Origin of the sequence: Methylobacterium mesophilicum, assembly GCF_036441335.1 — a bacterium.
Classification (GTDB): Bacteria; Pseudomonadota; Alphaproteobacteria; order Rhizobiales; family Beijerinckiaceae; genus Methylobacterium; species Methylobacterium mesophilicum_B.
On sequence record NZ_MLBW01000027.1, the window covers coordinates 56,193 to 138,067 of the forward strand.

Consider the following 81,875-nt stretch of genomic DNA (forward strand, 5'->3'; position numbering starts at 1 on the left):
TCGACGGCTTCAACCTCAGCCGGATCGTCGTGCCGGAGAGCTTCTCCGACTTCATCGACCTCGTGATCCCGGAGCTGCAGGATCGCGGCCTCTACAAGACCGCCTACGCCGAGGGCTCGCTGCGGGCGAAGCTGTTCGGCCAGGGGGACCGGCTGCCCGCCCGCCACCCGGCCGAGGCCTACCGCGGCGCGCCTCGGAGCCCCTGACCAGCGGCCCTGACCAGCGGCCCTGATCAGCGGCCCTGGGACTCGCCGCTCTCGGAGCCGAACCAGCGGCCGTAGATCTCGTCGTAGCGGCCGTCCTCCCGCAGGCCCAGCAGGGCCTGGTTGACGCGCTTGCGCCGGGGATCGCTGGTCGCGAACAGGATGCCGTAGGATTGCCGGTTGAAGTCGGTGCCGACGAGGCGCAGGGCCTCGTGGCCGGGCCGGGTCGCGTAGTAGCTGAGGGCCGGGGCATCGTAGACCACCGCCGCGACCGTGCCGGCCTCCAGCGCCGCGCAGGCCTCCTCCAGGGTCGCGAAACCCACCGGCGTGGCGAAATGGTCCGCCAGGTAGGCGACCGAGGTGGTGTTGGCGACCGTGCCCACCCGCTTGCCCGGCAGGTCCTGCGGGCCGTTGATCGCGCCGCGCAGGCGCTCCACGGTCGCCGTGCTGGTCAGGCCCGCGGTGAACCACGCCACCAGGGCGATGCAGGTGAACAGCCAGAGCACCGTGACGGCCCGCGCCAGCGGGCTGCGCGGCATCTCCTCCGCCTGGGCGGCGAGGCTGCTCAGGGCCCACCAGACGACGTGGGCGAAGCCGCGCGCCGGTCCCGAGCGCGCCGCCATGCCGCCGGGATGGCGCCGCTCGAGCCACCAGACCAGGGCCGCCACCGTCAGGATCAGGGCGGCGAGCCCCAGCAGGACCTGCAGGAAGGCGGCGTCGCTCAGGAGCGCCCGGAGGGCCCGCGCGGTGGCCGAGCCGGTCGCGTCCGGCTCCGACCGGACGGCGATGCGCAGGCCGGTCTCCAGCATCGTGACGGAGAAGTCGAAGCGCCGCTCGCGCTCCGCGGTGATCGACACCGCCGCGATGGCGAGGTCCGCGCGCCCGTCCGAGACCGCCGCGAACAGCGCCGGCAGGTCGTCGACGCGCACGTACGCCGTCCGGACGCCGAGATCCCGCGCGATCGCGTTCCAGAGATCGATGCTGAACCCGCGCAGCCGGCCGTCCGCGTCCATGACCAGGGGCGGCACCGGATGGGTCGCGACCCGCCACGTCTCGGGCTCGCCGGTGCGGAGCGCGGGCGCCGCCTCCCGGGTCTCGGCCCGGACGGGATCCGCGGCGAGCGGCGCGGCGGCCGCGAAGCACAGGCCGAGGCACAGGAAGAGGGACAGGGCCCCGGCGCGCCGCCGGCCGGCCGGCCGGCGCGGCACGTCAGAGGCTCTCGATCCAGTTGCGCAGGACGGCGCCGGGCGCGGGTTCGGGACCGGTCTCCAGGCGCTGGGACGCGTCGCTCGGGATGAAGCCGAACCGGCGCTTGAACGCCCGCCGGAAGGTCCGCTCGTCCGAGAAGCCGACCGCGAAGGCGACCTGCGAGATGCGCAGGGGTTTGGGGGCATCGTCGCGCACGAGCATCCGCATCGCCGCCATCAGGCGGCGGTCGCGGATATACGCCACGATGCCGTTGGGGGCGAACAGCCGGTACAGGGTCGAGCGCGACAGGCCGAGCCGCGTCGCGATCAGGGCCGGCGTCAGCTTCGGGTTGCCGAGCTCCGCCTCGACGAGGCGGCGGACCCGGATCCGGATGTCCTGGTGCTGGGAGGGGCGCCCCTCCTCCTGCCCGCGCAGCCAGCTGGCGCAGAGCTGGGTGATCGCCGCCGAGGCCGCCAGGGCCTCGCGGCGGTCGAGGAGGTCGCCGCAGGCGACGACGTTGGCGACGAAATTGTGGACCAGCCGCCCGAACGGGTCGCCGTCGTGGTCGAGGGGGCGCCCGTGCAGGGCGTCGGGGTGGCAGCCCTGCTTCTCCAGCAGGGCGCGGGGGATCACGACGTTCGTGGCGTCGACGGCGGCCGCCACGATGCGCACGGGCTGGGCGAGGTCGAAGACGATGCACTGCACCTCGTTCACGGGGCCGGTGCCCTGATCGGTCTCCACGCGGCTCTGCCCCCGCCGGTAGAACTGCAGCAGGATGTGGTCGAGGCCCTGCTGGCCGATCATCTCCCGGGTCCGCACGAGGGTGTGGGCCGGCGCCACCACGTCGCCGACCAGCAGGTCGCCGAGATGGTAGCTGCGCATCGCGATCGGGACGGAGAGGTCGGTCTCCGGGCGGAAGCTCACGTCGAAGATCGGCGCGAGGTGGTCCTGCCACGCCCGGCCGAGCGCCTCTCGATCCTCCGGCGGCTCGAACCGCAGGCAGGCGACCTCGCCGCCCGGAGCCTCACCCCCGGCCGGTGCCGCGTCCGGGTCCCGGTTTCTCTCCTCGGAAGACATACGTAGAGCCTGCCACCTGCTGTTAGCACGACCGATGAAGAACGAGGGTCTGCCCCAAGGTGACGCGTGGCAACGCGGTCCGGTCATCCCGCACGTTAGCCGTGTCCACCCGGACAGTCCCCCCGTCTTCCGCCGACCCGAGCGGCTGTACACTGTCGTTTGTCGCGGCGGCGTGCGATTCGACGCGGGGGCCGCCGGATCGGGGCGCCGCGGCCGCGACCTTCGGATCAATCCTGACACGCGAGCCGCCGGATGGTTCCTTCCGTCCCAGAAAGGGGGTTGGCCGTACCAGAATGTCGCGCGCGGCCCCGACTGTGGCAGCCCTGCGATAGTGCGTTAAGGCCGCGTTTTCTAACCCCATCCCAAAGTCCGAAATGGACGGGGCGGGGGTCATTTCAGTGATTCAGAAGTATAGCGACGCAGAGAACACGACCGGATCCTGTGATCCGAGCAGGGGCACGGGCGCCGGAACGCGGCGGCGCGGTGCCGTGCGCCTCGGATTGCTGGTCGGCAGCTCGCTCGCGACGCTCGCGCTGGCTCTCGGACCTGTGGCGGCGCAGACCGTGCCGGCGCGCTCGCCTTCGACGCTCGGGCTGACGGCGGCAGATATCGCGCGCTGGCCGGCCTACCCGGGAGACTGGGGGCTCGCCGCGATCAACGCCGCCAATGCTTACGCGCGTGGCTACACCGGCCTCGGGGTCCTGGTGGCCGTCGTCGATAGCGGCATCGACCCCAATCATCCGAAATTTGCGGGCCGACTGTCTGACGCGTCGCGGAATTTCTGGATCACCAATCCACCGGGTTTGCTGAGCAGCACGATCGTCGCGGACGTCAATGCCCACGGCACGCACGTCTCAGGCACGATCGGGGCTTCTCCGATCGGTGGTCAGATGATGGGCGTCGCCTTTGACAGCACGATCTTGTCGCTCAACGCGATCATGTCTCAGGATGACGCGAAGGCTATTGGGAAGAAATTTGGCGCAACTCCCATCACCACAGATATCAATGCAGCTGTAAATTACGCCACGGATCAGGGCGCACGCGTTTTTAATGGGAGCTACGGACCCTCATATCCGCCAAAATTCATCCTGGACCCGAATGGAAAGGTTATTCCGAATCCAGAATACCGTAAATTTGATTCTCAATATTATAATATCGAGACGACGCTCGCCTCCTATGGCGCGCTCAAGCGTGCTGCAGATAGTGGCATGCTGCTCGTCTTTGCAGCCGGCAACGATCGAGAAGAGCAAGAGATCATCGCCCAGAACCCGAGCGGTGCCGCGTTCTACCCGTACATTCGTCCGAGAAATTCCGGAAGCGAACTCTACCAGTTCTTTGACAAATCGAGCCAACTCATCGATCAGAGCAACATCGACTTTTCCGGTCTGGCAGGTTCGATCGTTTCGGTCGTCGCCACGGATGATAAAAACAGAATCGCAAGTTTCAGCAACTTGTGCGGGGTCACAGCGGCGTGGTGCATAGCGGCACCTGGAGTCAACATCTACTCCACCGTGCAGGTCGGAGAGGGTTACCGCGAAGACGCCAAAGGCAATAAGATCTACGACGGCTCGAACTACGGACCTATGCAAGGCACGTCGATGGCCGCGCCGCACGTGACCGGGGCCGCCGCCGTGCTGTTTCAAGCCTTCCCGTTCCTGACGGCGCCGCAGATCGCCCAGACGATGTTCACCACCGCCACCCATCTCGGTGACGGGCCCGCCGACGCCCCGAACGCCACCTTCGGCTGGGGCCTGCTCAACCTCGGCAAGGCGATCGACGGGCCGGGCCAGTTCACCTCGACCTGGACGGTCAACACAACTTACAACGGTCAAGCCTATTACGGCCGCTTCGCCAACGACATCTCGGGCGTCGGCGGCCTGATCAAGACCGGGCTCGGCACGCTCGAACTCGCCGGCACCAACACCTATGCCGGACCGACCACCGTCGCCGGCGGCACCCTGTTCCTCTCCGCCAGCGGTAGCCTGACCTCATCGGTCTCCGTCCAGAGTGCGGGCACCTATCTCAATGCCGGCTGGACCCGGAGCGGCGTCAGCAATGCCGGCCTCTTGATCAACACCGGCACCATCTCAGGAGGTGCAAGCAATGCCGGCACGGCGCTCAGCAGCGGCGTGATCGCCGGCGGCGTGGCCAACACCGGCACGCTTTCCAACAGCGGCACCATTACGGGCGGGCTGACCAATGCCGGCACGGCCCTCAACACCGGCGCCGTCGGCGGTGGCGTCGCCAACAGCGGCATCCTGAGCAACGCCGGCGCCCTCGGCGGCGGCGTGACCAACAGCGGCCTCCTCGCCACCAGCGGCACCATCAGCGGCGGCCTGACCAATGCCGGCACCGTGCTGGCCAGCGCCGGCCGCATCGACGGCGCCRTCGCCAACAATGCCGGCCTGCTCGCCGTGTCCGGGACCGTCACCAGCGCCGGCACCTTCGCCAACGCCGCCGGCGCGACCCTCGCCGTCACGGGCGGCGGCAGCTACAGCCTCGCCGGCCCCCTCGCCAATGCCGGCCTCGTCGCCGTCGCCCAGACCGCCAGCCTCACCGCCTCCGGCGGCCTCAGCAATGCCGGCCTCGTGGCCAGCGACGGCACCCTCACCACAGACCTGACCAACACCGGCGTCGCCCGCCTGTCCGGACAGTTCAACGGCACGCTCACCAACGCCGGCCTCCTGCAGATCACCGGCCCGCTCGCCGGGCTCACCAGCCTGACCAACACCGGCGCCCTCGACCTCGGCGGCACCGCCTTCACGCTCACCGACCTCGCCGGCCCGGCCTCCGCCGTCCTCGGCAACGGCGCCCTCACGGTCTCCAACGCGGCCGCCTCCACCTACGCCGGCGCCATCCTGGAGACCGCCAGCCCGACCAGCCTGACCAAAACCGGCCCCGGCACGCTCACGCTCACCGGCCTCGGCCTGTTCTCCGGCCCGACCACCGTCCAGGCCGGCACGCTGTCGCTCAACGGGCTCTGGGCCTCGCCGGTCACCGTCGCGGCCGCCGGCACCCTGCGCGGCATCGGCACCATCGCGGCSCCGGTCACGGTCGCCGGCGCCCTGCGGCCGGGCAACTCCCCCGGCACGCTCAYCGTCCTCGGCCCGGTGGCGTTCGCCCCCGGCAGCAGCCTCGGCCTCGACATCGACGGACCGGGCACCGGCACCGGCGCGGGCAGCTACGCCCGCCTCCTGGCGCTCGGCCCGACCGGCACGGTCTCGGCCAGCGGCACCCTGGTGCCGGAGCTGCGCGGCATCACCGGCAACGCCACGAACAGCTTCACCCCCGCGCTCGGCCAGCGCTTCGGCGTGCTCACCGCGCAAGCCGGGCTGTCGGGCTCGTTCACCGGGCTCGCCCAGCCGGCGGCGGGCCTGCCGGCCGGCACGCGCTTCGACGCGCTCTACGCCGCCACCGGCCTCGACCTCGTGGTCACCCCCGCCGCCTACGGCAACCTCGCCGGCCTCGGCCTCGCCCAGACCGGCAACGCCCGGGCCGTGGGCGCGGCGCATTTGATGTGGCTTGGATCGCGAGCCGCTAATTCCAACGCGAAATGCGCTCGCTTGAATTCCGCGCGCCGCGTTCAACGCGGCTTGGATCGCAGGTAACATCACGGGCGACAACCAGAATGACAATTATCACATCGCCCTGCGGTACAACATCAAGTTGCGCATTCAGGTCTTGCGGGATGCTGTCTCCGCGCTCGTCGATCAGGCCAACGTCAGTATGCTGCCGCCGGTTCGTGTTGATGAACGGCATGTTGCGGACGAACCAGTTCTCCTCGACATGGCAGCAGAAGTGCATGAACTCGTAGATCATGTAGATACTGGTCGTCGTAGTGATGAACAGCCACCCGACATTGGGCGTGAAGATGTTGCCGAGCACGATGGCGCCGGGTTCGACGCGGGCGGGCTGCTGATGGGCGTCGACCGTCAGGTCGGGGCGGACACGCAGGTGGGCGGGGCGTTCAGCTACCTGCGCGAGGGCGGCACGTCCCGGGGCGCGGGGCTGGGCCGGTTCACCACCGACAGCTACGGCGGCACGCTCTACGCGAGCACGCGGCTCGGCGCGGTGATCCTGCGCGGCACCGCGGGGGTGTCGTACGCGGACGGGCGGGTCGACCGGACGGTGGCGCTGGGCACGGCGGTGTCGCAGGCCTCCGGGCTGTCGTCGGGCTGGAACGGCGGGGTGTCGGGCTTTGCCGGCTACGCGCTGGCGACCGGCCTGCCGGTAGAGCTCGTGCCGGAGGTGGGCTTCAGCTACGATCGGCTGACGCGGGGCCGGGTGTCCGAGCGGGGCGGTCTGGTCAACCAGGGCTTCGGCGGCCAGGGCTTCGCGGTGGCCGACCTCGACGCGGCGCGCAGCCTGGTCGGCGGGCGCGTGACGAGCTGGGCGCTGGCGGGCATTCCGGACCTGCGGCTGGAGGGCCGGGCGTACTGGGCGCACGAGCTGGCCGACACGGCGGCGCTGGTCCGCTCCGACTTGTTCGGGGCGGCGTTCGCGAGCCGGACGAGCGCGCTGGGCCGGGACGGCGCGGTGCTGGGGGTGAGCCTGACCGGCGCGGTCGCCGAGGGCGTGCAGCTGTCGGTGGCCTATACCGGCGAGCTGCGCCCGAACGCCACCGCGCAGGTCGTCTCCGCCGGCCTCCAGGCCGCCTGGTGAGGACCGGGGCCGCCCCTCGCGCGACGGCGCCGTGCTCCGGAGGCGCGCATGCGCGGTGCGGAGGGCCGGGATGAGCCACCGACCGAGGCCGGGCGGGCGTCGCGCCGGCCCGGCCTCTTCCGGCGGCTGCTCGACGGTCTCGAAGCCGTCGAGCTGCTGGTCCAGGGCGGCCGTCTGATCTGGTGGCTCCTGAGAGGCTTGTGGCTGGCCGCCGGCGCGATCGTGCGCCTGTTCGGCGACCGCTGAGGGCCCGGCCGCGGCCCGCGCGGATCCCGGCTCCGCGCGGTAGGCGTGCGACGATGTTTCACGGGAAACATCGTCGCGTCGCCGGATCTCAGGCGACCGGTCGGGCCTCTCAGCCGAACAGCGCGCGCGCCACGATCCGCGGGTCGATCGGCTTCTGGCAGAGGGCCACGGCGCCGTGGAGTGACGGCACGGCGACCGGGTCGTAACCGGTCGCGAACAGGAACGGCACGCCGCGGGCGTGCAGCGCGTCGGCCACGGGGTAGACGAGCTCGTCCTGCAGGTTGATGTCGAGGACCGCGGCGTCGATCTCGGCGGTGCCGGCGATCAGCGCCAGCGCCTCGCCGACGCTGGCGACCGGGCCCAGGACCTGGGCGCCGCCCTCCTCGAAGCCGGATTTGAGATCGACGGCGATGAAGTAGTCGTCCTCGACCAGCAGGACCCGCCTGCCGGCCAGCGCGCGCGGTTTCGAGGTCATGCGGGGTTGCCTGCGGCTTCTCCCTCGGGAAGGGGGATGTTGATCGAGCAATGTAGCGCCGTGGCGCCGAGTTCGTAGCTGGTCGTCGCCTTCAGGGCATAGGGCAGGGCGTGCACGATCAGTTCCCGCCCGTAACCGCCCCGCGGCGGCGCGTCCGCGAGTTCCGGCCCGCGGACGAGGCCTTCCTCCACCCATTCCACCAGCAGCCGGCCGCCGCCGTCATCCGCCCTGTAGGTCCGCCACGTCACGCTCAGGCGCCCGTGCGCGGTGGTCAGCGCGCCGTATTTCAGCGCGTTGGTGGCGAGTTCGTGCAGGGCCAGCGCGAAGGTCTGGACCGTCGCCTTGCGCAGCCGCACCACGGGCCCGTGGAGCCGGATGCGCCCCTGCATGGCCGGGGCATCGAGGGCGGCGAGCTCCGTCTCGATCAGGGACCGGAGCGTGATCGGTTCCTGGTCGGAGCGGGACAGGAGTCCCTGGACCCGGGAGAGGGCGGACAGGCGGTCGTTGAACCGCTCCCGGAACGTCTCGCCGGGCCCGGTCTGGGCCATCGTCTGCTTGGCGATGGAGCGCACGACGCCGAGCAGGTTGCGGGTCCGGTGCTGCAGCTCGGCGACCATGACCTGCTGCCGCTCCTGGAGCTGGCGCAGATCGTCGATGTCGGTCGAGGTGCCGAGCCACTCGACGATCCGGCCCTGCGCGTCGCGGACCGGCGCGGCCCGGGTCTGGAACCAGCAGAAGCGGTCCTCGGCCGCGTTGCGGAGCCGGTGCTCGAAGGAGAGCTGGCCTCTCACCGGCGCCTCGCGCCACGCGGCATCGGCGACCGCCACATCGTCCGGATGGACCGCCTCCAGCCAGCCCCAGCCCAGGCTCGTCGCGTCGGTCTGCCCGGTATAGGCGTGCCATTGCGGGCTCGACCAGATGCAGGCCCCGTCGATCGCGGCGCGCCAGACGAGTTGCGGGATGCCCTGGGCGAGGGTGCGGAACAGCTCCTCGCTCGCGCGCAGGCGGCGCTCGGCCAGCACCCGCTCGGTGCTCTCGACCACGATGGCGATGACGCCGGCGGGGCGCCCGTCTTCCCCGAAGACCGGCGAATAATCGAGATTCATCCAGACCGGCTCGGGTCGGCCGTAGCGGTGCAGGGTGAGCTCTTGGTCCTTGTACGACAGCGTCCCGCCGGCCAGGCCGACGCGCATGACATTGTCGTTGAAGTCGGCGACCTCCGGCCAGCCCTCGCGCACCTTGGAGCCGAGGAGCTTGGGATGGCGCCCGCCCGCGAAGCCCGAATAGGCGTCGTTGTAGATCATGATGCCGTCCTCGCCCCAGAGCAGCACGATCGGCACCGGCGATTGCAGCAGCGTGCTGACCGCGAAGACCAGGCTCTGCGGCCAGCCGGCGATGGGACCCAGCGGCGTCTCCGCCCAGTCGTAGGTCCGGACGAGGTCGGCGAGTTCGCTGCAGCCGGCCGAGAAGATGCAGGCCTCGCCCATGCGGTGACCGACTCGTGAGGCTCCAGCTCGGGCGAGCGCAGCGCGGATGGTGGAAGCCCGATCCGCGACCGGCCGGGCCGGCCCGGCGGGCGGGTCATGCCGAGGCTACTACACCGGCCCGGTGCCTGATAGGGGCGCCGGCGGCGCGGTCCGCCCCCCGGTCCCCGGCCGATCCCTGCCGGCGCCCGAGGCGCCGCGATGACCGTCCGCGGCCCCGGACGACACGATCCGACACGCGCATCGACCATCGCCGCCGCCCTGCCGACCGGGACCGCGGCCGCCCTCCTGGTCGGCCCCGCCCTCGCGGTGCCCGCCGGGCTGCCNCCCAGCACCGCCGCCCGCGGCGCAGCGCCCGGATGCCCGCCGGCAGCCGGTTCAACACGTCACGCGCGGCGCGATCGGCGGCGGCAGCGGCGACGACGCCGCCACCGGAAGCACGGCGGCCCCGAGCGGGTGCTAGGCGCGCGCCGGCCGGGCCGCCCTAGCCGCGACCCGCCGGCCCCGGGAAGCGCCGGGCGAACCAGTCGCGCAGCATCTGCCGCTCGTAGTAGAGGCCGCCGGTCGAGAAGCGCGGGTTGGACGTCAGCAGGAAATTGATGTCCGTCACCGTATCCGCGCCCCGCGCGACGGTGCGGCCACCGCGACGCAGGCTGTAGGCGAGGCGGATCCGCGGCGGCGTGGCGTCCGTCACGACCCGCAGGCCCGTCGGGGTGGCGAAGCCGGGCCGGTCGAAGCCGGCGAGATCGACGTCGAGCACGGTGATGTCGAGGCGCGCGTCCGGCCGCAGCCGCGCCGTGCCGAGATCCGTGAAGATCCGGGTCAGCTCGGCCAGGGTGACCCGGAGCGGCTGCCCGGAGCCGAAGCGGTTCTCGGCATCGGTGAACCGGTCCGGCGCGGCGTAGCGCACATTCACCTGGGCCTGCGCCTGAACCGGGGCCGGCGCGGTCACCGCGAGCGCGGCCGCGACCGCGAAGGTGGCCGATCCGCCAGCGAGACGCGCGCGCATACCGAACTCCGCTCCGCCCGACCGGGGCAGTCCTGTCCGGTGGAACCGCCCGGACGGAGCCCGGTATCCCGCCCCCCCGCGCGAATGTCCCGGCGAACATCCGCGCGGACCTCCGGCTGCGACCGAATGGCGCCCACCCGTTCATAGTCTCGCCGCGATCCGGGCGCCTCGTAGCGCAACCGGCCCGAGGGGCGAGCCGGTCATGGGAGTCCGACGCGCATGATGAACTCTGTTCTCGCGCTGCTCACCGTCGTGGCGGTGCTAATTGTCACGGCGCTGATCAAGCTGCCGCTCCTGCCGTTCCGTCTGGTGGGCCGTCTTCTGCGGAGCCGCCCGGCGACGGCCTGACCGCGCCGCTCAGGCGGCCGCGTCGATGATGAACTCCATCCCGCGACCCGGCCCCTGATCGGAATAATCGACGAGCGCCAGGCCACGCTCGGCCAGGGTCGCCTCGACGGTGTCGCGCTCGCGGCGCACCATCTGACCCACCGCCAGCGGGGTCAGGCGGGGACTCGCGCGCCGCAAGCGGTCGACGCCGATACTCGCCGGCATGCCCGCCTCCTCGGCGATCCGGGCCAGGGCCAGACCCAGGTCGCGCGCCTTGGTCTCGGCGGCGGATTTCGGCTTGAACGCCATCGGCTCCTCCTTCTGCGCGGCCGCCCGTCTCAGGCGGCCTGCCTGTCCACGCTCACATCCGGAAAAGCCCGGATCCAGACCCGGCGCCCCTTGGCGTCGTAGACCTCGACCTGCCAGCCCGACCAATCGAACCGCTCCACCACCCGCTCCATCAGCGCGAGCGCGACCCGCTCGGCATGGGCGCGCACCTGCGCCGCGTTGGGAAACCGGCTGCCGCGCAGGTCGGTCACCAGCTCGTGGCCGTCCGTGCAGTGGAAACGGTAAAGCCGCGTCGGCATTGAGCTTCCCTCGATCAATCCACAGCACTCCACCGCGATCCGGGAACGGGACGCATCGGCGGTTGAACCCACCGCGTCGATACGCTTTGTTCGCGATATGTTCTATACGGATTCGGACAGCGATGCACCTTGATCCCGAGACGGCGCCTGCGGAGATTCGTCTCAGGGAGGCCGAGACGATCGCCGTCGCCTATCACCGGGCGGCGAAGGGCGACGCGTGGACCGCGCTCGTCGCCGCCATCGCGGATGCGCTGGTTGATCTCGATGCGCTGGAGCGGCGCCTGGCCCGGCAGGGCGGGCTGATATCCCTGGGCTATGCCCGCGGCCGCACCGAGGCGGTCGGAGTCCGGGGCCAGAACCGGGCCGGCCCGGGGGATTGAGCGCGTTGGGCGCGTTGAGCGCGTTGAGCGCGCGCGGCGGTCCGGGCCGCCGGCCCTGTCGCCGCGCGGGCGGCGACACGCCTGTCGAGGATCAGTGGTCCGAGCCGCCGCGCCGCGCCATGGCGCCGGGCTGGCCCAGGCCGATCGCCTTGGCGAGGGCGGAGCGCTGCTCGGCGTAACCGGGGGCGACCATCGGGTAGTCGGTCGGCAGGCCGTAGCTGTCGCGGTAGCTGCGCGGATCCAGGCCGTGGCTGGCCAGGTGGCGCTTCAGCGTCTTGTAGAGCTTGCCGTCGATGAAGCTGACGATCCCGTCGTGCCGGACCGACTTGCGGATCTGGGCCGCGCTCGGCTTCTCGACCTCGGCCTGCGGAGCCGCGCCGGCCTGCGCCGCCTGGGTCCCGGCGACGAGCCCGCTGATCGCGCCGTGCACGCGCGCGATCAGAGCCGGCAATTCCGCGGCCGGAACCGGATTGTTCGACACGTAGGCGGCGACAAGCTCGGCGGTCATCGCGGCCAAGGTGTTGGATGTCTCATCGAAGGTCTCATTCATGATCGGACTTTCAGCGAGCGTTTTACGTTCCCACGGTTTGGGAGCGGCAAGGGTTTAAACAGCGTAAATATAGAACGAAGACTCGATGAATATCTCGGGATTTTCTCGCACCGCGCGGGGACCGCCGGGCGCCCGATCCGTCGCGCGACCGCGAAGACCGTCGAGGATCCTGGCGCGCGGGCGCGGGCGGTCCGGATGACCGCGCGACGGTCCGAACGGGTCCGACGAGCCTTGTCGGGCGAGACTCGCGCCCCCGGCACGGGCGCGTCGCCGCGGGCGGCGATCGGCGATGGACGGGGACGGGATCCGGCCGCGTCAGCCGGCCCCGTACCCGCCCTTCCGGTTGTCCGGCTGCGGCGCGGGCGGCCGGGTGTCGTAGCCGCCGCTCTCCGGCGGCGCGTCGGAGCCGGGATCCACGGGGCCCGGGGCGTGCGGACCGCGGCGTCGACATCCTGTCCCATCCATCCCTCCCGGCCCGCCCTGCGGTCTCTCGTGCAGGGCCAAGACCGGAGCTCGCCGCATGTTCCCCGCGCGGCCGGCGCGGTCGCCGGGACCGGCCGGCCCCGATCAGGACCGGCGCGCCCGACGATGCGTCACCGCGGCCTCATTTCCGCTCGCCGGTGGGATTGGGCGTCGCCGACGTGTCCGGCGCGACCGCCGGATTGACGGGCGTGACCTTCGACCACGTGGCGGCGATCGCCACGATGGCGAGCAGCAGGACGACGAAGATGCCGACGAGGGTGAGGCGCTTCATGTGGCGGGTCTGGGTCTTCCGTGCGGGGCCTTGAGCGCGGGGAACGGCCGGGACGGCCGATCGATCCCGCGACTCCGCGACCGCTACGCTCCCGCCGGGCGCATCCGCGCCAAGGCGGCCGCCGCGTGCCGGGCCAGCGCCTCGAGCCGGCGGACCGTCGCGTCGTCCGGGATGACCGAGGCGCACCAGTAGGCGCCGAGCGCGGCGACGGCCTCGGGGGAGCCGATCGGCACCATCACGAGGCTGCGCATCGAGGTCAGGCGGTAGAGGGCGACCGGCACCCGGGGATCGCACTCGATGTCCGGGACCACGATGGTCGCCGCGTCGAGCATCGCGCGCCCCGAGACGCACGCCGTCAGCGGGAACCTGCGGCCGCGCCACAGCGGCTCGATGGCGTCCTCGGCGGCGTAGAAGACGGCGTCGCCCTCGCGCAGAACCACGGCGATCCCGTCGGAGCCGGCGATCTCCCGCGCGGTCTCGCGCAGGATCGCGACCGTGTCCTCCAGGGAACGGGCGGTCGCCAGGCGGCGGGAGGCCCGGACCAGACCCGAGGCGGGATCCAGGGAGCGTTCATCCATGGGGAGGCGGCGCGCGAGCACTCCGATCGATCGGGCGACCGTCCCCGCGGTGTCGTCGCGCGACGTCGCCGTGCCGCGGGATCGACGGTCGCGCGAGCGTGACCGGCACCCGCGCGGGCGGCAACAACCTGGATCAAGCGTTTCACCGGCGGGCCCGGGCGCGCCGAGATCGCGCGACCGCGCGGAGATGAGCGGTCCCAGCATCCGCAAATTGGTCGTCGCGGCGGAGCTCCTCGACAGAAGTCTCGAAATAGTTCCGGGCCCCTCGATCACGACGCCGCGATGATGTGCTCCAGCGCACCTTCCGGTTCACCGGCTCCGGACCCCCGCCGGCGCTGTTGCAACAATGCACTATCGCGCCCGCACATCCTGACGTCCTGTCCGCCCCGCACACATCCCGTCAAACGGGAGACAGAGGACCAGATGATCAAGAAGCTTCTGCTCGCGAGCGCCGCCACGGCTCTCCTGACCGGCGCCGCCTCGGCCGCCGACCTGCCGCGCCGCGCGGCCCCGCCGCCGGTGTTCACCCCCGTCCCGGTCTTCACCTGGACCGGCGCCTACTTCGGTATCAACGCCGGCTACGCCTTCGACGCCAGCGACCGCAACACCGGCAACACCTTCGCCGTCCCCTTCCCGTACGCCGCCCCCGGCACCGTCGCCTCCTTCCGCAACCGCAGCCAGGACGGCTTCTCCGGCGGTGGACAGATCGGCTACAACTGGCAGCTGACCCCCGGCTCCGGCGTCGTCATCGGTGTCGAGGCCGACGCCCAGTACCTCGACTTCGGCCGTAACCGGAACAACGCCTTCCTCGTCGGTCCGCTGGCCCCCGGCTACTACGTCACCGACCCGCGCGGCCTCTCCAGCCTCGACTTCTTCGGCACCGTCCGCGGCCGCCTCGGCTACGCCTTCGACCGCGTCCTCGTGTACGGCACCGGCGGCTTCGCCTACGGCTCGGGCAGCGCCGACCGCTCCTTCGGCGGTTTCGCTCTACGCCTTCAAGGTGATGGGCCTGATCGACGACACGCCCGACCGGCCGATCCGCATCCTGCGCCGGCCCNCAGGCTGGCGAGCAGGCCGGCCTCGCCGAGGCCGCCGTCGTAGGCCACGCGCCAGACCGGGCAGGGGGCGACCGCGTCGCCGCACAGGTCGAGCACGAGGTCCGGGGTCGCGGCACGGATCCAGGCCGCGAGATCCGCCGGCGGCACGGGCGCCGACCCGTTCGGCGCCAGCCGGAAGATCAGGGCCTCCAGCCGGAACAGCAGGTCGGCCTGTGCCGGCCACCGGTCCGGACCGGGCGCGGCGTCGACGCTCACGGCCGCGATGCCCGGCAGGCCGGACAGCCGGTCCAGCAGCGCGACGTGCCAGCGCCGCGGGTTCGCGCCGTCGAGGCGAACTCTCACATGCATGGCGCCCGGGTCCCATCGCACGGTCGCCGAGACGACGACTGTCGAGTCCATCTATTTTCCCGGTGGTAACAGGAGTCATAACTTCGGATCGAGACCCGCGATGCGCGCGCAACACGCGTCCTGAGCGGGTTCCGCGCGGCGAGAACCGGTCTCGCGGCCGCGGGGGATCGCCCGCACCTTGCCGGGCCGCGCGGGCCGGCGTCGGCATCGATCGGCATCGCCGCCGGGCCCTTCGGCGGGCTCACGGCGCCCTGGTGTGGCACACCCGTCACAGCCGGCGCCAACCGTACTTCTCGATGCAACCAAACCGACGCCGCGTTGTTATCGCGCTCGCCCGCGTACTGCGCGCTGTATTTCCGCGCCCTGCCGCGTCTTGAAAGACGCATTACTCTGGCATCTCGGGCCTTCGACCGGCGGTGTGACCTCAAAACTACAGCCATTTTCCCCGCTGATCGGTAGCCACACCGCCAGATCACACATTCGGGGAACCGACATGACCAAGCTCCTGGCCTCGCTGGCCGCCTTCACGGCCCTCACCGCCGCCGCCTCGGCCGCCGACCTGCCGCGCCGCGCGGCCCCGCCGCCGGTGTTCACCCCCGTCCCGGTCTTCACCTGGACCGGCGCCTACTTCGGTATCAACGCCGGCTACGCCTTCGACGCCAGCGACCGCAACACCGGCAACACCTTCGCCGTCCCCTTCCCGTACGCCGCCCCCGGCACCGTCGCCTCCTTCCGCAACCGCAGCCAGGACGGCTTCTCCGGCGGTGGACAGATCGGCTACAACTGGCAGCTGACCCCCGGCTCCGGCGTCGTCATCGGTGTCGAGGCCGACGCCCAGTNCGCCGCCTCGGCCGCCGACCTGCCGCGCCGCGCGGCCCCGCCGCCGGTGTTCACCCCCGTCCCGGTCTTCACCTGGACCGGCGCCTACTTCGGTATCAACGCCGGCTACGCCTTCGACGCCAGCGACCGCAACACCGGCAACACCTTCGCCGTCCCCTTCCCGTACGCCGCCCCCGGCACCGTCGCCTCCTTCCGCAACCGCAGCCAGGACGGCTTCTCCGGCGGTGGACAGATCGGCTACAACTGGCAGCTGACCCCCGGCTCCGGCGTCGTCATCGGTGTCGAGGCCGACGCCCAGTACCTCGACTTCGGCCGTAACCGGAACAACGCCTTCGTCTCCGGCGCCGTCGCCCCCGGCTACTACCTCACCGACCCGCGCGGCCTCTCCAGCCTCGACTTCTTCGGCACCGTCCGCGGCCGCCTCGGCTACGCCTTCGACCGCACCCTCGTGTACGGCACCGGCGGCTTCGCCTACGGCTCGGGCAGCGCCGACCGCTCCTTCGGCGGCTACGCCGGCAACGACAGCTTCCGCACCGGCTGGGCCGTCGGCGGCGGCATCGAGTACGCCCTGCCCACCGACTCGTTCCTGAACTTCTTCCGCTCCTCGGCCGTGACGCTCAAGGTCGAAGGCCTGTACGTCAACCTCGACCGCAACACRCGCAACCAGGGCGCGTTCGTCATCAACGCCGCCAACAACTTCCCGGTCGTCTACAGCGGCATCGGACGCCGCTCCGACGAGTTCGCCGTCGTCCGCGCCGGCCTGAACTACAAGTTCGGCTCCTACTGAGACCACACCGCGACGGTCGCACCCGACCGTCGCGCCGGACCGAACACGCGCAGGGGCCGCGTCCGAGAGGACGCGGCCCCTGCGCCGTTCAGGCGGCCGGAGCGCGGCCCGGCGCCGCCTCAGTAGCCCTTCCAGAGGCCGGGGGTGGCCAGCTCGAGCAGGTGCCCGTCCGGGTCGCGGAAGTAGACGCTGACGCCGCCCCGCGGCCAGCGCGTGCGGCCCTCGACGGCCACGCCGGCAGCCGCGAGACGATCCTCCCAGGGCGCGAGGGCGGCCGCGTCGATCGAGAACGCGATATGGGCCGGGCCGTGGCCGTCATGGGGCGGGATGAGACCGCCCGGCGTCTCGATCGGCTGCAGGGACCCGCCCTCCGCGAAGAGCAGGAGCACGCCGCGGCCGCCGACGTCGAAGGCGCGCATGCGGAAGTCGGTGAAGAGGCAGCGCAATCCCATCGTGTCGCGGTAGAAGGCCTCGGCGCGGTCGAGGTCCGCGACGTACAGCGCCGTCTCCAGGATGGCGTTGAGCTGGGGCACGGCGATCTCCCGGCGGCGCCTCGGTCACGGCCCGCCGGCGACCGCGCCGGCGATCACCATCAGCAGGGCCTCGAGGTCGATCCGCCCCGAGATCCGCGCGTAGCCCGGCTCCGACAGGTCGACCTGCGGCGCGGGATCCTCCGCCTCGGCCTGGCGCGTCAGCTCCGCCAGGATGGCGTCCCGCAAGGCGTCGTCGAGCTTCATGGGTCCGGCTCCCGCTCATCGCCGCGCCCGGCCCGCGGGCCCCGATCCGGTCCGGATCGGCCCCGCTCCGGGCGGCGGCTGTACCGGGCCAACCGGCGCGCCCGGGGGCCGGGCTCAGACGGCCGACGGCCGCGGCGCTCCCTGATCCGGACGCGGGGCGCGGCCCGGCACGAGCGACAGGGCGGCCGAGAGCAGGGCGAAGACCACGAGCGGCAGGAGGCTCAGGGTGAAGCTGCCGGTCCCGTCCTTGATCGCGCCGATCAGGTACGGGCCGAGGAAGCCGCCGAGATTGCCGACCGCGTTGATGGCCGCGATGCTCGCCGCCGCCGTGGCGGGCGGCATCTGCTCGGTCGCGAGCGCCCAGAACGGGCCCTTCAGCATGTAGACGCCCATGGCGGCGATCGTCAGCGCCGCCACGACCGGGCCGAGCCCCGACAGGACCGTGCCGCCCGCGAGCCCCAGCGCCAGGATCAGGAACGAGAGCGCGAGGTGCCAGCGCCGCTCGGCCGTCCGGTCGCTGTGCCGGCCCCAGAGAACCATCGCCAGGGACGCGAACCCGTACGGGATGCTGTTCAGGAGCCCGGTCTCGACGTTGCCGAGGCCGAAGCTCTTGACGATCTGCGGCGTCCAGAACGACAGCCCGTAGCTGCTCGCCGTCGAGCCGAAATAGATCGCGGCGAAGAGGGCGAGCCGCCGGTCGCGCAGGATGTCCCAGAGCGGCGGCTTCGCGGGCTGGCCGCGGCGGGTGTTGCGCGCCGCCTCGGCCCGGAGCTGCCGCTCCAGCCAGTCCCGCTCGGCCGCCGGCAGCCACGCCGCGTCCCGCGGCCCGTCCGGCAGGAACCACAGGACCGCGACGGCCAGGACAACCGCCGGCAGGCCCTCGAGGATGAACAGCCACTGCCAGCCGGCGAGGCCGAACCCCGTCACGTTGAGCAGCGCGCCGGAGATCGGCGAGCCCAGGAACGACGAGATCGGGATCGAGATCATGAAGATCCCGATGATCCGCGCCCGGTAGGCGGAGGGGAACCAGTAGGTGAGGTAGAGGATCACGCCGGGGAAGAAGCCGGCCTCGGCGAGCCCCAGCAGGAAGCGCAGGCCGATGAACGACCACGGCCCCTGCACCAGCGCCATGGCGGCGGAGATCAGACCCCAGGTCGCCATGATCCGGGCGATCCACAGCCGCGCCCCGAAGCGCTCCAGCATCAGGTTGCTGGGGATCTCCATCAGGAAGTAGCCGAGGAAGAAGATGCCGGCGCCCCAGCCGAACACGGTCGCCGACAGGCCGACATCGTGGTTCATCTGGATCGCCGCGAAGCCGACATTCACGCGGTCCAGGAAGGAGACGAAGTAGGCGAGGATCAGGAACGGCACGAGCCGCCAGCTGATCCTGCGCATCGCCGAGCGTTCCAGGGCGGCCTCGTCCGGGGAGCCTGTCATCGGGCCTGTCATCGGGCCTGTCCTCGCGGCGTGTCGGGGGTCGGGCCGGCCCCCGCGGGGGTCCGGGTCGATCCAGGTCACGTCTCCGGGTCAGGGCCGGGCCCGCGCGGGGCGGGACGATGCCGGGCGCCGCCGCGCGGGCGGCGGGCAGGCGCGTCGTCTCGGGCTTCCTCGCGGGCCGGTCATCTCTGGGTTGTGACCTGTGCCGACCCTGCTTAACCCGCGGCCGCCGCAGCTGGGAAGCGCCGCCGGGCTTCAACCGGGCGGATCTGTCGACGTGGGACGGCGTCTTCGTCCGTCAGGATACCGTCGAAGAGATCGTCGGAGAGATCGTCGGAGAGCGCCGGGCCGGATATCGCACCGGGGCGGCGACGCGCGGGGCAGCCCGCCACCTGCGGGCGGGCCGCCGCCGGATGGCTTCGCGGCGCGCGCCGAGACGGGCGAGGGGGCGCTTCTCGTCCGCCCCCACCGCCTTCGGCCGTCGCCCTCAGCCCTTCTTGACGTTCCAGAACACCGGCACGCCGTCGAGGACGCCGGTCAAGGACGGCTTGTACGAGGTCTGGTTGAAGTACTGGCCGAGGGGCAGGTAGGGCAGGTCGACGAAGGCCTGCTGCTGAAGGGCGCCCGCCAGCCGCTTGCGCGCGGCGGTGTCCGGCGCGTCCAGCCACTGGTCCCGCAGCGCCTCGATCTTCTCGCTGGTGGGCCAGCCGATCGCGGCGCTCTGGCCGGTCCCTCGCAGGAAGGCGCTGACCGCGGGATTCGCCTGGTCGAGCCCCGCCCAGAAGGTGCAGAAGGCGCTCCAGCCGCCCTGGGCGACCGGCTCCTTCTTGGCGCGCCGCTGCACCACCGAGCCCCAGTCCATGACCTGGTAGTCGACGTTGAAGCCGGTGCGGGTGAGCATGTCGGCCGCCACGTCGGCGAGCGCCTTCAGGCTCGGGAAGTCCGAGGCGCCCATCAGCACCACCTTCTCGCCCTTGTAGCCGGCCGCCGCCAGCGCCGCCTTGGCGCCCGCGTAGTCGCGCTTGCTCGTCAGGGCGTCGAGGCCGACATCGCTCGCCATGGGCAGGCCCGGGCAGAAGAAGCCGGTCGGCACGTGGATCAGCTTGGGATCGGTGCCGGTCACCGCCTGCATGAAGTCGGTCTGGTCGACGACCTTCAGCAGCACCTGCCGGATCGCCGGATTGTCGAAGGGCGGCTGGAGCTGGTTCATCCGCAGGCAGCCGATCAGGCCGGTCGGATCGGTGATCCGCGTCGTCAGCCCGCCGAGGGTCGGGACGAGATCGGCCGGCGGCTGCTCCCACCAGTCCATCTCGCCCGTCTGCATGGCCGAGGCGGCGGTGGCCTGGTCGGGGATGACGTTCCACTCGACCCGGTCGACGTGGACACGCTTCGGACCCGAGGTCCATTGCGGCGCGCCGCCCTCGCGGGGGACGTAGCCGACAAAGCGCTCGTAGACCACCCGGGCGCCGACCACGCGCTCGTCCGCCTTGAAGCGGAACGGGCCGCTGCCGACCATCTCGGTCACCTGCGTGAACGGGTCGGTCTTGGCGAGGCGCTCCGGCATGATGGCGCAGATCGAGGAGCCGACCTTGCCCAGCGCGTCCGGCAGGAGCGCGAAGGGCTTCTTCAGGCGGAACTGGATCGTCCGGTCGTCCGGGGCGGAGAGCTCGTCCGTGTAGGCCATGAGCGTCTGGCCCATCGCGTCGCGCTTGCCCCAGCGCGCGACGCTGGCCACGCAGTCGCGGGCCAGCACCGGGCTGCCGTCGTGGAAGGTCAGCCCGGACCGCAGGGTGAGGCGCCACAGCGTGCCGTCGCGCTCCACCGTGTGGCCCGCCACCATCTGCGGCTGGGCGGCGTAGGCTGCATCGGTGCCGTAGAGCGTGTCGAAGACGGCGAGCCCGTGGTTCCGGGTGACGTAGGCGGTCGTCCAGATCGGATCGAGCACCGTCAGGTCGGCCTGCGGGATGAACTTGAGCGTCCGGGCGGCGCTGCCCTGTGCCAGGGCGGGGGCCGCGAGGGCGGCACCCGACAGGGCCATGAAGGATCGTCTGTTCAGCATGCCGACTCGCCCGAGCGTTGCAATCCCGCCCAGGTTAGCACGGTGCGGGCCAAGCGCATCACGGGCCCGCCGGTCAGCCTGCCGCCGCCAGATCCTGCACGAGGGCCAGGACGCGGTGGCGAATCTCGGGATCGTCGATGCGCCTGTAGGCGTTCAGCAGGGCGTCCGCCTCGTCGGCCCGGCCGCCCGCGTCGCGCTCAGGGCCCCGCGGGCCGTACAGGGAGGCGGCCGGAACCTGCAGCGCGTCGGCGATCCGCCGCAGCAGCCGCCCGGAAGCCGGCGCGTGCGGCAGGGCGGAGCGCTCGAGCAGGTCGTCCTCGGGCGCCGCATCCCCGGAGGGTCTGCCCTGGACAGGTGATTTCGATCCCATCGGCGGTCAGGCTCCGGCGCGCGGGCGCCTAAGCATTCATAATACAGAAGACCATTGGGAAGCGAGTGGCCAGCACGCAACAGTTGCATTAATGCGTCAAGAAACTCTTGAGGTTGCAGCCACCGCCCCCGTAGATCGACCGGCCCGGAACCGCACACGTATCCCGCCATGCCCAAGACCAACGCGCCCGTCGGTCAGACCTGTCTCGAAGCCTTCCAGATCGCGCTCGATTCCGCCGACATGATCGGGCACTGGTCGTGGGATCCCGCGACGGACCGCGTGCGGGTCGACGCCCTGGTGGCGCTCCTGTTCAAGGTCGACCCGATCGAGGCGGAAGCCGGCATCCCGCTGGCAATCTACGAGGGGGCGATCCACGCCGACGACCGCGCCCGGGTCGTCGGCGTGGATCGCCGCAGCGTCGCGGCGGGGAACTCCTACATCGCCGAGTACCGGGTGATCTCCGTCGACGGCCGGACGCGCTGGATCCTGGCGCGCGGCCGGTTCACCCGCCTTTCGGCCGGCCGGCCGAAAGGCGGGCGCGGGATCCTCGCGGACATCACGGGGCTGAGGGCGCGCGCGGAGACCGGCGGCGCGACCGCGCCTGTCATCGGCGAGACGGCCCTGGACCGGGCGGTCGAGCACGCCCTCGCCGCGCAGGACGCCGTCGCGGCGCTGGGCGATCCGGCCCTGAAGGCCGAGGCGGACGCGCTGCTGCTGGCGCTGGGGCGGCATCTGGCCCGGCGGCAGGTCGCGGAGCGGCGCCGGCTCCTGAACTGAAGCCCGACTGCGAAGGCGCCCCCGGCAAACACTGGACTCGTGCCGTCGATGACCCGCCTTGTCGCGAGCAAAGCGGGGATGAACAAGCTTTCGTCAAGATAACGACTTTATCAGCGGCGATCAGGTGCGGGACCGGATGCCGGCAGCGGCGCCGGAGCCCCGTCCTCACCTGAGCGCGCCGCGCGCGCCGTTGCCGTCCCGACCCCGGCGGGGTCCGGATTTCCGGGATCGTCGTCATGCACTTCACCGTCACCGCACGCCTGTCCGCGCGCCGGTTCGCCTACCAGCACGCCTCGGTCCTGACCGCCCTGGATCAGGGCATGAGCCTGATCGCGGCCGGCATGGCCGAAGTGACGATCACGGACGGCAGCGGCGAGGCCCGGACCCCGGCCGCGCTGTACCAGTCCCTGTTCGGGGCGCCCGGTCCCCTGCGCCGCCGCCCGGCGCCCGCGCCGCGGCAGGCGCAGGCCGCCTGATCCCGGAAGATCTGATCGCGCGCGATGCCCGTCTCGCAGCAGATCACCCCGTACCCGGGCGGAGCTGGAGCGAACACGACTTCCGTTTCACGACCCGAGGCCTGGAAAGGACCGCGGCCGATCTCGACTAAAGAGAAATTTGACCAGTACGACGTCGTCTTTCTGGACAACGGCCGAGATCAGGCTTAACCTCGGCGCGTTCGTTCGGCCGAAGTGCCGGCTCGAATGCTTCCAAGGATCATCTTACATGAAGCGCCGCAGCGCGCGACCGTTCATGGTCGAAGTCAAGCAGACTCGTTCGGCCCGCACATCGCTGACTGCCACCGAGGCGCGACCGCGCCCGGACAAGATCCTGTGGCCGGAACTGGCGCAGGCTGCCCTCGAGCCGCCCGCACCCGCGCCCGCGCCCGTCGACGAGGCGCCCGCCCAGAGCCCACCGGCCGCGCCCGGTCCGGGCCCGTCGCCGCGGTCTTCGGCGGGGCGGTCTTCGGCGGGGCGGCGGACGAACGAGCTGCGGCTCGGCGAGCGCTGGAAACGGCGCCTGCCGCACTTCATGCGCTGATCCGCTCTGACGGCCCGGCCGCGCCCGCCGCGGCCCGCGCCGGCAGGTGAAGAACGGCGTGAAATTCTCGAGCCCGCCGCGCAGCCAAGCCGCGCGGCCCTGCCGGGCGCCCTCGGCGTCCTGGCCGTGGCCCCAGATGTCTCGGCCCGCGGGCTCCACCAGGTCCAGAACCGGCTCGACCCGTCCTAGGCGCAGTTCCCCACGACGACCGCCCCGACCCGGCCGACGAACCGCGGGAGCGGCGCGCCGGCGGTCTCGTCCCGCGTCCAGTTGATGAGGGTCCGGGGCATGCCGTTAGAACGGCGGCCGTCCCCGGATGTTCACGCGCCCGGATGCTCGACCGGACGGATCCGCCGGGCGCGGCGGGGCTCTAGGCCACCCGCCGCTCCGGCATCGGCCCCGCGGCCAGCCGCGAGTTGCGGTAGCGCGCGTCGCCGGTGACCTCGCGCTCGACCCACGGGGGAAGCACCACCGGCTGGTCCTCCCGCTCCAGTTCGATCTCGGCCAGGATCAGCCCCGCGAGGCCCCCGCCGAACACGTCGACGTCCCACACCGCCCCGGCATGCGCGACCCGGTAGCGGGTCTTCTCGAGCCGCCGGCCGGGCGGCACGGTGGCGAGGAGCGCGGCGCCGTCCTCCGGGGGGATGGCGAACTCGATCTCGTCCCGGCTGGTGCCGCGGCGCGGGCTCTTCCAGGTGATGAGCGCCCGCTCGCCGGCCTGGCGGATCCGGATCGTGTTGGCCGCGTCGGTGAAGAGATAGCCCTGGACCAGGGGCGTCCCCGCCCGGCACAGTTCCAGGACTGTCGGGTTCGCGATGAACTTGCGCTCGATCTCGACAGCCATGCGGCGCCTCGTGGACGTTTGACGCCACAGTCTTCGCGGACAAGCCGGCCCGAGACAAGCCGGCTGGCAGGAACGAGCACAGCGTTACAGGCATGGCTCGGTGCCCATGCGCGCGGGCTGCAATGGGAGCGTGTTAAACTTATGTAAAAGCGTGAGGAGTCCTGCGCTTGCAGAAGCATCATCAGAAATCCCGCCCCCCTTCGCCCCCGAGGTCAGCGCTGAAGACGGCATCCAAGCGGCCGAATTTGAAGAAGCTGCTCCGGAAGGCGCAGGTCAAACCGCTCAAGCAGGTCGCGGCCCTGCCGTTTCGCGTCGGCGCGGACGGCCGGATCGAGGTCCTGCTGATCACCTCGCGGGATACGGGGCGCTGGATCATCCCGAAGGGCTGGCCGATGGCCGGCCGCAAGGCCCATCAGGCCGCCGCGCGGGAGGCCTACGAGGAGGCCGGGCTCGAGGGGCAGATCGCCCCGAACCCGGTCGGCCGGTACCACTACCAGAAGCGCTTCGATCACGGCCGCGCCTTCCCCTGCATGGTGCGCGTCTATCCGCTGCGGGTCGAGGCCCAGCACGAGCGCTGGCCGGAACAGGCGCAGCGCACGCTGCAATGGTTCCCGCCCGAGGAGGCGGCGCGCCTCGTCCACGAGGACGAGCTCCAGGAGCTGCTGACGGATTTCGCGGCGCGGCCCGTCGAGGTCCGGGGCGACGGGCGCGGCTGACGCGCGGCCCGTCGCGGCGCCCGAAGATACAACTCCTGATCTTCAGGATCCCCTGCCGGACAGCCGGGCGACGACGCCCCGACGACCGCGCCCTCCCGCGCGCTCCGGATCGCGATCGGCCGTCATGCAACTTCTGATTAGTATCCGCGGGTTAAGGTTCCGGCCGTCGCAGATGGGCGGGGCACCTCGATGTATCGCGCGTTCGCTTGCCTGACCGAGGAACATACCGGCTGGGTGGTCGCCCTGGCCGCCTGCCTGTGCTGGATCTCCTGCGCGGTCGCCCTCAAGCTCGAGCAGCGCGTCCAGGTTCGCGCCGACGGGCACGGGCCGGTCTGGCTCCTGGCCTCGGGCTTCTCGATCGGCGCCGGGATCTGGAGCACCCACTTCATCGGCATGCTGGGCTACGATCCCGGCGTGGTGCTGGGCTACGAGCCGCGCACGACCCTGCTCTCGCTGATCGTCGCGATCGCGGCCGCGACCGCGGCCTTCCTGTTCGCCCGGGCCACGCCGTCGCGCTGGGCCGGGGCGGGGGCGGGCCTCGTGCTCGGGATCGGCATCGCCTGCATGCACTTCCTCGGCATCGCCGGCGTGCGGCTGCCGGGGCACTTCACCTGGGACCCCGCCATGGCCGCCACGGCGATCGCGGCGGGCTGCGGGCTCGCGGCCGCCGGCATGNGCTCGCCGCCGGCGGCGCGGCCGAGGCCGGCGCCCTGGCGGAGCGCCTCATCGCGCTGTTCGAGAGCCCGTTCAGCGTGGGCGGGCACCGCGTCGGCGTCGGCCTCAGCGTCGGCATCGCGCTGGCCCCCGAGCACGGGACGGATGCCGAGCCGCTGTACCGCCGCGCCGACCTCGCCCTCTACCGGGCCAAGGCCGAGGGCCGCGGCACGTACCGGACCTTCACCCCCGCCATGGACGAGGAGGCCGAGGAGCGGCGGGTGCTCGAGCGCGACCTGCGCCAGGCCCTCGACGACCACACCCTGAGCCTGCACTACCAGCCGCAGGTCGACGGCTACACGGGGGCGCTCGTCGGGTTCGAGGCGCTGCTGCGCTGGACCCACCCGGTGCGCGGCAGCGTCTCGCCGAACCTGTTCGTGCCGCTCGCCGAGGAGACCGGCCTGATCGTGGCGCTCGGCGACTGGGTGCTGCGCGAGGCCTGCCGCGAGGCCGCCCAGTGGGCGCAGCCCCTCAAGGTCGCCGTCAACCTCTCGCCCCGCCAGTTCCAGAAGCCCGACCTGCCCGAGACCGTCCTGGCGATCCTGGCGGAGACCGGCCTGTCGCCGGACCGCCTGGAGCTGGAGGTCACCGAGAGCATCATCATCAACGACATGGCCCGGGCCGTGGGCATCCTCCGCCGCCTGAAGAGCTACGGCATCCGGATCAGCATGGACGATTTCGGGACCGGCTACGCGTCGCTCGCGACCCTCCAGGCCTTCCCGTTCGACAAGCTGAAGATCGACCGCTCCTTCGTGGCGCAGCTCGGGACCGGGCCCCAGGCCGCCGTGATCGTGCGGGCCGTGCTCAGCCTCGGCCGCAGTCTCGGGATGGGCGTCGTCGCGGAGGGCGTCGAGACCCACGCGCAGATGAAGTTCCTGACCGAGGAGGCCTGCGGCGAGATGCAGGGCTACCTGTTCGGCAGACCGCGCCCGATCACCGACTATGCCGACGCGGTCGGCGGTCCCGCCGGGGCCGCCGCTCCGGCCGAGCCGGTCTTCGCCGCGGCCGGCTGAGCGGGCTCGCCCCCCGCCGCGGCCGGGAACCCGCCGGATCCCTCCGACGTTGGCCCCGCAGATTGGATCACTTCTAAGGTCCAAGCTCTCGTCCCTCGCCGGGGCGGCCCCCGGGGCCGCCGGCCTCACAGGAGCCCGACCATGAACGCCAAGTGCGAGACCTGCCGGTTCTTCGACGAGCACAAGGGCAACGGCGCCGTCGCGCAGAACGATGCCGGCCTGTGCCGCTTCAACCCGCCTGTCAGCCAGCCCGCGCCTGAGTCGAAGGGCCTCTGGCCGGTGGTCGCCGCCCAGGACTGGTGCGGCCACTACACCGCCGAGATGACCGCGGCCGAGTAGGCGCGTCCGCGGCGCGAGGATCGGGGCCGGCCTTCGGGTCGGCCCTTTCGTTTGGGCGCGCCCCGGCGCGGACCGCCCCATTATTCGTGCCCCGGCCGCGCGGCCCCCCTGACGAGCGCGGGGGCGGGCTCTACCTTGGAGCCAATCCAGGGTGTCGGTGTTTCCGGGATGTCCCGCCGGGGGCCCGCCTGCGACGGGGCCGCCGGCCCCGGAGACCGCGATCCCGTCCGCGCCTTTGATCTGAATCGGAGAGAGACTTGATGGTGAGCGCTGAAGCCGTGCCCCAGGACCGGGGCGCCAGACCTGCGCGGACCGACGCACCGGTCCTCGCCACGGTCACGTTCACGGTGAACGGCGAGCGGCGCACGCTCGAACTCGACACCCGCACCAGCCTGCTCGACGCCGCGCGCGAGCACCTGCACCTCACCGGGTCCAAGAAGGGCTGCGATCACGGCCAGTGCGGCGCCTGCACGATGATCGTCGACGGGCGGCGCATCAACGCCTGCCTGACGCTGGCGATCATGCACCAGGGCGCCGAGATCGTGACCGTCGAGGGCCTCGGGCAACCCGACAGCCTGCACCCGATGCAGGCGGCCTTCGTCAAGCACGACGGCTACCAGTGCGGCTACTGCACGCCGGGCCAGATCTGCTCGGGCGTGGCCGTCCTGGAGGAGATCAGGGCCGGCATCCCGAGCCACGTCACGGCGGATCTCGGCGCCGCCCCGCAGGTGACCGAGACGGAGATCCGCGAGCGCATGAGCGGCAACCTCTGCCGCTGCGGCGCCTATTCCAACATCGTCGAGGCGATCACCGAAGTCGCCGGGAGCCGCGCATGAAATCCTTCACGTACGAGCGCCCGGGCACGCCCGCCGAGGCCGCCGCCGCCGTCGCCGCCACGCCCGACGCCAAGTTCATCGCCGGCGGCACCAACCTGCTCGACCTGATGAAGCTGCAGATCGAGACCCCGCGCCACCTCGTCGACGTGAACGGCCTCGGCCTCGACGCGGTCGAGCCGACCGAGGCGGGCGGCCTGCGCATCGGCGCCCTGGTGCGCAACACCGACCTCGCGGCTCATCCGCGGGTGCGGGCCGATTACGGGGTCCTCGCCCGCGCGCTGCTCGCCGGCGCCTCGGGACAGCTGCGGAACAAGGCGACCACCGCCGGCAACCTGCTGCAGCGGACCCGCTGCCCGTACTTCTACGACACCGCGCAAGGCTGCAACAAGCGCGAGCCGGGCTCCGGCTGTTCGGCGCTCGACGGCGTGAGCCGCCAGCTGGCGGTGATCGGCGGCAGCGAGGCCTGCATCGCCACGCATCCGGGCGACATGGCGGTGGCCATGCGCGTCCTCGACGCCACCGTGGAGACGATCGACGCCCAGGGCGCCGCGCGGAAGATCCCGATCGCCGAGTTCCACCGCCTGCCGGGCGACGACCCGTCGCGCGACACGAATCTCGAGCCCGGCGAGCTCATCACCGCGGTGACGCTGCCGAAGCCGGTGGCCGGCACGCACATCTACCGCAAGGTCCGCGACCGCGCCTCCTACGCCTACGCGCTGGTCTCGGTGGCGGCGATCCTGGGCAAGGACGGCACGGGCCACGTCGCTTTCGGGGGCGTCGCCCACAAGCCCTGGCGGGTCGAGGCGGCCGAGGCCGACCTGCCGAAGGGCGCCCGGGCCGTGACCGACCGGGTCTTCGCCGACGCCGAGCCCACCCACGAGAACGCCTACAAGCTGAAGCTCGCCGAGCGGACCCTCGGCGCCGCGCTCAACCAAGCGAGGGCCTGAGCCATGAAGTTCGACACCGCCGCCGGCCCGAACCCGATCGACCGCCTCAAGGTCGTGGGCCTGCCCACCGACCGCATCGACGGCAAGTACAAGACCACCGGTACCGCGCCCTACGCGTACGAGCGCCACGACGCGGCCCCCGACGCCGCCTACGGCTACGTGCTGGGCTCCGCCATCGCCAAGGGCCGGGTGCGCAGCATCGACACGGCCTCGGCCCGGCAGGCGCCCGGCGTCATCGGGGTCGTCACCACCCTCGACACGCCGCGGATCGAGCGCGGCGTCATGAACGTCGCCTACCTGTTCGGCGGCGACGTGATCCAGCACTACCATCAGGCGATCGCCGTCGTGGTGGCCGAGACCTTCGAGCAGGCCCGGGCGGCCGCCTTCCTGGTGACGGTCGCGTACGCCCCCGAGGCCGGTGCGTTCGACCTCGCCACCGCGGCGAAGACCGCCGCGCCGGTCCCGGCCGACAGCGGCGAGGGCAGCGGCGGCAACGGCGAGGAGCGGACCGGCGACTTCGAGGGCGCCTTCGCGCAGGCGCCCGTGACGCTCGACGCGAGCTACACGACGTCCGACGAGAGCCACGCCATGATGGAGCCGCACGCCACGACGGCGGCCTGGGACGGCGACCGGGTCACGCTCTGGACCGCCAACCAGATGATCGGCTGGGGCCACGGCAGCCTCGCCAAGATGCTGGGCCTGCCGAAGGACAAGGTCCGGCTCGACGCGCCCTATGTCGGCGGCGGCTTCGGCGGCAAGCTGTTCGTGCGCGCCGACGCGGTGCTGGCGGCGCTCGCCGCGAAGGCCACCGGGCGGCCCGTGAAGGTGGCGCTGACGCGCCCGCTCATCGCCAACAACACCACGCACCGCCCGGCCACGATCCAGCGGGTCCGGATCGGCGCCCAGCGGGACGGCACCATCACGGCGATCGCGCACGAGAGCGTCTCGGGCAACCTGCCCGAGGGCGATCCCGAGACGGCCGTGAACCAGACCAAGTACCTCTACGCGGGGGCGAACCGCCTGACCGCCATGAAGCTCGCCCGGCTCGACCTGCCCGAGGGCAACGCCATGCGCGCCCCCGGCGAGGCCCCCGGCCTCGCGGTGCTGGAGGTCGCCATGGACGAGATGGCCGAGAAGCTCGACCTCGATCCGGTGGAGTTCCGCATCCGCAACGACACGCAGGTCGTCCCGACCCAGCCGGACCTGCGCTACTCCCACCGCGACCTCGTCGGCTGCCTCAAGCTCGGCGCCGAGCGGTTCGGATGGGCCAGGCGCAACCCGAAGCCCGGGCAGGTCCGGGAGGGGCAGTGGCTCATCGGGCATGGCATGGCGGCGGCCTTCCGCGACAACATGGTGCTGAAGTCGGGCGCCCGGGTTCGGCTCTCCGCCGACGGCACGGTCACGGTCGAGACCGACATGACCGATATCGGCACCGGCAGCTACACGATCATCGCCCAGACCGCCGCCGAGATGATGGGCGTGCCCCTCGACAAGGTGGCGGTGAGGCTCGGCGACTCGGATTTCCCGGTCTCCTCGGGCTCGGGCGGCCAGTTCGGCGCCAACTCCTCGACCGCGGGCGTCTACGCCGCCTGCGTGAAGCTGCGCGAGGCCGTCGCGCAGAAGCTCGGCTTCAACGCCACCGACGCGGTGTTCGAGGAGGGCGAGGTCCGCGCCGGCAACCGCGCCATCGCGCTCGCCCGGGCCGCCGCGGACGGGGAGCTCGTGGCCGAGGACGCGATCGAGTTCGGTGAGTTCTCGAAGACCCAGCAGGTCTCGACCTTCGGCGCCCACTTCGTCGAGGTCGCGGTGGATGCCTATACCGCGGAGGTGCGGGTCCGGCGGATGCTGGCGGTCTGCGCGGCGGGCCGCATCCTCAACCCGAAATCGGCCCGCAGCCAGGTCATCGGCGGGATGGTCATGGGCACGGGCGCGGCCCTGATGGAGGAACTGGCGGTCGACGCGAAGCGCGGCTTCTTCGCCAACCACGATCTGGCCGGCTACGAGGTGCCGGTCCACGCCGACATCCCGCACCAGGAGGTGATCTTCCTCGACGAGACCGATCCGATGTCCTCGCCCATGAAGGCCAAGGGCGTGGGCGAGCTCGGCATCTCGGGGATCGCCGCCGCGGTGGCGAACGCGATCTACAACGCCACCGGCATCCGCGTGCGCGACTACCCGATCACCCTCGACAAGCTCCTCGACCGCATGCCGGACGCGGCCTGACCGGGGTGCGGGGACGTCCTGCCGGGCGTCCCCTACGGGTCCACGATGTGGAAGCTGGCCCGGGCCCGCATCACCAGGCGACCGTCCTCGTCGTAGGCCCGGGCGGTGAAGTCGTTCACCCCGGTCGCCTCGCCCTCGTCGTGCAGGAGCGCCGTCAGGGTCCGGCGCAGCAGGTCCCGCAGGGCCGCCCGGTCCGCCAGCACGGTGCCCTCGTCGTCCCGGACGTCGACGTGGTCGGCGGTGTCGATGAAGTAGCGCGGCATGGGGATCTCCGGGATCGGGATGATCGGGGCGGGGGCGCCCGCAAGCCTCGTCGGCGGCCGATCAGGGATACAGATCGGGTCGGCCGCCGCACTCATCTGAGTTTGAAATGCCGGGCCTCGTCTCTCGGCCGCGGAGAACCGATGACGCGGACCGGAAGACGGGCCGCGGATCCCGCGGCCCCTCGCATCGTCCTCCCGCGGACGGGATCAGTACTTCCGGATGATCGGCTCCGGCGCCATCGGGACCGGATCCGCCCCGAACCGGTAGGTCAGGCCGGCGTAGATCGAGAGCGGCTGCGCCAGGGTCGTGGTCCGCGGGTCGTTGATCGACAGGTTGCCGGCGACCGCCCCCGTCTCGGCGAAGGTGCCGAACGTGGCGTAGCGGTTGTTGGTCAGGTTGGTGATCAGCCCGAAGATCTCCAGGTTCTTGGTGACCTGATACTTCGTCGTCAGGTTCATCACGTAGTAGGCCGGCAGCTTGCGGTTGAGGTTCGACTCGTCGCCCCGGTAGTAGGACGACGAGAAGGCCGAGACGTTGAGCCCGAAGCGCCAGTTCGGGGTGATGCTGTACTCGAAGCCCGCCTTGATCTGGTGATCGGGGATCAGCGGGATCTTGTCGCCCGGCCGGACGCGGATGCCGCCGTTCGGGATCACGTCGCCGCCCACGGCGCCGCCGGCCGCGCCGGTGCTCGCCAGCGGGTTGTTGGGCGACGAGAGGGTCGCGTTGAACTGGAAGGTCGCGTCGACCAGGGCGTAGTTGGCGTAGACCATCAGGTCGGGCGTGACCGCGTACTCGGCGCCGACCTCGATGCCCTGGCGCCGGGTCGAGGGGACGTTGATGTAGTAGGCGCGGGCGGCATTGCCGGCGACGGCCACTTGGTAGAGGTCGTTGCTCAGGTCGGTGCGGTAGACGCCGGCCTTGTAGGTGAGAGCACCGCCCGACAGGAAGGCCGGGATCACGCCGCGGAAACCGGCCTCGTAGGTCCGGCCGGTGACCTGCTTGAGCGGCGGATCGGCCACGAGCGAGTTCGGCAGCAGGCACGGCTGGGTCGGGCTGGAGCAGGACAGCTCCAGCGGGGTCGGGGCGCGGTTCGATTCCGAGTAGCCGCCGTAGAGATTCAGCGCCGGATCGAACTGGTAGGTCAGGCCCGCGAGCGGGTTGACCTTGGTGTACTCGTGCACGCCGGTGACGTCCGGCGAGAACCCGGTCTGGTCCCGGGTCTGGATGCGGGCGTAGTTGAGCCGGAAGCCGCCGGTCAGCGACAGCCGGTCGGTCACGTCCAGCGTGTCGGTGGCGTAGAGGCCGAGATACAGGGTCGAGCCGCTGACATTGCTCGGCGCGAGGCCGATCGCCCCCAGCGTGCGGATGTCCGGCGTGCCGAGGCCCGGGATCGTGCCGTAATACGGGTTGTTCGGGTCGGTGGTGATCGACAGGTTGGGGTTGATCACGCCCAGCTGGCTCGACGATTTGAACGCGAAGGTGGAGGCGTCGACGCTGCCGCCGACCACGAAGGCGTTGTTCAGGCCGAAGATCCGGTCGCGGTTGGCGGCCTGGAGCGAGCCGCCGTAGGATTCGGCCTCCGTCAGGGTCGTGTCGATCGTGCCGTACGGGATGTTCCGCACGAACGGGATCGTCCGGTTGTTCAGGCCGAGGATCGCGAACTGGTTGGCGTAGGCCCGGCGGGCCGCCACCTGGCTGGTGGGCGGCGCGTTCACGTTGAACGCGTCGTCCTGGTAGCAGAGGGAGCCCCGGAAGCTGCTGCGGCTGCTGCAGTTCTCGAAGTTGCCCTGGTTGCCGTCGACGTAATTCTCGCTGAAGCGCCGGTAATAGGCGTTGCCGGCCAGATCCCAGGTCGGCGAGAGGTCGACCCGGCCGGTCAGCTGGAGCGTGCCCACCTGCGTCGTCTGGGTCTGCGGGTAGGTGAAGATCGCCCGCGGGTCGAGATGGGTGAAGTCCACCGGGGTGGCCGCGGCGGCGCCGTAGAAGCTGCGGGCGGCGAGCCCGATCAGGTGGAACTCCGAATCCTGCGAGCGGTATCCGAGATCCGCGTAGAGGCGGCCGATCGTGCTCGGGTTCTGGTAGCGCCAGCCGCGGTCGTTCAGGCCGTCGCCGGTGAAGTAGAAGCTCCAGGGACCGGAGACCTTGCCGTACTCGAGGTAGCCTGCGGTGCGCGCGTCGGAGCCGCCCCAGGCCGAGATCTCGGTGCCCTGCCAGGTGAAGCCGTTCTTCATCTGGATGTTGACCGCGCCGCCGATGGCGTTGAGGCCGAAGACCGGGTTGCCGGTGACGACGTCGATGCGCTGGATCGCCTGCGGCGGGATCAGGTCGAAATTGACGACGTCGCCGAAGGCCTCGTTGATGCGCACGCCGTTCTGGTAGACGGCCAGCCCCTGCGGCACGCCCTGCACCGACGAGGCCGTGAAGCCGCGATAGCTGAGGTCGACCCGGTTCGCGTTGCCCTGCGAATCGTTGAGGTTCACGCCGGGGGTGCGCCGCGCCAGCGTGGCGATCACGTTGTCGGAGCCCTGATCGACCTCGATCTGCCGCGCCGTGACGGTCTCGACGGTGCTGGGGATCTTGTTGAGCGGCTGCTCGGAGCCGCGCAGGCGCACCCCGCCGGCCGGGACCGGCAAGGTCGGGGCGGCCTGGGCGAGCGTATCGAGATTCTGGGCGCCGCTGGAATTGCCGCCACCCGCACCCACCGGCGACGTCGAGACGACGCTGATCTCACCGAGGGTGACGGCTTGTTGAGCCTGCGCGATACCCGGCAACAGAGCCACGGACGCGATCAAGCTGCCTCGCAGGGCACGCATATCTTCCCCCAACCTGGATTCACGGCACGCGCCGCTTCTCGTCGGCTGCGCGAGCCTCACTGATCTCGGGTCGGGTCGGGATCTCAATTCACATTCTGTTTAATCCCTGCCGGGGACGACCTGCGGGCCCGAATGATCGAGCCTGTTGCACGCAGACAACAAGGCACGAAGACCGGCGCAAGTCTTCGGGATTATTGTGAAGGATGTCCCGGGACAATTGCGCAACGAGCCCGGTCGCGTTCGGCGGCGTCCGGCCCTCACGGCGGCGGCAGGCGGACCGCGACCTCGTTCCGGCGCAGGAACGGGATCGCGAAGGGCGGGTCGTACCCCATGACGAAGGGCTCACCCGCCGGCGCGCGGCCGGCCGCCGCCAGGACCGCCGCGAGGATGCGCGCCTGCGCGGCCCGCGCCTCCGGGGTGAGGCGGCCGGAGAAGCGGAGGGCNGGCCGCGACCCGCTCGGCCGGAACCTCGACCAGCCGGACCCCCGGCTCGGTCGGCGCCGGTGCCCCGGCCGCCGCCACCGCGCGCGGCAGGAAGAACCGCATCGTGCCGGTCCCGGCCTGCTCCACCGGGACCGTCATGGCGATGCGTTGGGCGATGCGCTGGGCGATGCGCTGGCCGCCGCTCTCCACCGGCGCCGTCATGGCGATGCGGTCGCCCGCGCGGTTCGCGCCGGTGATGTAGCGGAACAGCCGCCCGAAGGCGTCGCCGTCACCCTGGCCGCGCGCGTCGGTCTCGACCGCGAGGCGCGGCGCGTAGGACCGGATCTCGACCCCGCGGTCGAGGCGCTCGACGACCGTGTAGGCGGGCTGCTCGTAGAGCGTCCGCACGCCGAAGATGCCGAGCACGGCCTCCGCCAGGGTGACGAGCGCGTACATGACCCTGTCCATGGCGACCTCCGGAGGCGGCGGCGCGTCACCTGCGCGCACCACCCGCACGCGTCAACCGCGCGCGGGACCCGCCTGCGGGAACATGGCGCCGGGACGGCCCGTCGCCGCCCGGCTGCGGCGTCAGGCCTCCCTCGGAGCTGGTCTCGGAGCAGCCCTCAGGGCCGGCCGCCCTTCGGCCGCGCCCGCCGCGCGCCGACGACCTTGCGCAGCACGCGCGAGACCTGGTCGGCGGAGTAGGGCTTGTGCAGCAGCTCGAAGTCGCGGATCCCCTCCTGGGCGAGGACGTGGCTGTAGCCGGAGGCCAGCACCACCGGCAGGTGCGGCATCTGCCGCCGGAGGAGCCGGGCCAGCGCGATCCCGCCCATGCCGGGCATGACCACGTCGGAGAACACGACGTCGAAGGCCGCGCCGTCGGCCCCGAGCTGGTCCAGCGCCTCCTCGGCATTGGTCGCCCAGGTCGTCGCGTAGCCGAGATCCTCCAGGATCTGCGTGGCGAAGCGGCCGACCTCGATGTTGTCCTCCACCACCAGAACCCGCTGCCCCGCTCCGCCGGGGTCGAGGGCGGCGGCCTCCGCGGCGGCCGCGCAGGGCGCCTCGGGCTCGACCTGCGGCAGGTAGAGCGTGAAAGTGGCGCCGCGGCCGGGCGCGCTCTCGACCGCGACGTCGCCGCCSGACTGCTTGGCGAAGCCGAAGACCTGGGACAGGCCGAGTCCGGTGCCCTTCCCGACCTCCTTGGTGGTGAAGAACGGCTCGAACACCCGCGCCAGCACGTCCGGCGCGATGCCGGTGCCGGTGTCGACGAGGGCGATCGCCGCGAACGGGCCGGGGGCGCCGGCATGGCCACGGATCGGCGGCAGCGCCGCGCCGCAGCGCAGGCGCAGCGTCAGGGTGCCGGCGCCGTCCATGGCGTCCCGGGCGTTCACCGCCATGTTGACCAGCGCGGTCTCGAACTGGCTGAGGTCGACCCGGATGAAGCAGGGCTGCTCCGGCAACTCGGTCACGACCGCGATGCGGGCGCCCGTGACCGTGTCGAGGAGGTCGGCCACGCCGCGCAGCCGCGCGCCGACGTCGAGGATCTCGGGCTTCAGCGCCTGCCGCCGCGCGAAGGCGAGGAGCTGCCCGGTCAGCTTGGCGGCGCGGTCCACCGTCTCCGAGACGGCGTTGAGGTAGCGGGACCGCCGCTCCTCCGCCAGGTCCGGCCGGCGGAGGAAGTCCACCGACGAGCGGATGATCGTCAGGAGGTTGTTGAAGTCGTGGGCGACGCCGCCGGTGAGCTGGCCCACCGCCTCCAGCTTCTGCGACTGCCGCAACGCCTCCTCGGCGTGCCGGAGCGCCTCGGCCTGGGCCTTCTCGGCGGTGACGTCGCGGCCGTAGGCGTAGACCTGCGCGCCCTCGACGGAGGTGCGCCAGGAGATCAGCCGCGGGGTACCGTCCCTGTGCCGGTAGCGGTTCTCGAAATCGGTCAGGTCGCGCGCCGCGGCGGCCGCTTCGAGCGCCTCCTGGGTCGCGCCCGCATCCTCGGGCCAGATGAAGTCCAGGAAGCTGCGCCCCACCACCGCGGCGGGCTCGTGCCCCAGGATCGTCTGCCAGGCCGGATTGACCGCGCGGAAGATGCCGTCGGCCCCGACCACGGCCAGCAGGTCGCGCGAGTTGCGCCAGACCCGGTCGTGCTCGGCCGTGCGCTCGGCCACGCGCTGCTCCAGGGTCAGGTTGAAGCGCACGAGCTCGGCCATGAGCCGCTTCTGGTCGTCGATGTCGGTGCTGGTGCCGACCCAGCGGGTGACCGCGCCGTCGGCGCCCAGGACCGGCTGCGCCCGGGCCAGGAACCAGCGATACGCGCCGTCGGCGCGGCGCAGGCGGTACTCAGACTGGTAGTCGGCCCGCGACCGGACGGCCGCCCGCCACTCCGCGGCGACCCGGTCCTGATCGTCGGGATGGATGATCCCCCGCCAGCCCGCACCGTCGAGGGTGCCGGGCTCCCGGCCCGCGTAGGCGTAGACGCGCGCGTTGAACCAGTCCGCCGCCCCGGCCGGGTCGGTCGCCCAGACGAAGTTCGGCAGCACCTGGGACAGGACCCGGAACTGCGCCTCGCTGGCGCGCAGGGCCTCCTCGGCCTGCTTGCGGGCGGTGATGTCGATCGCCGTGCCGATCACCCGCACGCAGCGCCCGCCCTCGAAGATCCCGCGCCCCTTGGCGGCGACCCAGCGCACGGCGCCGTCCTCCTTGCCGACGGTGCGGTACTCCACGTCGTAGACGGCGCGCCGCGCGGGATCGAGGGCGGAGGCGTAGGCCGCGCTCGTGGCCTCCCGGTCCTCGGGATGCAGGCCGGCGTAGTAGTCGGCCATCGTGACCGGCACGTCGGCCGAGATGCCGAACATCGCCTTGACCCGCGCCGGCCAGTACAGGGTGTCGGCGACGACGTCGACGTCCCAGAGGCCGATCTCGGCCGCCTCGGTCGCGAGCCGCAGGCGCCGCTCGCTCTCCCGCAGCTGCTCCTCGGTCCGGCGGCGCACCGTGTCGTCGAGATGCAGCCCGTCCCAGACCAGCGTGTCGCCGACGCGGCGGGGGGCCGAGATGATGCGCGTCCAGATGCGGGTGCCGTCCGGCCGGCGCATCGGCGCCGCGACGTCGAAATGCGCGAGGTCGCGGATCGCGGCGGTCTCCGCCTCGGCGATGGCGGCGCGGTATTCCGGCAGGATCAGGTCGTAGGCGACGGCCGGGTCGGCGAGCACGTCCCCGGCCGCGACGCCGGTCATGCGCTCGAAGCCCTGCGACACGTAGAGGAAGCGCCGGTCGGCGCCGTCGGGGGCCATGGCGAGCTGGTAGACGTAGCCGCCCGGGAGGTGGTCGGCGAGCGCCCGGATCCGGGCCTCCGCCTCGCGCAGGCGCGCCTCGGCCTGGACGCGGCCGGTCGTCTCCGTGCAGGCACAGTGCAGGCCGGCGACCCGGCCGTCCTCGTCGCGCACCGGCGCGTACGAGACGGTGAACCAGGTCGGCTCGTCGTAGCCGTGCCGGTTCATGATCAGGGGCATGTTCTCGGACCACGTCGCCGCGCCGGCGAGCGCCCGGTCGATCAGGGGGCCGATCTCCGGCCAGATCTCCGGCCAGACGTCGCGGAAGCGCGCGCCGAGCGCCGCGGGATGCTTGCCGCCCAGGATCTCCGCGTAGGCGTCGTTGTACAGGAAGACGAGGTCGGGCCCGAACGCCACGAACATCGGGAACCGCGATCCCAGGATCAGGCTCAGGGTCGCCCGCAGGCAGGGTGCCCAGCTGTCCGGCGGCCCGAGCGGCGAGCCGGACCAGTCGTGGGCGCGCATCCGGGCGCCCATCGCGCCGCCCTCCGCGAGGAAGGCCGGGGGCGCGGTCCCGGCGATCTCAGGCATCGGACCAGGCGCGTGACTCGGACATGGGGCGAGGAACCGGCGGGACAGGACAGCCCCATCGGTGCCCCAGCGGGCGGGTCCGCGCAACCGCGGCGGCGCGCCCGCGCCGTCCGGGACGCCGTGCGGCGGCCGCACGGCGTGTGGAGAACGCCCGGGAGAACGCCAGCGCGACGCCCCTCAGGCGCTCCTGTCGCGGCCCGAGATCAGCCGGAGCTGCGCCGGCGGGCGGGCCGCCAGGGTGGCGGCGACCTTGCCCTCGAGTTCCCCGACCCGGAACGGCTTCAGCACGATCGCGTCGGTGCCGACGGCGCCGGCCTCGGTCAGGGCGGTGGTGTCGGCGAAGCCGGTGACGAACAGGACCGGCAGCGCCGGCCAGCGCTTCCGGACCTCCAGGGCCGTCTCGGCCCCGTTCATGCCCGGCATGGCGAAGTCCATCACGACGAGGTCGACGCCCGGATCGGCCTCGAGGGCGGCCAGCGCCTGGAGGCCCGACGCCGCCTCGCGCACCGCGTAGCCGGCCTCGATCAGGCGGGTCGTCGTCACCTCGCGCACCTCGGCGTCGTCGTCGACCACCAGGAGCCGGGGACCGCTCCCGGGCGGGTGCGTCCGCGCGGCCTCGGCCGCGGCCGGCAGGCGGGGCACGGCGCCCTCGGGCTCCGCGGCCCGGGGCAGGTAAACCTTGATCGAGGTGCCCTCGCCCGCGACCGTGTCGATGCGGATGCCGCCGCCCGACTGCTTGACGAAGCCGTAGACCTGGGCGAGCCCGAGGCCCGACCCCTTGCCGACCTCCTTGGTGGTGAAGAACGGCTCGAACACCCGCGCCAGAACGTCCGGCGTCATCCCGGTGCCGGTGTCGCTCACCGCCACCATGACGTAGGCGCCGGGCGCGGGCTGCTCCGGCCGGGTCGGCGCCCCGGTGACGCTGACATTGGCGGTCTCGATGGCGAGCCGGCCGCCCACCGCCATCGCGTCGCGGGCGTTGATGGCGAGGTTGAGGATCACGAGCTCGATCTGGGTGGCGTCGACCAGGGCCGGCCACAGGTCGGGCTGGAGGGTCGTCTCGATGCGGACCGCGCCGCCGATCGAGCTCTGCAGCAGGTCGCGCATCGACGCGACCGTCTGGTTCAGGCTGACCGGCGTCGGCTCCAGGCGCTGGCGCCGGGAGAAGGCGAGGAGCTGCGCGGTGAGCCGGGCGCCGCGCTCGGCGGCCCCGCGCATCATGGCGAGGCGGCGCTTCGAGCGGGTGTCGGAGACGACCCTTTCGAGGAACTCGATGTTGCCGGCGATCACCGTCAGCAGGTTGTTGAAGTCGTGCGCGACGCCGCTCGTGAGCTGGCCGACCGCGTCCAGGCGCTGGGCGAGCCGCAGGGCGTCCTCCGCCCGCTCCCGCTCGACGATCTGGGCCTGGAGGGCCTCGTTCGCCGTGGCGAGTTCCCGGGTCCGCTCGGCGATGCGCACCTCCAGCGTCTCGTTGAGCGCCTGCAGGGCGGCCTCGGCCTCGCGCTTGTCGGCGCGCGCCCGCGCCTCGGCCAGCGCCCGGACGATCGTGCGCGGCATCCGGTCGAGGCGCTGCTTGACGACGTAGTCGGTGGCGCCGTTCTTCAGGGCCTCGACGGCGACGTCCTCGCCGAGCGTGCCCGAGCAGAAGATGAACGGCGTGTCGGGGCACTGCGCCCGGGCGATGCCGAGGGCGCTCACGCCGTCGAAGGTCGGCAGGACGTAGTCGGCCAGGATGAGGTCGTGCCGGCCGGCGACCGCCGCGCGCGCGAAGGCGTCGCGGGTCATCACCCGCTCGATCGCGACCGGGTGCCCGAGGGTCTCCAGCTCGGCCTCGATCAGCTCGGCGTCGAGGTCGCTGTCCTCCAGGTGGAGGATGCGCAGCGGCCCCGCGGAAGCTCCGATCACGCGTTCGATGGCCAGCCTCCCCGGTACGGCGGCGGCTCGTTGAGGAGGGCCCAGAACACGCCGATCTCCTTGATCGCCGCGAAGAACTCCTCGAAGGCGACCGGCTTCACCACGAAGGCGTTCACCCCGAGATCGTAGGAGCGCACGAGGTCGGTCTCCTCGCGGGACGAGGTCAGCATCACCACCGGCACCTGGCGGGTGACCGGGTCACCCTTGATCTTGGCGAGCACCTCCAGGCCGTCGACCTTCGGCAGCTTCAGGTCGAGCAGCACCACCGCGGGATCCTGGACCTGCCGCTTCTCGTGCACGCCCCGCCGGTAGATGAAGTCGAGGGCTTCGGCGCCGTCGCGGCAGATGACGATCTCGTTGGCGAGCTGGCTCGACTCGAGCGCCGCCAGCGTCAGCTCGATGTCGTTCGGATTGTCCTCGACCAAGAGGATGGGCTTCAGTCCCGCCATGTCGATTCCGCCATGTCAGTGCGCCTCCTCCCGGATGGGCAGGGTGAAGTAGAAGGTGGCGCCCGCGCCGAGCCTGCCCTCGGCCCACGTCCTTCCGCCGTGGCGCTCGACGATGCGCCGGACGTTGGCGAGGCCGATGCCCGTGCCCTCGAACTCCTCGACCCGGTGCAGCCGCTGGAAGACGCCGAACAGCTTGTCGACGTAGGCCATGTCGAAGCCGGCGCCGTTGTCGCGCACGAAGTAGACCGCCTCGCCGTCCCGGGGCGGGAGGCTGCCCATCGCGATCACCGCCTCCGGGGTGCCGCGGGTGTACTTCACGGCGTTCGACAGCAGGTTCTCGATGACGAGCCGCAGCATCACCGGGTCGGCGTAGGCCCGGCCCAGCGGCGCGATCTCCCAGCGCAGGGTCCGGTCGGGGGTGACGTCGCGCAGGACCTTCCGGCGGACCTCCTCGACCAGGGCGTTCATGTCGCCCCAGACCTTGTTGAGGGCGTGCCGGCCCATCTGCGAGAAGCTCAGCAGGCTGTCGACCAGGGTGCCGGCCGAGAAGGCCGCCTCGATGATCGTCTCCACGTAGTGCCGGCCCTTGTCGGAGAGCTGGGCGCCCTCGCGGGTCTTGAGCAGGTTCGCGTAGCCGACGATGTGGCGGAACGGGGCGCGCAGGTCGTGGCTGACCGAGTACGAGAACGCCTCCAGCTCCTTGTTCGAGCGCTGCAGCTCCTCGCTCATGGCGGCGAGCTCCTCGGCCCGGCGGAGCACGATGCCGAGCACCGAGGCGCGCAGGTCCTTGGCGGCCTCCACCTCCGGGTCGGACCAGGGCAGGGAGCGGCCCTGCACGGTCTCCTTCCAGATCTCGAACGACTTGCGCGGGTGGAGCCGGTCCGGCCCGCCCTCCGGATCGGGCCGGACGGCCTTCACGGGGTTGCCGCCCCACTTCACCGTCCGCACGACCTCGGGCCTGAACCAGAGGATGTAGCTCGCGTACTTCTTCGAGACCGAGATCGCCAGGAGGCCGCTCGCCCGGTCGGCGAAGGCGCCGGCGGCCGGGAACGCCTCCGACAGCGACTCGGAGACGAAGACCTCCTCGGCATCGTCGCGCTCGGACAGCCACCGGTAGAGGGCGCGGACCTCGCGCTCGGCCGGCGTCGCTCCGAGCAGCCGGCAGCGGTCCGCCGTCACCACCGCGGCGCCGGTCGCGTCCACCAGGGCCAGGACGTCGTCGGGGTGGTTGAGCAGGCCGTCGACGAAGCTGTCCTCCTCGGCCATGAAGGCGAGGAGGCGCGCCTGCACGGCGCCCAGCGCCAGCCGCTTCTCGGACTGCGCGCCGCGCTCGCGGGCCGAGAGCTGCAGGGCGAAGATCTGGGTGAGCACGTCGCAGGCGTTGCGCGCCTGGAGGGGCACGCGCTTGGGCGCGCGGTTGTGGCAGGAGATCAGGCCCCAGAGCGCGCCGTCCACGAGGATCGACACCGACATGGACGCCATCGTGCCCATGTTGCGCATGTACTCGACGTGGACCGGCGAGACCGAGCGCAGCACCGACTGGCTGAGGTCCAGCGGCCTGCCGGAGGGCGTGGTGGCCGGACGGATCGGCACCGGAACGTAGCCGGCATCGGGAATGATGCGCAGGCGGTTCCGCCGGTAGAGCTCGCGCGCCTGGACGGGGATGTCGGAGGCGGGGAAGCGCAGGTCGAGGTAGGAGGGCAGGACGCCGTTGCCGGCCTCCGCCAGCACCGTGCCGTGCCAGTCGCGGTCGAACCGGTAGACCAGGGCCCGGTCGAGACCGGTGATCTGGCGGATGTCCTCGGCGACGAACTGGCAGAGGTCCTCGACGGTGCGGGCGGTCTGCAGGCGCTCGACGAAGGCCCGCAGGCGCGGGGTGAGCACGTCGACACCGATCTCGGCCGCGGCCGCGTCGATCTCCTCCAGTTCCAGCACGACGAGATCGTCCACCCGGTGGGCCGCGACCTCGTAGGCCTGGCGCCGGCCGGCGGTCTCCAGCGTCACGGTCCGGAGATAGAGGGCGCCGTCCTGGGGCTCCGCCCCCTCGAGATGGTGGCGGACGACGGCCGCGAGGTCGGGCAGGGCCGCGTCGAGGACGGTCCCGACCGCGGCCGCCGCGGGGGCGTTGGCGCTCGCCTGGACGATGGTGAGGGACCGGGCCTCGAGGCCGAGCAGGAACCCGTGCGGCTGGACGCTGCCGACGATGTGGATGGGCTCGCGGTCGCACGCGGTCAGGTCGAGACGCTGGGCCGCGCCGCTTCGAAGGTTCAAGCCGGGATTCGCCTCCTCACCGGGTCGGCCGCGAAATGTAAAGCGTGTTAACAGTCCAACCGGGCGGCTCCTATAGGCCTAAAGCACGGGCCGGGACGGCGCGCCCCGTCCGCGCGCGGGCGCCGCGGGGTCTCCGGAGGGGCTCAGAGGGCGGGCGCGATCGCATCCGCCCTCGCATCCGCGCCCGCGCGCGACGCCAGGTCGCACGGCGGGGCTTCCGGCAAGGCACCCGGCAAGGCATCCGGCAAGGCATCCAGCGGTGCCGCAGGCGCCGCGCCTGCGGACCGGGCGGGCGGACACGCGAAGCGTGGATCGCGGAGCCTGGATCGCGGGGCTCCTTCGGCGCGGAGCCTCTTCGGCGCGGGGCGCCGCGCCGTCAGCCGCGTCCCAGCGCGTAGAATTCCGGGTTGGGCCGCATGTTGCTCACGTTCGCCAGCCGGTTCGACAGGCCGAAGAAGGCCGCGATGGCGGCGATGTCCCAGGCATCCGCGTCGTCGAAGCCGTGGGCCCTCAGCGCCGCGAACGCGGCCTCCCCGACCTGGTGCGCGGACTGGCTGACCAGCACGGCGAAGTCGAGCATCGCCTTCTGCCGGTCGGTGATGTCGGCCTTGCGGTAGTTGATCGCCACCTGATCGGCGATCAGCGGGTCCTTGGCGCGGATCCGGAGGATCGCCCCGTGGGCGATCACGCAGTACTGGCACTGGTTCATGGCCGAGGTCGCCACCACGATCATCTCGCGCTCGGCCTTGGTCAGGTTGCCGGGTCGGTCCATGAGGGCATCGTGATAGGCGAAGAAGGCCCGGAACTCGTCCGGACGGTGGGCGAGCACCAGGAACACGTTCGGGACGAAGCCGGACTTCTCCTGCACCGCCGCGATCCGCGCGCGGATGTCGTCCGGCAGCGTCTCCAGGCGGGGGATCGGGAAGCGGCCGATCGGGGCGTCTTCGGCTGACACGGGCGCGCTCCTCGCAGATCGTCGCGGCTCGAGCCGGCGCCCGGGGCCGCCGGCCATCCCGGGCAGCCGATAGACCGAACGGTCCCGTCGACGCAATCGCGCGCGGTCGGGCGAGGTTCGGCCCCGGGGAGGAGCGTGGCGCGCTATGATCGGGCGATGCTTCGCCACCGCGCTGCTCGCGTGAGGGGGCCGCCGACGTGACGTCTCGCGACGCGCTCGCCTACATCAGAGGGCGCTGGCCCGACGCGGATGTCCCCGCCGGCGAACCGGAATGGATCCTCTTCGAAGTCAGCAAAGCCCGGGACGCGGTTCTGCGCATCGTGGAGATCTTCGCCGACGGACGGATCGCGCGAAACAGCATCGCTCTGGAGGAGAGGAGCGGCAGTCCCTGTCCGTCGCTCATCGATTGTTCGACGGTTGTCGCGTTCTCAGAGGCGCCGGTGACCGAAATGACCCGAAGCGAATTCGAGCATTTCTGGTGCAGGGGGCGCGATACGCCGGTCTGGTTCGGCAGCAAAACCGAGACGTAAATACTTCGACCGCTCATCAGCGAAGATCTTCGAGAGAGACCGTTGCCGGACGTGGCGTCGCTCGCGCCCGTATCGCCCCTTGGCGGCAGAGACGGACATCCGCCGCGCGGAGCGTAAGGATCCGCGCGCAGCGCCGACGGCGATGTTTCATCACGGCCTCGACCTGACGCCGCGACCCGACATGGCAGCTCGGTCGGCCTCAACTCTGCCCGAAAGCTTCCGTTCGGTCCGTCGGAGATTCGGCGGTGCGCGTGAGGGCGCGCCGCGGGGAGGATGGTGTGCCGCGACGGATGACGCCTTCGCCGAAGTGCCCGCTGCCATGGGGCGGCGGACCGAGGCCCGTCTCCCACCGGGGCCGACGGTTGCCGAACCCGCCTTGCCACTGAGCCGGAGGCGTGACCGGGCCGTCTGAAACCCGCTCGCCGATCCCTCACCGGCGACGCGCCGGTTCTCACCCTGCCCCGCACCGACGGATCCAACCCGCGAGCCCGACAGCCGTGCGAACACCGCCCACGACCCGCGTCCCGCGCCTGGCCCTGCTCCTGACGACGATCCTGTCGGCAGCCCTCGCGTCGGCCCCGACGCGTCCGGCCCGGGCCGACGACAGCGTCGCGGCCCTCGCGGCCGGCGGCCTCGTCCTGGAGAGGACGGACCGGATCGCCCTCGTCTCCGAGGACCTCTTCCTGTCCGAGAAGGCGGTGCGGATCGCCTACCGCTTCCACAACCTGACCGACCGGGACATCGAGACGACGATCGCGTTCCCGATGCCCGACATCTCCGGGGGTCCCGACGCGATGCTGAGCATCGCCGACCCGAAGCACGACAACTTCCTCCGCTTCACCACCGAGGTCGACGGCCGGCCGGTCGAGTCGCAGGTGGAGCAGCGCGCCTTCGTCACGCAGGCCGGCAAGCCGGAGGTCGAGGTGACCGGGCGGCTGAAGGGCCTCGGCATCCCCCTCGTCCCGACGGTCGAGGCGACCGAGGCCGCCCTGGCGGCCCTGGGCGCGGATCAGCGCCGCCGCCTCGTGGCGGACGGCCTCCTGGAGGCCCAGGACATGGGCAACGGCACGACGAGCCTGTTCCCGGTCTGGACCCTGAGGTCGAAGTTCTGGCGCCGGCAGGTCTTCCCGGCGGGACGCGACGTCGTCGTCCGGCAGAGCTACGTTCCGGGCCTGGGCGGCCTCTCCAGCCTGTCGTTCGGGACCCCGACCGAGGGCGCCGACCAGCGGGCCGAGTACGCGCGGAAATACTGCACGGATGCCGCCTTCCTGAAGGCGGCCCAGGGGCTTGCCCGCAGGATCGAGGCGGCGGGCGGACGGGGGATCCAGGCCTTCGAGCAGTACCTGTCCTACGTGATCACCTCCGGCGGCAACTGGGCCGGGCCGATCGGCACGTTCACGCTGACCGTCGACAAGGGGGATCCCGCGACGCTCGTGTCGTTCTGCGGCACCGGCGTCCGCAAGACGGGCCCGACGACCTTCGAGAGCGTCGCGACGGATTACATGCCCCGGCGCGACATCGACATCCTGCTGCTCAAGACCACGACGGGCCGATGAGCGGCGACAGGCCGGCCCGCCGACCACTTCGAGACCGCCACAGGAGGGATTCCGTGCATCTCCGAGCCCATCCGGGGCGCCCGAGCCCGCGACCCATCCTCCGATCGATCCTCCGATCGATCCTCCGACCGGGCCTCGTCGGCGCGCTCGGCGCGCTCTGCACCGTCGGTGCCCGGGCCGCGCCGGCCTGTCCCGCGCAGGACTTCCCGCGCTTCCTGGCCGCCTTCGCCGACGACGTCGCGGTCCAGAAGGCCTTCGTCACCGTGCCGCTGCGCAGCGACGCGATCGATCCCGAGGCCCAGCCCGAACCGAAGCCCGTGACGACGATGCTCGGCGCCGACGCGCTGCGCTTCCCGCTGATGCCGAGCCTCCGGAAGCAGAGGGCGGACGGCCTGAAACAGGCGCTGAGCGCCGCGGGGGCCGACGCGATGCGCGTCAAGCTGTTCAAGCCCGATACGGGCCTGCAGATCACCTACACGTTCCGCCGAACGGCCTGCTGGACGCTCGACCGGATCGAGGATGACAGCCTGTGAGCGCGGCCGCGCCGAGAGCCCCCTTCGCGGAGCGCCCGATCTCGCGGCCGCCGCGATGGCGGGCGGCGTTCCGCATGCTGGCGCTGGGCCTCGGCGTCAGCGCCGGCGTCCCCGTCGCCCGGGCGGCCCCGGACTGCGCCGGGATCCGGGACAGGGTCGAGACGCTGATCTGTGCCGACCCCGCCCTGACGCGGCTGGACGAGGAACTCCGGCGCCTGTTCGACCGGATCGTCGGCGAGACGCGCGGGGTCGACGGCGAGACCGGCCAGACGGTCGACACCTTCGGCGAGGACCACGCGCGCTGGCGCGCGCGGGTTCGCGACGCCTGCCCGGACACGGCCTGCCTGACGCGGGCCTACACCGCGCGGATCGCGCAGGTCCGGCGCGACTGGAGCCGGGCGCTGCCGGACACGCCGGCGCCGCGGCACGTGGTCAACGCCCGTTTCGGCTTCTCCGTCGACGTGCCCGCCGACCTCGTCGCGGAGCCGCCGCCGGACAACGGTGACGGGCAGAGCTTCCGCTCGGCCGACGGCCACCTGCACCTGACGGTGTCGGGCCTGAACGCCGTGCTCGACGAGGATCTCGACGCCGTCGTGGCCGCGGATCGGAAGACCTGCCTGCGGCAGCCGCCCGAGTACGCGGCGCGCAAGTCCGGCTGGATCGTGCTCTCCTGCACGACGGCGGCCGGGATCCTGTACCGGAAGACCCTGCTGGCGGGCGGCCGCGGCGGCGCCTTCGTCACCCTGCGCGTCCGCTACCCCGCGGCCGAGCAGGCGCGCTGGCAGGCGGCCGTCACCGCGGCCGCGACCTCGCTGCGGCTGACGGAACCGGGCCGGAGCGCCCGCTGACGGGGGCCCGGACGCCCCCGGACGCCCCCGGTCAGCGCGAGAAGGTCGTGGCCGTCTGCGCGGTCGACACCATCATGTTGTAGTCGTTCACGATCCAGGTCACGTCGCGCCCGGCGCCGCGCCGGGCGTCGCCCCTGGCCTTGGCGAGCTTGTCGTCGAACTCGCGCAGCTTGCCCAGGAGCGCGCGCGGCCGGCTCTCGAACACGTGGAAGGCATTCGGGTTGGCGGCGCTGTACCCGTCCATGTCCTTCACGGCGACGGCGTAGCGCCCGAGGGCGGCGTCGAAGGCCGCCCTGTCGACGACCGGCTTGGCGTCGGTGGGCAGCAGGTCCATGACCTTGCGGCAGGCGGTCATCACGTTCGCGACGTGCCAGCGCGCCTTGCGGCCCTCCCGCGCCTCGAGGGCGGCGAGTTCCAGCGCGTCGCTCGTCTCCTTCTCGACCCGCAGCGCGGCCTCGACCCGGGCGCGCGCCGCCAGGAAGGCCGGCCCCGCGACGGCGAGCTTGGCGTGGAGCGCCTTGCCCTGCTCCATCTTGTCCGCGCGGTAATCCTGCCGCTCGTAGTAGCCCTCCGCCTCGGTGACCGTCGGGGCGAGCGCCCGGTAGGCGGCGATGTAGGTCTTCACGGCGCCGTCGAGCTCCGGCATCGCGGGCGGCTGCGCCGTCGCGGCCTCCGCCTTCGCGATCTCGCCGCGCACGTCGTAGAGCCCGTAGAGACCGTAGATGGTCCGCTCGCGGCCGGTCGGGCCGGTCTTCATGTTGACCCAGCTCTGATAGCGGCCGAGCGATTCCTGCGCCCGCAGGGTCCGGTTGAGGAGCCCGACATAGGCGTTGAGCTTGCGGATCGTCTCCTGAGCGGGATCGCTCTCGGCCCTGCTCGCCGGCCCCGCCGGCACCGGGGCGGGGTCCTGCGCGGGGTCCTGCGCGCGGGCCGGGGCGGCGGCGAGCAGCGCCGCCAGCATCAACCCAGTCGTCGTTCTCAGGGCCGTGGCTCTCATGGGCGCGGGGGATCCTCCGGATGGGTTCAGCCCCTGTAGCCGGCGTCCGGCGCGGAGACCAGATGCGGCAACGGGTGTCTCGCGCCCAATAGATCCTTCCGGATCGACAGCGACGCGTCTATCGGCGCGATCGGCGATCACATCACCGATCATCGGTACCGAGGCGATGATCTCGCGCAGACCCGGAGGTCGAGGCCGGGAAAGTCTATCGCGGCGCCCGGAGGCCGCGCCGCGGACCTTCGGCACGATCCGCCTCGTCCCGCGGCGGCGGATCGGGTAGAGGATCGGGCGATGCTCGACGGCCATCCCCGCATCCTGGCTGACCTGCGCGCCCGGCTGGCCGAGCCGCACCGGGTCTATCACGGCCAGGCGCATATCGACGCGCTGCTGGCGGCGTTCCGCGCCCGCCGCGGGACGGTCCGGCATCCCGACGCGGTGGAACTGGCGATCTGGTTCCACGACGCCGTCTACCGGCCGGGCGCGGCGGACAACGAGCGCCGCAGCGCCGCGCTCCTGCGGGCGCTGCCGGAGGGCGCGGTCCCGGCGCCCACGCTGGCGGCGGCCGAGACCATGATCCTGGCGACCGAGCGGCACGCCGTCCCGGACGGCCTCCCGGCCGCGCTCGCCGCGGACGTCGCGCTCTTCCTCGACATGGACATGGYGATCCTGGACGGGCGTCTCGCCGGTGGCGATCAGCTGCTGGCTGTTCGCGTCGTTGGTGTAGAAGGCCCGGAAGTTCGGCTTCAGCGCCTCGAGCTTGGCCTGACCCTTCTCCCAGGTCGCCGGATCGCCGCCGGACAGCAGCGCCGAGACGGCGATGATGTGGCTCGGGTCGAAATCGGGCGCGGCGAGGCTGTTCTTGAGCTTGGCGTGGAGCACGCCGGCCAGCTTCTTGCCCTTCTGCTCGATCTCGGCGAGCAGCCGGTCCACCGAGGCGCGGCTCGTGATGTCGACGGCCTTCGCCTCGACGGTCACGCCCCGGGCCGACAGCTCGGCCACGATCGCCTTGGCCTCGTCGGTGGCCGCGCCCTTGCGGCCGGCCAGCACGAGGTGCTTGGCACCCCGGTCGATCAGCCAGCGCGCCGACCAGGACCAGCGACACGGCGGCCGAGCGCTTGGCGCGGCGGGTGGCGGCGAAGCCGGCCCCGGGCCCGCCGGAGGCTGCGTCCAAGGCTGCGTCCAAGGCTGCTTCGGGACGTGGCGCGGTCTCCGTCACCGGCCGCTCAGTAGGTCATCGAGGCGGCGTTCACGACGCCGCCCGCCAGCGAGGCCGCGCCGAGGAGGATCGCGGCGGCGGCGCGGTCCTCCTCGATGCGCCGCGACAGGTCCGGCACCGCGAGGCGCACGAGCCAGTAGATCGCGATCTGGATCACCAGGGCGATCAGCCCCCAGATCAGGCAGTCGAGCAGCGACCGCGCGTTGTAGACCGCGACCGACAGCGGCAGGGTGAAGCCGACGAGGCTCCCGCCCAGCGCGACGGCGGCGGCCGTCACGTCCCGGCGGATCAGCGCGAGCTCGTTGTGCGCGGTGGCGAGGGTGTAGATCAGCAGGTAGAGGCCGATCAGCCCGGTCGCGGTGCCGAGATAGAGCAGGAAATCGGGCAGCCCGGAGACCAGGGTCACGCAAGACCCGCCGTCTCGCCGGTCCCGATCGTCGCGCGCGCCGCCACCGGACAGGTCTTCCGGTCGAATCGCCCGACGCGCGAGGCGTATGTCGGGGCTGATTGCTGCGCGCGGGACCGATTCACACGCGCGAATCCACGCAATTTCCCGCGCGATGTCAAGCTTGTCGCGGATTTCAGGGAGTTAGACTGGCGGCAATACGCGCAGGGCCCGCCTCGGAGGACCGGCCGCTACCAGACCAGCCGCTCGATCACCGCGTCCGGATGCACCGCCTGCCGGCCGAGCCATTCCGCCACGTCGCCCAGGCGGTGATGGGCGGCCGTGACGCCGAGTTCCTCCGCGTGGATGCCGCGGGCCACCAGCAGGCTGGCGATGCCGAAGCCGCGGGCGCCCGCGATGTCGGTGCGGATCGCGTCGCCGATCGCCAGGACCCGCGCCGGGTCCACCGGGGCCCCGGTGAGCGCGGCCCCGGTGAGCGCCGTCCCCTTGGCGAGCGCCGTCCCCTTGGCGAGCGCCGCCTCGTAGACCGGGCGGTGCGGCTTGCCGGCGTAGACCACGGGGCCGCCGATCTCCGCGTAGGCCGCCGCGAGCAGGCCCGCGCAGGGGATCAGGCGGTTGCCGCTCTCCACGACGAGGTCGGGATTGGCGCAGATCATCGTCAGCCCGCGGGCCGCCAGGCGCTCCAGCTCCGGCCGGTAATCGTCGGGGGTCTCGCTGCGGTCGTCGAACAGGCCGGTGCAGACGACGAGGTCGGCCTCCGTCTCCGGGACGAGGCTGAGGTCGAGGCCCTGGAAGATGCCGAGGTCCCGCTCCGGCCCGAGATGCCGGATCCGCGCGCCCGGGCGCGCGGCGATCAGGTCGTGGGTGAGGTCGCCCGAGGTCAGGATCGCGTCGTAGGCCTCCCGCGGCACGCCGAACCGGTCGAGGATGCGGCCGACGCCGTCGCCGGGCCGGGGCGCGTTCGAGACGAGGACGACCCGGCGCGGCCGCGCGCCCGGAAGGCCGCGGAAGCGGATCAGCGCCTCGCCGGCGGCCGTGTGGGCCTTCTGGCCGTCGTGCAGCACGCCCCAGACGTCGCAGAGGATCAGGTCGTACCGGTCGGCGACCTCGGCGAGGCCCTGGAGGGTCGGGATCGGCGCGGGGGTGGTGCTCATGGGAGGTCCTGGATGCAAAAGGTCCGGGACCTTTTGTGGGAGCGGGGCAGAGCCCTGCGATACAGCAGGGCCGCGCCCTGACAACCCGCCGGCGCGCGCGGCCCTCCGGAAACCCCTTACGGGCGCCCCGCCGGTCCCAGCCGGTGCTCGGCGAAGAAGTCGAGCATCGCCCGGGACGCGTCGGGTCCCTCGGGATCCGTGTAGCTGCCGTCGGGGCGGCCCCCGGACCAGGCGTGGCCGGCGCCGCGCACCCGCCAATCCTCGACCACGACCCGGCCCGCCTCGTCCCGGTAGCGGGTGCGGGTGAAGGGGTGGCCGCGGCCCTCGAAGGTCTCCGACCGGGGCGTCAGCCCGGCGACCTTGGCCTGGGCCAGCACCTGGTCGGCGTTGCGCACGCTCACCGTGCCGTCGTCCTCGCCGTGGAAGATGATCGTCGGCACGCGGGTGGCGGGCGCCGGGGTGCCGAAGGCCGTCGATGAGCCGAGGCCCGGCGCGCCGACCTGCATGGCCATCAGCGCCGAGCCGAGATCCCGGGCGCAGCCGGCCGCGAGGCCCGAATGCACGCCGACAGCGGCGTAGAGATCCGGGTAGGCGCGGGCGATGTTGAGGGCGGCGGCGCCGCCGGCCGACAGGCCGGCGACGTAGACCCGGGCCGGGTCGATCGCGTGCTCCGCCATGATCGCGCGGGTGAGGCCCGCGATGATCGCCGGCTCGCCCGCGCCGCGGCCCTGGTCCCGGGGCTCGTACCAGTTCCAGCAGCGCTGGGCGTGGGCCTGGCGGCTCTGGGCCGGGTAGGCCACGAACACGCCGGCGCGCTCGGCGAGGGTGTTCATGCCGGTGCCGGCGGCGAAATCGTCCGGGTTCTGCGTGCAGCCGTGCAGCATCACGATCAGCGGCGCCGCCCGGTCCGGGTGGCTCGGGATGAACAGCTTGTACTCGCGGGTGCCGGCGGGCTCGGCATGGGTCAGGGACACGAAGCGGCCCCCGGTCGCGCCCGCCCGGTCGGCCGGCGGCGGGGCCGGCGGCCGGAGCGGGTTGCCCAGGCCCTTGAGCACCGGCGCGAGGCCGCGCACGACCTGCCCCACCACCTCGCGCATCCGCGTGCCGGACTCCGCCGCGGGATTGCGCGCCTCGGCGGCCGGCTCGTCGCGGCGTGCGGGAGCGTGCTCGGCGGGCACGGGCCTCTGGCCCCCGAGGCTGCGCTGGATGAGGGCAGTCGCCTCCTCGAGCCGGCCGAGGCCGGTCAGGCGGGTGGCCTCGATCATGTCGGCGAAGGGTGACGGGCCGGTCTTGTCGTCGCGCCGTCCGTCGCGACTGCCGAAATCCTCGGTCATGCGTGCGCGCCTCACTGCCTCAGCATCTCCGCCACGGCCGGATCCGGCGCGCCCGCGCCGGCCCCTGAGGACCGCACCGGCACCGCGCGGGCCAGCCTCCGTCACCCCGCGAGGGGGTCCGTCGACGGCGTTTTGTGCATTGCAATAAACACCCCTGTGCGATGCGGCAACAGCCGGCGCCGCGCGGCAGGCGTGCGGATCGGAGAGCGGGTCGGACCGGCGGATCAGGCCGGATCGTCCGCCCCGATATACTCGGCCCAGATCGCGGCAGGACCGAGGCTCGCGCGGAAGCTGTCATGCCGGGCGCGCTCTGCATCCGTGAGGCGAGACCGGTAGGGGCGGGGCGCCGCCGGAGCCGCCGACGCCAGGGCCGCCGAGCCGGCCGCCGAGCCGGCCGCCGGGGCGGCCGTCTCCGCCTCCAGGAGCCCGAGGCTGGTCTGCTTGCCGCCGAGCAGCTCGACGTAGACCTCGGCGAGGATCTGCGCGTCGAGGAGCGCCCCGTGCTTGGTGCGCCGGGTGTTGTCGATGCCGTAGCGGCTGCAGAGGGCGTCGAGGTTGTTGGCCGCGCCCGGGTGCTTGCGCCGGGCCATCGGCAGGGTGTCGACCACGTCCTCCAGCCGGATCGGCGGCGGGGCACCCGCGCCGAGCCGGGCGTATTCCATGTTGAGGAAGCCGACGTCGAAGGGCGCGTTGTGGATCACGAGCCGCCCGTCGCCCAGGAAGGCCAGCAACTCGCCGACGATCTCGGCGAAGAGCGGCTTGTCGGCGAGGAACGCGTCCGACAGGCCGTGGACGTTGAACGCGCCCTCGGAGACCGGCCGCTGCGGGTTGCAGTAGCGGTGGAAGGTCCGGCCCGTGGGGATGTGGTTGAGGAGTTCCACCGCGCCGATCTCGATCAGCCGGTCGCCTCCCTTCGCCTCCGTGCCGGTGGTCTCGGTGTCGAGGACGATCTCACGCAGCATGGGTCTCGCGGCTCGCGGGGGGGTGGGGGCGGACCCTAGCGGGATAAGCCCGGACGGTTAACCCGCCCTGCACGGCCGTCCCCGTCCATCGGCCCGTCCATCGACCCGTCCACCGCCGCGCCGACCGCCCCGCCTAGCGGGAGGTGTTGCGGTAGACGCAGACCGGACCCCGGTCCTCGTAGCCGCCCGGGCAGGCGGTGACGCAGGCCCCGGCCGCGAACTTCTTCGGCGGCGGGCAGCTGGCGGCGTACTGGGCCCGCGCGGGCACGGCCGCCAGCAGCAAGACCGGCAGCACGAGAAGGGCCGCGGCCCGGATGCCGCCGGACCGAACCGGATCAATCCCGCCCGAGCGCCGCGCCATCACGTCCATCCCGCCGTTCGTGTTCCCACCGGAACACAACCGCAGATATTCAATCCGCCGGGCGTGTCACCCGTCGCCGGCGTGCGGCGGCGCACGGCGCGCCGTCAGGCGCGCGACGATCCGCGCCACCTCGGCCTCGGCGGCGGGAAACCCCCGGCCCGTGTCGATCACGAAATCCGCCCGGGCGCGCTTCTCGGCGTCGGGCATCTGCTTGGCGAGGATCGCCGCGAAGGCCGCCTCGGTCATGCCGGGGCGGGCGAGCACCCGCTCGCGCTGGATCTCGGGCGGGGCGCTCACCACCGCGACCGCGTCGCAGCGGCCCTCGCCGCCGGTCTCGTAGAGGAGCGGGACGTCGAGGACGACCAGCGCCGCCGCCGCGTGCCGCGCCAGGAAGTCCGCGCTGGCCGCCCGGACCAGGGGATGCACGATGGCCTCCAGCGCCGCCATCCGGTCCGGCGCGTCGAGCACCAGCCCTGGTGCTCCGCGCCGCCGGCGCCGAGCACCAGGGCGGTGCCGCCCGCCCGGTCCGGCCAGGCCGCGCCCAGGCTGTGGTCGAGATGGGCGCAGAAGCCCGGCGCGTCGGTGTTGTCGCCGCGGATCCGCCCGTCCGGCCCGACCACCAGGGTGTTGACCGCCCCGATCTTCTCCGCCCGCGCCGTCAGGGTCTCGGCGAGCGCGCAGGCCGCCTCCTTGTGGGGGAGCGTGACGTTACCGCCCCGGAACCCCGAATCCGGCAGGGCCCGGACGAAGTCCGGGAACGCCGCCGGCGGCACGTCGAGCCGCTCGTAGGAGCCCGGGATCCCGTGCACGGCGAGCCAGTGGCCGTGGATCAGCGGCGAGCGCGAGTGGGCGATCGGGTGGCCGACCACGAAGGCGCGGGGCTGGGCGCCGCTCACGCCGCGCAATCCTGCGCGAGGCGGCAGGCCGGGCCGCCGGCCTCCTCGACCTGGAGGGTGGCGTGGCCGATGCCGAACCGGGCGCGCAGGCCCTCGGCGGTCTCGGTGAGGAAGCCGTTGCCGGGCAGGCGGTGGGCCTGATGGCCCTCCTGCATCACGAGATGGACCGTCAGGGCGACGCTGGTGGTGCTCATGGGCCAGATATGCAGGTCGTGGAGGCCGGCGACGCCCGGCCGCTCGAGGAGGAAGCCGGTCACCGCGTCCGGGGAAATCTCCGGCGGCACGGCGTCGAGCGACATGGCCACGCTGTCGCGCAGCAGGCCCCAGGTCGCCCAGACCACCAGGGCGGCGATGACGAGGCTGACCGCCGGGTCGAGCCAGGCGAGGCCGGTGAGCTGGATCACGAGGCCCGCCACCACGACCCCGGCCGAGACGGCGGCGTCGGCCGCCATGTGGAGGAACGCCCCGCGGACGTTGATGTCGCCCTTGGCGCCGCTGGCGAAGAGCCACGCGGTCAGGCCGTTGACCAGGATCCCCACCGCGGCCACCACTATCACGGTCGTGCCCGCGACGGGCTCCGGGTGGACCAGCCGGACCAGCGCCTCCCAGATCACCGCCCCCATGGCGATCAGCAGGAACACCGCGTTGAACAGGGCGGCCAGGATCGAGGAGCCGCGGTAGCCGTAGGTGAAGCGCGCGCTGGCGCGGCGGCGCACCAGGATCGCGGCGATCCAGGCGGCCGCGAGGCCCAGCACGTCCGAGAGGTTGTGGCCGGCATCGGCCACCAGCGACATGGAGTTGCTGAGATAGCCGTAGGCCGCCTCGATCACCACGAAGGCGGTGTTGAGCACGATGCCGATGGCGAAGGCCGTGCCGAAATCCTTCGGCGCGTGCGCGTGGCCGCCGAGACCGCCATGAGAGTGGCCGCCGTGGGAGTGGCCGCCGTGGCCGCCGTGCGCATGGTCGTGTGCCGCCAAGGCGGTACTCCCTCAGAAAGCCAGAAGCCCGGCGGCGCGCAGCCGCGCGAGGAGCGGGAGAAGCGGCAGGCCCAGCACGGTGCTGTGATCGCCCGCGACCGATTCGAACAGGTGAATCCCCGGCCCTTCGAGCTGGTAGCCGCCGACGCTCGCCCGCACGCGCTCCGCGCCGGCGCAGTCCACATAGGCCGCGATCGCCCGGTCATCGAGGGGGCGCAGGGTCAGCCGGGCGGTCTCCACGAAGGCGTCCTCGACCGCCCCGGCCAGGACCACGGCGGCGTGCAGGGCGTGGGTGCGGCCGGCGAGTCGGGCGAGCTGCGCCCGGGCCGAAGCGCCGTCGGTCGGCTTGTGGAACACGGTGCCGCCGAGGTCGAGCACCTGATCGGCGCCGAGGACCACCCGCCCGGGATGGCGCGCCGCCACCGACTCGGCCTTGGCCCGGGCGAGGTGCAGGGCGAGATCGGGCGGGGACAGGCCGGCGCTCGCCGCCTCCAGGGCGCGCTCGTCGACGTCCGGGGCGGCGGTCTCGACCGGCAGGGCGGCGCTCTTCAGGAGGAGGCGCCGCGTCGGGCTGGTCGAGGCGAGGAGGAGCGGATCCGGACCGGTCCAGGGCGAGCGGGGCATCGCGCCAGTGTCACGGATCCGGGGATCGGTGCAAGCGGGGAGCCGGGCTGCGACGAGCCCCGCCGCCGGGATGGACCGGCCGGCGGGGCTGTCGCGGCGCCGATACGCTACCTGGCGCCCGAAGGTGACCTTGGCAGAGGCCGGTTAGGGGACGGTCAACGGCCCGATCGGGCCGGAATCGCGTTTCGTGCCGCCGCGGGACAGGCGTCGCGGCGGGCGCACCCGCGCGCGCAGCGACGTGACCCGGGGCAGAGCGCGGCCCGCCACCGTGGCGCGCCCCGGATCGCTCCGCGCCGCTCGCCACGCGGGCGGTGATGCCCGCGACCGGCGGCGACCTCAGGTGTTCATCGAGTCGAAGAAGTCGCCGTTGCTCTTGGTCTGGCGCAGCTTGTCGAGCAGGAACTCGATCGCGTCGGTGACGCCCATCGGGTTAAGGATGCGGCGCAGCACGTAGGTCTTCTTGAGCGAATCCGGCGGGACCAGCAGCTCCTCCTTGCGGGTGCCCGAGCGGGTGATGTCGATCGCCGGGAAGATGCGCTTGTCGGAGACCTTGCGGTCCAGGATGATCTCGGAATTGCCGGTGCCCTTGAACTCCTCGAAGATCACCTCGTCCATGCGCGAGCCGGTGTCGATCAGCGCGGTGGCGATGATCGAGAGCGAGCCGCCCTCCTCGATGTTGCGGGCCGCGCCGAAGAAGCGCTTGGGCCGCTGCAGGGCGTTGGCGTCGACGCCGCCGGTCAGCACCTTGCCGGAGGACGGCACCACGGTGTTGTAGGCGCGGCCGAGGCGGGTGATCGAATCCAAGAGGATCACCACGTCGCGCCCGTGCTCCACGAGGCGCTTGGCCTTCTCGATCACCATCTCGGCGACCTGCACGTGGCGGGTGGCCGGCTCGTCGAAGGTCGAGGCGATGACCTCGCCCTTCACCGAGCGCTGCATGTCGGTGACCTCCTCGGGCCGCTCGTCGATGAGCAGCACGATCAGGTAGCACTCGGGATGGTTCAGGGTGATCGACTGCGCGATGTTCTGCATCAGCACGGTCTTACCCGTGCGCGGCGGCGCCACGATCAGGGCGCGCTGGCCCTTGCCGATCGGCGCCACGATGTCGATGATCCGCGGCGAGAAATCCTTCTTGGTCGGGTTGTCCAGCTCGAGCTTGAACCGCTTCGTCGGGAAGAGCGGCGTCAGGTTGTCGAAATGGACCTTGTGCTTGATCTTCTCCGGGTTCTCGAAGTTGATCGTGTTGACCTTCAGGAGCGCGAAGTAGCGCTCGCCGTCCTTGGGGCCGCGGATCGGGCCCTCGACGGTGTCGCCGGTCCGCAGGCCGAAGCGGCGGATCTGGGTCGGCGAGATGTAGATGTCGTCCGGGCCGGGCAGGTAGTTCGAGTCGGAGGAGCGCAGGAAGCCGAAGCCGTCCTGCAGCACCTCGACGGTGCCCGAGCCGATGATCTCGACCTCCTTGGCAGCGAGCTGCTTCAGGATGGCGAACATCAGCTCCTGCTTGCGCATGGTCGAGGCGTTCTCGACCTCGACCTCCTCGGCGAAGGCCGTCAGGTCGGTCGGCGTCTTCGACTTGAGGTCCTGGAGCTTGACCTCGCGAACGCCCTCGAGGGCGGCCGGCATGGTGGGGCGATCGGCGGACACATCGGCCGGCTCCGCGGTCTCGATGTCGTCGGCGAGGGCGTCGGGATTTGGCGTCATGGGGGTATCTTGCGACCGACGGAGGTGGTGGGAGGGCCGGTTCAGTGCCAGGTGCCCGGGGGACGGGCGTCGGAGAGCGGGCCGCGCTGCGGCGAGGGGCCCGGGGTCAGGTTGGCGAAACCGATGAGGCAGGACCCTCGCGGCTCACGGGCGCGCTGCGGCGCAGACCTTGTGATGAGGGCCCGACACAGATAACGCCTTTTTCGCCCGCACTCAAGGGCCCGGGCTGGTCGACGGAGGCGTCAGTGGCCCGGGGGCGGCCCGGGGGCGGCCCGGAGGACCGGTGGGGCGACCGGCGGGGGGTCCGCGGGCCTCGCCGCAGCGCCGCGCCGGCGCTACACAGTCAGCGTCGCGCCAGGCGCGGGGCCGTGTTTCGGAACCGGGCCGGTGCGCGGCCGTTCCCTGTCCCGGTGCTGCAGCGCAGCAGACCGTCGAATCGAGAGTTCCCCCGGACCGCCATGCGCGACGACGCCACCGGACGCACCCTCACCACGCACGAGCCGCGCCGGATTCCCTGGCTCGAGATCGTCTTCGGCTTCGGCCCGATGCTGCCGATCGCCGTCGGCGCCGCCGTGGCGTGGTGGCTGAACGGCAAGCCCCTCGACTACCTCGTGGCGCTGTTCACCCTGCTCTACGCCGCCTCGATCCTGCTGTTCCTGGCCGGCGTGCGCCGCGGCGTCAGCTTCCGGACCGAGGGCGGACCGCAGGTGTCGCAGATCGTCACCATGCTGGTCCTCTACGGCCTCGGGCTGGGCAGCCTGTTCGCGGCGGTGATGGGCAAGGCGGTGCCGGCGCTCGCGATGCTGATCCTCGGCTACGCGGCGATCGGGATCCTCGACCCGATCGCCGCGCGCGCCGGCGAGGTGCCCCTGTCGCATGCCCGCCTGCGCCCGCTGCAGATGCCGATCGCCGTGGTGAGTCTCGCGGCCCTGCTCTGGCTGAAGCTGACCGCGCCGTACTGAGGTCTCTGGTCTGGGTGAACCGCGCCCTGTGCCGGACCGGGTTCCGCTCCGGTCGATGCGCCCTCTCCGTCATCGCGAGCGCAGCGACGTGACCCAGGGCGGCGCGACCTCGACAAGCGCGGCGCTGCCTGGACTGCTTCGCTCCGCTCGCGAGGACGACAACGCCGGATGGTCGGGCGGCCAGAGCGCCCGCGAACCGAATTCCCCTTTCGCCCGGCATGCTCTAGAGCCCGGCCGCAGGATCTCCGCCCGCCGGAGACGATCGAAGATTCGATGCGGGACCCAGGACTCGGGTCCGCGAGAAGCGAATGCACCCATGTCCAAGCCCGACACACCGCCCGTCACCCCGAAGGCCGAGAAGGCCGAGACCCTGAAGCCCCGCCTGCCGCGCGGCTTCGTCGACCGGCGCGCCGGCGAGATCGCCGCGCAGGGCCGGATGCTGGAGACGATCCGCAAGAGCTTCGAACTCTACGGGTTCGAGGCCCTGGAGACGCCGTTCGTCGAGTATACCGAGGCCCTGGGCAAGTTCCTGCCCGACCTCGACCGTCCGAACGCCGGCGTGTTCTCGTTCCAGGACGACGACGAGGCGTGGCTGTCGCTCCGCTACGACCTGACGGCGCCGCTGGCCCGGTTCGTGGCCGAGAACTACGACGGGCTGCCCAAGCCCTACCGGAGCTACCGGGCCGGCTACGTGTTCCGCAACGAGAAGCCGGGACCGGGCCGCTTCCGCCAGTTCATGCAGTTCGACGCCGACATCGTCGGGGCCGGCAGCGTCGCGGCCGATGCCGAGACCTGCATGCTGATGGCCGACACGCTGAACCGCCTCGGGCTCGGCGGCCGGTACGTGGTCAAGGTCAACAACCGGAAGGTGCTCGACGGCGTCATGGAGGCGATCGGGCTCGCCGGTCCCGACAAGGCCGGCCAGCGCCTCACCGTGCTGCGGGCGATCGACAAGCTCGACCGGCTGGGCGTCGACGGGGTGCGCGACCTCCTCGGCGGCGGCCGCAAGGACGAGAGCGGCGACTTCACCAAGGGCGCGGGCCTCGACGCGACGGCGATCGGCCGGATCCTCGCCTACGTGTCGTTCCAGGCCGATGCCGGCGACGGCGCCGACAAGGTGGCGTTCTGGGAGAAGTTCTTCGCCGGCTGGCACGAGGCGGTCGGCGACTCCGAGACCGGCCGGGAGGGCATCGCCGAGCTGCACGCGATCATGCGCCTCTGCGCCGCCGCCGGCTACGGGCACGACGTGATCCGGGCCGATCCGAGCGTGGTGCGCGGCCTCGAGTACTATACCGGCCCGGTCTACGAGGCCGAGCTGACTTTCCCGGTCACCAACGAGGACGGCCAGACCGTGCGCTTCGGCTCGGTGGCGGGCGGCGGGCGCTACGACGGCCTCGTCGGGCGGTTCCGGGCCGAGCCGGTCCCGGCGACCGGCTTCTCGATCGGTGTCTCGCGGCTGTTCTCGGCCCTGCAGCTCGTGAACAGCCCCCTGATCGCCGGCGCCGAGGCGCCCGGGCCGGTGGTGGTGCTGGTCCTCGACCGGGAGAACATGGCCGACTACCAGCGGCTCGTCGCGCTCCTGCGCGCCGACGGCATCCGCGCCGAGCTCTACCTCGGCGCCGCCGGCATGAAGGCGCAGATGAAGTACGCCGACCGGCGCCGCGCCCCGGTGGCCGTCATCCAGGGCTCGAACGAGCGCCTGGCCGGCGAGGTCCAGATCAAGGACCTGATCGAGGGTGCCCGGGCGGCCGAGTCCATCGCCAGCAACGCCGAGTGGAAGGCCGCGCGACCCGCGCAGGTCTCGTGTCCCGAGGCCGACCTGGTGGCGCAGGTCCGCGCCGTGCTGGCCCGGCATTTTCCGTCAACGGAGATCTGAGACACTCGCGCATCGAACCGTAAGTCGAACCGCACGTCGAACGCAGAGGCTCCGGCGGCGTTGTCGTCGGTCGGTGCCGCGGAGATGTCGGGCGACGCCGTGAGCCCGGTGAGACATGAAACAAACCGAAGAACTTAAGCCTACAAATTTGGAGCTGGACTACGATTTGCGACGCATTCAGCGATGATCCCAGGTCGGGATCGAGCCTTGCACCGGCAACGCTCAACATGCGCACGATCCGCGCGTTCCAAATTCTAAATAATATGTATCTGCGTGAGATGNAGGCCCATGGCGGGGCCGGGCTCAACGCCGAGAACCGCGCGCTCCTCGACCGCTACCGGGCGATCGCCGGCCATCCGGACGCGGCCGCCCGCGACCTGCGGGCGCTCGTCGCCGACGCGGGCATCCGGCACGACGCCCTCGCGGCCGCCCTCGACCTGTTCGAGGAGCGCACCGGCTTCATCGCGGCCCGCGGCCTGCCGATCGAGCGCTTCCGCTTCCAGGGCGGCTTCGCCCGCAACCTCGACTACTACACCGGCTTCATCTTCGAGGTGACCGAGCGGGACGGCCCGACCCTGGTGGGCGGCGGCCGCTACGACGGCCTGCTCGGCCATCTCGGCAGCCCGGCGCCGCTGCCCGCGGTGGGCTGCACCTTCTGGATCGAGCGCGTGGCGGGAGCCGGCCGATGAGTGCTCCGGACGCGACCCCCATGCCACTGATCCTCGCCGTCCCGTCCAAGGGCCGCCTGCAGGAGAATGCCAGCGCGTTCTTCGGCCGGGCCGGGCTGAAGCTCGCTCAAGGAGCGGGCGCCCGCGACTACCGGGGCAAGCTCCTGGGCGTGCCCGACGTCGAGGTGCGCTACCTCTCGGCCTCCGAGATCGCCGCGCAGCTCGCCTCGGGCGCCGCCCATCTCGGCGTCACCGGCGAGGACCTGATCCGCGAGACCCTGCCGGACGTGCGCGGCCAGGTCGAGCTGCTGACCCCGCTCGGCTTCGGCAACGCCACCGTGGTGGTGGCCGTGCCCCAGGCCTGGATCGACGTGCGCGACATGTCCGACCTCGACGAGGTCGCGGCCGGCATGCGGACCCGCCACGGCCGGCGCCTGCGGGTCGCCACCAAGTACGTGAACCTGACCCGCCGGTTCTTCGCCGAGAAGGGCGTCGCCGACTACCGGATCGTCGAGAGCCTGGGCGCCACCGAGGGGGCGCCGGCCGCGGGCTCGGCCGAGATCGTGGTCGACATCACCACAACGGGGGCGACGCTCTCGGCCAACGCCCTGAAGGTGCTGGACGACGGCATCATCCTGCGCTCGGAGGCGAACCTCGTCGCCTCGCTGAAGGCGCCCTGGGGCGCGGGCCAGCGGGCCGCGCTCCGCACGGTGCTGGGCCGCATCGCCGCCGAGGAGCGCGCCCGGACCACCCGGGAGGTGCGCGCCGCCCTGCCGGAGAGCGGCACGATCGACCTCGCCACCCTGGCGGGCCTGCACGAGGCCGAGCTGCCCTACGGCGCACCGAAGGGTCCGGAGGGCGAGATCGTCCTGCGCTGCCGGGAGGCCGCGGTGTTCGACCTCGCGGGCGCCCTGGTCGAGGCCGGCGCGCGGGCCGTCACGGTGCGGCGGGTCGACTACGCCTTCGCGGCCGAGAACCCGCTGGCGGAGCGGCTCCTGGCGCGGCTCTGAGACCGCCGCGCGATGGAGCCGAGATGGAGCTGAAATGGCTCGAGGACTTCCTGAGCCTCGCGCGCACCGGCAGCTTCTCGCGCTCGGCGGTCGAGCGCCACGTCACCCAGCCGGCCTTCGGCCGCCGCATCCGGGCGCTCGAGGGCTGGCTCGGGGTCGCGCTGGTCGACCGCAGCACCTACCCGACCGCCCTGACGCCGGAGGGCCGGCTGTTCCTGGAGACCGCCGAGGAGACCGTGCGGCGGCTCCACGGCAGCCGCGACGCGCTCCGGGCCCGGATCCGGCCGCCGCCGCGGACCGTGTCGGTGGCGGCGCTCCACACCCTGGCGCTGACCGTCTTCCCGCGCTGGTTCCGGGACGTCGAGGCCCGCACCGGGCCCCTCGGCAGCCGGCTGCTGCCCGATGATTTCCACGCCTGCGTGCAGGCGCTGGCCGAGGGCGGCTACGACCTGCTGCTGACCTACCACCATCCCCTCGTGCCGATACCCCTCGACCCGGCGGCCTTCCCGCACCTCGTCATCGGCCGGGACAGCCTCGTGCCGGTGCAGCGGCCCGGGCCGGCCGCGGACCGGCCCGGGCTCGGCTATCCGCGGGACTCGTTCCTGGGCCGGGTCGCGGCGCTGGCCGGCGACGCGGCGGAAGCCGCCCATGTCAACGAGAACGCCATGGCGGAGGCCCTGAAGTTCATGGTCCTCGCGGGCCACGGCCGCGCGTGGCTGCCCGAGAGCCTCGTCGCCCGCGAGCTCGCCGACGGCAGCCTCGTGGCGGCCGGGCCGGGCACGCCGCTGGNGTGGCCGCGTGCCGGCCGGAGGGCCGGCCGGAATACGCCGCGCAGGCGGCGCTGCCGCGCGCGGCCTGACCGCGGGCGAGAGCCGGAACCCGCGCGGGCACCCTCACGGGCCCTGCTTGGCGAACTCCGCCAGGACCCCGCGCAGCACCTTGAGACGGGCGTCGTAGGCGGCCGTCAGGCAGCCGACGTCGCCGCCGCAGGCCCGACGCTCCGTCAGCCACGCCTCCTGGTCGTCGCGCAGCTTGGCCTGGCCGCCCATCGGCAGCACGCTCTTCAGGATCTCGAACCGGGTCGCCATCTCGACGTCCCGGTCGTTGAGGGGGAGATGCGCGCAGATCGCCTTCTCGTCGGCGGCCTCGGCCCTGTCGCACGGGAAGCTCGCGGCCCGGGCGGGGGACGCGGTGATCGCGCCGGCGACCGGGGCGGCCAGGACGGCCAGGACGGCCAGGACGGCCGGCGCGAGGGCGCGGATGAGGGGCTTCGACATGGCCTCCCAACGGGCTGGCCGCGGAAAGGCTCCGACCGGCATCGCGGGATCAGAGGCCCGGCTTGACGATCGCCAGGATGACGATGCCGATCATCAGCAGCGTCGGCACCTCGTTGAGCACCCGGTAGAACTTGTGCCCGCGGGTGTTCCGGTCGGCGGCGAAATCCTTGACCATCCGGGCGAGCCAGCCGTGGATGCCCGACATCGCCAGCACCAGCGCGAACTTCGCCTGCAGCCAGACGCTCGCGTAGAAGCCGCTCATCCAGGCGAGCGCCAGCCCGAACACCCAGGTGGCGATCATGGCCGGGTTCATGATCGCCTTGAGCAGCCGGCGCTCCATCACCTTGAAGGTCGCGGACTGCGCCTCCGCGCCGGGCGGCAGGCTCGCGTGGTAGACGAACAGCCGGGGCAGGTAGAGCATCCCGGCCATCCAGGCGATCAGGCTGATGACGTGGAGGGCCTTGATCCAGTCGTACAGCACGGCTCAGCCCTGGCCGCGCAGCCGCGCGAGCATCCGCTCGACATGGGCCACCGGCGTCTGCGGCGTGATGCCGTGGCCGAGGTTGAAGATGTGCGGCAGGCCGGCGGTCGCCGCCAGCACCGCGTCCACGGCGGCGTCGAGGGCCGCGCCGCCCGCGATCAGCGTGTCGGGATGCAGGTTGCCCTGCGTCACCGTCGCGGCCGGCACCGTCTGCCGCAGGGCCTTCAGGTCCACGCCCCAGTCGACGCCGACGGCGTCGGCGCCGGTCTCCGGCACCACCCGGGCATGGCCGTCGAGGCCCGAGCCGCGGGCGAACACGATGATCTTCGCCCCCGGCACCCGGGCGCGGACGCCCGCCACCATCCGGGCGATCGGCCGCAGCGACCAGCGGGTGAGGGCATCGGCCGCCGGTTCACGCGCCGCGAGCGCGGCCGGGAGGGCCTCATCAACCTCGACTTCGCCGACGTCCGGGCGATCATGCGCGGCATGGGCAAGGCCATGATGGGCACCGGCGAGGCGTCCGGCGAGAAGCGCGCCAACCGCGCCGCCGAGGCCGCCATCGCCAACCCGCTCCTCGACGAGGGCGCTCGCGGCGACGTCGCCGACGGGCTCGACCGTGCCGTCCGAGGCCGGAACGGCGGAGGGCACGGCGCGCGGCAGGGTGCCGGCGTGGGACTCGAAGATCTGCACGGCGTCGGCACCGGCCTCGAGCTGGCGCACGAGGTACTCGGTCTGCACCGCGACGAGGCGGTCGATCAGCGTGTCGACCAGGGCCGTGTCGCCCTCGGCCAGCGCCCGCGCGGGGGCGAGGTCCGGCGTGCCGCGGCCACCGATCATGTAGCTCGCCACCGTCCAGGGGGCGCCGCAGAAACCGAGGAGCGTGGTCTCGCCCGGCAGCTCGGTCCGCAGCCGCGTCACCGTCTCGAAGACCGGCGCGAGGTGGGTCATGATCGCCGGGTCGCCGGCCTCGCGCAGGCGCGCGAACGCGTCCCGACCGTCGAGCGGGTCGAGGCGCGGCCCCTCGCCCTCCACGAAGCGCACGTCCTGCCCGAGCGCGTGGGGGACGACGAGGATGTCGGAGAACAGGATCGCCGCGTCGAAGCCGAAGCGCCGGATCGGCTGGAGCGTCACCTCGACGGCGAAGTCCGGGCTGTAGCAGAGGTCGAGGAACGAGCCGGCCTCGGCCCGGGTCGCCCGGTATTCCGGCAGGTAGCGGCCGGCCTGGCGCATCATCCAGGCGGGGGGCGGCCCGATCGCCTCGCCCTCGAGGACGCGCAGCACCTTGCGCTCGGACGGCGTCCCGGACGTCTCCCGCTCGGGCCCGCGCTCCGTCCCCGTCATGGTCGCTCCCATCCCGTATCCCTCACCCCGCATGCCCGTCGGCGGGCGTCCTGTCGAGTCGAGGCGCGCCGATCCCCACACAGGCCCCTTCGAAAAGATAAGAGAGACTCTTGGAGTCTGTTTTTTCTCTTGGGGGGCCGAATCTCGGGGGCACAAAAGCGTCCACAGGCGGTCCCCGCCGCCGCGCCGTTAACGGGGCTTTAAAGGATTTCCTCCAACTTGCGAGAACCGGATGGTCCGACAGCGCCTTGGCAACGCCGAGTCGTGTACGGGCGCCGGATTCGCGGCCGATTCGTCCAGAGAGTCGGATTCGGCGCGTCCCGATCATCTGCCTGTGAACGGCGGAGTCGACAGCGCGCACCGGGATCGCCCTGGACCGGCCCGGCGGGGCATCCTATCCACACTCATCGACTCCCCCGGCGGCCGGCGGTGGACAACGTGGGCGCCGCGCGAGGCGACCGCACAGTCGGCTGCGAGGTCGACCGCAGAGGCGATCGGAATGGGCCGCAGCTACTTCCACCTCCACCTCGTCTCGGACTCCACCGGCGAGACGCTGATCAATGTCGGGCGCGCGGCCGCCGCCCAGTACGAGGGCGTCTCGGCGATCGAGCACGTCTACCCGCTGGTGCGCTCGGCCGCGCAGCTCGACCGGGTGATCTCGGAGATCCGGGCGGCGCCGGGCCTCGTCCTCTACACCCTGGTGGGGGGCGACCTCGGCGAGCGGCTGGAAGAGGTCGCCCGGGAGACCGGCTCGCCCTGCCTGTCGGTGCTGCGGCCGGTCCACGACCTGCTGCGCGCGTATCTCGGCGCCGAGACCACGGCGCGGCCCGGCGCCCAGCACATGCTGAACGCCGAGTACTTCAAGCGCATCGACGCGATGAACTTCACGCTGGCCCACGACGACGGCAACCTGCCGGACGATCTGGAGGAGGCCGACGTGATCCTGCTCGGCGTCAGCCGGACGTCGAAGACGCCGACCTCGATCTACCTCGCCAACCGCGGCCTCAAGACCACCAACCTGCCGCTGGTGCCGGGCATGCCGCTGCCGCCGGCGATCGAGCGGGCCCGCAAGCCCCTCGTGGTCGGCCTGTTCGCCTCGCCGGAGCGGATCGTGCAGATCCGGCAGAACCGGCTGTCGAGCCTCAACGCCGACGAATCGTCCCTCTACGTCGACCGCTCGGCGGTGGCGGACGAGATCACGATGTCCCGCAGGCTGTTCACCAAGAACCGCTGGCCGACGATCGACGTCACCCGCCGGTCCATCGAGGAGACCGCCGCGGCGATCGTCGACCTCTACCGCGACCACCGGCTGAAATTCATCGCCGACTGAGGCGGGGCCTCCGAAGGGCCGAGCCCTTCGGCGGGGTCCGGCCGTCCTCCCGAGGACGGGGCGGGCTGCCTGATGCCGGCGGCGCGCGGATCGGTCCGCGGAGCCGCCGGTGTCAGCGCGCGGAGGCGAAGTGGCTGCGCTGCTCGATCTGGGCCGCGTAGAAGTCCTCGACGACCTCGCGCACCACCTCGGCCAGCTCGTCGCCCCGGTGCTCGTCGAGCTGGATGTCGCTGCCGACCGTCCGACCGATGGAGCAGCTCGCCGCCCCCGGCACGAGGCGCTCGTTGTAGCGCTGGTTCAAGCCCGAGACCGAGATGTAGTTGCTGCCGCCGAGTTCCGGACCGTACTTGATCTTGATCTTCTGCTCGGACTCGGTGCCGCGCAGCTGCGCGCACAGGCTGATGAAGTTGTCCTGATCGATCTTCGCCTCGAGCCCGGTGATGCTGCCGTGCACGTTGTCCTCCTCGTTGAGGACCTCGGCCATCAGGTTCAGCACGCCCATGACGGGCTGGAGCGCCCGGGACCCGTCCTCGAGCAGCTTCCGCCGGAAGTCGTTGCTGCGCTCGTCGGCCGCCTGCAGCCGCGCGCGAAACCTGTCCTTGACCTCGTTGGCGCGTGCCATCGCGCTCCTCCCTGGTGGTTTACCGATGCTTTGCTGACCGGATAACCGAAACCTACGAGGCCAATTCAGATGACGCAAGATAGTGCAAAATATTGATGCCTGCTCAGAACGTGAGCCGTTGCACAGGAATAGTACTTGCTCATGAACTGTGCAACGGCCGCGGGCCCGGGAGGCGCGCCTACTTCAGGAGCTGCAGCAGGCTGCGCCCCGCCGGGGACTTGAGTTCCTCGGCGTCGAGGGTGCCGTCGTTGTCGGGATCGGCCGCCTTGAAGCGCTGCTCGACCAGGGCGAGGTATTCCTTGCGGTCGAGGGTGCCGTCGGAATCGGTGTCGGCGGCCTTCAGGTCCTTCTTGCTGAGCCGGCCCTTCAGCTCCTTGGCGTCGACGGTGCCGTCCTTGTCGGCCTCGGCGGCGTCGAAGACCTTGCCGGCGGCGGCCTGGGCCTCGGCCAGGTCGATCGTGCCGTCGTGGTCGGTGTCGACCCTCTTCAGCGTGCGCTCGGTGCCGGAGGACCGGGCGAGGGCCGCCGACGGCAGCGCGGCCGGCAGGACCAGGAGGGTCACGAGGGCGGTGGCGAGGGCGACGGACGGGATGCGCAGGGTCGATGCGCCCTTGGCGGCGCGGGTGGATCTGTGCGGGGTCGCGGGCATGGGGATCTCCGGTGCCGGTCGGTTCCGGCAGCCCAAATCCCGATCCCGTCCGGCGTTCGGCCTGGGCGATGGTGGTGCCCGAGAAGGTGTTGGTCTCGCAGACGTCGGCGCCGGCCAGGAAGTAGTCGAGGTGGATCTGCCGGATCGCGTCGGGCTGGGTCAGGATCAGGAGGTCGTTGTTGCCCTTCTGATCGTGGCCGTGATCCTTGAACCGGTCGGCCGCCCGAGGCCGAAGCCGATCAGCGCGAGGCCCAGCCCGAAGGCCGCGAGCGCCGCGGCGGCGACCACCAGCGGCGACGGGATCGCGGGCGGCGCCCGGTCGGTCTCGCGGTCGGGCAGGCCTCCGCCGATCTGGCGGGCCGGGATCTCGGTCTCGCGCATCGTGCGGGTGTTGGTGTCGAACCACGGGATCGCGATGGCGTCGAGGGGGATGATCTCCGGCACGCCGGGCTTCACGTCCCACTGGTAGGTGGCCCGCGCCACGGGCCCCGAGGGCGTCAGCAGGGTCTCGCGGGTGACGGGCCCCGCGAAGGTGATGATGCCGCGGGTGCGCATGACCGGCCGGGGCGGCAGGCCCTCGGCGACCATGCCCTGGGCCTCCAGGGTGACGATCCGGCGGGCGGTCTCGCCGACCTTGATGGTCTCGGGGTCCGGGCTCCAGGAATCGGTGATCGCCACGTCCTTGGCGGGCAGCCACCAGGGCTCCTTGGCGTCGGGGCCGCCGGTGGGCGCGGTCCAGGGCGCCACCGGGAACGGGATCGGCTTCGAGCGGACCTCGACCACCCGCCGCTCGCCGACATCGTTGACGGTGAGCTTGTGGACGAACGGCTCGATGGTGAACTGCCCGGCATGGTGCGGGAACACCGCCACGGTCCGGTCGAACGCGATGGCGCTCTGGCCGTCGGGGAGCTTGGTCCGGCTCCAGTGGTCGCGGCCGAGCTGCGTCCAGGAGAAGTTCGCGAGGGAGGGCTGAACCACCTCCTCGAGCAGGATCGGCTGCTTGTAGACCCCGTGGATCTTCAGCAGCACCATCTCGCGGGGGAAGGGGGCGCTGTTGCCGTTGAGTTCCGCGGTCACCGTCAGCGTGAGGTCGCCCGGCTCGATCTCGGCCCGGGCGGGGAGGGGGGCGAGGAGGATGAGGGCGAGAGCCGGGGCGCGCATCTCGGCCAGCCCGAAAGAAGTCACCACGGGTTGCTCCCGGCGGGCATCGCGGTGCCGGCCTCGACCCGGCGGGTCTGCTCGGCGCGCAGGCGCAGCTTGAGATAGCGGCCGGGATCGTCCGGCAGGGTCTGGAGCCAGAGCCGGTCCGGGCGGATCTCGTGGGCCTCGAAGCTCTTAGTCACCCGGCGGACCTCCCGCTCCGGCGCCTCGGCCACCATGGCGGAGCCACCGCCGGTCCGGCCGCGGCCGGCCGCGTCGCCGGCCGAGCCCCGGGCCTGGCCCTTGCCGGCGTCGATCGACTGCTGCTCGGCCTTGCCGCGGCGGGCGACCTTGCTGTTGCCGGGCAGCGACGCGCTGGCGTTCGATTCCTTGTTGCCGGCGAGGCCCTCGCCGCTGGAGGCGGCGTTGATGTCGTTGTTCTGGTCCTGGTTGGCGGTGTTGTTGTAGCGGGCGCCGTACTGGGCGGTGCCGTTGGCGATGCCGCCGCCGGGCCCGCGGTCGATCACCTCGGCCCGCATCCGGGCGATCAGCGAGCGGTTGGCCTGGGCGTCGGCGTCGCGGGGGTTGAAGCGCAGGGCCTCGTCGTAGGCCGCGAGCGCCCCGTCGAGGTCGCCGGCCCTGGCCAGCGCGTTGCCGAGATTGTAGCTCGCCCGCCGCCCGCCGGCGCGGAACAGCGCGACCGCGTCCGCGTAGCGGCCCGCCTCGTAGAGCGCGGTGGCGCGCCAGGCCGGATCGACGAACACGTCGGCGGCGAGGCCCGGCAGGCCGAGGCCCATCAGCAGCCGCCCGAAGCCGGTGCGGGGCTGCGAGANCAGCCGAGCAGCGCCAGGGCCTCGGCGGCCGCCACCGAGCGCAGGGCCCGGCGGGTGCCGAACAGCATCCCGGGCCGGAAATCGGCGAGCAGCACCACCGCGCGGTCGCGCTCGTCGTGGTGCGTGCGGACGTGCAGCTGCCCGGTGCGGGCCGTGGCGTTGCGGTCGATGAAGCGGCGGTCGTCGCCCTCGGACCAGAGGCGGACATCCTCCGGCTCGGAACCGCGCCCTCGGCGCCGGGTGACGATGCCGCCCGGCAGGCCCGCCAGCGTCCGGGTGGCGGGGGCCGAGCCCCGCCGGGCGAGGTGGCGCAGGCCCATCAGGGCCTCGCCCGAGAGGTGGATGCCGTGCTCGGCGCGGTCTCGCCCCGCCTCCCGGGCAGGGAAGGGCCCCCCGGCGGTCGGGCCAGCCGCCCCCGCGGCGGGGGGAGGGGATCTGCGGCGCGCCTGCCCGAACCCGAACACCGTCAGAGCGCCCGCACCCGCTGCACCAGCTCGCCGACCACACCGCGCGCCGTCCGGCCCTCGGCGGCCGCCCGCCAGGTCAGGCCGATCCGGTGGGAGAGGRCGTCGCGGGCCAGCTCCGCGACGTCCTCGGGCGTGACGTGGTCGCGGCCCCGCAGCCAGGCCCGGGCCTTGCCGGCCATCATCAGCGCCAGGGTGCCGCGCGGCGAGGCCGGGTGCTCGATCAGGGCGCGCAGGTCCGGGGCGGCCGCGTCGGTGCGGGTCGCCGCCACCAGCCGGACGAGGTAGTCCTTGAGGGCCGGCGACACGTAGGTGGCGAGCGCCGCTTCCCGGGCGGCCCGCACGTCCGCCAGCGACAGCCGCACGGTCATCGCGTCGACGTGGTGGGTGATCTCGCCCTCGACCAGGTCGAGGATCGCCCGCTCGGTGGCCTCGTCGGGCATGTCGACCACGACGTGGAGGAGGAAGCGGTCGAGCTGCGCCTCCGGCAGCGGGAAGGTGCCGGCATGCTCGATCGGGTTCTGGGTGGCCACGACCATGAACGGGTCGGAGAGCCGGTGGGTCGTCCCCGAGACCGTCACCTGCCCCTCGGCCATGGACTCGAGCAGCGCCGACTGCACCTTCGGGGGCGCGCGGTTGACCTCGTCCACCAGCACGAGGGCGTGGAACAGCGGTCCGGGCAGGAACTCGAAGGTGCCGCTGTGCTGGCCGTTCGCCTGGCGCCAGACGGTGGTGCCGGTGAGGTCGGCCGGCATCAGGTCCGGGGTGCACTGGATGCGCGCGAAGGAGCCGTCGAGGCCGTCGGCGAGGCGCTTGACCGCGCGGGTCTTGGCGAGGCCCGGCGCGCCCTCGATCAGCAGGTGGCCGCCGGTCAGGAGCCCGATCAGCAGGCGCTCCACGAGGCCGGCGCTGCCGATCAGGCCGCGCTCCAGCCCCTCGCGCAGCGCCATGACGCGGCCGTGCAGGGCGGCGTCGGGCGTGCTGCCGGGCGTCGTGCTGCCGGGCGTGCTGCTCGGCGCGGTGTCGGGCCGGCGTTCGGCGAGGGCGCCGCTGGTGGCGCCGCTCATGCGGAGAACGATCCGGTGCGGACCGAATCCGCCCGTCGGGCCTTGTCCTGGGCCGTGTGCTGCATCCTGCACGTCTCCTCGGCCGGGTCCCGAATTCTTAAGGGATCCTCAGGCTCTTGCCGGTGTGCCCGCTGCCCGGTGCGGCCGTCAATCCCGCTTCGGGCACGCTTTCCGGTCGGGACGCGGCCACGGTGTCACGGTTCCGTCACCTCCCCGCTTTCATGAGACGGTGGATGACCAGCTACGCCGCCCTCCCGGAAGAACTGAAATCCGCCATCGGCCTGCTCGTGGCCTTCGTGCTGGGCACGATCATCGGGGCCGAGCGGCAGTACCGGCAGCGCACCGCGGGCCTGCGCACGGCCGTGCTGGTCGCGGTCGGGGCCAGCGCCTTCGTGGATCTCGGCATGCGCCTGACCGGTCCGGACGGGGGCGTCCGCACGGTGGCCTACGTGATCTCCGGCATCGGCTTCCTCGGCGCCGGCGTGATCATGAAGGAGGGGATGAACGTCCGCGGCCTCAACACGGCCGCGACCCTGTGGTGCTCGGCCGCGGTCGGGGCCTTCTGCGGCGCGGACCTGCCCCTGGAGGCGGTGTTCGTGATGGTGACGGTGCTCGCCTGCAACACGGCGCTCCGGCCGCTGGTGAACGCCATCAACCGCGCGCCGATCCGCGAATCCGCCACCGAGGCGACCTACGAGGTCCAGGTCACCACGGCGCCCGGCGAGGCCGGGCCGGCCCAGGACATGCTGGTCGAGCGCCTGGAGGCGGCGAACTACCCGGTCGGCAGCGTCGAGATCGAGGAGCGCGGCGAGAGCGCGGTCGACGTGGTGGCGACGCTCACGGCCAGCGCGGTCAAGGCGGAGGAACTCGACGCCGTGACCAACGAGCTGGCCCGGATGCCCGGCATCCGCCACGCCACGTGGTCGGTGCAGACCGCCGACTGAGCGCGGGCGATCCGGCCGTGTGATCCGGACAGCGCGCCCTCCGGCGGCGGGCCCGGGCCGTCAGCGGCGCGGGTCGAGGGGCCGGCTGCGGCGCTCGATCACCACGGTCGGGCGCGTCCGGCGCTCCACCACCACGGTGCGCGGGGCCCGGCTCGGGCTCGCATGGGTCAGGATCCGCTCGGGCGCGCGCTCCGGCTTGACCTTCTTGGCCGCCAGGACGTGGGGGCGGACCTCGTCGGCCGGAAGGCCCATCAGGCCGGCGGCGATCTCGACCTGCTGCTCGACGTCGTCCGCGAGGTCCTGCGCGGCGGCGACCGCCTCGCTCACGGTCGGCGGCTCGCGGCGGACGCGGATCGGCGGCAGGTCGGCGAAGCTCTTCTGCGTCTTCTTCACGGGGCGACTCGCGGTCTTCATGCGCCAGACATAGCGCCTTCCGGGCAGGTTGTGCAGTGCATCAAAAACGTGTGATGGGCGCCTCCCGCACATGTCTCGCGTCCGGGTGACGCGGATGTGATGCCGGTTCGAGGCCGGCTGCCGCCGCGTTGTGCAGCCCCGGGCCCCCGGTGCCCGATCGGCGGGGCCGTCCGGCGATCCCGCGGGCAGATGCCGGCCGCCCCGGTCGCGACGGGCGCCCCTATGCGTCACAGTGGCGCAGAGGTGACGCACCGATGGCGTAGGTCGGCGGCCCCGCGCTTACCCGCGCTTCAGGCCGGCATGGTAGGGTGCGCGCATGACCGAGAGCCTCGATCCCCGGCTGACCCCGGCCCGGCCGCACGTCGCCGATCTCCGCCTGCGGGACCGCGTCGCGGCGGCGCGCTACGTCGCCGGCACGCCGCGGCGCGGTCGAGGGCGCGGACCTGCTGCCTGGTCGCCGAGCTCGCCGCCTGATCAGATCGCGGGCTTCGCGAGGCGCTGCGCCGCGCGCCCGCCGCCGATGCCGGGCTCGACACCGAGGCGCTGCTCGGCGACGCGGTCGATCTCTACGACGCGGCGGACGGCTTCGCCTTCGTGCAGCTCGTCCGCGACGGCTACGTCGGCTACCTGCCGGCCGACAGCCTCGGTCCGGTCGATCCGGAGCCGACGCACCGCGTCACGGCCCTGCGCACCTTCCTGTATCCCGAGCCGGACCTGAAACGCCCGGTCCTGGGCCATCTCAGTCTCGGCGCCCGCCTCGCCGCGACGGGGGAGACCGGCGCCTACCTGGAGACGCCGGGCGGCTACGTGTTCGCCCGCCACTGCGCGCCCGTCGACGCCCGCGCGCCGGACTACGCGGCGACGGCCGCGCGGCTCGCCGGGACGCCCTACCTCTGGGGCGGCCGCACCAGCCTCGGGCTCGACTGCTCCGGCCTCGTCCAGCTCTGCCTCGACGCGGCGGGGCTGCCCTGCCCGCGCGACGCCGACATGCAGGAGCAAGCCCTCGGTCAGGCGCTGCCCTTCGACCCCGCGCGCCCGGACCGCGCGGGCCTGCGCCGGGGCGACCTCGTGTTCTGGCGCGGCCATGTCGGGCTGATGGCCGATCCCGAGACGCTGATCCACGCCAACGGCCACCACATGGCGGTCGCCGCGGAGCCGCTCGCCGAGGCGGTCGCCCGCATCGCGGCGCACAGCTTCGGCGCCGTGACGGGGATCCGCCGCCTCTGAAGGGGTGGCGCGGGTCCCATTCCCGCGGCAATCGTGCTACAGACGGGCCACGGAGCGGCCCCGCTTCCCTCTTCCCGCCCGGTTCCTGGGCCAGTCCTGTTGACAGGACAGCCCCGCCCTCGCCACATCCCCCGCATGACCGCCGATATCGCGACCCCCGAGCCCGTCCCGGGCACCGCCGGCAAGCCGCCGCTGGAGATCCTGCTCTGCGCCCCGCGCGGCTTCTGCGCCGGCGTGGTGCGGGCCATCGACGTCGTGGAGCGGGCGCTCGCCATCTACGGGCCGCCCGTCTACGTCCGCCACGAGATCGTGCACAACAAGTACGTCGTGGAGAGCCTGAAGCGGAAGGGCGCCGTGTTCGTCCGCGAGCTCGACGAGGTGCCGGACGGCGGCGCCCCGGTGATCTTCTCCGCCCACGGCGTGGCCAAGACCGTGCCGGCCAACGCTGATTCGCGCGGGCTGACCACGATCGACGCGACCTGCCCGCTGGTGACCAAGGTCCACCGCGAGGCCGAGATCCACCACAAGCGCGGCCGCCACGTGCTGCTGGTCGGCCATTCCGGCCATCCCGAGGTGGTGGGCACGATGGGCCAATTGCCCAAGGGCTCGATCACCCTCGTGGAGGATCTCGAGCAGATCGCCGCCCTGACGCCCGACAATCCCGACAACCTCGCCTGGGTCACCCAGACGACCCTGTCGGTGGACGACACCCGCCACATCGTCGACGCCCTGAAGAAGAAGTTCCCGAACATCACCGGGCCGCACAAGGACGACATCTGCTACGCCACCACCAACCGCCAGGAGGCGGTGAAGCAGGTGGCGCCGCTGGTCGACGCCCTGATCGTGGTGGGCTCCTCGAACTCGTCGAACTCGCAGCGCCTGCGCGAGGTCGCCGAGCGCGTCGGCTGCCCGATCACCCGCCTCGTGCTCCGCGCCGAGGAGATCGACTGGCCGGCCTTCGAGGGGATCCGCAAGCTCGGCCTCACGGCCGGCGCCTCGGCCCCCGAGGTCCTGGTCGAGGAGATCATCGACGCTTTCGCGGCCCGCTACGACGTGATCGTCGACACGGTCTCGACGGTGATCGAGGACATGGTCTTCCCGCTGCCGCGGGAGCTGCGCAGCGAGGCCGCCGAGTAGGCGGTCCGGTCCGACGGCGCCGGCCGACCCTTCAGGCTCGGGGCGCGGCAGGCTTTATGCGGGGGCGCTTCGGCGCCCCTTGCCGTATCGAACTTCCGACATCAGAGCGCAGACACGTGGCCGTCTACACCGAGGTATCCGACGCGGCGCTCGCCGAGTTCCTGTCCGCCTACGCGATCGGCAGCCTGCTCTCCTTCAAGGGCATCGCCGAAGGGGTCGAGAACTCGAACTTCTTCCTGCACACCACCGAGGGCGCCTACATCCTGACGCTCTACGAGAAGCGCGTCCGGGAACAGGACCTGCCGTTCTTCATCGGGCTGATGGAGCACCTCTCGGCCCGCGGCCTCGCCTGCCCGCAGCCGGTGCGCGACCGGGCCGGCCAGGCCCTCGGCCGGCTCTGCGGCCGGCCCGCCGCCATCGTGAGCTTCCTGGAGGGCGTCTCGGTCAAGGCACCGGGCGTCGAGCATTGCCGGGAACTCGGCCGGGCGCTCGCGGAGCTGCACGCCGCCGGCCGGGACTTCCCGATGGTGCGGGACAACAACCTCTCGGTGTCCGCGTGGCGCCCGCTCTTCGCCCAGGCCGAGGCCCAGGCCGATTCGGTCGAGCCCGGCCTCACGGCGCGCACCCGGTCGGACCTCGCCGTCCTGGAGGCGCACTGGCCCCGGGATCTGCCGGGCGGCGTCATCCACGCGGACCTGTTCACCGACAACGTCTTCTTCATCGGCGACGCCCTGTCGGGCCTGATCGACTTCTACTTCGCCTGCACGGACGCCTTCGCGTACGACCTCGCGGTCTGCCTGAACGCCTGGTGCTTCGACCCTGACGGCACCTTCCACCGGGACATGGCCGCCGCGCTGATCGCCGGCTACGAGGCCGTGCGGCCCCTGGAGAGCGCCGAGGTCGATTCCCTGCCGATCCTGTGCCGGGGCGCCGCGCTCCGCTTCATGCTCACCCGGCTGGTCGACTGGCTGAACGTGCCCCCGGGCGCCCTGGTGAAGCCGAAGGACCCGCGGGAATTCGACCGCCGGCTCACCTTCCACCGGCAGGCGCGGGACGCGCGGGATTACGGGCGGGCGGGCTGAGACGCGGACGAGCCGGCGATCCGCTGACCAACCGGGTCGATCCGTCTGCCACGACCGGTCTGGCAGAGCCCGACCGCGTCGTCACGGGCGCAGCGCGGTGACCCGGGGTCGCGCGCCGCTCGTCGCCGTGGCGCTGCCCTGGATCGCTTCGCTGCACGCGCGATGGCGTCTGGGCCGCGGGGAACCGCAGGCGGCCGCACGGCTCCGGGAAGGGGCTCCGGGAAGGGGCTCCGGGAAGGGGCTCCGGGAAGGGGCGGCGCGGAACCGACGACCCGCGCGTGCGAACGGATCGTCAGGCCGCTCAGTCGGTCTCGCCGTCCAGTCCCAGCCAGTGGCGGCCGTCGCGGGCCAGCAGCGTGTCGGCCTCCGCCGGGCCGGCGCTGCCCGCGGGGTAGAAATTCACCTCCGCCTGCGGCCAGCCCTCGAGCAGGGGATCGACCGCCGCCCAGCCGGCCTCGATGTTGTCGGCGCGCTGGAACAGCGTCGCGTCGCCGGTCATGCAATCGTAGAGCAGCGTCTCGTAGCCGACATTCGGCCGGTCGGCGAAGAAGTCCTTGTAGCGGAAGCCGGAGCGCACCCGGCCGATCTTCATCTGCGGCCCCGGCACCTTGACGTTGAACTCGGTGCTGACCCCGTGATCGGGATCGATCTGGATCCGCATCACGGTGGGCGCGAGGTCGGCCGTGGGGGTGTCCTCGAACATCTTGAACGGCGCCGGCTTGAACAGCACCGCGATCTCGGTGCGCCGCCCGGTCATGCGCTTGCCGGTGCGGACGTAGAACGGCACGCCGGCCCAGCGCCAGTTCTCGATGTTGAGCTTCAGGGCGATGTAGGTCTCGGTGACCGAGTCCTTCGCCACGTGCGGCTCGTCCCGGTAGGCGGGCACGGCGCGGCCCTCCGAGGTCCCGGCCGTGTACTGGCCGCGGACCGCGTCCTCGGGCGGGATCGGCTTGACGGCCTCGGCGAGCTTGGCCTTCTCGGTGCGGACGGCCTCCGCGTCGAAGGAGTTCGGCGGCTCCATGGCGACCATGCAGAGCAGCTGGAACATGTGGTTCGGCACCATGTCGCGCAGCGCCCCGGTCGGCTCGTAGAAGCCGCCCCGCTCCTCGACGCCCACGGTCTCGGCCGCCGTGATCTGGATGCTGTCGATGTATTCCCGCCGCCAGACCGGCTCCAGCAGGCCGTTGGCGAAGCGGAACGCCATGATCGACTGCACCGTCTCCTTACCCAGGAAGTGGTCGATCCGGTAGAACTGGCTCTCGTCGCCCTGGCGGAGGATGCGGGCGTTCAGCTCCCGCGCCGAGGCGAGATCGGAACCGAACGGCTTCTCGATGACGACGCGGCGGAAGCTGTCGCCCTCCTGCTTGAGCAGGCCGGCCTGCCCGAGCCCGTCCACGATCGTCCCGAAGAAGCGCGCCGCCACCGCGCAGTAGAACACCGCGCTGCCGGTGACCCGCTGCTTCACGGCCGCGTAGGTTTCGGGCTTCTCGAAATCGCCCTTGAGGTAGTGGAGCCGGTCCCGGATGAAGCCCCAGCTCTTCGGGTCGATGTGGTCGGCGTGGAACTCCGAGGTCGGGTCCTTGCTGAACGCCTCCAGGGTCTGGGTGAGATTCTCGCGGAGCGACTCGTCGGTCCCGTCATTGTGATCGATGCCGAGGATCGAGAAGCCCTCGGACAGCAGGCCGGCGCCGGCGAGGTTGTAGAGCGAGGGCATCAGCAGGCGCTTGGTCAGGTCGCCGCCGGCCCCGAAGATCACCAGCGTGCAGGGCGGCGCCGGCTGCGTGCCGCAGGCGGCCGTGTCCTTGAGGGCTGTCGTCGGCTCGGCCATCCCTGACTCCCGTGTGGCTGCGGCGCAGCAAACCGGCCTGACAACCCGCCGCGGCGAGGCCCGTTCCGGTGCCCGCTGGGCTATGCTGCGCCGAGTCTAGGATCAAGGAACCCCGCATGCATACCCACTCCCTCGAGCCCTGGGCCCACAGCCACGTCTTCCTGGGCGACCGGCACGATCGCCATGCCCGCCGGACCTGGGCGGTGGTCGCGCTCACGGCCGCCACGATGGTGGTGGAGATCGTCGGCGGCACGTGGCTCGGCTCGATGGCCCTGGTCGCCGACGGCTGGCACATGTCGACCCACGCGGCGGCGCTGGGCATCGCGGCGCTCGCCTACCATTTCGCCCGGCGCCACGCGGACGATCCCCGCTTCAGCTTCGGCACCGGCAAGTTCGGCGACCTCGCGGCCTTCGCCAGCGCGCTGCTGCTCGGCCTGATCGCCCTGCTGATCGGCGCCGAGAGCCTCGACCGGCTGCTGCACCCGGTGGCGATCGGCTTCGGTCAGGCGATCCCGATCGCCGTCGTGGGGCTCGCCGTGAACCTCGCGAGCGTCTGGCTGCTGCACGACGACCCCGACGATCACGCGGGCCACGGTCACCATCACGGCGGCCACGCGCATGGGGGCCACGGCGGCCACGGCGGCCATGGCGGCCATGGCGGCCATGACACGAACTTCCGGGCCGCCTACGTCCACGTCCTCGCCGACACGCTGACCTCGGTCCTGGCCATCGTGGCACTGCTCGGCGGGCGCTACCTCGGCCTCGCCTGGCTCGACCCGGCCATGGGCCTCCTCGGAACCGCGGTGATCCTGGCGTGGTCGTGGAGCCTGCTGCGGACGTCCGGCCTCGTGCTCCTCGACGCGCGGCCCTCGCCCGCCGCCACCCGGGAAATCCGGGAGCGCCTGGAGATCGGCGGCGACCGGGTCAGCGACCTGCATCTCTGGCAGGTCGGGCCGGGTCACCGGGCCGCCGTCATCGCCCTCGTCAGCGACGATCCCCGGCCGCCGGCGCACTACAAGGCGCGGCTCGCCGGGATGAAGGGCCTCAGCCACGTCACCGTCGAGGTCCAGCCCTGCGGGGGGCACGCGGTGGTGGCCTGACGGCCCCGCGCCCCGGCGGAGGCCCGCACCCCGTCCGCGCCTCGGGATGCGGGCGCGGGCCGGACGGTGCGCGCCGGTGGGGTGCTCGGCTCGGAGGCCGCTACTCGTCGGGGCGGACCGCCTGGCCGCCCCGGTCGATCGGCAGGCTCGGACCCTTCAGCTCGGAATCGCTCGGCAGGGCGCGCACGTCCCAGCCGCCGCCGAGCGCCCGGATCAGCGTGACCGCCGCGGTGAAGCGGCTCAGCCGCACCTGGAGGGCGTTGACCTCGTTGTTCACGAGCAGGTTCTGGGCGGTCACCACCGTGGTGAAGTTCTGGGTACCGGCCCGGTACTCGTTGAGGGTGATCTCCACCGCCTTGCGCGACAGGTCGACCGCGGTGTCCTGGGCCCGCTGCTGCTGGCCGAGGATGCGCACGGCCGCCATCTGGTTCTCGACCTCCGCGAAGGCGGCGAGCACCACCTGACGGTAATTGGCCACCGCCGAATCGTAGCCGGCCTCGGCGGAGCGCAGGGCCGCCGTGCGGGCGCCGCCGTCGAACAGCACCTCGCTGCCGGAGGCCGCCACCGACCAGACCTGGTTGGTCGCCGAGAGCAGACCGTTGCGGGTCGCCCCCGAGATGCCGCCCTGGGCCGAGATCGTCACGGTCGGGAAGAAGGCCGCCACCGCCACGCCGATGCGCTCGCTCTGCGCCTGCACGAGGCGCTCGGCCTGGGCCACGTCCGGCCGCCGCTCCAGCAGGTCGCCGGGGATGCCCACCGGAACGCCCGGCGGGCTGCGCGGGATGCCGGCCACCGGGATCGACACCTCCGAGGGCGGGCGCCCGATCAGCGTGGCAATGGCGTTGACGTACTGAACCCGGGTCAGCCGCACCGCGATGGCCTGGGCCTCGATGGTCTGGACCTGGGTCTGGGCGGTGATCACGTCGGAGCGCGCGGCCACGCCGGCGGCGTACTGGTTCTCGGTGATCGCCAGGGTCTTCTTGAAGTTCTCGACGTTCTCGTCGAGCACCTTCTGGAGGGAGTCGGCGTAGCGCACGGTCAGGTAATCGGCCGCGATCTCCGCCTGGATGCTCAGCCGGGTCAGCGCGATCGTGGCGGCGTCGGACTGCGCCAGGGCCGCCTCGCTCTCGATGGTGCGGCGGGTGCCGCCGAACAGGTCGAGCTCCCAGCTCGCCTGGCCCAGCAGCGCCACGTTGGTGCGCGTGGTGGTGCCGCTGCCGGTCCGGGTGATGCTCGGCGCGCCGATCACCGTCGGGTACAGGGCGGCCTGCGCCGAGGCGACGAGCGCCCGGGCCTGCCGGTAATTCGCCACCGCCTGCCGGAGGGACTGGTTGTCGACGTCGACGAGGCGGATCAAGCGGTCGAGGGTCGGGTCCTTGAACACCCGCCACCAGTCGCCGCGCTCGACCGCGTCGCTCGGCCGGGCCTCGCGCCAGCCCTTCTTCCGCGCCGCGACGTAGGCCGGGCTGTCCTCCCGGACACCGCCCTGCTTGTAGGCCAGCGGCGTCTCCACCGAGGGCCGGGTGTAGTCGGGGCCGACCACGCAGCCGGCGAGGAGCGGGGCGGCGAGGAGCAGGGATGCCAGGGTGCGACGCCGACGATCGGCCGCCGCGGGTTCGTGGCGCGACGGTCGGACGCACGCAGGCCTGAGGCCCGCCCGCGCCCTCATCCCGAGGTGCCGGCGCGCGGCGGAGGCCGCGAGGGACGGCTCCAGCCAGCCGCGCGATCCCTGGAATCCTCCTCCGAGGCCCTCTGCCCTGGGCGCCTCGGGACGAGGCCGCGGGTCGGACAGACCTTCACACCCGACCGGAGCCGCCGCTGTTTCACGTGAAACCTTAACCATCACTCTCCGGCCGGCAGCGCCGCTTCTCCGCCCCGCCCGGCGCGCCGGCGCCGGTTGAGCACCCTGTGCCGGAGGCGATCGAGGGTGAGGTAGACGACGGGGGTGGTGTAGAGGGTCAGGATCTGGCTCACAATCAGTCCGCCGACGATGGCGATGCCCAGCGGGCGGCGCAGCTCCGCGCCCTCGCCGTTGGCCAGGATCAGCGGCACGGCGCCGAGCATGGCGGCCAGCGTCGTCATCATGATCGGCCGGAAGCGCAGGAGACAGGCCTCGCGGATCGCGTCCACGGGATTCGCGGCCCGGGTCCGCTCGGCGTCGATCGCCACGTCGATCATCATGATCGCGTTCTTCTTCACGATGCCGATCAGCAGGAACACGGCGATCAGCGCGATGATGGTGAAGTCGGTGCCGGTCACCAGCAGGGCCAGCACCGCGCCGACGCCGGCCGAGGGCAGGGTCGAGAGGATCGTCAGCGGGTGCACGAAGCTCTCGTACAGGATCCCCAGCACCGCGTAGACCGCCAGGATCGCCGCCAGGATCAGCAGCGGCTGGCGCGACGCCGAGGCGACGTAGTTCTTGGCCGCGCCGGCATACTCGCCGTGGATCGTGGCGGGCAGCTGCAGGGACGCCATGGCCCGGTCGATGGCGTCGGTGGCGTCCGACAGGCTCTTGCCCGGGGCGAGGTTGAACGAGATCGTGGTCGCCACGAACAGGCCCTGGTGGCTCACCTGCACGGGGGCGCTGCCGGGCTCGATCCGCGCGAAGGCCGAGAGCGGCACCATCGTCTCCTTGGCGGCCGAGACCGGCGCGCTCGACGAGGCGCCGCCCTTGCTCGCCGCGATGGCGTTGGCGGAGGCGTTCCGGGCCGAGTCGGACGCGATGGCGGCGGCGTTCGAGGCGGTGTCGGCCGTGCTGGCGGAGGCGGCGGCCGCCGCCGCACCG

The 81,875-nt window shown here is 72.3% G+C and carries 73 protein-coding genes and 12 pseudogenes (1 of these 85 only partly in view); 33 read left to right on the forward strand and 52 right to left on the reverse strand.

Going from position 1 to position 81,875, the window contains the following annotated elements; all coding sequences use genetic code 11:
* Positions 1–206, forward strand: partial view of an LLM class flavin-dependent oxidoreductase gene (locus MMR14E_RS17730; RefSeq protein WP_331316064.1) — the end only. Its footprint begins 1,168 nt before the window's first position; only the last 206 of its 1,374 coding nucleotides appear in the window; its start codon lies beyond the left edge, outside the window; its stop codon occupies positions 204–206.
* 26 nt (positions 207–232) lie between these two features.
* Here the strand turns inward: MMR14E_RS17730 and MMR14E_RS17735 are convergent, their stop codons facing one another.
* Both MMR14E_RS17735 and MMR14E_RS17740 read right to left on the reverse strand, forming a co-directional pair.
* Positions 233–1,411 carry a transporter substrate-binding domain-containing protein gene (locus MMR14E_RS17735; protein WP_331316066.1) on the reverse strand — a complete coding sequence of 393 codons (1,179 nt, stop codon included), beginning with the start codon at positions 1,409–1,411 and terminating at the stop codon, positions 233–235.
* A gap of 1 nt (position 1,412) precedes the next feature.
* Positions 1,413–2,468 carry a helix-turn-helix domain-containing protein gene (locus MMR14E_RS17740; protein ID WP_331316068.1) on the reverse strand — a complete coding sequence of 352 codons (1,056 nt, stop codon included), beginning with the start codon at positions 2,466–2,468 and terminating at the stop codon, positions 1,413–1,415.
* 488 nt (positions 2,469–2,956) lie between these two features.
* Here MMR14E_RS17740 and MMR14E_RS17745 point away from each other — a divergent pair, with 488 nt between their 5' ends.
* On the forward strand, positions 2,957–6,076 hold the full coding sequence (locus MMR14E_RS17745) for a S8 family serine peptidase (protein WP_331316070.1): 3,120 nt from the start codon (positions 2,957–2,959) through the stop codon (positions 6,074–6,076).
* Positions 6,077–6,191: 115 nt separating this feature from the next.
* Here MMR14E_RS17745 and MMR14E_RS17750 read toward each other — a convergent pair.
* Positions 6,192–6,365: pseudogene (locus tag MMR14E_RS17750) on the reverse strand (fatty acid hydroxylase family protein); the annotation flags it as partial.
* 21 nt (positions 6,366–6,386) lie between these two features.
* On the opposite strand from MMR14E_RS17750, the gene MMR14E_RS17755 reads away from it, so the two are divergent.
* The gene (locus MMR14E_RS17755; protein WP_331316072.1) at positions 6,387–7,130 is read left to right on the forward strand and encodes an autotransporter outer membrane beta-barrel domain-containing protein; all 744 of its coding nucleotides are present in this window, start codon (positions 6,387–6,389) and stop codon (positions 7,128–7,130) included.
* A 48-nt stretch (positions 7,131–7,178) separates the two neighbouring features.
* Positions 7,179–7,376, forward strand: coding sequence for a hypothetical protein (locus tag MMR14E_RS17760; RefSeq protein ID WP_331316074.1), 198 nt, complete (start codon positions 7,179–7,181; stop codon positions 7,374–7,376).
* A gap of 109 nt (positions 7,377–7,485) precedes the next feature.
* Here the strand turns inward: MMR14E_RS17760 and MMR14E_RS17765 are convergent, their stop codons facing one another.
* The 3 genes from MMR14E_RS17765 to MMR14E_RS17775 all read right to left on the reverse strand — a co-directional run bounded on the left by MMR14E_RS17765 (position 7,486) and on the right by MMR14E_RS17775 (position 10,344).
* On the reverse strand, positions 7,486–7,851 hold the full coding sequence (locus tag MMR14E_RS17765; protein ID WP_331316075.1) for a response regulator: 366 nt from the start codon (positions 7,849–7,851) through the stop codon (positions 7,486–7,488).
* On the reverse strand, positions 7,848–9,338 hold the full coding sequence (locus MMR14E_RS17770) for a sensor histidine kinase (RefSeq protein ID WP_331316077.1): 1,491 nt from the start codon (positions 9,336–9,338) through the stop codon (positions 7,848–7,850). The genes MMR14E_RS17765 and MMR14E_RS17770 overlap by 4 nt, the downstream gene beginning before the upstream one ends.
* A gap of 481 nt (positions 9,339–9,819) precedes the next feature.
* Positions 9,820–10,344 carry a DUF3016 domain-containing protein gene (locus MMR14E_RS17775; protein ID WP_331316079.1) on the reverse strand — a complete coding sequence of 175 codons (525 nt, stop codon included), beginning with the start codon at positions 10,342–10,344 and terminating at the stop codon, positions 9,820–9,822.
* Between the two features lie 219 nt (positions 10,345–10,563).
* Between MMR14E_RS17775 and MMR14E_RS17780 the strand changes: the two genes are divergently transcribed.
* Positions 10,564–10,692 (forward strand): hypothetical protein, encoded by a 129-nt coding sequence (locus tag MMR14E_RS17780; RefSeq protein WP_331316081.1) that lies wholly within the window; start codon positions 10,564–10,566, stop codon positions 10,690–10,692.
* 9 nt (positions 10,693–10,701) lie between these two features.
* Here MMR14E_RS17780 and MMR14E_RS17785 read toward each other — a convergent pair whose 3' ends face one another.
* On the reverse strand, positions 10,702–10,980 hold the full coding sequence (locus MMR14E_RS17785; protein WP_331316083.1) for an adenylosuccinate synthase: 279 nt from the start codon (positions 10,978–10,980) through the stop codon (positions 10,702–10,704).
* Between the two features lie 29 nt (positions 10,981–11,009).
* A complete protein-coding gene (locus tag MMR14E_RS17790) occupies positions 11,010–11,258 on the reverse strand; it encodes a DUF6894 family protein (protein ID WP_273560681.1) in 249 nt (82 codons plus the stop codon).
* A 122-nt stretch (positions 11,259–11,380) separates the two neighbouring features.
* Here MMR14E_RS17790 and MMR14E_RS17795 point away from each other — a divergent pair, with 122 nt between their 5' ends.
* On the forward strand, positions 11,381–11,638 hold the full coding sequence (locus MMR14E_RS17795; protein WP_331316084.1) for a hypothetical protein: 258 nt from the start codon (positions 11,381–11,383) through the stop codon (positions 11,636–11,638).
* A 91-nt stretch (positions 11,639–11,729) separates the two neighbouring features.
* Here the strand turns inward: MMR14E_RS17795 and MMR14E_RS17800 are convergent, their stop codons facing one another.
* The 3 genes from MMR14E_RS17800 to MMR14E_RS17810 all read right to left on the reverse strand — a co-directional run bounded on the left by MMR14E_RS17800 (position 11,730) and on the right by MMR14E_RS17810 (position 13,520).
* Complete coding sequence (locus MMR14E_RS17800) at positions 11,730–12,188, reverse strand: MucR family transcriptional regulator (protein ID WP_331316085.1); 459 nt, start codon at positions 12,186–12,188, stop codon at positions 11,730–11,732.
* Between the two features lie 604 nt (positions 12,189–12,792).
* Positions 12,793–12,942 (reverse strand): hypothetical protein, encoded by a 150-nt coding sequence (locus tag MMR14E_RS17805; RefSeq protein ID WP_331316087.1) that lies wholly within the window; start codon positions 12,940–12,942, stop codon positions 12,793–12,795.
* A gap of 83 nt (positions 12,943–13,025) precedes the next feature.
* On the reverse strand, positions 13,026–13,520 hold the full coding sequence (locus MMR14E_RS17810) for a GAF domain-containing protein (protein WP_331316088.1): 495 nt from the start codon (positions 13,518–13,520) through the stop codon (positions 13,026–13,028).
* A gap of 423 nt (positions 13,521–13,943) precedes the next feature.
* On the opposite strand from MMR14E_RS17810, the pseudogene MMR14E_RS17815 reads away from it, so the two are divergent.
* Together MMR14E_RS17815 and MMR14E_RS17820 are read left to right on the forward strand one after the other, a co-directional pair.
* A pseudogene (locus MMR14E_RS17815) lies at positions 13,944–14,507 on the forward strand (outer membrane protein); the annotation flags it as partial.
* 1,209 nt (positions 14,508–15,716) lie between these two features.
* Entirely contained in the window at positions 15,717–16,553 is an 837-nt protein-coding gene (locus MMR14E_RS17820; RefSeq protein WP_331316169.1) for a porin family protein, read from the forward strand.
* 119 nt (positions 16,554–16,672) lie between these two features.
* On the opposite strand, the gene MMR14E_RS17825 is transcribed toward MMR14E_RS17820, so the two are convergent.
* From MMR14E_RS17825 to MMR14E_RS17845, 5 genes are all read right to left on the reverse strand, one after another.
* Positions 16,673–17,086 (reverse strand): VOC family protein, encoded by a 414-nt coding sequence (locus tag MMR14E_RS17825; RefSeq protein ID WP_331316090.1) that lies wholly within the window; start codon positions 17,084–17,086, stop codon positions 16,673–16,675.
* A 24-nt stretch (positions 17,087–17,110) separates the two neighbouring features.
* A complete protein-coding gene (locus MMR14E_RS17830) occupies positions 17,111–17,290 on the reverse strand; it encodes a hypothetical protein (protein WP_012321170.1) in 180 nt (59 codons plus the stop codon).
* Between the two features lie 114 nt (positions 17,291–17,404).
* Complete coding sequence (locus tag MMR14E_RS17835) at positions 17,405–18,727, reverse strand: MFS transporter (protein WP_331316092.1); 1,323 nt, start codon at positions 18,725–18,727, stop codon at positions 17,405–17,407.
* A gap of 487 nt (positions 18,728–19,214) precedes the next feature.
* Positions 19,215–20,786 (reverse strand): ABC transporter substrate-binding protein, encoded by a 1,572-nt coding sequence (locus tag MMR14E_RS17840; protein ID WP_331316094.1) that lies wholly within the window; start codon positions 20,784–20,786, stop codon positions 19,215–19,217.
* A 73-nt stretch (positions 20,787–20,859) separates the two neighbouring features.
* Positions 20,860–21,156: a hypothetical protein gene (locus MMR14E_RS17845; RefSeq protein ID WP_331316096.1), complete on the reverse strand. Its 297-nt coding sequence runs from the start codon at positions 21,154–21,156 to the stop codon at positions 20,860–20,862.
* A gap of 168 nt (positions 21,157–21,324) precedes the next feature.
* Here MMR14E_RS17845 and MMR14E_RS17850 point away from each other — a divergent pair, with 168 nt between their 5' ends.
* The 3 genes from MMR14E_RS17850 (at position 21,325) to MMR14E_RS17860 (ending at position 22,971) form a co-directional block, all read left to right on the forward strand.
* Positions 21,325–21,933: a PAS domain-containing protein gene (locus MMR14E_RS17850; RefSeq protein WP_331316098.1), complete on the forward strand. Its 609-nt coding sequence runs from the start codon at positions 21,325–21,327 to the stop codon at positions 21,931–21,933.
* Positions 21,934–22,169: 236 nt separating this feature from the next.
* Positions 22,170–22,409 (forward strand): hypothetical protein, encoded by a 240-nt coding sequence (locus MMR14E_RS17855; RefSeq protein ID WP_331316100.1) that lies wholly within the window; start codon positions 22,170–22,172, stop codon positions 22,407–22,409.
* Between the two features lie 247 nt (positions 22,410–22,656).
* Entirely contained in the window at positions 22,657–22,971 is a 315-nt protein-coding gene (locus tag MMR14E_RS17860) for a hypothetical protein (RefSeq protein ID WP_331316101.1), read from the forward strand.
* 370 nt (positions 22,972–23,341) lie between these two features.
* Here the strand turns inward: MMR14E_RS17860 and MMR14E_RS17870 are convergent, their stop codons facing one another.
* Positions 23,342–23,815 carry a CYTH domain-containing protein gene (locus MMR14E_RS17870; protein WP_331316102.1) on the reverse strand — a complete coding sequence of 158 codons (474 nt, stop codon included), beginning with the start codon at positions 23,813–23,815 and terminating at the stop codon, positions 23,342–23,344.
* A 245-nt stretch (positions 23,816–24,060) separates the two neighbouring features.
* Between MMR14E_RS17870 and MMR14E_RS17875 the strand changes: the two genes are divergently transcribed.
* The 7 genes and pseudogenes from MMR14E_RS17875 (at position 24,061) to paoC (ending at position 30,603) form a co-directional block, all read left to right on the forward strand.
* Entirely contained in the window at positions 24,061–24,531 is a 471-nt protein-coding gene (locus MMR14E_RS17875; RefSeq protein WP_331316104.1) for an NUDIX hydrolase, read from the forward strand.
* Between the two features lie 393 nt (positions 24,532–24,924).
* Positions 24,925–25,152, forward strand: a pseudogene (locus tag MMR14E_RS17880) (MHYT domain-containing protein); the annotation flags it as partial.
* Positions 25,153–25,262: 110 nt separating this feature from the next.
* Positions 25,263–26,258 carry a GGDEF domain-containing phosphodiesterase gene (locus MMR14E_RS17885; protein WP_331316170.1) on the forward strand — a complete coding sequence of 332 codons (996 nt, stop codon included), beginning with the start codon at positions 25,263–25,265 and terminating at the stop codon, positions 26,256–26,258.
* A 141-nt stretch (positions 26,259–26,399) separates the two neighbouring features.
* A complete protein-coding gene (locus MMR14E_RS17890; protein WP_012321181.1) occupies positions 26,400–26,597 on the forward strand; it encodes a hypothetical protein in 198 nt (65 codons plus the stop codon).
* Between the two features lie 260 nt (positions 26,598–26,857).
* Positions 26,858–27,433 (forward strand): aldehyde dehydrogenase iron-sulfur subunit PaoA, encoded by a 576-nt coding sequence (gene paoA / locus MMR14E_RS17895; RefSeq protein WP_331316105.1) that lies wholly within the window; start codon positions 26,858–26,860, stop codon positions 27,431–27,433.
* Complete coding sequence (locus MMR14E_RS17900) at positions 27,430–28,380, forward strand: xanthine dehydrogenase family protein subunit M (protein ID WP_331316106.1); 951 nt, start codon at positions 27,430–27,432, stop codon at positions 28,378–28,380. Before paoA ends, MMR14E_RS17900 begins: the two co-directional genes overlap by 4 nt.
* A gap of 3 nt (positions 28,381–28,383) precedes the next feature.
* Positions 28,384–30,603, forward strand: coding sequence for an aldehyde oxidoreductase molybdenum-binding subunit PaoC (gene paoC, locus MMR14E_RS17905; protein ID WP_331316108.1), 2,220 nt, complete (start codon positions 28,384–28,386; stop codon positions 30,601–30,603).
* Between the two features lie 32 nt (positions 30,604–30,635).
* Here the strand turns inward: paoC and MMR14E_RS17910 are convergent, their stop codons facing one another.
* From MMR14E_RS17910 to MMR14E_RS17950, 9 genes are all read right to left on the reverse strand, one after another.
* The gene (locus tag MMR14E_RS17910) at positions 30,636–30,866 is read right to left on the reverse strand and encodes a DUF6894 family protein (RefSeq protein ID WP_273560702.1); all 231 of its coding nucleotides are present in this window, start codon (positions 30,864–30,866) and stop codon (positions 30,636–30,638) included.
* 207 nt (positions 30,867–31,073) lie between these two features.
* Positions 31,074–33,680, reverse strand: coding sequence for a TonB-dependent receptor (locus MMR14E_RS17915; protein ID WP_331316111.1), 2,607 nt, complete (start codon positions 33,678–33,680; stop codon positions 31,074–31,076).
* A 257-nt stretch (positions 33,681–33,937) separates the two neighbouring features.
* A complete protein-coding gene (locus MMR14E_RS17920; protein ID WP_331316171.1) occupies positions 33,938–34,069 on the reverse strand; it encodes a heme-binding protein in 132 nt (43 codons plus the stop codon).
* On the reverse strand, positions 34,023–34,571 hold the full coding sequence (locus MMR14E_RS17925) for a heme-binding protein (protein WP_331316113.1): 549 nt from the start codon (positions 34,569–34,571) through the stop codon (positions 34,023–34,025). The genes MMR14E_RS17920 and MMR14E_RS17925 overlap by 47 nt, the downstream gene beginning before the upstream one ends.
* 155 nt (positions 34,572–34,726) lie before the next feature.
* On the reverse strand, positions 34,727–37,954 hold the full coding sequence (locus tag MMR14E_RS17930; RefSeq protein WP_331316114.1) for a PAS domain-containing protein: 3,228 nt from the start codon (positions 37,952–37,954) through the stop codon (positions 34,727–34,729).
* A gap of 177 nt (positions 37,955–38,131) precedes the next feature.
* Entirely contained in the window at positions 38,132–39,859 is a 1,728-nt protein-coding gene (locus MMR14E_RS17935) for a hybrid sensor histidine kinase/response regulator (RefSeq protein ID WP_331316116.1), read from the reverse strand.
* On the reverse strand, positions 39,856–40,317 hold the full coding sequence (locus MMR14E_RS17940) for a response regulator (protein ID WP_331316117.1): 462 nt from the start codon (positions 40,315–40,317) through the stop codon (positions 39,856–39,858). Before MMR14E_RS17940 ends, MMR14E_RS17935 begins: the two co-directional genes overlap by 4 nt.
* Positions 40,318–40,332: 15 nt before the next feature.
* Complete coding sequence (locus MMR14E_RS17945; RefSeq protein ID WP_331316118.1) at positions 40,333–42,588, reverse strand: ATP-binding protein; 2,256 nt, start codon at positions 42,586–42,588, stop codon at positions 40,333–40,335.
* A gap of 376 nt (positions 42,589–42,964) precedes the next feature.
* Positions 42,965–43,543: a peroxidase-related enzyme gene (locus MMR14E_RS17950; RefSeq protein WP_331316119.1), complete on the reverse strand. Its 579-nt coding sequence runs from the start codon at positions 43,541–43,543 to the stop codon at positions 42,965–42,967.
* 197 nt (positions 43,544–43,740) lie between these two features.
* Here MMR14E_RS17950 and MMR14E_RS17955 point away from each other — a divergent pair, with 197 nt between their 5' ends.
* From MMR14E_RS17955 to MMR14E_RS17970, 4 genes are all read left to right on the forward strand, one after another.
* Positions 43,741–44,073: a hypothetical protein gene (locus MMR14E_RS17955; RefSeq protein WP_331316121.1), complete on the forward strand. Its 333-nt coding sequence runs from the start codon at positions 43,741–43,743 to the stop codon at positions 44,071–44,073.
* A gap of 497 nt (positions 44,074–44,570) precedes the next feature.
* Positions 44,571–45,629, forward strand: a complete 1,059-nt coding sequence (locus tag MMR14E_RS17960; protein WP_331316123.1) for a DUF4424 domain-containing protein — start codon at positions 44,571–44,573, stop codon at positions 45,627–45,629.
* A 53-nt stretch (positions 45,630–45,682) separates the two neighbouring features.
* Positions 45,683–46,162 carry a hypothetical protein gene (locus MMR14E_RS17965; protein ID WP_331316125.1) on the forward strand — a complete coding sequence of 160 codons (480 nt, stop codon included), beginning with the start codon at positions 45,683–45,685 and terminating at the stop codon, positions 46,160–46,162.
* Positions 46,159–47,010 (forward strand): hypothetical protein, encoded by an 852-nt coding sequence (locus MMR14E_RS17970; RefSeq protein WP_331316126.1) that lies wholly within the window; start codon positions 46,159–46,161, stop codon positions 47,008–47,010. Before MMR14E_RS17965 ends, MMR14E_RS17970 begins: the two co-directional genes overlap by 4 nt.
* A 31-nt stretch (positions 47,011–47,041) precedes the next feature.
* Here the strand turns inward: MMR14E_RS17970 and MMR14E_RS17975 are convergent, their stop codons facing one another.
* The 11 genes and pseudogenes from MMR14E_RS17975 to rho all read right to left on the reverse strand — a co-directional run bounded on the left by MMR14E_RS17975 (position 47,042) and on the right by rho (position 57,638).
* Positions 47,042–49,081 carry a DUF3829 domain-containing protein gene (locus tag MMR14E_RS17975; protein ID WP_419539367.1) on the reverse strand — a complete coding sequence of 680 codons (2,040 nt, stop codon included), beginning with the start codon at positions 49,079–49,081 and terminating at the stop codon, positions 47,042–47,044.
* A 149-nt stretch (positions 49,082–49,230) separates the two neighbouring features.
* Entirely contained in the window at positions 49,231–49,629 is a 399-nt protein-coding gene (locus MMR14E_RS17980; protein WP_331316130.1) for a DUF350 domain-containing protein, read from the reverse strand.
* Between the two features lie 230 nt (positions 49,630–49,859).
* The gene (locus tag MMR14E_RS17985) at positions 49,860–50,783 is read right to left on the reverse strand and encodes a TIGR01459 family HAD-type hydrolase (protein ID WP_331316132.1); all 924 of its coding nucleotides are present in this window, start codon (positions 50,781–50,783) and stop codon (positions 49,860–49,862) included.
* Positions 50,784–50,899: 116 nt separating this feature from the next.
* Positions 50,900–52,117, reverse strand: a complete 1,218-nt coding sequence (locus MMR14E_RS17990; protein ID WP_331316133.1) for a PHB depolymerase family esterase — start codon at positions 52,115–52,117, stop codon at positions 50,900–50,902.
* A 224-nt stretch (positions 52,118–52,341) separates the two neighbouring features.
* The gene (gene dnaQ, locus MMR14E_RS17995; protein ID WP_331316135.1) at positions 52,342–53,079 is read right to left on the reverse strand and encodes a DNA polymerase III subunit epsilon; all 738 of its coding nucleotides are present in this window, start codon (positions 53,077–53,079) and stop codon (positions 52,342–52,344) included.
* Positions 53,080–53,212: 133 nt separating this feature from the next.
* A complete protein-coding gene (locus MMR14E_RS18000; protein WP_331316136.1) occupies positions 53,213–53,449 on the reverse strand; it encodes a hypothetical protein in 237 nt (78 codons plus the stop codon).
* Positions 53,450–53,506: 57 nt separating this feature from the next.
* Positions 53,507–53,974: pseudogene (gene coaE, locus MMR14E_RS18005) on the reverse strand (dephospho-CoA kinase); the annotation flags it as partial.
* Positions 53,923–54,336 (reverse strand): annotated as a pseudogene (locus tag MMR14E_RS18010) (shikimate dehydrogenase); the annotation flags it as partial. The pseudogenes coaE and MMR14E_RS18010, both read right to left, overlap by 52 nt.
* A complete protein-coding gene (locus MMR14E_RS18015; protein WP_331316138.1) occupies positions 54,333–55,313 on the reverse strand; it encodes a cation diffusion facilitator family transporter in 981 nt (326 codons plus the stop codon). The gene MMR14E_RS18015 and the pseudogene MMR14E_RS18010, both read right to left, overlap by 4 nt.
* A gap of 12 nt (positions 55,314–55,325) precedes the next feature.
* A complete protein-coding gene (locus MMR14E_RS18020) occupies positions 55,326–55,937 on the reverse strand; it encodes a Maf family protein (RefSeq protein WP_331316140.1) in 612 nt (203 codons plus the stop codon).
* Positions 55,938–56,273: 336 nt separating this feature from the next.
* Positions 56,274–57,638 carry a transcription termination factor Rho gene (gene rho / locus MMR14E_RS18025; RefSeq protein WP_419539366.1) on the reverse strand — a complete coding sequence of 455 codons (1,365 nt, stop codon included), beginning with the start codon at positions 57,636–57,638 and terminating at the stop codon, positions 56,274–56,276.
* Positions 57,639–58,096: 458 nt separating this feature from the next.
* Here rho and MMR14E_RS18030 point away from each other — a divergent pair, with 458 nt between their 5' ends.
* The 5 genes and pseudogenes from MMR14E_RS18030 to MMR14E_RS18050 all read left to right on the forward strand — a co-directional run.
* A complete protein-coding gene (locus tag MMR14E_RS18030; protein WP_091978948.1) occupies positions 58,097–58,600 on the forward strand; it encodes a DUF3429 domain-containing protein in 504 nt (167 codons plus the stop codon).
* A 316-nt stretch (positions 58,601–58,916) separates the two neighbouring features.
* The gene (gene hisS, locus MMR14E_RS18035; protein ID WP_331316144.1) at positions 58,917–60,476 is read left to right on the forward strand and encodes a histidine--tRNA ligase; all 1,560 of its coding nucleotides are present in this window, start codon (positions 58,917–58,919) and stop codon (positions 60,474–60,476) included.
* Positions 60,477–60,727: 251 nt separating this feature from the next.
* Complete coding sequence (locus tag MMR14E_RS18040) at positions 60,728–61,165, forward strand: ATP phosphoribosyltransferase regulatory subunit (protein ID WP_331316172.1); 438 nt, start codon at positions 60,728–60,730, stop codon at positions 61,163–61,165.
* Complete coding sequence (hisG, locus tag MMR14E_RS18045; protein ID WP_331316145.1) at positions 61,162–62,154, forward strand: ATP phosphoribosyltransferase; 993 nt, start codon at positions 61,162–61,164, stop codon at positions 62,152–62,154. The genes MMR14E_RS18040 and hisG overlap by 4 nt, the downstream gene beginning before the upstream one ends.
* 23 nt (positions 62,155–62,177) lie before the next feature.
* Positions 62,178–62,975, forward strand: a pseudogene (locus MMR14E_RS18050) (LysR family transcriptional regulator); the annotation flags it as partial.
* Between the two features lie 72 nt (positions 62,976–63,047).
* Here the strand turns inward: MMR14E_RS18050 and MMR14E_RS18055 are convergent.
* The 4 genes and pseudogenes from MMR14E_RS18055 to MMR14E_RS18070 form a co-directional block, all read right to left on the reverse strand.
* Entirely contained in the window at positions 63,048–63,431 is a 384-nt protein-coding gene (locus MMR14E_RS18055; protein ID WP_331316173.1) for a lysozyme inhibitor LprI family protein, read from the reverse strand.
* A gap of 49 nt (positions 63,432–63,480) precedes the next feature.
* Positions 63,481–63,912, reverse strand: a complete 432-nt coding sequence (gene hemJ, locus MMR14E_RS18060) for a protoporphyrinogen oxidase HemJ (RefSeq protein ID WP_020094048.1) — start codon at positions 63,910–63,912, stop codon at positions 63,481–63,483.
* A gap of 3 nt (positions 63,913–63,915) precedes the next feature.
* Positions 63,916–64,293, reverse strand: coding sequence for a uroporphyrinogen decarboxylase family protein (locus MMR14E_RS18065; RefSeq protein WP_331316174.1), 378 nt, complete (start codon positions 64,291–64,293; stop codon positions 63,916–63,918).
* 282 nt (positions 64,294–64,575) lie between these two features.
* Positions 64,576–65,286, reverse strand: a pseudogene (locus tag MMR14E_RS18070) (uroporphyrinogen decarboxylase family protein); the annotation flags it as partial.
* Between the two features lie 466 nt (positions 65,287–65,752).
* Between MMR14E_RS18070 and MMR14E_RS18075 the strand changes: the two are divergent.
* Positions 65,753–66,583: a pyruvate, water dikinase regulatory protein gene (locus MMR14E_RS18075; RefSeq protein ID WP_012321220.1), complete on the forward strand. Its 831-nt coding sequence runs from the start codon at positions 65,753–65,755 to the stop codon at positions 66,581–66,583.
* Positions 66,584–66,695: 112 nt separating this feature from the next.
* Here MMR14E_RS18075 and MMR14E_RS18080 read toward each other — a convergent pair whose 3' ends face one another.
* From MMR14E_RS18080 to MMR14E_RS18110, 7 genes and pseudogenes are all read right to left on the reverse strand, one after another.
* Positions 66,696–67,205 (reverse strand): hypothetical protein, encoded by a 510-nt coding sequence (locus MMR14E_RS18080; RefSeq protein ID WP_020094045.1) that lies wholly within the window; start codon positions 67,203–67,205, stop codon positions 66,696–66,698.
* A gap of 178 nt (positions 67,206–67,383) precedes the next feature.
* Positions 67,384–67,854 (reverse strand): EF-hand domain-containing protein, encoded by a 471-nt coding sequence (locus MMR14E_RS18085; RefSeq protein ID WP_331316146.1) that lies wholly within the window; start codon positions 67,852–67,854, stop codon positions 67,384–67,386.
* 55 nt (positions 67,855–67,909) lie between these two features.
* Positions 67,910–68,071 (reverse strand): annotated as a pseudogene (locus tag MMR14E_RS18090) (homocysteine S-methyltransferase family protein); the annotation flags it as partial.
* Between the two features lie 5 nt (positions 68,072–68,076).
* Positions 68,077–69,015, reverse strand: a pseudogene (locus MMR14E_RS18095) (hypothetical protein); the annotation flags it as partial.
* A 20-nt stretch (positions 69,016–69,035) separates the two neighbouring features.
* Positions 69,036–69,830 (reverse strand): annotated as a pseudogene (locus MMR14E_RS18100) (tetratricopeptide repeat protein); the annotation flags it as partial.
* A pseudogene (locus MMR14E_RS18105) lies at positions 69,830–70,147 on the reverse strand (DUF58 domain-containing protein); the annotation flags it as partial. The pseudogenes MMR14E_RS18100 and MMR14E_RS18105, both read right to left, overlap by 1 nt.
* 146 nt (positions 70,148–70,293) lie before the next feature.
* Positions 70,294–71,358, reverse strand: a complete 1,065-nt coding sequence (locus tag MMR14E_RS18110) for a MoxR family ATPase (RefSeq protein WP_331316148.1) — start codon at positions 71,356–71,358, stop codon at positions 70,294–70,296.
* A 233-nt stretch (positions 71,359–71,591) separates the two neighbouring features.
* Between MMR14E_RS18110 and MMR14E_RS18115 the strand changes: the two genes are divergently transcribed.
* The gene (locus MMR14E_RS18115; RefSeq protein ID WP_020094035.1) at positions 71,592–72,302 is read left to right on the forward strand and encodes an MgtC/SapB family protein; all 711 of its coding nucleotides are present in this window, start codon (positions 71,592–71,594) and stop codon (positions 72,300–72,302) included.
* 60 nt (positions 72,303–72,362) lie between these two features.
* On the opposite strand, the gene MMR14E_RS18120 is transcribed toward MMR14E_RS18115, so the two are convergent.
* Positions 72,363–72,695, reverse strand: a complete 333-nt coding sequence (locus MMR14E_RS18120) for a hypothetical protein (protein WP_331316149.1) — start codon at positions 72,693–72,695, stop codon at positions 72,363–72,365.
* A 337-nt stretch (positions 72,696–73,032) separates the two neighbouring features.
* Here MMR14E_RS18120 and MMR14E_RS18125 point away from each other — a divergent pair.
* The 3 genes and pseudogenes from MMR14E_RS18125 to MMR14E_RS18135 all read left to right on the forward strand — a co-directional run bounded on the left by MMR14E_RS18125 (position 73,033) and on the right by MMR14E_RS18135 (position 76,162).
* Positions 73,033–73,943: pseudogene (locus tag MMR14E_RS18125) on the forward strand (C40 family peptidase).
* A 135-nt stretch (positions 73,944–74,078) separates the two neighbouring features.
* Complete coding sequence (gene ispH / locus MMR14E_RS18130) at positions 74,079–75,080, forward strand: 4-hydroxy-3-methylbut-2-enyl diphosphate reductase (RefSeq protein WP_331316151.1); 1,002 nt, start codon at positions 74,079–74,081, stop codon at positions 75,078–75,080.
* A 116-nt stretch (positions 75,081–75,196) separates the two neighbouring features.
* The gene (locus MMR14E_RS18135; RefSeq protein WP_331316153.1) at positions 75,197–76,162 is read left to right on the forward strand and encodes a homoserine kinase; all 966 of its coding nucleotides are present in this window, start codon (positions 75,197–75,199) and stop codon (positions 76,160–76,162) included.
* Positions 76,163–76,463: 301 nt separating this feature from the next.
* Here MMR14E_RS18135 and zwf read toward each other — a convergent pair whose 3' ends face one another.
* On the reverse strand, positions 76,464–77,990 hold the full coding sequence (gene zwf / locus MMR14E_RS18140) for a glucose-6-phosphate dehydrogenase (protein WP_331316155.1): 1,527 nt from the start codon (positions 77,988–77,990) through the stop codon (positions 76,464–76,466).
* A 116-nt stretch (positions 77,991–78,106) separates the two neighbouring features.
* On the opposite strand from zwf, the gene dmeF reads away from it, so the two are divergent.
* Entirely contained in the window at positions 78,107–79,090 is a 984-nt protein-coding gene (gene dmeF, locus MMR14E_RS18145) for a CDF family Co(II)/Ni(II) efflux transporter DmeF (RefSeq protein ID WP_331316157.1), read from the forward strand.
* Between the two features lie 100 nt (positions 79,091–79,190).
* Here the strand turns inward: dmeF and MMR14E_RS18150 are convergent, their stop codons facing one another.
* Both MMR14E_RS18150 and MMR14E_RS18155 read right to left on the reverse strand, forming a co-directional pair.
* Positions 79,191–80,759, reverse strand: a complete 1,569-nt coding sequence (locus MMR14E_RS18150) for an efflux transporter outer membrane subunit (protein ID WP_331316159.1) — start codon at positions 80,757–80,759, stop codon at positions 79,191–79,193.
* A gap of 173 nt (positions 80,760–80,932) precedes the next feature.
* On the reverse strand, positions 80,933–81,875 hold a 943-nt coding region (locus MMR14E_RS18155), incomplete at its 5' end, for an efflux RND transporter permease subunit (RefSeq protein WP_331316161.1).

What these genes read in the sequence shown, in the direction of transcription:
- ispH (WP_331316151.1), top strand. Translation starts at nt 74,079, where the DNA reads ATGACCGCCGATATCGCGACCCCCGAGCCCGTCCCGGGCACCGCCGGC.
- MMR14E_RS17780 (WP_331316081.1), top strand. Translation starts at nt 10,564, where the DNA reads ATGATGAACTCTGTTCTCGCGCTGCTCACCGTCGTGGCGGTGCTAATT.
- hisG (WP_331316145.1), top strand. Translation starts at nt 61,162, where the DNA reads ATGAGTGCTCCGGACGCGACCCCCATGCCACTGATCCTCGCCGTCCCG.
- MMR14E_RS17790 (WP_273560681.1), bottom strand. Translation starts at nt 11,258, where the DNA reads ATGCCGACGCGGCTTTACCGTTTCCACTGCACGGACGGCCACGAGCTG.
- MMR14E_RS17840 (WP_331316094.1), bottom strand. Translation starts at nt 20,786, where the DNA reads ATGCTGAACAGACGATCCTTCATGGCCCTGTCGGGTGCCGCCCTCGCG.
- MMR14E_RS17760 (WP_331316074.1), top strand. Translation starts at nt 7,179, where the DNA reads ATGCGCGGTGCGGAGGGCCGGGATGAGCCACCGACCGAGGCCGGGCGG.
- paoA (WP_331316105.1), top strand. Translation starts at nt 26,858, where the DNA reads ATGGTGAGCGCTGAAGCCGTGCCCCAGGACCGGGGCGCCAGACCTGCG.
- MMR14E_RS17785 (WP_331316083.1), bottom strand. Translation starts at nt 10,980, where the DNA reads ATGGCGTTCAAGCCGAAATCCGCCGCCGAGACCAAGGCGCGCGACCTG.
- MMR14E_RS18150 (WP_331316159.1), bottom strand. Translation starts at nt 80,759, where the DNA reads ATGAGGGCGCGGGCGGGCCTCAGGCCTGCGTGCGTCCGACCGTCGCGC.
- paoC (WP_331316108.1), top strand. Translation starts at nt 28,384, where the DNA reads ATGAAGTTCGACACCGCCGCCGGCCCGAACCCGATCGACCGCCTCAAG.
- MMR14E_RS17860 (WP_331316101.1), top strand. Translation starts at nt 22,657, where the DNA reads ATGAAGCGCCGCAGCGCGCGACCGTTCATGGTCGAAGTCAAGCAGACT.
- MMR14E_RS17765 (WP_331316075.1), bottom strand. Translation starts at nt 7,851, where the DNA reads ATGACCTCGAAACCGCGCGCGCTGGCCGGCAGGCGGGTCCTGCTGGTC.
- MMR14E_RS17805 (WP_331316087.1), bottom strand. Translation starts at nt 12,942, where the DNA reads ATGAAGCGCCTCACCCTCGTCGGCATCTTCGTCGTCCTGCTGCTCGCC.
- MMR14E_RS18075 (WP_012321220.1), top strand. Translation starts at nt 65,753, where the DNA reads ATGGGCCGCAGCTACTTCCACCTCCACCTCGTCTCGGACTCCACCGGC.
- dmeF (WP_331316157.1), top strand. Translation starts at nt 78,107, where the DNA reads ATGCATACCCACTCCCTCGAGCCCTGGGCCCACAGCCACGTCTTCCTG.
- MMR14E_RS17915 (WP_331316111.1), bottom strand. Translation starts at nt 33,680, where the DNA reads ATGCGTGCCCTGCGAGGCAGCTTGATCGCGTCCGTGGCTCTGTTGCCG.
- MMR14E_RS17990 (WP_331316133.1), bottom strand. Translation starts at nt 52,117, where the DNA reads ATGACCGAGGATTTCGGCAGTCGCGACGGACGGCGCGACGACAAGACC.
- MMR14E_RS17985 (WP_331316132.1), bottom strand. Translation starts at nt 50,783, where the DNA reads ATGAGCACCACCCCCGCGCCGATCCCGACCCTCCAGGGCCTCGCCGAG.
- MMR14E_RS17900 (WP_331316106.1), top strand. Translation starts at nt 27,430, where the DNA reads ATGAAATCCTTCACGTACGAGCGCCCGGGCACGCCCGCCGAGGCCGCC.
- MMR14E_RS17850 (WP_331316098.1), top strand. Translation starts at nt 21,325, where the DNA reads ATGCCCAAGACCAACGCGCCCGTCGGTCAGACCTGTCTCGAAGCCTTC.
- MMR14E_RS17810 (WP_331316088.1), bottom strand. Translation starts at nt 13,520, where the DNA reads ATGGATGAACGCTCCCTGGATCCCGCCTCGGGTCTGGTCCGGGCCTCC.
- MMR14E_RS18020 (WP_331316140.1), bottom strand. Translation starts at nt 55,937, where the DNA reads ATGCCCCGCTCGCCCTGGACCGGTCCGGATCCGCTCCTCCTCGCCTCG.
- MMR14E_RS17795 (WP_331316084.1), top strand. Translation starts at nt 11,381, where the DNA reads ATGCACCTTGATCCCGAGACGGCGCCTGCGGAGATTCGTCTCAGGGAG.
- MMR14E_RS17890 (WP_012321181.1), top strand. Translation starts at nt 26,400, where the DNA reads ATGAACGCCAAGTGCGAGACCTGCCGGTTCTTCGACGAGCACAAGGGC.
- rho (WP_419539366.1), bottom strand. Translation starts at nt 57,638, where the DNA reads ATGACGCCAAATCCCGACGCCCTCGCCGACGACATCGAGACCGCGGAG.
- MMR14E_RS17740 (WP_331316068.1), bottom strand. Translation starts at nt 2,468, where the DNA reads ATGTCTTCCGAGGAGAGAAACCGGGACCCGGACGCGGCACCGGCCGGG.
- MMR14E_RS17855 (WP_331316100.1), top strand. Translation starts at nt 22,170, where the DNA reads ATGCACTTCACCGTCACCGCACGCCTGTCCGCGCGCCGGTTCGCCTAC.
- MMR14E_RS17775 (WP_331316079.1), bottom strand. Translation starts at nt 10,344, where the DNA reads ATGCGCGCGCGTCTCGCTGGCGGATCGGCCACCTTCGCGGTCGCGGCC.
- MMR14E_RS17770 (WP_331316077.1), bottom strand. Translation starts at nt 9,338, where the DNA reads ATGGGCGAGGCCTGCATCTTCTCGGCCGGCTGCAGCGAACTCGCCGAC.
- MMR14E_RS18055 (WP_331316173.1), bottom strand. Translation starts at nt 63,431, where the DNA reads ATGTCGAAGCCCCTCATCCGCGCCCTCGCGCCGGCCGTCCTGGCCGTC.
- MMR14E_RS18085 (WP_331316146.1), bottom strand. Translation starts at nt 67,854, where the DNA reads ATGCCCGCGACCCCGCACAGATCCACCCGCGCCGCCAAGGGCGCATCG.
- MMR14E_RS18030 (WP_091978948.1), top strand. Translation starts at nt 58,097, where the DNA reads ATGCGCGACGACGCCACCGGACGCACCCTCACCACGCACGAGCCGCGC.
- MMR14E_RS17835 (WP_331316092.1), bottom strand. Translation starts at nt 18,727, where the DNA reads ATGACAGGCTCCCCGGACGAGGCCGCCCTGGAACGCTCGGCGATGCGC.
- MMR14E_RS17910 (WP_273560702.1), bottom strand. Translation starts at nt 30,866, where the DNA reads ATGCCGCGCTACTTCATCGACACCGCCGACCACGTCGACGTCCGGGAC.
- MMR14E_RS18080 (WP_020094045.1), bottom strand. Translation starts at nt 67,205, where the DNA reads ATGGCACGCGCCAACGAGGTCAAGGACAGGTTTCGCGCGCGGCTGCAG.
- MMR14E_RS17870 (WP_331316102.1), bottom strand. Translation starts at nt 23,815, where the DNA reads ATGGCTGTCGAGATCGAGCGCAAGTTCATCGCGAACCCGACAGTCCTG.
- MMR14E_RS17800 (WP_331316085.1), bottom strand. Translation starts at nt 12,188, where the DNA reads ATGAATGAGACCTTCGATGAGACATCCAACACCTTGGCCGCGATGACC.
- zwf (WP_331316155.1), bottom strand. Translation starts at nt 77,990, where the DNA reads ATGGCCGAGCCGACGACAGCCCTCAAGGACACGGCCGCCTGCGGCACG.
- MMR14E_RS18000 (WP_331316136.1), bottom strand. Translation starts at nt 53,449, where the DNA reads ATGGACGTGATGGCGCGGCGCTCGGGCGGGATTGATCCGGTTCGGTCC.
- dnaQ (WP_331316135.1), bottom strand. Translation starts at nt 53,079, where the DNA reads ATGCTGCGTGAGATCGTCCTCGACACCGAGACCACCGGCACGGAGGCG.
- MMR14E_RS17830 (WP_012321170.1), bottom strand. Translation starts at nt 17,290, where the DNA reads ATGAAGCTCGACGACGCCTTGCGGGACGCCATCCTGGCGGAGCTGACG.
- MMR14E_RS17755 (WP_331316072.1), top strand. Translation starts at nt 6,387, where the DNA reads ATGGGCGTCGACCGTCAGGTCGGGGCGGACACGCAGGTGGGCGGGGCG.
- hisS (WP_331316144.1), top strand. Translation starts at nt 58,917, where the DNA reads ATGTCCAAGCCCGACACACCGCCCGTCACCCCGAAGGCCGAGAAGGCC.
- MMR14E_RS18115 (WP_020094035.1), top strand. Translation starts at nt 71,592, where the DNA reads ATGACCAGCTACGCCGCCCTCCCGGAAGAACTGAAATCCGCCATCGGC.
- MMR14E_RS17940 (WP_331316117.1), bottom strand. Translation starts at nt 40,317, where the DNA reads ATGGCGGGACTGAAGCCCATCCTCTTGGTCGAGGACAATCCGAACGAC.
- MMR14E_RS17845 (WP_331316096.1), bottom strand. Translation starts at nt 21,156, where the DNA reads ATGGGATCGAAATCACCTGTCCAGGGCAGACCCTCCGGGGATGCGGCG.